The 115,343-nt window shown below is 42.6% G+C and carries 91 protein-coding genes and 1 pseudogene (2 of these 92 cut by a window edge); 43 read left to right on the top strand and 49 right to left on the bottom strand.

All coding sequences use genetic code 11. The annotated features are described in order from the left end of the window. On the top strand, positions 1-585 hold the 3' end of the coding sequence (locus tag CLV51_RS19155) for an ATP-binding response regulator (protein WP_158267065.1). 1,113 nt of this gene lie to the left of the window's left edge; the window shows 585 of its 1,698 coding nt (coding positions 1,114-1,698); the start codon falls outside the window, past its left edge; the stop codon is at positions 583-585. On the opposite strand, the gene CLV51_RS19160 is transcribed toward CLV51_RS19155, so the two are convergent. Next, positions 571-1,551, bottom strand: coding sequence for a terpene synthase family protein (locus CLV51_RS19160; RefSeq protein ID WP_106529697.1), 981 nt, complete (start codon positions 1,549-1,551; stop codon positions 571-573). The genes CLV51_RS19155 and CLV51_RS19160 overlap by 15 nt on opposite strands. A 262-nt stretch (positions 1,552-1,813) precedes the next feature. Here CLV51_RS19160 and CLV51_RS19165 point away from each other — a divergent pair, with 262 nt between their 5' ends. Then, positions 1,814-2,443, top strand: a complete 630-nt coding sequence (locus CLV51_RS19165; RefSeq protein ID WP_211302058.1) for an eCIS core domain-containing protein — start codon at positions 1,814-1,816, stop codon at positions 2,441-2,443. Positions 2,444-2,446: 3 nt separating this feature from the next. Here CLV51_RS19165 and CLV51_RS19170 read toward each other — a convergent pair whose 3' ends face one another. The 15 genes from CLV51_RS19170 to CLV51_RS19235 form a co-directional block, all read right to left on the bottom strand. Then, entirely contained in the window at positions 2,447-3,784 is a 1,338-nt protein-coding gene (locus tag CLV51_RS19170; protein ID WP_106529698.1) for an ATP-binding protein, read from the bottom strand. Then, entirely contained in the window at positions 3,769-7,485 is a 3,717-nt protein-coding gene (locus tag CLV51_RS19175) for a contractile injection system tape measure protein (RefSeq protein WP_106529699.1), read from the bottom strand. Before CLV51_RS19175 ends, CLV51_RS19170 begins: the two co-directional genes overlap by 16 nt. Next, positions 7,485-10,337 carry a hypothetical protein gene (locus tag CLV51_RS19180; protein ID WP_106529700.1) on the bottom strand — a complete coding sequence of 951 codons (2,853 nt, stop codon included), beginning with the start codon at positions 10,335-10,337 and terminating at the stop codon, positions 7,485-7,487. The genes CLV51_RS19175 and CLV51_RS19180 overlap by 1 nt, the downstream gene beginning before the upstream one ends. Positions 10,338-10,361: 24 nt before the next feature. Continuing rightward, positions 10,362-11,144 (bottom strand): hypothetical protein, encoded by a 783-nt coding sequence (locus CLV51_RS19185; protein ID WP_106529701.1) that lies wholly within the window; start codon positions 11,142-11,144, stop codon positions 10,362-10,364. 52 nt (positions 11,145-11,196) lie between these two features. Next, a complete protein-coding gene (locus CLV51_RS19190) occupies positions 11,197-14,991 on the bottom strand; it encodes a hypothetical protein (RefSeq protein ID WP_106529702.1) in 3,795 nt (1,264 codons plus the stop codon). Then, on the bottom strand, positions 14,991-15,410 hold the full coding sequence (locus CLV51_RS19195; RefSeq protein WP_106529703.1) for a GPW/gp25 family protein: 420 nt from the start codon (positions 15,408-15,410) through the stop codon (positions 14,991-14,993). Before CLV51_RS19195 ends, CLV51_RS19190 begins: the two co-directional genes overlap by 1 nt. 1 nt (position 15,411) lies before the next feature. Next, entirely contained in the window at positions 15,412-15,714 is a 303-nt protein-coding gene (locus CLV51_RS19200) for a PAAR domain-containing protein (RefSeq protein ID WP_106529704.1), read from the bottom strand. Between the two features lie 16 nt (positions 15,715-15,730). Then, complete coding sequence (gene vgrG, locus CLV51_RS19205; protein ID WP_106529705.1) at positions 15,731-17,545, bottom strand: type VI secretion system tip protein VgrG; 1,815 nt, start codon at positions 17,543-17,545, stop codon at positions 15,731-15,733. Further along, positions 17,545-18,222 (bottom strand): CIS tube protein, encoded by a 678-nt coding sequence (locus CLV51_RS19210; protein WP_106529706.1) that lies wholly within the window; start codon positions 18,220-18,222, stop codon positions 17,545-17,547. The genes vgrG and CLV51_RS19210 overlap by 1 nt, the downstream gene beginning before the upstream one ends. After that, positions 18,219-18,386 carry a DUF5908 family protein gene (locus tag CLV51_RS29380; protein WP_170115340.1) on the bottom strand — a complete coding sequence of 56 codons (168 nt, stop codon included), beginning with the start codon at positions 18,384-18,386 and terminating at the stop codon, positions 18,219-18,221. Before CLV51_RS29380 ends, CLV51_RS19210 begins: the two co-directional genes overlap by 4 nt. 3 nt (positions 18,387-18,389) lie before the next feature. Beyond that, positions 18,390-18,863, bottom strand: a complete 474-nt coding sequence (locus CLV51_RS19215) for a phage tail protein (protein ID WP_106529707.1) — start codon at positions 18,861-18,863, stop codon at positions 18,390-18,392. An 83-nt stretch (positions 18,864-18,946) separates the two neighbouring features. Continuing rightward, positions 18,947-19,402, bottom strand: a complete 456-nt coding sequence (locus tag CLV51_RS19220) for a phage tail protein (RefSeq protein WP_106529708.1) — start codon at positions 19,400-19,402, stop codon at positions 18,947-18,949. 53 nt (positions 19,403-19,455) lie between these two features. Continuing rightward, complete coding sequence (locus tag CLV51_RS19225; protein ID WP_106529709.1) at positions 19,456-20,958, bottom strand: phage tail sheath family protein; 1,503 nt, start codon at positions 20,956-20,958, stop codon at positions 19,456-19,458. A gap of 18 nt (positions 20,959-20,976) precedes the next feature. Continuing rightward, positions 20,977-21,804 carry a hypothetical protein gene (locus tag CLV51_RS19230; RefSeq protein WP_106529710.1) on the bottom strand — a complete coding sequence of 276 codons (828 nt, stop codon included), beginning with the start codon at positions 21,802-21,804 and terminating at the stop codon, positions 20,977-20,979. A gap of 36 nt (positions 21,805-21,840) precedes the next feature. Further along, the gene (locus tag CLV51_RS19235; protein WP_106529711.1) at positions 21,841-22,410 is read right to left on the bottom strand and encodes a Pvc16 family protein; all 570 of its coding nucleotides are present in this window, start codon (positions 22,408-22,410) and stop codon (positions 21,841-21,843) included. Between the two features lie 187 nt (positions 22,411-22,597). Here CLV51_RS19235 and CLV51_RS19240 point away from each other — a divergent pair, with 187 nt between their 5' ends. Continuing rightward, positions 22,598-24,736 (top strand): glycosyl hydrolase family 18 protein, encoded by a 2,139-nt coding sequence (locus CLV51_RS19240; protein WP_106529712.1) that lies wholly within the window; start codon positions 22,598-22,600, stop codon positions 24,734-24,736. A gap of 21 nt (positions 24,737-24,757) precedes the next feature. On the opposite strand, the gene CLV51_RS19245 is transcribed toward CLV51_RS19240, so the two are convergent. After that, entirely contained in the window at positions 24,758-25,189 is a 432-nt protein-coding gene (locus tag CLV51_RS19245) for an LIC_13387 family protein (protein WP_106529713.1), read from the bottom strand. Positions 25,190-25,428: 239 nt separating this feature from the next. Here CLV51_RS19245 and CLV51_RS19250 point away from each other — a divergent pair, with 239 nt between their 5' ends. Next, entirely contained in the window at positions 25,429-26,025 is a 597-nt protein-coding gene (locus tag CLV51_RS19250; RefSeq protein ID WP_106529714.1) for a porin family protein, read from the top strand. 66 nt (positions 26,026-26,091) lie between these two features. Here CLV51_RS19250 and CLV51_RS19255 read toward each other — a convergent pair whose 3' ends face one another. Next, a complete protein-coding gene (locus tag CLV51_RS19255) occupies positions 26,092-26,688 on the bottom strand; it encodes a dihydrofolate reductase family protein (protein ID WP_106529715.1) in 597 nt (198 codons plus the stop codon). Between the two features lie 361 nt (positions 26,689-27,049). Between CLV51_RS19255 and CLV51_RS19260 the strand changes: the two genes are divergently transcribed. From CLV51_RS19260 to CLV51_RS19270, 3 genes are all read left to right on the top strand, one after another. After that, positions 27,050-28,030 (top strand): GlxA family transcriptional regulator, encoded by a 981-nt coding sequence (locus CLV51_RS19260; RefSeq protein WP_106529716.1) that lies wholly within the window; start codon positions 27,050-27,052, stop codon positions 28,028-28,030. Between the two features lie 52 nt (positions 28,031-28,082). Next, positions 28,083-28,916, top strand: coding sequence for an alpha/beta hydrolase (locus tag CLV51_RS19265; RefSeq protein ID WP_106529717.1), 834 nt, complete (start codon positions 28,083-28,085; stop codon positions 28,914-28,916). An 86-nt stretch (positions 28,917-29,002) separates the two neighbouring features. Continuing rightward, positions 29,003-30,577: an eCIS core domain-containing protein gene (locus CLV51_RS19270; RefSeq protein WP_106529718.1), complete on the top strand. Its 1,575-nt coding sequence runs from the start codon at positions 29,003-29,005 to the stop codon at positions 30,575-30,577. Between the two features lie 45 nt (positions 30,578-30,622). On the opposite strand, the gene CLV51_RS19275 is transcribed toward CLV51_RS19270, so the two are convergent. The 6 genes from CLV51_RS19275 to CLV51_RS19300 form a co-directional block, all read right to left on the bottom strand. Further along, a complete protein-coding gene (locus CLV51_RS19275; protein WP_106529719.1) occupies positions 30,623-31,399 on the bottom strand; it encodes an ABC transporter permease in 777 nt (258 codons plus the stop codon). A gap of 123 nt (positions 31,400-31,522) precedes the next feature. After that, positions 31,523-32,476 carry a TolB family protein gene (locus CLV51_RS19280; RefSeq protein ID WP_106529720.1) on the bottom strand — a complete coding sequence of 318 codons (954 nt, stop codon included), beginning with the start codon at positions 32,474-32,476 and terminating at the stop codon, positions 31,523-31,525. 28 nt (positions 32,477-32,504) lie between these two features. Further along, positions 32,505-32,990, bottom strand: coding sequence for a nuclear transport factor 2 family protein (locus tag CLV51_RS19285; protein WP_106529721.1), 486 nt, complete (start codon positions 32,988-32,990; stop codon positions 32,505-32,507). Between the two features lie 72 nt (positions 32,991-33,062). Further along, positions 33,063-33,932 (bottom strand): helix-turn-helix transcriptional regulator, encoded by an 870-nt coding sequence (locus tag CLV51_RS19290; RefSeq protein WP_106529722.1) that lies wholly within the window; start codon positions 33,930-33,932, stop codon positions 33,063-33,065. A 53-nt stretch (positions 33,933-33,985) separates the two neighbouring features. Further along, positions 33,986-34,366 carry a chorismate mutase gene (locus CLV51_RS19295; RefSeq protein ID WP_106529723.1) on the bottom strand — a complete coding sequence of 127 codons (381 nt, stop codon included), beginning with the start codon at positions 34,364-34,366 and terminating at the stop codon, positions 33,986-33,988. A gap of 74 nt (positions 34,367-34,440) precedes the next feature. Beyond that, positions 34,441-36,027: an arylsulfatase gene (locus CLV51_RS19300; RefSeq protein WP_106529724.1), complete on the bottom strand. Its 1,587-nt coding sequence runs from the start codon at positions 36,025-36,027 to the stop codon at positions 34,441-34,443. 119 nt (positions 36,028-36,146) lie between these two features. Between CLV51_RS19300 and CLV51_RS19305 the strand changes: the two genes are divergently transcribed. Beyond that, positions 36,147-36,611: an EthD domain-containing protein gene (locus CLV51_RS19305; RefSeq protein ID WP_211302060.1), complete on the top strand. Its 465-nt coding sequence runs from the start codon at positions 36,147-36,149 to the stop codon at positions 36,609-36,611. Positions 36,612-36,650: 39 nt separating this feature from the next. Here the strand turns inward: CLV51_RS19305 and CLV51_RS19310 are convergent, their stop codons facing one another. Both CLV51_RS19310 and CLV51_RS19315 read right to left on the bottom strand, forming a co-directional pair. After that, a complete protein-coding gene (locus CLV51_RS19310) occupies positions 36,651-37,361 on the bottom strand; it encodes a LytR/AlgR family response regulator transcription factor (protein WP_106529725.1) in 711 nt (236 codons plus the stop codon). Beyond that, entirely contained in the window at positions 37,358-38,383 is a 1,026-nt protein-coding gene (locus CLV51_RS19315) for a sensor histidine kinase (RefSeq protein WP_106529726.1), read from the bottom strand. Before CLV51_RS19315 ends, CLV51_RS19310 begins: the two co-directional genes overlap by 4 nt. A 266-nt stretch (positions 38,384-38,649) precedes the next feature. Between CLV51_RS19315 and CLV51_RS19320 the strand changes: the two genes are divergently transcribed. Continuing rightward, positions 38,650-39,558, top strand: coding sequence for an alpha/beta fold hydrolase (locus CLV51_RS19320; protein WP_158267066.1), 909 nt, complete (start codon positions 38,650-38,652; stop codon positions 39,556-39,558). Between the two features lie 99 nt (positions 39,559-39,657). Here the strand turns inward: CLV51_RS19320 and CLV51_RS19325 are convergent, their stop codons facing one another. The 3 genes from CLV51_RS19325 to CLV51_RS19335 are packed head-to-tail and all read right to left on the bottom strand — an operon-like array spanning position 39,658 to position 41,199. After that, positions 39,658-40,062, bottom strand: coding sequence for a hypothetical protein (locus CLV51_RS19325; protein ID WP_106529728.1), 405 nt, complete (start codon positions 40,060-40,062; stop codon positions 39,658-39,660). A gap of 20 nt (positions 40,063-40,082) precedes the next feature. Continuing rightward, positions 40,083-40,616, bottom strand: a complete 534-nt coding sequence (locus tag CLV51_RS19330) for a YceI family protein (protein ID WP_106529729.1) — start codon at positions 40,614-40,616, stop codon at positions 40,083-40,085. Positions 40,617-40,626: 10 nt separating this feature from the next. Next, the gene (locus CLV51_RS19335) at positions 40,627-41,199 is read right to left on the bottom strand and encodes a YceI family protein (RefSeq protein WP_245898849.1); all 573 of its coding nucleotides are present in this window, start codon (positions 41,197-41,199) and stop codon (positions 40,627-40,629) included. Positions 41,200-41,718: 519 nt separating this feature from the next. Here CLV51_RS19335 and CLV51_RS19340 point away from each other — a divergent pair. The 4 genes from CLV51_RS19340 (at position 41,719) to CLV51_RS19355 (ending at position 44,172) form a co-directional block, all read left to right on the top strand. Then, entirely contained in the window at positions 41,719-42,717 is a 999-nt protein-coding gene (locus CLV51_RS19340; protein ID WP_158267067.1) for an OmpA family protein, read from the top strand. A 123-nt stretch (positions 42,718-42,840) separates the two neighbouring features. Continuing rightward, on the top strand, positions 42,841-43,449 hold the full coding sequence (locus tag CLV51_RS19345) for a sigma-70 family RNA polymerase sigma factor (RefSeq protein WP_211302061.1): 609 nt from the start codon (positions 42,841-42,843) through the stop codon (positions 43,447-43,449). Positions 43,450-43,459: 10 nt separating this feature from the next. After that, positions 43,460-43,735 carry a hypothetical protein gene (locus CLV51_RS19350; RefSeq protein ID WP_106529732.1) on the top strand — a complete coding sequence of 92 codons (276 nt, stop codon included), beginning with the start codon at positions 43,460-43,462 and terminating at the stop codon, positions 43,733-43,735. 92 nt (positions 43,736-43,827) lie between these two features. After that, complete coding sequence (locus CLV51_RS19355; protein ID WP_106529733.1) at positions 43,828-44,172, top strand: DHCW motif cupin fold protein; 345 nt, start codon at positions 43,828-43,830, stop codon at positions 44,170-44,172. Positions 44,173-44,268: 96 nt separating this feature from the next. Here CLV51_RS19355 and CLV51_RS19360 read toward each other — a convergent pair whose 3' ends face one another. Continuing rightward, positions 44,269-45,579, bottom strand: coding sequence for a glucosidase family protein (locus tag CLV51_RS19360; RefSeq protein ID WP_106529734.1), 1,311 nt, complete (start codon positions 45,577-45,579; stop codon positions 44,269-44,271). 241 nt (positions 45,580-45,820) lie between these two features. Here CLV51_RS19360 and CLV51_RS19365 point away from each other — a divergent pair, with 241 nt between their 5' ends. After that, positions 45,821-46,552 (top strand): GntR family transcriptional regulator, encoded by a 732-nt coding sequence (locus tag CLV51_RS19365; protein ID WP_106529735.1) that lies wholly within the window; start codon positions 45,821-45,823, stop codon positions 46,550-46,552. A 28-nt stretch (positions 46,553-46,580) separates the two neighbouring features. On the opposite strand, the gene CLV51_RS28930 is transcribed toward CLV51_RS19365, so the two are convergent. Beyond that, on the bottom strand, positions 46,581-46,772 hold the full coding sequence (locus CLV51_RS28930; protein ID WP_146151323.1) for a hypothetical protein: 192 nt from the start codon (positions 46,770-46,772) through the stop codon (positions 46,581-46,583). Between the two features lie 320 nt (positions 46,773-47,092). Between CLV51_RS28930 and CLV51_RS19370 the strand changes: the two genes are divergently transcribed. From CLV51_RS19370 to CLV51_RS19390, 5 genes are read left to right on the top strand one after another with little or no spacing between them, the layout of a single operon-like run. Further along, on the top strand, positions 47,093-47,434 hold the full coding sequence (locus CLV51_RS19370) for a hypothetical protein (RefSeq protein ID WP_106529736.1): 342 nt from the start codon (positions 47,093-47,095) through the stop codon (positions 47,432-47,434). 32 nt (positions 47,435-47,466) lie between these two features. Beyond that, on the top strand, positions 47,467-48,216 hold the full coding sequence (locus CLV51_RS19375; protein ID WP_106529737.1) for a hypothetical protein: 750 nt from the start codon (positions 47,467-47,469) through the stop codon (positions 48,214-48,216). Between the two features lie 15 nt (positions 48,217-48,231). After that, positions 48,232-49,437, top strand: coding sequence for an SIR2 family protein (locus tag CLV51_RS19380; protein ID WP_106529738.1), 1,206 nt, complete (start codon positions 48,232-48,234; stop codon positions 49,435-49,437). Between the two features lie 2 nt (positions 49,438-49,439). After that, positions 49,440-52,796: an nSTAND1 domain-containing NTPase gene (locus CLV51_RS19385; protein ID WP_106529739.1), complete on the top strand. Its 3,357-nt coding sequence runs from the start codon at positions 49,440-49,442 to the stop codon at positions 52,794-52,796. After that, entirely contained in the window at positions 52,793-53,647 is an 855-nt protein-coding gene (locus CLV51_RS19390; RefSeq protein WP_106529740.1) for a CHAT domain-containing protein, read from the top strand. Before CLV51_RS19385 ends, CLV51_RS19390 begins: the two co-directional genes overlap by 4 nt. A 176-nt stretch (positions 53,648-53,823) precedes the next feature. Here CLV51_RS19390 and CLV51_RS19395 read toward each other — a convergent pair whose 3' ends face one another. The 4 genes from CLV51_RS19395 to CLV51_RS19410 all read right to left on the bottom strand — a co-directional run bounded on the left by CLV51_RS19395 (position 53,824) and on the right by CLV51_RS19410 (position 71,717). After that, entirely contained in the window at positions 53,824-54,126 is a 303-nt protein-coding gene (locus CLV51_RS19395) for a DUF1330 domain-containing protein (protein ID WP_106529741.1), read from the bottom strand. A 47-nt stretch (positions 54,127-54,173) separates the two neighbouring features. Beyond that, a complete protein-coding gene (locus tag CLV51_RS19400) occupies positions 54,174-57,458 on the bottom strand; it encodes a Tc toxin subunit A-related protein (RefSeq protein ID WP_158267068.1) in 3,285 nt (1,094 codons plus the stop codon). A gap of 18 nt (positions 57,459-57,476) precedes the next feature. Then, positions 57,477-64,139, bottom strand: a complete 6,663-nt coding sequence (locus tag CLV51_RS19405) for a neuraminidase-like domain-containing protein (RefSeq protein WP_106529742.1) — start codon at positions 64,137-64,139, stop codon at positions 57,477-57,479. 108 nt (positions 64,140-64,247) lie between these two features. Beyond that, positions 64,248-71,717, bottom strand: a complete 7,470-nt coding sequence (locus tag CLV51_RS19410) for a SpvB/TcaC N-terminal domain-containing protein (RefSeq protein ID WP_106529743.1) — start codon at positions 71,715-71,717, stop codon at positions 64,248-64,250. Between the two features lie 343 nt (positions 71,718-72,060). On the opposite strand from CLV51_RS19410, the gene CLV51_RS19415 reads away from it, so the two are divergent. From CLV51_RS19415 to CLV51_RS19475, 13 genes are all read left to right on the top strand, one after another. Further along, positions 72,061-72,768 carry a hypothetical protein gene (locus CLV51_RS19415; RefSeq protein ID WP_106529744.1) on the top strand — a complete coding sequence of 236 codons (708 nt, stop codon included), beginning with the start codon at positions 72,061-72,063 and terminating at the stop codon, positions 72,766-72,768. An 11-nt stretch (positions 72,769-72,779) separates the two neighbouring features. Next, positions 72,780-73,136 carry a hypothetical protein gene (locus CLV51_RS19420; protein WP_106529745.1) on the top strand — a complete coding sequence of 119 codons (357 nt, stop codon included), beginning with the start codon at positions 72,780-72,782 and terminating at the stop codon, positions 73,134-73,136. An 80-nt stretch (positions 73,137-73,216) separates the two neighbouring features. Continuing rightward, the gene (locus tag CLV51_RS19425) at positions 73,217-74,191 is read left to right on the top strand and encodes a TolB-like translocation protein (RefSeq protein WP_106529746.1); all 975 of its coding nucleotides are present in this window, start codon (positions 73,217-73,219) and stop codon (positions 74,189-74,191) included. 189 nt (positions 74,192-74,380) lie between these two features. Beyond that, on the top strand, positions 74,381-75,037 hold the full coding sequence (locus CLV51_RS19430) for an RNA polymerase sigma factor (protein WP_158267069.1): 657 nt from the start codon (positions 74,381-74,383) through the stop codon (positions 75,035-75,037). A 42-nt stretch (positions 75,038-75,079) separates the two neighbouring features. Further along, positions 75,080-76,279, top strand: coding sequence for a FecR family protein (locus CLV51_RS19435; RefSeq protein WP_106529748.1), 1,200 nt, complete (start codon positions 75,080-75,082; stop codon positions 76,277-76,279). A gap of 288 nt (positions 76,280-76,567) precedes the next feature. Continuing rightward, positions 76,568-79,816, top strand: coding sequence for a SusC/RagA family TonB-linked outer membrane protein (locus CLV51_RS19440; RefSeq protein WP_158267070.1), 3,249 nt, complete (start codon positions 76,568-76,570; stop codon positions 79,814-79,816). A 24-nt stretch (positions 79,817-79,840) separates the two neighbouring features. After that, a complete protein-coding gene (locus tag CLV51_RS19445) occupies positions 79,841-81,268 on the top strand; it encodes a RagB/SusD family nutrient uptake outer membrane protein (protein ID WP_106529750.1) in 1,428 nt (475 codons plus the stop codon). A gap of 90 nt (positions 81,269-81,358) precedes the next feature. Next, on the top strand, positions 81,359-82,612 hold the full coding sequence (locus tag CLV51_RS19450; protein ID WP_158267071.1) for a thioredoxin family protein: 1,254 nt from the start codon (positions 81,359-81,361) through the stop codon (positions 82,610-82,612). Positions 82,613-83,299: 687 nt separating this feature from the next. Then, on the top strand, positions 83,300-83,875 hold the full coding sequence (locus CLV51_RS19455) for an RNA polymerase sigma-70 factor (protein ID WP_106529752.1): 576 nt from the start codon (positions 83,300-83,302) through the stop codon (positions 83,873-83,875). 82 nt (positions 83,876-83,957) lie between these two features. Further along, positions 83,958-85,076, top strand: coding sequence for a FecR family protein (locus CLV51_RS19460; protein ID WP_106529753.1), 1,119 nt, complete (start codon positions 83,958-83,960; stop codon positions 85,074-85,076). Positions 85,077-85,235: 159 nt separating this feature from the next. After that, positions 85,236-88,679, top strand: coding sequence for a TonB-dependent receptor (locus CLV51_RS19465; protein ID WP_106529754.1), 3,444 nt, complete (start codon positions 85,236-85,238; stop codon positions 88,677-88,679). A gap of 53 nt (positions 88,680-88,732) precedes the next feature. Continuing rightward, positions 88,733-90,268, top strand: a complete 1,536-nt coding sequence (locus CLV51_RS19470; RefSeq protein ID WP_158267072.1) for a RagB/SusD family nutrient uptake outer membrane protein — start codon at positions 88,733-88,735, stop codon at positions 90,266-90,268. A 478-nt stretch (positions 90,269-90,746) separates the two neighbouring features. Continuing rightward, a complete protein-coding gene (locus CLV51_RS19475) occupies positions 90,747-91,019 on the top strand; it encodes a DUF4242 domain-containing protein (RefSeq protein ID WP_106529756.1) in 273 nt (90 codons plus the stop codon). 87 nt (positions 91,020-91,106) lie between these two features. On the opposite strand, the gene CLV51_RS19480 is transcribed toward CLV51_RS19475, so the two are convergent. Next, positions 91,107-91,400 carry a hypothetical protein gene (locus CLV51_RS19480; RefSeq protein ID WP_106529757.1) on the bottom strand — a complete coding sequence of 98 codons (294 nt, stop codon included), beginning with the start codon at positions 91,398-91,400 and terminating at the stop codon, positions 91,107-91,109. 206 nt (positions 91,401-91,606) lie between these two features. Between CLV51_RS19480 and CLV51_RS19485 the strand changes: the two genes are divergently transcribed. Further along, positions 91,607-92,185 carry a hypothetical protein gene (locus CLV51_RS19485; protein WP_158267073.1) on the top strand — a complete coding sequence of 193 codons (579 nt, stop codon included), beginning with the start codon at positions 91,607-91,609 and terminating at the stop codon, positions 92,183-92,185. Positions 92,186-92,656: 471 nt separating this feature from the next. On the opposite strand, the gene CLV51_RS19490 is transcribed toward CLV51_RS19485, so the two are convergent. Together CLV51_RS19490 and CLV51_RS19495 are read right to left on the bottom strand one after the other, a co-directional pair. Next, a complete protein-coding gene (locus tag CLV51_RS19490) occupies positions 92,657-92,998 on the bottom strand; it encodes a hypothetical protein (RefSeq protein WP_106529759.1) in 342 nt (113 codons plus the stop codon). A 99-nt stretch (positions 92,999-93,097) separates the two neighbouring features. After that, positions 93,098-94,942, bottom strand: coding sequence for a serine hydrolase domain-containing protein (locus CLV51_RS19495; protein ID WP_106529760.1), 1,845 nt, complete (start codon positions 94,940-94,942; stop codon positions 93,098-93,100). Between the two features lie 265 nt (positions 94,943-95,207). On the opposite strand from CLV51_RS19495, the gene CLV51_RS19500 reads away from it, so the two are divergent. Both CLV51_RS19500 and CLV51_RS19505 read left to right on the top strand, forming a co-directional pair. Beyond that, positions 95,208-96,179 carry a sensor histidine kinase gene (locus tag CLV51_RS19500; protein WP_158267074.1) on the top strand — a complete coding sequence of 324 codons (972 nt, stop codon included), beginning with the start codon at positions 95,208-95,210 and terminating at the stop codon, positions 96,177-96,179. Next, positions 96,180-96,887: a LytR/AlgR family response regulator transcription factor gene (locus tag CLV51_RS19505; RefSeq protein ID WP_106529762.1), complete on the top strand. Its 708-nt coding sequence runs from the start codon at positions 96,180-96,182 to the stop codon at positions 96,885-96,887. Positions 96,888-97,015: 128 nt separating this feature from the next. Here CLV51_RS19505 and CLV51_RS19510 read toward each other — a convergent pair whose 3' ends face one another. After that, the gene (locus CLV51_RS19510) at positions 97,016-98,818 is read right to left on the bottom strand and encodes a DUF4082 domain-containing protein (protein ID WP_106529763.1); all 1,803 of its coding nucleotides are present in this window, start codon (positions 98,816-98,818) and stop codon (positions 97,016-97,018) included. 422 nt (positions 98,819-99,240) lie between these two features. On the opposite strand from CLV51_RS19510, the gene CLV51_RS19515 reads away from it, so the two are divergent. Continuing rightward, positions 99,241-100,683 carry an MFS transporter gene (locus CLV51_RS19515; RefSeq protein WP_106529764.1) on the top strand — a complete coding sequence of 481 codons (1,443 nt, stop codon included), beginning with the start codon at positions 99,241-99,243 and terminating at the stop codon, positions 100,681-100,683. Between the two features lie 67 nt (positions 100,684-100,750). On the opposite strand, the gene CLV51_RS19520 is transcribed toward CLV51_RS19515, so the two are convergent. Then, complete coding sequence (locus tag CLV51_RS19520; RefSeq protein WP_106529765.1) at positions 100,751-101,077, bottom strand: c-type cytochrome; 327 nt, start codon at positions 101,075-101,077, stop codon at positions 100,751-100,753. Between the two features lie 242 nt (positions 101,078-101,319). Between CLV51_RS19520 and CLV51_RS19525 the strand changes: the two genes are divergently transcribed. Continuing rightward, positions 101,320-102,294 carry a gliding motility protein GldB-related protein gene (locus CLV51_RS19525; RefSeq protein ID WP_106529766.1) on the top strand — a complete coding sequence of 325 codons (975 nt, stop codon included), beginning with the start codon at positions 101,320-101,322 and terminating at the stop codon, positions 102,292-102,294. Here the strand turns inward: CLV51_RS19525 and CLV51_RS19530 are convergent. From CLV51_RS19530 to CLV51_RS19545, 4 genes are all read right to left on the bottom strand, one after another. Then, on the bottom strand, positions 102,291-102,944 hold the full coding sequence (locus CLV51_RS19530) for a GNAT family N-acetyltransferase (RefSeq protein ID WP_106529767.1): 654 nt from the start codon (positions 102,942-102,944) through the stop codon (positions 102,291-102,293). The two genes, CLV51_RS19525 and CLV51_RS19530, sit on opposite strands and share 4 nt — an antisense overlap. Positions 102,945-103,020: 76 nt before the next feature. After that, the gene (locus CLV51_RS19535) at positions 103,021-103,872 is read right to left on the bottom strand and encodes a class I SAM-dependent methyltransferase (RefSeq protein ID WP_106529768.1); all 852 of its coding nucleotides are present in this window, start codon (positions 103,870-103,872) and stop codon (positions 103,021-103,023) included. Between the two features lie 127 nt (positions 103,873-103,999). Further along, on the bottom strand, positions 104,000-104,794 hold the full coding sequence (locus CLV51_RS19540) for an AraC family transcriptional regulator (RefSeq protein ID WP_106529769.1): 795 nt from the start codon (positions 104,792-104,794) through the stop codon (positions 104,000-104,002). Positions 104,795-104,944: 150 nt separating this feature from the next. After that, on the bottom strand, positions 104,945-105,829 hold the full coding sequence (locus tag CLV51_RS19545; protein ID WP_106529770.1) for a PhzF family phenazine biosynthesis protein: 885 nt from the start codon (positions 105,827-105,829) through the stop codon (positions 104,945-104,947). Between the two features lie 114 nt (positions 105,830-105,943). Between CLV51_RS19545 and CLV51_RS19550 the strand changes: the two genes are divergently transcribed. The 3 genes from CLV51_RS19550 (at position 105,944) to CLV51_RS19560 (ending at position 107,475) form a co-directional block, all read left to right on the top strand. Next, positions 105,944-106,306, top strand: coding sequence for a winged helix-turn-helix transcriptional regulator (locus tag CLV51_RS19550; protein WP_106529771.1), 363 nt, complete (start codon positions 105,944-105,946; stop codon positions 106,304-106,306). A 90-nt stretch (positions 106,307-106,396) separates the two neighbouring features. Continuing rightward, entirely contained in the window at positions 106,397-106,747 is a 351-nt protein-coding gene (locus CLV51_RS19555) for a VOC family protein (RefSeq protein ID WP_106530062.1), read from the top strand. A 227-nt stretch (positions 106,748-106,974) separates the two neighbouring features. Continuing rightward, on the top strand, positions 106,975-107,475 hold the full coding sequence (locus tag CLV51_RS19560) for a hypothetical protein (RefSeq protein ID WP_106529772.1): 501 nt from the start codon (positions 106,975-106,977) through the stop codon (positions 107,473-107,475). A 119-nt stretch (positions 107,476-107,594) separates the two neighbouring features. Here CLV51_RS19560 and CLV51_RS19565 read toward each other — a convergent pair whose 3' ends face one another. From CLV51_RS19565 to CLV51_RS29925, 3 genes and pseudogenes are all read right to left on the bottom strand, one after another. Then, the gene (locus CLV51_RS19565) at positions 107,595-107,930 is read right to left on the bottom strand and encodes a hypothetical protein (RefSeq protein WP_106529773.1); all 336 of its coding nucleotides are present in this window, start codon (positions 107,928-107,930) and stop codon (positions 107,595-107,597) included. Positions 107,931-108,508: 578 nt separating this feature from the next. Beyond that, the gene (locus CLV51_RS19575) at positions 108,509-109,456 is read right to left on the bottom strand and encodes a lipase family protein (protein ID WP_158267075.1); all 948 of its coding nucleotides are present in this window, start codon (positions 109,454-109,456) and stop codon (positions 108,509-108,511) included. 348 nt (positions 109,457-109,804) lie between these two features. Further along, positions 109,805-110,017: pseudogene (locus CLV51_RS29925) on the bottom strand (GIY-YIG nuclease family protein); the annotation flags it as partial. A gap of 278 nt (positions 110,018-110,295) precedes the next feature. Between CLV51_RS29925 and CLV51_RS19585 the strand changes: the two are divergent. Next, positions 110,296-110,850 carry a dihydrofolate reductase family protein gene (locus CLV51_RS19585; RefSeq protein ID WP_106529776.1) on the top strand — a complete coding sequence of 185 codons (555 nt, stop codon included), beginning with the start codon at positions 110,296-110,298 and terminating at the stop codon, positions 110,848-110,850. Positions 110,851-111,065: 215 nt separating this feature from the next. On the opposite strand, the gene CLV51_RS19590 is transcribed toward CLV51_RS19585, so the two are convergent. Next, entirely contained in the window at positions 111,066-111,464 is a 399-nt protein-coding gene (locus tag CLV51_RS19590; protein WP_106529777.1) for a nuclear transport factor 2 family protein, read from the bottom strand. Positions 111,465-112,241: 777 nt separating this feature from the next. Between CLV51_RS19590 and CLV51_RS19595 the strand changes: the two genes are divergently transcribed. Further along, positions 112,242-113,966, top strand: coding sequence for a caspase family protein (locus CLV51_RS19595; RefSeq protein ID WP_106529778.1), 1,725 nt, complete (start codon positions 112,242-112,244; stop codon positions 113,964-113,966). 1 nt (position 113,967) lies between these two features. Continuing rightward, positions 113,968-114,849, top strand: coding sequence for a lipase family protein (locus CLV51_RS19600; RefSeq protein WP_106529779.1), 882 nt, complete (start codon positions 113,968-113,970; stop codon positions 114,847-114,849). A gap of 93 nt (positions 114,850-114,942) precedes the next feature. On the opposite strand, the gene CLV51_RS19605 is transcribed toward CLV51_RS19600, so the two are convergent. Further along, a protein-coding gene (locus tag CLV51_RS19605; RefSeq protein WP_106529780.1) for a hypothetical protein crosses the window boundary here: on the bottom strand, positions 114,943-115,343 show its end. It continues 1,216 nt past the right edge of the window; the window shows 401 of its 1,617 coding nt (coding positions 1,217-1,617); the start codon falls outside the window, past its right edge; its stop codon occupies positions 114,943-114,945.

Consider the following 115,343-nt stretch of genomic DNA (forward strand, 5'->3'; position numbering starts at 1 on the left):
ACTTTATTCACACCGTTTGTGGCAGGTAAAAGCGATTTTGAAGGAACAGGTCTTGGCCTTCCGATTACTAAAAAGTATGTTGAATTAATGGGTGGTAAAATAGTGGTTAATAGTGTGGTGGATGAAGGCACTGCATTTATTGTCAGGTTGCCGCTCACCATCTGCGAAAACGCGCTTCCAACCACCAAGCCTTCCTTCATGGAACTTACCCTTCATAAAGGATTGAAATGCCTGGTGATCGATGATAATGAAATGAGTCAGCTGATCCTGGCCAGTTTTTTACGCAGGCTCGGATTTATCATCATTTCTGCCAGCAATGGTGTAGAAGGAGTGAACAAAGCAATGGACGAAAAACCGGATATTATTTTCATAGATTCATATATGCCGGGACTTAGCGGAAAAGAAACATTGCAAACCATCCGTGAAATACCGGAGTTGAAAAATATTCCGGTGGTGGCTGTTTCCGGTGATGCATTCCAGGAATCTATTAATGATATGCTCGGTGCCGGTGCGAGTGATTATATCACCAAACCTATTGAGCTTAAATTACTGAATAGCACCCTGAACAAGTTATTGGTGCAGTAATTCACTGTATGCATGCTGATAACGGGTAGTATCCCGGGTACTCCAATCTATATTTCCCCTCATCATTAAACCAAGCGTAAGCGCGTACTGTTCAAGTACCGGTTTCAGTTCCGACGCACATAAAGCAATCAGCACATCCGCGGTGTTATTGAATAACGCCACTTCCGAGTTGTGAATTTTTACCGCCTGCTCAACTGCCTTTTCAAGCGAAAGGTGATGATGATGTTTCAGCAACATCACCAGGTTTAATTCATCTCCCAGCGCTGATTCTTTGGTGAAAGAAAACAGATCATTTGCCCAGCAAATAGTTTGACTGCAATAAAGCCCCATATTCTTTACCAGCCTGTTGGATAACAAATTAGCCGGTAAATTAATTTCTCCCATTAACATAGCCAGATCCAGGAAAAAATTAGCGCCTCCAATTTGTGGCCTGAACCGGATGTATTCTTTTAAGGAGATCTTCTTTGCATTGTCTACATGCTGCATACGCCAGCTATTGGCCATAAATGCAGCTTTAAGGCTGCGTGCAAAACGGATTTGCCACGCCCGGGTACTGATCAGCTGCATTCTTTGCCAGATATCGCTCATGGCACTGAGGATAGGGCCACCTGTTTGCAGGGTATAAACTTTGCCCGTCTGAAGGATCTGCATGATGCTTTTTACGGTGTATTCAAACCCTGCATTAACGACATCCGGAGAGGGTGCATCAAGATGATCATCCCATAAAAACAAAAGGGTGTTAAAATCACTGGCAATACATAAAGATGAAAAACTTGCATTCGGGAACATCCGGGCTACCATCCAGGTGAATTTTTGTTTGTGGTAGGTGTTCCAAAGGGTACTGTCTGTTACCAGGCCAAATTTTCTTACCCATGAAGCAGTATGCCTGTCGGCTTCATAAACATTAGCATTTAAGCTTTCAGGAAACGGGCAATTAAGCACTGGTAATGGAATGGTTGTTAGCATGACATTCTTTTTTTTAGTTTGTTAATAAATACGAAGTGGTATAGTGTAAATAGTTATAAGGGGATACCGATGCGGCTTCGATTTTATTGCATATTTAACAAATATTAAAGGTAGATAGATGCATTAACAAATGAACGCCCAACTACTATCCGTATCGGTGTTTGCACATCATTATACATACGAGTGAAATATGCTATGCTTTTTGCAATTATTTGCTTAAATTCATAGCGTGGTTACTATTCATTCAATAACCTGATATCTCATGTCTACCCAGTATTCCTCAAAAGAAAATCTTCCTGTTGCCCAACGGGCTGTTGCCAACAGGAATACGACACTTCACGGTATTTCGTTGCCGGCGCCGGTGCTGCAAAAGCAACCAGCCATGGAAGAGGAATTAGCACAAAAGAAATCTATTACACAATTTAAAACAACGGAAGAGGAAGAGACTTCATTGCCGGCACAAGCAAAATTTGTGCTGCAGAGAGCAATTTTACCTGAAGAGGAGAAACCGGCACAAGGTAAATTTGTGACCCAGTTTAAACCCAATCTTACCGGTATGCCGGATCAGTTAAAATCTGGTGTGGAGAATATGTCAGGGATGGATCTTTCTGCTGTAAAAGTGCATTATAACTCAGATAAACCGGCACAGCTCAATGCGCACGCTTATGCACAGGGAAATGATATTCATCTCGGTGCCGGACAGGAAAAACATTTACCGCATGAAGCCTGGCATGTAGTGCAACAGCGGCAGGGTAGGGTTCAGGCTACTATGCAAATGAAACAAGGGATACCGGTAAATGATGATCCGGGCCTCGAAAGCGAAGCGGATACAATGGGGGCAAAGGCGATGCAGCTGCATTCGGAACTGCCACCTGAACCGGAAAAATTATAGCCGTTAAACGATCTTACCGTCTTTTCCGTACTCTTTGCGGATGCCGGCTATCACATCTTTCTGCAAAATAGTTTTGCCTCCCTGTTTCAGCGCCATCAGGCAGCTGTAACGCACTACATTGATAATAGTACCACCGGCCATTTCATGTTTTTTAGCTATTTCTTCCAGGTTCAGTTTATCCTCCAGCTGCACATGATCCGGAAATGATTTTTGCCATATACGTAAACGTTGTTCAGGGCTGGGTATAGAAAAATAGATCATAGATTGAAAACGCCGGCTGAAAGCCTCGTCAATATTGGCTTTCAGATTAGTCGCCAATATAACCACACCGGGAAAATCTTCTATTCGCTGCAGCAGATAAGCTACTTCCTGGTTAGCATAACGATCGTTGGAAGAAGACGTTTGTGTGCGCTTGCCAAACAATGCATCTGCCTCATCAAAAAATAAGATCCACTGTTGATTGATGGCCCTGTCGAATACCATCGCCAGGTTTTTTTCTGTTTCGCCTATAAACTTTGAAACAACCAATGAGAGATCTATGCGGTAAACATCCATGTTGAATGTTTTGCCCAGCAGACAGGCAGTGAGCGACTTCCCTGTTCCCGGTGGGCCATAGAACAGGCTGCGGTAGCCCGGCTTTATTTTGCGGCTCATACCCCAGTCGTCCAGCAATGTGCGGCCGTATTCTATCCAGGTACGGATTTCTTCCACTTCTTCCATCGCATGTGATTCCAGCACCAGGTCTTCCCATTCCATACCTGTTTCTATTCGTTTTGCCGGGAAGTGAATGTTGTAATCTGGTTGATGTGCTACCCCTTGTGTAAACAGGCTGAGATATTCTGCGGAAAGGGTCAGCGTACCGCTCAATAAAGGCTCCTCTGCTGCCGGCGTGAGTTTCAGGATCTGATGTTTTGCAAAAAAATGATCAGGACTAAAACACCGGATCAGTATAAACCGTTGCTGTAAACTGCTGGACGCAAGCAAAAAGGCCGCCGTTTCACCTGTGGGCAGAAAGCCGCCATGATGTACACCTTTGATGCCGCCAAATTCAGTGAAGCCCCTGTCGTAGGTAGCATTCTTTACAAAAAAGATGTCCAGCAGCTGCGGATGTATATGCGGAATAAGCGCCAGCAGCAGGATGATCCGCTCTGCCTCATTCATTCTGTAATGCGTTACAATCTGTGCATACACAGAAGTATCTTTTCGCAGATCAGGAGGGGGAGGGGGTTCCTGTGTAGTTCCTTCAAAGTATTGTTGCATGCGTGCAGTGGCCAATAGCCGGAACCATTCCAGCTCTTCCTGCAATACGGCGGCGTTGGCCGCAATTAACTGTATGCCCATTCTGTATATATTGTTTTTTCCATCCAGGGTGTTTTTATCATACCGATACCCCAGGGTAAGGTTTGTAATATCATATCATAACCTCTTTGTTCCACCCGCAGCCACCAGTCGTCCTCCTTTTGCCATAAAGCGCCCTCTCTTTGCAGAAAGGCTGCCTGGAAGCCTTCTACAGAGGTGTTATTCATTTTCTCCCAGCGTTGAAGCAGTACCTGCAACAATTCTCCGCAGAGTTGTTTTTCTTCACCGGTAAGCAGCATTTCGGCAGGGACAGGTTCTTCCAGCGGAAGGTTACATAAAATTTTGTTGAGGGCCAGCTCATGTTCTGCATGCACTTCTTTTCCGTTTACCATGTATTGCAACAGGTGCACACCACGGTGCTGCGCTTCCCTGTTTACAAAACCTTCGTCATTTACAAGCCCCAGCCGTTTAAATCCGTAAGGAAGAAAAGGATGCAGGATAATCAGCCCTGCATTGCCGGTATAAATAGTTTCCAGGGGTAGTTTTTTTACTTTGGCCCAGGTATCGGCATCTTTGTTACGTGGCGGTGGTAGCTCTTTCTCAGCGGAAGGACCTGAAGACGGAGGTGTGCCGGTGAGCTGCCTGTCTTTTTCGTACAGGCTTTCCCGTAATAGCTGCTGGTGCTGACTGGCAGTGATGTGTGCGGTAGCCTGTTGTTGTAATACCGGTAATATATTTCGTATGTGCGTATACGATAGTGCCGTGATGTGGTGGATACTTTGGGCCAGCTGATTAATAAGCGGATTGGCTATTACCGGGGCAGTAGCTGTAATAAAAGCCAGGAAGCGGGTAGCATAACTGCGTGTATCGTATACATGTATATGTCCGCCGAGTAATAACAGGTGGAAGCGCCGGAAGGCCAGCTGCAGCTGTTCTTTTTCGTGGCTGCCGGGCAGCAGTGTTTCCAGCAGTTGCTGCAGTTCGCGCAGGGCATCTACGGTGTTGCCTGTCCAGCCAAGGTGTGTATCCTGCATCATATCCAGGAAGGCATCGTCATCCAGATGCTGCGCCATTTGCTGCACTAACGCAGGATGCTGTAGTATTTTGCTGTAGAATAATTTCCTTTCGGTTTGACTCCGTTGTTTGTAAAAACGAACGGCATCCCGCAAACCGGCCATACTGCTGTGTAGCGTATCGCCTGCTGTTTCCTGCAACAGGAGCAGACTGTCCTGCACAGCATAGGCGTCCAGGCTTTGGCGGATATGGCTTTCGGGTATGCCCGCATGAAACGAGAACAAACCATAGAGCTGTAACCGGGCAGCTAACTGCTGCCGGTGGTTGATAAACAGCTGATGCAGGATAGCAGGTGTTTCTTCAAACAACAAAATAACCACTGCTTTCATTATTTCGTTGGTAGTAGATAACGACAAGCTGCCCAGTTTATCCGGCAACCGATGACGTGTCAGGAACATCGTTAGTAGCTGTCTGGCTTCTTCCAGCAGTGCTTTTCGTTTATCTTCTTCTGTAACGGCTGCATAACGCTGCATACGCTGTAACAGCGATCTAAAGGCCACCGATGGTTGATACAGGCGGCTATTGATGGTGGTTGCCAGCTGAGGATCGGTTGCCATTGCTTTGTCGAGCCAGGGTTGCAGTAATGCCTGCACCGGCGCGGTATCGGGTTCCAGTAACAGGAGTATTTCCTGTAACTGCTGAAATAATAAAGGAGATAACGTAATACTGTTTTGCAGCGACTGCATATACCCGCTGTGGTAGGTATACAGCCATTGCAATAAGCGGGCGGCATATGGGGCGTCTGTAGTACCGGCTGCTGCCGGTAATTGTCCGGATACGAGGAATTGCTGCAACCAGGCGGCTACCACGGCCGGCGGTTGTAATATCTCTACCGGCAGCAACATTTTTTTATGTTGAAGCGGCAGTACTTTTACCCATTCCTGCAAATCGGTTGACAGCACCGTATTGCCGGAGAGATGGTTAATTGCCGGCAGCAGTTGCTGTAGCAGGAAGTGCATCATCTGTGGCGCCACTACCGGTGAGGCAGACCAGGACGGCATCATCAGGTGTTGCAGCAACACCGGTTTATCCACCCGGCGATAGCGGGTGATAGCGAGCGATTGCCAGAGCGCCTGCAAAACAAATTGCTCCAGGGGTAATGTGGTAACTGTTGTTAGTTGTTGCACAGCCATCAACAACACATATATGTTGTCGTATACTTCTTCCGCTGCGGTATCCATGCCACTATGTTTCAGCAACCGGAAAAAAACAGGTGCCTTGATACCCGCTATTAATCGTTGCATGGCATCGGGCATGGTGCCTGCGTATTCGAGTATTGTCAGGGTTTGATCCGGGTGTTGATCCGCCAGTTGTTCCAGTAAACTGTTCAGCGAAAAATGTGCATATGCTTTGCCCCACCAGGAGATGCTGCCATATGTCAGCAGGTGAAGGATTACATCGCGGAGGAGTACCTGTTTAACAGCTGAGTTTTCTGTGTAGGGCGCGTCTGCTATGGTGGCATCTGCCCAGGTTTTTATCTCCCTCAGATACACTTCTTTTTTTATTACGGTGGCGGTGGATGCCATAAAATTTGTCCAGCGACCGGCAGCAGCCTTGTGCTGTAATACCGTCTGCAGCATCTGCTTTAAAGGATTAGCAGCGCGATAACCGGTATTCACCAGCATTTCCTGCAACGATGCAGTAGTAATAGCAGGCGCCCACCAGGGAATAGCGCCATATAGCAGATAATAGCGGAGGATATTGATTTGTTCCCCGGTATCTTCCATTATTTTTTTATGAGAAGGATCGTTTTTGATAAATGATTTTCGTTTATCCTTCCCCGTTAGCTCTGCAAATAAATTTCTTATGAAACCGCCTAAACTTGCTTCCGGTATGTTGGCCTTGTAAAGGGCCTGTGCCTCGTAAAACAGCTCCAGCATTGTTTCGTATGACAGGTTAAAATGATGCGCCAGCTGCGTAAGGTTACTGCGCACAAATTCTTTGCGGTTAAAGTTAGTACCTCTTTCCATGATGAGGTAAGTCAGCATAAACAGCCAGATGGCTTTTTCCAGCTCATTTGTTTCCGTATGCAGGAGTTGTTGTTTTTGCTGCAACTGTAATATATCCCGGCTGTAAGCAATGATAAACAAGGCTTCTGCGGGTTCCAGCACCTGTACAATGGCATGCAGTACATTGGTAGAAAACTGATGCACCATACGTTCACGTACATACGCACTTTTTGCGATGCTACGCAAAAAAGCCGCGAGCCTGTTAGGTGATGTGCCTGATAACTGTAGTATCACTTCCCCCGGTTGCATGCGTTCGCCGGTAGTAGCCCACCAGGGCATAATGCCATGCAGGAGGAAATAGGACATCAGCTCAAATAGCCGGTCTTCCCCTTTGCGGATGGTTATTTCACCGGTGATATTATCCTGTGCGCCTGCATTATTATGATACAGCAAATCGGTCAGTACCTGCTGCAAGGCAGCCAGTATCCGGGGAGGCATCTCTGCTTCAAGATCTTTATAGGCAATTTCTCCGATGTCCAGTTCCAGTGTATCTATAGCGGCCATCATGTCATCGGGGATCAGTTGTTGCAGGAGATCATCCGTACCTGGGCTAATAGTTTGCCGGAAAAGTGTGCTTAGCTTGTCTTGCAGGGCAAAAGCCCTGGATCTGGAATCAAACCGTACATCAAAACTATATCGTTGAATGATATGTGCTTTCATTATTCCGGAAATACGTATTGAGCGAATGCAGGATCTTTTACCATTACATCAATGATTGCTGTGGTAGCGAGCCTGTCCTGCACTTTCTCGTGCATTGCTTTGAGCCACGCAAAGTAGCGTGATTCAAAATCATGCATGGCGGCAATGCCCAGCCATTTAAAGTGCAGATGAAATTGCACAGGCGTATGTTCTTTAAACAGTTCTTCTGTAAAACTTCTGAACTCTTTATATTGAAAACGTGCCGGCCACGCGGGAAATATGATGCTCATCCCGAATTTGAAAAAATCTTCATGCAGCATTTGCGATGCCCCGTATTTTACATAATGTTCTACACGTGCATAACGTTGCTGATTAGGTTTCATTTGCCTGATCTGCAACAGTATGTTTTCCATGGTTTTACCGGCATCGTCTTTGGTGGCAGGATCTGTGAAATGTGCTGCTGTTAACACTTCCGGTGCGTTGTTCCGGTAAAAATACAGTTTGTATACAGCTTGTAACTGTTGCCAATTTGCTGCAGCAGCTGTTGCGTCCATGTCTGCTGCCAGTGTTTGTAGTTGTTGCAATTGTGCTTCCCGTTCATCCAGCTTACTCCAATTGGCATGTTGCAAAAGGAGACTGTTTTCCCGGTTATATATACGGTAACCAAAGCCGGCTTCCTGGAAGCCAGGCTTTAGCAGCAAGTGTTCCAGCAGGTAACATCCTTCTGAGTCAATGCTCACTTGTTTCAGGTGATGGATCATCTCGTTGAGGGAGCGGGTGGCCTCCTCCGGTGTATTTTCCCTGATCACAATTTGCCACAGGGCATGCGCCGAATGACGATATATAACGAGGTATACATTGTCATCACGATCGTACACGATGCGGTAATTTTTTGTGTCGAGCCCATACCGTAGCAGGGACACAGATTGCCGGCCATAGTCATATTTTTTGCCGGTAATAATTTCCCCTTCGTTACTCTCGGCTACATTTACTTTTAGTATTTCATCTTTTAATTTATACTCTTTTACCAGGTGCACATGTACATGCGGCTGCCCGGGATGGCTTACCGCCACATTCCAGTTGCCGGAATCAAAAGCGGCTGTCAGCCGTTTTCTTTTTGCTATACGGATGTGCAGTAATTTATGCAGTATATTTTCGTAGCCAGACAATTCGTCAGTACTAAAAATATCATCCCGGTAATTGAAGGAGCGATTGCGGTTGGAGCTGAGCGTAGGTATCTGGCGTAATACATCTGCCTTCCATTCCAGTTCCAGGTTGATTCTTTTTTTGGGATCATTCCCATATACCTGTTCATAAAAGGCAACCGGGTATTTTGTCAATACTAAGTTGAAGCGTGCCAGCAAATGATCCAGTACATGATTTTTCCGTTCCTGGTATAGTTTGTCTGACTCCACAAACTCCTGTAGTTTTTTCATATAGCCGTTACCGGTATCGGCGGTAAAATGGTCCCAGGAGGACTGTGGGTCTTTATCCGTAAAGGCTTTCAATAAAGGCGCTACATGCGGCACGGCATATAATGGCTGCGTGGCATAGGTAAAAGGCGGTGTCTGATCCAGGTAAGGAGAAAAAAATGTCCCCATACTATTCAGTTGCGCCAGGTAGTTGGCCAGTAACTGCTCAAAGAAAAGCAGGTAGGCTTTCAGCTGTTTGGCCTGCGCTTTTCGCAAACCGGGTGTTTCTTTTTCCAGCCCGTCCCTGCCTATACCATAGATGGCAGGGAAGTGATGCTGCAGTGAATAATATTTACCGATATCACGATAAATTCCTTTCAGGGGTTTGGAAGCTTCCGAGTTCTTATGACCGGCAAATTTTCTGCGTGCTACCACTCTCACCTGTTGATACATGTTGAGGAAGGAGGCATCTCTCAGGTTATATTCTGCCTTATCGCTGGAAATTTTTATTTCATGTTTATCATTCACCATTTGCAGGAAGGGGTAACATCCCGCTTTAATCGTAACTGGTTTGGCAATATAATTACCATCTTCTCCTGCTAAATAAATGGCTTTCACTTTTAGCACACCTTCCACGGCTGATACGGCTTTCATCAGGTCAGCAGGATCTACCGACTCTTTTCTTTCGCGCAGGTCACTATTGGCAACAAATCCTTTTTTTAACAGCGGGCCCGCATATAAGTCTTCCGGTGTATAACCGTTGATATACATCTCGGCAGCAGATACAAACCGCACCGGCGGATGCAGCGTCATCTCAAAAGCATTGCATGTCATGGCCAGGATCTGTTGGGGATCATGCCTGCTATCTACAAATATTTCTGCTTTAATATAAATTTCCTGCGGCTGCAACACAACAACTGGTTCAAAATCTTCCCCTATATTCCGGTAGGATTGCAGACAATGATCTACCTGCGCTGCCAGCTTTTGTACAACATCAGCATTGGCAGTCATGTTTTCAGCGATATTATCTTCTACCTGTATAAATACCCGGTACATACCTTTGGTACAGCCGGATGGCTGCCATGTTTGTACCGGTTCTATCCATATGTTTTCTATATCTTCTATTTCATCCAGCACCAGCTTGCGGTAATCATTTACAGTCACTGGTGCAGAAGTGAGCATATTTGCTTTCCGGTAAAAAGTATGCTGCAGCGGATCTATATTATTATTTTTATCTGCCAGTATATCCTCAATAAGAAAGGCTGTTCTGTAGGCCGGATCTGTTATCGCATAACACAGCTGCTGCAGGATGGTAACGCCCGGATCATGCTGGTTGTAGTCGGTCCATATGGTACCCGATAGTTCCTGTATACGGGCGATGGCCTCTTTCAGCAGTCCATCATAATCCATTGCAGGAGGACCGACTTTATGTCTTTCTATCAGAACAGGTTCTATGGACATATTAATGGATGGTATTAAAATAGATTAATAGTAATATTCATCTGGCATAAAGAGTTCGTCACTCCAAAGCCTGGTAATGTTGTAAAAAATTTCAACGCCGAGGCCATAGTTACTGTTACTGCGTAATTGCAGCGCATAATTATGCGTGCTGCCTGTCCAGCGTAATTTGATCTTGTTCCACCAAAATCCGTAGTGGGCGCAACGTTGGCTGATCCTGTTATGCGCACCGCCAAAGGCACTCAATGCAGTAGCGTGCAGGATGGCCATTTTGCCCGCATGTTTTCTGCCGGTTCTGGCCATCACTTCAAAGGCCTGGCAATTATCCAGCTCATCAAGTATGGAATGCCATTTACCATCAGCCAGCACGGTACCTGTTTTGTAAGTACCTATACGGCCTTGCATACCCGTAAATCCGTTAATATCTACTTTAAAACGGGGATCACTTTTTTTGCCGATGCCCATGCTGCCATTCGTATGAAAAAAGAAACTTTTTTCCTGTTGTATGGCGTCATCCTCGCTAACATTGGGTTGTATCCGCAAACTGGGGAATTCCTGTTCATCTTTTTCCACGCAGAAAAAAGGTTCCAGGTCATTTACCGCACGGTAAAAAGATACCAGCCGCTTAGAGTTTCCCAGTGTAGACACCAGCAAGCCGTTGTCTTCATCTTTTGAAAAACCATCCTCCTGTTTGTTGATAGTAGAATCGATCAGGTAACCAAAATGGTTTTCTGTAGGCATCACGCCATTCCTGAAATATCCTTTGAGCTCATCCCGTCCATATACTTTTTTGTTCTGCTGAATACTCATATGTATGGAGATTTATTTTGTGAGATAAATATTTTGTAAGATGTTAGGTGTATCAAGGTGGCATCATGGAGATGGTGAGCATTTCCTCATCCGTACCATGATCCGGATATTGCTCAGGTGCTACAGCTACAGGATGATCGCTGCTAATCATTAATTCGTTGCTGATCATCAGCGCATTAATACCTAATGGTGCTGGTATTTTATATTCAGGTTTATCCAGTATAGTGATCAGGTGATCCTGCGAAGGGATCAATACTGACTGCGGCAGAGAAGGCCGGATCAACGACAGGTCTCCTATGGCGGTATCAGTAACAAAGGCTGTCAGCGCACCGGTATCAGGATCTTTGGTATAATAAAAATGAACCAGTGAAAACCCGGTGATATAATCTACATAAATCTGCTTGTTAATATAATTCAGCAACTCCGACTTATACAAAGTGCTTCCGATCTTTAAATAAGAAGAAGGATCAAATAACCACGGACACAGGAATTTCTTGATATCCAGTTGCAGCTGCTGCAGGTAGCTGTTACGATTGTTTTCTGTTTGTTCCCTGAACCGGATACTGCATACAACTTTCACTCTTTCATACACCGGGTTACGGATGGCCACCCTCACAAAAGGGGAGATGTTCTGTTGCATGAAAGCCTGTATACGGTAAAGCGTGTCCTGATCTACCTTTGGCTCAGCGGTAATAAATTGTCCGTTATCTGATTGACGGGGCACCACAATCACACTCACATCTTCCTCCTTAAAAGAGGGTGGGGCACTGATACATTTTACAATCAGTATTTCCGGAAAAGCCTGCAGCAATACCTGCGCAATATCCAGCGCGGTTACCGGTCTTTGTTTATGCCGCAGCCTTTCACTGACCCTGGTGTAATATTTATCTTCAGACTCCGTTTTGCTGCCACCAAAGGAAGGGAACAGCTGCCAGATGGCCAGGATAGTACGGATATCTTTTTTTGTACTTTTTATGGTCAGCGGTGGAATAGATAATATTCTTTCAAGTGAATAACCATCTTCGTCCAAAATCCTTTCTGCTGTTACTGCATTGGGAAAAATGCCCAGCACTCTTGGTGTGATGCATTCTGCCCCGGGTGTACTGATCCTGATCCACCAGAGGGGCGACATAATGGTGCTTGTGTTATTGATTTCTGCAGGGATCCTGATCTTTACGATGCCGCTCCTGGCGAGGTTATTGGTATTATCTGATAACAGGCAGCTGCTGTCAAATACACACCATTTATTATCTGCCAGGTAGCTCCATTTCAGTGGCGTGAGGTTGGTGGTGGTATCGCTGTAATATTTATCTTCCAGTTGAAAAAGTAATGATAATTCCTCCCCTGGTTTTAGTTGATTAAATCCGATATAGAGATGACCGGCATCGCTTAATACCGGGAGTAACGGAAAATAATGGATGCCGGTGCCGGGATAAATATCTTCATACCCAAAGGCGCTGATATGGTGTACTTCCAATCCCTCGCCACGTTTGGCAGATTTAGCCGGCTTTATCGTTTCAGAATGTTCCAGCGTATAACTAACCGAAATGGATTTTACGCTGGGCACATAAGGCATATTGGGAAGCGGTTTTTTTCGCATCGAATGCCTGGCATTGTATAATATTATTTCCGGGAAGATGAGTGAGTAGAGCTGATGACCAAATGCTTCCGACGGATTAACAAGTTCCAGCCGTACCGCTCCTTCCTTATAAGTGGTACTGCTGTGTTTTGTTTCCGTATCCATTTTCATGGTATTAGGAAAACTAATTTTATTAAGGTCCGCATTCTTGATAATGGTAGTATCTGCCAGGTACAGATCACCTTTTTTGTCCCTGGTAGTATAAAACAGCGGAAACTGTTCCTGGTTGCCACGTTCCGGCAGGAAAATGCCATTATTGATACTGCTGATACCTACCTTGAAAGCGCTGTTGGTCATCCCTGACTGATAGGCTGCATAATAACTGTCAAACCCGTTTATAACAGGAGGAAGGTCCAGCCATTCAAGTTTGATACTGAAATCTTGTGTGTATTTATTAAAAACATTGGTATTGCAGATATCAAGATAGGAGCCCACCGCCGGCAAGGAACCAAACATCCGGAAGGAGTGGTAAGCATTCACTTCTCCAAGGCTATTGTCCAGCTTTACACTGCGGTACCCACTTACTTTAGCCGTTACCGTTACCCTGTCCAGCACCAGTTTGCGGAGAAATGAATAGGGGTGGTGGAAGCTGTTACAGTTCAGCAATACCTTGAGCAGCGGCAACTGGGAGTTAATGCCTGTTCCATGTACTTCGGGGTTGTATACACAAAAGGCTTCATCATTTGTATGGAGCAGAAAATTAATAACGATGGTATTATCTGCCTGTTCTTCCAGGCCGCTGCGTACGTTGTACTGTTTTATGGACGTCCACTTTTTGGCGGTGGTATAGTACAACAGGAATGCACCAGACAGTAACTCACTGGTGATCACAGCAGGGCTTCTTCCGGTAACAGCAGAAAAATTGACGAGGTAGTTTTTAAAGACAGCAAAAGTACCCGGAGTGAAATGCAGTTTCACCTGTACTGACCGGGCGCCTTCAGTAAGGTATAAAGCCGGTGATCCGATGAGAAATCCCAGGGAGGTATCCTCCATGGTGCGCAAGGATTGCGACATATTGTGCTGGTCTTCTCCCAGCAATGGCCACGTAACAGGCGGTGCTGTGAGTTTAGCATATGCATCAGGCAATATTACCGGATGGGCGGCACTGTATACCGCTGCTTCGTAGATATCGTTTGTTTGCAGTGTGCGGGCGGCAATTTGAAGGTAATTGCTTACATACAGGGTATGCATGGCCATGATGCGGGTAGGATGCACTTTGAGCTGTTCCAGCAATTGATATTTTAATGGCTCTTTACGGGCGTTGCTGGCAGCCAGTAGCAGCTCTCCTTTTTCAACAAGCAGTTTGCTGATCTGCGGGGCCGGCTCTATCAGTATATGTACGCTGTCCGGTACGGCTTTTAACTGTGGCATCGTTAATACCTGCCGGTAGTAATAGTCGAGATGCCGTTTGGGCAATTGATTGATTTGTGCCTGCAGATGTTGATAGAGTTCTACAAACGCCATCAGCAGGCCCATTTGCGGAGCATGTTGCCGGTCTTTCACCTGATTCTTCAGGTAGTAGCCGGAGGCACTGGCTACCTGGTAAAATTTAACACGCAGGGCATCATAGATTTCATTCAGCGAAAAGAAACCGCTGAAGAGTACATCTCCCTCTTCCTTGTTTTTGAACGTGCGGGGGAAGAGTTGCTGTAGTTTCACCGTTGTTTCCGGTGATCGCAAAGTATGATGCAGGGCCTCTTCACCAGGAAACAGGCGGCTTACCTGTAATTCAAAGCGGTATAATTTATCGGTTTCTTCTTCTACACTTTCAATTACCTGCTGTGTATAATTTTGAATGCTGAATTGTTTATCTGCTGCTGATAATTTTTGCAGCACATCCATGAGTACAATAGCAATATCATACAATAAAGCAAAGAAGGCGGAAGTATGGTGAAACAGGTTTTCATCATTGCCCGAATTACTCATGGCGGCCCGGATACGCAGGTATTCTTCTTCGTATGTAGCGAATTGCAGATTGGAAGCGATGATAAGCATCACCACCAGATCTGCATGAAAAAATTCCTGCCAGTCTCCGGCTGTTCTGTGCTGAAAGTCGTAATAATTGAACTGGTCTGAAAGCGATGCCAGTTGAGCCAGCAGTTCAAATGTGCTCCTGTCATCCACTTTCACATAGTCAGGTGATAGCGCATCCAGTTGTCGCTCAAACTGGCTGATACCATCCTGTATATTTTCGAAAAAATTGCTCATCAGGTGCTGATATTCGTGCCTTCCAGGTAATAAAACGGATACACCATATTATGTCTGGTATTGGTAGTAATAACGGTGTAATTAATTTCTACATACAGCACACCTTCTTCCATGGTATTATCCATGATCAGTGCACTGACTAGTTTGATGCGTGGCTCGTATTCCAGTAACGCATGATAGATGATATGATTGAGCTCCGCAGTGAGTGCGGAGTCTGCCACTTCAAAAACCAGCTTCCGGATATTACAGCCAAAATCCGGTAGCATAATGCGTTCACCCGGAAGGGTGCTCAGTATGATACGGATACTTTCTTCTATATCCGCCACATCCGATACCATCAGTACAGATGCATTGGGTTTATCAAAGGAAGGGGGGAAGCTCCAGCCCGTACCTAAAAATGATTTGATATCTTTTGCCATATTAACCTCCTATCATTACAGTGGGACATCCAATAGCAATACTACCACCATGTGCGGTGGTATCACCCATGCGTACTGCAGGGCGGCCACCTATCATAACAGTGGCTGATCCTTTGATAGCTGAATCCGGCGGGCCTACACAGGTGCAGATATCACCCACTACAGATGCCGGCATTCCACCTATCAGTACCGTGGGCATACCCGGCCCCACAATAGGCCCCCCTACATGCGGAATTGGCGGAATGCCCGGCTGTACAAGCGGGCAGGTATGCATATCTGAAAGCCTTGCTGCAAGTTGTCCCATAGTTGTTGTTAATTGTTTAGTTAATCATTACCATCGATCCTTGTATCGTTGTTGTTGCAGAAGAAGAAAGCGTAGCAGAAGTATTTCCGGTGGCCGTAAAGGTCATCTGAGCTGAATTGCTGATCGTACTGCCGCTTACCTCCACAGCGTTGGTAGCAGCAACATTGATAGACGCCGCACTGAGCTTGAGCTGTCCGGTGGCCTGCAGTGTCATGTCGCTGGCACTGTTTATGGTGATCCCACTGGAAGACATGGTAATGGTATTACTGCTCTGATCCTTCAGGAGAACCTCTTGCGTTTGATCATTCAACGTAACACTATTACCTCCGGGTGTAATGATGGTCAGGATCTTGTTCTCATCATCAAAAGTGATCTTCAGCTGACTTTTGGTATAGATGGCTTTGATGTAATTGTTATTGTCGGCCGGTGTAATCGGAGGTGTTTTCATTTTGCTGTACAAAGAGCCCATGATCACAGGAAAGCGGGGATCGTTTTCCACGAATGCCACTACCACTTCATCACCTACTTCCGGATAAAAGTAAGCACCTGCACTGGCGGTGGCGTAAAAAGTAGATAACCTCGCCCAGGTACCTTGTTGCCCGGTGGCGGTAGAGGCAAGCATTACCTGCACGCGGTATTCTGCGCCGGGGTCATCTGATATAGCTACCACAGTACCCAGTTGAAGGCCTTGTATACATGGCAGTTGCCCGTTTGCCGGTGAATAGGAAAAATTTTCCCGTTCAAAAATGGGTTTACTGTGCAGACCAAATTTTACGTTGGAAGTCCATACGCCTTCTACCATGGTATGCGTTACTGCCGATACATAAGCGGAGCCGTTAAAGCGGGCGCCTACACCTGCCAACGTGATCAGCGTATTGGGCAGCACAGTGGCATTGCCCATAAAAGATACTTGTCCGTGAATAGTTTCCAGCCGCATACGCAGCAAGGTACTATTGGCCCATGCCTGTAATGTTTCCTGTGCCAGCGGAGAATTTGATACCAGTTGTATAGCTGTTTGATTCAATGCACTGGCCATTGTATTTACTGTAATGTTACCCTGTGCATTCAGACTGGGTTCTGCTGCATTGGAAGTGATCATGGCTTGTGTTTGCGGGTCCCATGCAGCAGCGCTGATGGAAGGCACTTGTCTTTCTGCACTAACATTGGCATCAAAGTGAATCAATGATTCTCCAAAGGCTACTGATACTACGGGCGACCCACTAACTAGTGGAGGCCCTGCTACTATTTCATTTCCGGCTACCGGTAACGATACTACGAAGCCGTTAAATTCTGCACGGGACAAAATGAAATCCCAGTCGGTAGCAAATTTCTGGAACACCAGCTCATTAACAGCGGAGGTGCTTTCTATATTTCCGGTAAGACCATCGCCACTGATAACGGTAGACATAATAGCGCTATCCGTTTGGTTCATGAACACCGCATCTTTTTTGGTGATGGTCATTGATACCGCCGAATGTTTGGCGGTGATGACCAACCGAAAGCCATCGTCTGTGGCCCTGATGGACTGGGTAACTACCACGCCCGTGAAAAGGAGGTCTTCACCTGAATTACCATAACCGGCAGTAATGCTCAGGGTATTACCAGGTATAAAATAGGTGCTGTCACTCGCCGGAAAATCTCCTATTTTACCCGTAGAAGCTTTGGCGGTAGTACCATCTGAAAGCACGATTTCTGCATAAGAAATTCTGTTGAGCTCATGGTGTATCTTCACAGAGATCACGGGAAAAAGATACTGTATAGCAGTGCCGTTTGCCGTGACGGTATATCGCAGGGTAGGATCTGCTACGTTATTAGGTACAATTGCTGTCATCACTGTTTCTTTAGAGGCGGAAAATAGAGTTCGTCACCGGGTTTAATATCATGTATACTATTCAAACCATTTACCCTGGCTACTTCCAGGTAGTATCCCGGTTCGCCGTAAATGCGGTAAGTCATTAGTGGTAAAGTATCACCTGCCAGCACGGTGCGCATATGTGTGAGATCAGGAGACGATACGCCTGCTTCCTGTATTTTTGTAAGGAAGGCTACCGACTCAATGATAGTGAGTTTGATTGTTGCACGTAAGGCGGTACCGCTAGGACTGAACAGGGTATAGCTGATTTTTACATTTTTGCATACACCACTGAAGATAGTGGTACCCCAGGTTATTTTCAGGAAGTTGGGCCGGTGATCAACACCCTGGTAATTGTATACCACATTCATCACCTTATCTATGTAACCTTCCACAGTGAGGCCACCGGGGATAGGTATTACACCGGTTCCATCTACCAGCAGTTCCAGGTCGAAATTGCCCGATTCCATGCTGCTGAATATCTGCGTAGGTGCTACTGCACCTTGTTCACCTGTATTTTTATAATTTATGGTATAGTTACGGGTGTACGTAGCAGGATTGAGCACAGCACTTACGCTGCCAATTAATCCGCTGGTACCGGTAGTACTTGAATAGCCTGCAATTAATAATTTGGTAACTGCGCCGGGTGAAGTCATCTTACAGGTAAATTCTCTATGGTAGTAATTAGTTTATCCATACATTCCCTTACTATCTTTTCTTTCAGGGCTTGCAGGTCATTAGTGCCTGGTTGAGTGGTGCCCTGCGAGGGATGTTCTCCTACGGTGACTTTAATCACCAGTTCTCTTATTTCAAGCGGCATAACTCAGGCGATTTGTTGAAAATAATCGTAACAAAGTTCCAGTGTTTCCAATGCAATTGTATTTTCCTGTGCTTTGAATTCTGATATTTTGAGGGCTACCGGATAAGCATTTACAAATTGCCAGGAGGCTACCGTGCTGCGGTTGGCATTCATCAGGGTTACTACCACAGGTACGGGTTTAAAGCTGAAAAGATTGATGCTTTTTTGTACCCAGTTGATCAGCATAGATCCGGTGAGCATGCCCCTTTTAAGTACAAGGTTGCCATATTTAGGTGGCTGCGGCAGGCGATGTGTAAACCTGTTTTCTCCTCCTTCCTTTACTTCAAGTGGCGTAATAGTGGCCGTTAGTCCGCTTACTTCCTGGAAGTTGCCTTCATTGCTGCCGGTAATACCCGGCACATTTACCCTGAAATAAAACCCCACTGGTGGATAATAGGCGGCCTGTGATGATGGTGGTGGTGGCGGCGGAATCGGCATGACAAATAAATATTAGTGCATGAATAAAATCACCACCCTCAATCCCTGCTGTTAAGGAGGAATTGAGGGGTGGTGGCTCTTTTTTATTTTGTTAAGTGCAGCCCTTCATGTGCTACTTCCATGGTTTCTACTGCTACTTCATTCGCATCAGATTTCATGTCGGTTACTGTCATCTTGCAGGGGAATGCATTGGTAAGTGTCCAGTTCATAGCAGCGGTGCCGGTTTCATCGAGCAGGCTGATTACGATAGTAGAACGCTTAATGGTATTCATCTTGATGAGATCATAGTTATCCCATAAGGTAGTATCTCCTTTAAAAATGCCTTTTTTCAATGTGATGTTATTGAATTTTGCGATGCCGGGCATTTTAACAACAGAGTATACAGGGCTGCTACCACCGCGGTATTCTATTACCTGTGTTTCAGAGGTAAGTCCTGTTACTTCCTGGAATATAATCTCCTTGCCATCCCACATTAATTTGAAAGAAAACTTTACCATAGGCCAGGTGGCCTGTGATTGTTTTGAGCCGTCATCTGCCATAATTGTAAGTTTTAAAAGTTATCAATTAGATGATTAGTTATTGATTATTTGAATTAAGATTGTTGCATCTGCTGTTGGAAAGTGATAATGATGAATTCCGCAGGACGCGTGAGCGCTACCTTTACAGTAATCAGCATCTGACCATCCAGGATGTCCTGTGGTGTCATGGTAGCACCCAATCCTACCTGTACATCAAAGGCCTGTTCAGGTGCTGCCCCTGCGAGCGCGCCCTGCTTCCAGAGATTGGAGAGGAAGTTGTTGATCATGCTTTTTACGGTGACCCAGGTAGTAGCATCATTGGCTTCAAATACATAAGCACGGGTAGCCAGCTTCACGGATTGCTCAATCATGATGAGGGTACGTCTTACGTTGATATACCGCCAGTCCTGGCTGTTGCCGTCCAGTGTTCTTGCACCCCATACAAGCGTGCCCACACCTGTAAAAGGTCTGATGGCATTGACGGATTTACCCGCCATCATATCCACGTTCAGATTTTTTTGTTCTTCGGCAGAGATATTGATAGTGGGTGATGTTACCATGCTGATGGATACGTTGGCCGGTGCTTTCCATACCCCCCGCGCATTATCTACCATTGTATAAATGCCGGCCATAGCACCACTGGGTGGTAGTTCATTCATTTGTGCCCGTACTTCATTGAGTATGTGCACATACGTAGGACTCGCAGCACTCAATGATTGATGGTAATTCTTTTTAGTGCTTTTATCCGGTGTGGCGTTTGCTTTGAATTTAGTGATGATGGCAGCAACAGCAGGCTCCTGTAATAATGTTGCCAGGTCTACACTGGCATCCAGGTTTTCAAAAGTTACTTCATCGGGTTGTACGATGGTTGTTTTGAGCCAGGGATGGTAGGCGGTACCATAGTTGAGTGAGTTCACCCCGATCTGGTCGCGGAAAGCAGTTACAACATCTGTCAGTACATCCGAAGGTTGTTGTTTCACGAGATCAAAAATTCCCATACGGCTTTGCATAGTGGCGCAGTGTTGTAATACCTGCGTGTATACAGACGTATAGATGTCTGCCCCCAGTGCAATGATATCCGGAATTACTATCAGTGTAGGTTCTACTTCTTTTTCAAGCAGGGTAAATACATTTGGTTTGCTGTCTGAACCAATGAAATCATCAGCAGCAATAGGGAATCCGTCGGGTTGACTACCATAGGTGCCCACGGATAAAATATAACAGAGACTTCCGCCGTTTCCAAAGAACAGCCGGATACTGTTATAAAAATAGGCTGTGTTGTTGTCTTTAATCTTTACTACCGTAGCTTTTCCGTTGATGTTGAATGTTTCCTGTTTCAACTTCGGATCTGCATCCGCCAGCAAAAATTTCGGACTGAACTCACTGCCAAAATGTTCCAGGTATTCCGCAAAGGAAGTAAGCCTGGTAGGTTTGTGAAGCAGGGATTTTCCATTCCTTTCCGCTTTTTGGGTATAGCCTATAAACACAGGCACAGCAGTTTCCACAGCGGTAATGGAACTGGGGAATGCATTTTTCTCCTCTATATAGACCCCTGGGGTCATGAAGGTTGATGCCATATTAAGGTGATTTTGTGATTAGTATAAAAATATTTCCGAGTATGCTTTATCGTTAGTCTGTAATACTGTTCCTGCGGCCGAGATCCTGTCGATTTCCGGCGTAGGGAGCAGGGAGATGATGACCTTGTACTTATCTTTTTCTTCCGGTAACTGATCAGCTAATTTGAGCAGGTAAGGAGTTCTTTTTGTTAAGGATATTGGCTGATTGGAAATAAGTACAGGAACCTTGCTTTTGCCTGCAACGTCTGCCAGTTGCGGCGTATTAAAATACACTGCCCCATTGGCTTCCAGTATAACAGGATTGGCCAGGGACGCCAGTTGATCACTCATCAGAAAATAGCACCAGTAGGTGCTTTTAGACTGAAAACGGATGTAATAGGTATCCTGTAAAGTTTCATTCAGTTGTAATGTGAGCTGACCAAGTGGTTTTACAAAAAATGTTTCCGGCAGGGTGTTCAGTTCACACAAATCATCTGCACCTACATAAGCGGCCTTATGTAATACACCGGCGGCATTACCGGGGGCATTACTGAAAATAAATATTTGCTCCGTGATAGCGGATGTACTTACCTGTGTGTAATTATAAAACAAAGAATCTTTCAATACCACTTCAAATGTGAGGGTAATGTTACTTTGTAGCATATCCTTCCTTGTGCGCCCACTGCCAGACAGAGTATTATACAATAATACAATTCCTGCCGGTTGCTGTTTCAGCACCAGGTCTTCATTCAACAGTTGTCTGCCGGCAGCAGCAGATATACGGATCCCGATACCTTCATAGGGTTGGGCCTGAAGAAAAGTGTGACGATAATGGATAGTAGTCAATATTTCATATCGCTGTTTCATTTTTGGTTTTCATCTGTATAAATATAATACCTATTATCAGGCAGGTAATGCATTTCCCACGGTACCAACAATTGGAGGCCTGTATTCTTTAATGATCGAATCATCGAATGTAAGCATGCGCACTTTATACAAAACTGATGGCATGTACTTGGCGCCCAGGGTGGTCCACATACTGTTTAATCTATCCGGGCCCGGACTCTCCATTTCAAAAGCCAGTTTGTTGATACCAGGGTCCAATGAAGGGGTGTTCTGTACGGAAAAAATGCTTTTAGATTGAAAAAACGCGATGGTAAAGGACAGGAAGCGTAGGGCTTCCGCATAGTTATTGCCACTGAAGTAAGCTGCACACAATACATACAGATTGATGCTTACCGGCGCTGCGGTAGCGGTAAACACGCCTGCATTGTTTTTTGCGGCGCCCATTCCTGCGGCTTCTTTTTCTACATTAATAAGTGTAATGATCACCTTGTTCTCGCCTTGTATAGCAGAAGAACCATCCTGGTTGACTAATCCACACAATATCACTTTATCCTCGTTAATCTGTAGTTTTCGCTTGAGGCTATTATTTATTTCTTCGGTAATACAACTTAGGGCTTCATAAATCATTAGTATAATATTTTAAGCTTACCGTATGAGGGTAAACGTGCAGCATAAAATATTCGGATAAAGAATGGCTATAATTTTGAGATTGCTAGTCTGAGTTCTTGAAGTTACCACAATATAAATTCAAAAAAATAATTTTAATAATTTTATTTAGAAATTATTTCTCTATCTTTTGCTATCACAATCACCTATGGTTCCCGCTCCAAAAATAGCCGCCCGGATTATTGCATGTTTAATATTGTTCCTCTGCAAAGTTACCGTTTACGGGAACAGCAGCCACTTATACCCGATCGTTAATGTAGAATTCCAGGTAGCCCTACCTAAGGCGCCAAAACCGCCAAAGTCGCCACAATTACCGAAGCCGCCAAAAGTAGCCATTGATACTGCTGTGAATACCAAGCTCATACAGCGTATACTGAAGGCATTCCGTTTCCGTCATAATGCACGGGTAAATGAAAAAGAGCGGGTGATCGAAATCATCAATCAAATACTGACCGATTCACTGGTCGTTACCAAGGGTGACATCATCATGCTGAACGAAGCACTGACGAAAAGAGAGAACCAGCAATTTGATTCACTGATGTCATTATTAAATGCCATTGCTGTCAGTCACGCCACAGAACCGGTTAAGCCGGCAACAGATTCCGGTGGCAAAAAAATAGTGCAGGAGCCGGATAAAACAGTGCCGGGCACAGATCTTAACGCATTGGTGGAAAAGATGATACCCATCTTACGGAAAAAGGGGGAGGAAGAAGAAGCCGAAAAAATAAAAGAAGAACATATGAAGGCGATCCGCTCCCTGTATGGGCGGCCGGTCGATCAGGTAGATACCCTGCGCCTCAGTGATAGCATAGGCGCCAGGTACCAGTTACGCCTCTCCCAAAAAATAAATGTAACCGGTGTTCACCCTTACTGGATGGAACCGGATTATACCGGGTATAATTATAACGCGCTTTCTACTTTCAGCTTCCTGGGTTACCTGGTAGATGGTAAAAGCGGTGATATACATCCGGCATTCCAGGAAAACCAGGTGAAGTCTATACCCGACGCCCTGGCAGCAGGGTGTAACCTGCAATTGCTTTTTTTTGATAAGAAAACCAGCAATATACTCGCGCTCTTAAAAAATACAGATGCCCAGGTGAATTTTGTGGATACCCTCGCACACTTGCTGCAACAACAAAAAAGTGACGGTGTAACGATCTATTTCCAAAACCTGCCCGCTCATCAGCGCCAGGATTTTACCCGCTTTATCACCTTTTTATCCGGATCTCTCAGGAGTGCAAATAAAAACTACAAGGTAAATATTGTAGTACCTGCCTACGATAAATTTTTTAACTATGATCTGCGCGCTTTACGCCCCTATGTAGATTATTTTGTAATAGATTTTACACAGGCAACGGGCCATACGGCCGGGTCTTTATCGCCATTGGATGGAGACCCCATGCAATCCCTGTACGGAGCCGTATCGGGTTACACGCAGGGAGAGGTGCCACCGGGAAAACTTTCGTTACTGCTACCTTATTATGGTGCGGTATGGAAAAAGGGAGTACATGGCCATCCGGATGTATTTAGCCGGTATGTGAGTTACACTGATATCCGTAAACAATATCCTTCGGATACAATCCCTATGTTTGATGAAAGTTCTGCTACCTTTTTTATTGAAGTAAAAGATCAGTATGGAGAGGTAAAAGAAGAGATATGGTTTGATGATGGCATCAGTATGTCCATGAAATATGATTTTGTGCTGAAAAAAGGATTGGGAGGCGTTACTATCTGGACACTGGGTGTAGACAAAGGCTATACAGATCTATGGGATGCACTGGTAGATAAATTTGTAGTGACGGACACCCTTTTCCTGGATACTGTTTCGCTGCGGCCACCCATCCCCCAGCACCTTACCCTTTTTCAAAGGATTAAACGGGAACTCAATATTTACGCTATTTTATTCCACGATCCCTGTAGCATTGACGTTTCGCAATATGAAGGGGATACTTATTTTATTTACATCGCATTTTCCTTCCTGGGACTTTCCCTCGTTAGTGGCGGTGCCTATTTTTATTTTGTAAGAGTAAATGGAGAAGGCTGGAAATACCGGAAGAAGATGCTGATCCTGCTCATCTTGCTGATCCTGCTTTTGGTGGTCAGTACCTTCATGGCCTTTTTCCTGAATAAAAAACTGGATTTCGTGGGGATCAGCAGTGTCCCCGGCCGTTGTCATAGTGTGCCACTGGTGAATGTACTGATCATCCTGGGTATAGGGTTTGTGCTGGGACTGCTGATCATGCATTTCCTGTTACAGCCTTTACTTAAAAAGGATGATATGCCTTAAAATAGTGTTGCCATCAGGCATTTACGGCGCCACCTGCTTTTTTAACTGTATCACCGCAGCCAGCGTAAAAAGTGCCGCGAGTAAAGTATTGCAGGCTGCAAATGGAAAGAAGTAAAAAAATTCATCTATAGACCACACAAAAAGGGCAATAGTGATAGTCACTGTCATTTTATAAGCCAGTGAGCCGCTGTTGGTGAGTGCACCCGAAATAAGCCAAAGCATTACTGCCAGCAGCAACAAAGCAATGGAGGAGGCATAGCTGAATCCTTCATAGTAATCGCCCATACTCCTGATACTGCCCATAAAAGGAAAGCGGTGGTCGGTCATCTGACTAATGACCGCTTGTTTTACCGGATCAGTGGCTTGTTTCCACGTGCATTGCCCAATGGAATGTCCGGCCAGATGGAAGAGCATCAGACCTGCGGCGATCCGGAGTAGTAATTTTGGTTTCATTAAGCGGGAATTTGAATGTCAGGTAAGTGATAGTGTTATGGTAAGTGAAATTAACTTTTTTTAACGGGACAACAATCCGGGATAATATTAATCATCCGTAAGGTGGTTATATGGTAATGGTTTGCAGAGGAAATTCCGGGCATGATAGTGAAAAAAAGGGGAGTCATCTATTAGTGGCTGTTCCGCCACAATAGTTACAGTATCCCCCCGTTTCTTTTATAGTTTTTAAAAATTAAACTATGAAAAAACGTGTACTACTATCCGTGACAATGATGCTCTTTATCTTTTCTGCAACGATAGGGCAAGGATTACATTACGGCGTGAAAGCGGACCTGAACTTATTTAAAATTAACGGAAACGGTATTACTTCAGCGATGAATTTAGGCGGGAGATTTGGTGTTTTTGCTACCTATGATTTCACAAAAAAATGGGGGCTGCAACCTGAATTATTGTTTTCGCAGGCCAGTGCAAAACGGGGAGATGATTTCAGCGTTTATTACGTTTATTCCAACAAACCAGATGCTAATAAAAATATTAAGCTAAGCTATATTACTATCCCGGTATTGTTGCGTTACAATATTAACCGGCTGTTTACTATCAATGCAGGACCGCAGTACAGCTTTCTTTGTTATGATAATGAGAACCTGTTGCTGAATAACAGGCCAGCTTTTAAACGCAACGATTTTGGATTGGCAGTTGGTGTAACGTTGTCTGTAGATAATTTTAATTTCTTTGGCAGATATGTGTATGGGCTCTCGAATGTAAATAATATTGATGACCGCTACGAATGGAAAACACAACAGGCGCAGATTGGAATAGGGGTGAAGATTAAATAACATTCATAGAGAATGGTTCTGCGGGGCAGTTCGCAGGAACTGCCTTTTTTATTGGAACATTCAGTTTTAGCAGATATGTAATTGGAAGTGATCATGCAGCTGATAATTAAGTATCACAACGCCGGAACTCAATGTTTTTGTGTTAAGGAACGTCATATCCACTTTATCGCCGGCCTTTTCAAATAAAGGTTTTCCTTTTCCTAAAAGAATCGGGTGTACTAAAAGGTGATATTCATCAATCAGGTCGAGTTGATGGAGCGTTTTTACGATGCTTCCACTGCCGTATATCACCATATCCTTGCCAGGTTGTTGTTTCATGGTGTAGATTTCTTCCCGTATGTTTTCTTTTATCAGCCTTGCATTTTTCCATTCCACCGTTTCCAGGGTTCTTGAAAAAACAATTTTGGTGTAGCTGTTCATCATTTCGGCATATTCAATGTCCCGGTTGTTAGCGGCCTCATATTTAGCGAGCAAAGGCCAGTAGTTAGCCATTGCCTGGTAAGTTACCCGGCCCAGTAAAATAGTATCCATTTTTTTTAGTTGTTCATAAGCGTTCCTGGCCATTTCTTCATCCCAGCTTTTAAAATGCCAGTCCAGTGCTGCATGTGGATCTGCCATGAAGCCATCCAGCGAAATATTCATGGATACTATTACTTTTCTCATGTAGTGTAACGATAGTTTATCACGGGCGCTGCAGATTGCCTGGTGGTTGAAATAACTGCATAGTCTGTTAGGGACTACTAATAACCAGGTCAGACACTTCAGTATGCCGAATTATTTTGAGTTTTAATATTTTTGCGCTCCAGGTACAAATGTACCCCCGGCAGATAAATTTTATGGCGTGCAAATACGACTTATTAAGGGGTGGATTGCGACTTTTGCTTACCTTTAATGTATATCAAAGCCTGGTTTAAGCCTGATTAAAGGCCAGTATAAGTCAAGTTGATGGGTAGTATTCATGACGCCGTATACCGCAAATATGTCATCATTATCATCTGCCAAAAAATTAAATTCATATTTAAAGATGAAACACGTATCTATTCTGGTGCCTAACGAGGCCGTTTTAGCAAGTATTTCAGACCCCCGCTACATGTTTACCGCGGTGAATGAGTTTTTAGAAGCGGCAGGTAAGCCTCAGATGTTCGATGTGCAAATGGTAGGTCTCACAAAAGAAGTACAGTTAAACAAAGGAGCATTTACGGTGCATGCGGATGTGTTATTGAAAGATGTAAAGAAAACAGACCTGGTGTTTGTGCCTGCATTAAGTGGTGATCTGAAGGCCGCCCTGGAAGTGAATAAGGCGTTTATTCCCTGGATTATCGAACAATACGAAAATGGGGCAGAAGTGGCCAGCCTTTGTATCGGTGCTTTTTTACTGGCATCAACCGGTTTATTAAATGGCAAGGAATGTTCAAGTCATTGGAAAACCGCTAACGAATTCAGAGAAATGTTCCCCGAAGTGAACCTGGTAGATGGCAGGATCATCACAGAAGAACATGGCCTTTATTCAAGTGGTGGCGCCAATTCTTACTGGAACCTGCTGGTATATCTTGTTGAAAAATATACCGACCGTGAAACCGCCATTATGGCTTCCAAAGTTTTCGCTGTAGAAATAGACCGCAAGAGCCAGTCGCCTTTCATTATGTTTAACGGGCAAAAAAAGCATGAAGATAAACCGATCAAGGAAGCGCAGGAATTTATTGAGAACAATGTGGCAGATAAAATATCAGTGGAAGATTTAGCGATACAATTTGCCATCGGAAGACGCCATTTTGAAAGACGCTTTAAGAAAGCCACTAACAATACACCGGTAGAATACATACAACGGGTGAAAGTGGAAGCTGCCAAAAAACAACTGGAAACCAGCCAGAAAAATGTGAATGAAGTGATGTATGATGTGGGTTATGCAGACACCAAAGCATTCAGAACAGTTTTTAAAAAGATTACAGGTTTATCTCCCATTGATTACCGGAATAAATATAATAAAGAAGCGTTTGTGGCGTAATACATGCAGCTGTTCAGCAATGCCAACCTTTAGCAGTCAACCAAAACAAAATATGAAAACATCCGTAATATTATCCGCGCTCCTGTTTGCAGGTAACATGGCCATGGCGCAGCGTACCGTATCCACAGAAAAAAATGAACACAACCCCTTTGTGCTCGGCATCGTAGACAAAATTGAATCTGTTCAGCTGGCAGAAACACGCACGCTGAATATCTATTTACCGGAAGATTATGATAAAGACACGGCTACCACTTATCCGGTTGTTTATCTTTTAGACGGATCTGCCAATGAGGATTTTGTACATATTGCCGGACTTGTTCAGTTTTTAACCACCATTAAGGTAATGCCTCCTTCCATTGTGGTTGGGATAGCAAATGTAGACAGGAAGCGGGATTTTACACATCCGACTACCGTTAAAAAGGATTTGAAAATTTTGCCTACATCCGGAGGATCGCAAAAGTTTATGTTATTTATAGAGAAAGATTTACAACCTTATATCCAGCAAAATTACAGGACCAATGCGCAAAAAACGATTATTGGTCAATCCCTGGGAGGCCTTTTGGCAACAGAAATATTGCTGAAGAAACCGGATCTTTTTGATAATTATTTGATTGTGAGTCCCAGTTTGTGGTGGAACGACGAATCTCTGCTGTCAGAGGCAAAGGCGCTGTTGCAAATACATGCAAAAAAGAGTATCAGGGTGTATGTTGCCCTGGGAAACGAGGGCCTGCAAATGAAGCGGGATGTTGATAAGTTTGTCGATATACTTCAAACGGACGCCGATAAGCAAATAAAAGTAACCTATACTACTTTCCCGGATGAAAGCCATCTGACGATATTGCATCGTAGCATTTATAAGGGTTTTGAGGTATTGTATCAGCAATAAATGATGCATCCGGGATGAAGGTTATTACTAATTGCGCTTCTTAAATAAAATCCGTAAATTAATATCCGATAACCACTTTCCCCATCATGCAGCAACCCCGTGATAAAGCTTTGCCTGCTAATGTTGCTACCAGCCACCCTGTAGCGCAGGAGGCCAATGCAACAGGTATTGCATTGCCGGCGGTAGACTCGCTGCAGCGGATGAAAGCCAATAACACAGGGCTTCCGGATACTTTGAAAAACGGTGTAGAAGCGCTCTCCGGGTTTGCAATGAATGATGTACGGGTACATTATAACTCTGATAAACCAGCCCAGCTGCATGCATTGGCCTATGCGCAGGGTCCTGATATACATATAGGCCCGGGGCAGGAGAGACATTTGCCACATGAAGCCTGGCATGTAGTGCAGCAAAAACAGGGAAGGGTACAGGCTACCATTCAAACAAAAAGTAATGTAAATATTAATGATGATGCAGGATTGGAAGCAGAAGCGGATGTGATGGGGGCTAAAGCCAATACAGTTACCCAACATAAAAGCGATGGTACCATGCATATGCCATCCCCTATGCTTTATAATAATACAGTTCAGTTAGCGCTGACTACAATGGGAGGGAAGTGGACGGCCGGAAAATATGCACTTACCAGGAATCTTTTAGATGTGAACGATGTGATTGGTTACAGAGGCGTAGAAATGCAACTCGTTTTTGAACCGGGAGATAGCGTGGATGCAAAGCAGATAGTGCTGACGCAGGCAGTTAAAACACATAAAGATAACAGTCCTTATATTACGCCTAAAGAAAACTACGCAGGCAGAACAGTAGAAGAAGGGAAGCCCGGCGCCGGTTACCGGATAGATAATGACCCTTATCACGTATCACCTGTTTATCATTCTACTGGTCTGGAAGGTGAAACCGCAAAGGAAGGAAACAGGACCCTGGCAGATACCACATTTGGCAGTACAGAGGAAGACTTGCGTTCTGGTTTTGCAGGCTATCATTATATTGCTGAAGATTCAGGAGAACTGGAAAAATGTAATGCCGGACTTGTGGATTCGCCATCAATAGAGGGCGCAAAAAAGAACTCCGGCCATACTTTTGAAACAACTGCATTAGCTACAGAAGGTAAAGATACAGGCACCTATTACGGCAGTGTGGAATGGGGTTGGAAGACAGATAACGCAGGACAACATACATTACTTGATTTTAAAGTACTTTCCAATGGTACTCCAACTCAGAACTTCGTAGAAAGTGCCAAAGTATGGAATAAACAAAGCGTAAAATTCACCGATGCAGCACTGGAAAGTTTAAGGCAGGGAAAAATAAAGGACCCGGCCATATTTAAATCTGTTAAGCGGATGCCTCCAAAAGATGCTGTTTTCCCAACTATAAAACTACCAATACCCACTCAGCTCGACATAACCTGGATCAAAGAAATGTACCATGAGTTTTCGGACGCACCTCATGTAATGGAGGAATATAGTAGTATGCTAATGGACGGATTTCAAGGTATGGATGCGGGAACCAAAGCCACATGTATTGCACATCTTAAAGCTGCAAAAACGGCAATACTGAAAGGTGTGAAGGATCCTGTGGAAGCCTACGAAATTAAACTCCTGGTGCAGGCAAACAAGATTAATGACTTTGTGATAGTGAATGGAAGTTAGCGGACAAGCTTAAAGTCGGAGGCTTCCCGGTTCATTGCAAAATTATTATCCCTTCGCTTTAAGCTGGTATATATTCCGGAAGCCCAGTAATATAGCCACTATAAAACAGGCAACAGCACTTACCAGGAGTGTGGACAAATCATCCGGATGTTTGCTGAAGTCAGTAACGAAAAACAACGTAGTGTACATGTAGGGGTAATAAATAATTTTGTCCCAGTCCATCAAAATAAGACCGGCAATCCATAATCCCATTCCAGTTCCCAGGGGAATTGTGAAGTTGCGGAATCTTGTACTGAGCCAGTATTGAATAGCTGCCACACCTAAAATGCCGGTATATATCCTGGTGGTTTGAATGGCCATCGTATCCCATGGGATAGCACCGGCATAAAAGGCATAACCAGGTTGAAACGAATGAATGACAAAGGCCGAAGTGAGCATAAATACATTAAAAAGCAACAGGAAGCCAATGATCAGCGCCTGGATAACCAGGAATTTAGAGAAAAATATATCCGCATATTTCCTTGGCATAGCATACACCTGTTTCCAGGTAGCGTTGCGGTATTCAATCTGTAATAGGAGGCTGGTCAGCAGGATAACAAAAAGTGGAAGAATGGCGCTGGCAGTATTTTTCCAGTTGAACCGGAGAAAAGTAAGCCATGGATCTACCTTAAATTTGGCCATCATTATATCGGGCCTTTGTAAACATATCAGGCAGTTAATAGCCGGTACAAAAGCCGCCGCCAATAATGTTAACCATAGCGCTGCCGTTCTCTTTGTTTTCAATAATTCAGCCTGCACATTTGATAAAAAAAGTATTCCCATGGATCATCATTTTATAATTTAACAGTAGTAACAAAACTGTAAATAATATCCGTGGGAAAAATAAAAATTCAACCAAATGGTTGAATTTTTATATGAAGAGGCATTGGTTATGAGTAAGCAATATTACTGATTCCGGATAAGGGAGAAATCTATGTAATAAATATCTCCCAATCCGTTTCCTGCGCTTTTTATTCTTCGCTCAAACGGCTGTATATCCGTTCGTTGCGGCAATGCACCATTCACTTTGTTTCTTGTGCTGCCGAAGAAAAAGTACTTTCCGTCGCGCGTAACTTTGGGCGACCATTCCGTCGCAGTAGAGTTAACCGGAATATTTAGTTTTTTTGCTTTGCTCCAGGAACCGTTGTGACGATGGCTGATATAAAGATCTCCATGGATGATTCCTTTGGGAATAGTGGCCATATAGATCAGGTAACTTTCATCCGGGGCAATAAAAGGCTCATATTCATTATCGGCGGTATTAATTGAGTCGCCCAGATTTTCCGGTGTGGTATATTTTCCATTGATGAATTTACTGGAATAAATATCTGAAGCACCTTTTCCTCCTGCTCTTCCTGAGCCAAAATACAGTGTACCATTATCTGCAACAGTTGGATAAAACTCGCTGGCGCTGCTGTTAATGATAGTATCTAAATGAACCGGAGCTCCCCATCCGGATGCAGTGCGGTCCGTTTTCCAGATATCCCAATCTGCTTTGGCGGAATCGCCTTCATGAACCGGCCGGTCGGACACAAAGTATAATGTATTGCCATCTTTGGTAACAAACGGGTCTACATCTACATAACGCCCTGAAAAGGAAACTATTTCCGGGGCCGACCAGGTATCATTGCTGTGATAAGATACGCAGATGGTGCAGGCGTTCATATCAGGTGTACATTTTAAAAAATAAACAGTGTCTCCGGATGGCGAAAAGGCGGGATGCGTTTCATAATCACCTGTACTGATAATTCCTTCTGCAAACAGTGTGGGTACTTTAGCAAAAACAGGGCTTTTGTTGGCAGTTTGATGGGTACATGAAATAATAATAAATAGTGCAGGTATTATTTTAAACTTGTTCATTTATGGGTGATTTCGGATAAGGATAAATTTATTTTACGGCTGTAATCTGGGCCTGTACACACCACCATCTGCCTTTTTCTTTTATATAAGTATCTGTGTAAACAGTTTTTCCCTGCATTAACTTTCCGTTTTCTAACCACGAGTAAAAAGTGTTTGATCTGACTAATGCCATCTCTCCAAAAATCCTTATTACTTCATCTTTATATGTAAATGATTTATCGACCTTGTCATTCCAGCCATGGGCCCATGCTTTCATGTATTCATCGCGATTAACAATTTTCCCGGACATGGATATGTAGACGAAATCGGGATGAATAATTTCATTATGACTGGCCACATCGTTGGTCATGAAGTTTTTAATAAACTTTGCATTTAATGCGCTGAGTTGTTCCTTGTCTGTGAGCAGTGATTTGTTTTCCATTGTAGTCTTTTGTGCAGGAATGGTGTCATGGTATGGCAGTATGGCAAGTAATGAAAACCGGCAGATGTACAAAAAGAGGAAGACTGATTTCATTATAAATAGTATTGATAATGAAAACAAGGTAGCCGCTTATGCCGACGGGGAACTTAGAAATCTTGCTAATTTTTACCTGGAAAGGCTTTTATACCTGGAAGGAGGGACTTTGAACTTTTTGGTAAAGGCGGCTGAAAAATAATCTGTATTGCTGAAACCTGATGAAAAACAAATGTCCATGATGGGCATATCAGAATGTTTTATCAGCATAGCTGCATGTTTAAACCGTACTTCCTGCAGGTATTTATGGGGCGGTAAACCGGTGAAACTTTTAAAAAGACGGCTGAGATAAAAAGGGCTTACATAACAATACCTGGACAATCGAAGCAGGGAGATGTCTTCCGGAAAATGTTCATTCATATATGCTTTGGCCCTTTCAATAGCGGTAAGGTGATTTGTTTTACCGGTAGAGGAGGGCAGTATATCCAGTGGTTTATTAGTGATCTCTTCTATTATCTGTTTAAGCAGTTCCAGTACCAGCGTATCTATTTCCAACCGGCCACTTTCATGGATGCTTTGTAATACCTGGTAATGCAGGTAATCTATCGCAGCCGTGGATGACAGCATCCTGGCTAATATATTTTTGTTGGAGAAAAAGGACACTTTCCCCAGGTTGTATTCTTCCGTGATAGCAGCGTAAAAATCATCTGTGAAATTAAAAATGGAACATTGTCCGGGTGCGGGGTGCAGGCTATATTCGTAATTGGGTTTATCAATAACAAGCCTGCCGGTGTGCATTTCGTAGGATTTATTACATAGGTCAAATGTAAACTGGCCACTGCGGACCAGCACAAAACAAAGACAATCATTATATCCTTTGCTGTTTGTTTTGTTGCCGGCATAATCAAAAGTCCAGTCTTTCACCTGGTAGAAGTCGCCCTGGTAAGTATAATGGCTGATTATCTTATCAGGGGAAATGCTTTGATTGTTATTATAGACCATGATATTTTTTTGCAGAAGATTTCCTACCACATTTTTTATACATCATCATCCTGTCAGTGTATAATATTCCGTTCGATGCGCAAACTTTCTTCATGAATAGCATTCATGAATTCGGTTATAAATTCTTCGGACAAGCCCTCCTTTTTACCTGCTATAATACGCGGTTCCATCATTTGTTTAAAACGATCCTGCTGGAGCGCAGGCATATGATGTGCTACCTTATACACGCCTACTTCTTTTACCACTCTTTCCCGCTCTCCCAGTATGGCTATCAGTTGTTTGTCGAGTGAATCTATCTTTTGACGATATACCTGCAACGCGTTCTTTGATGTATCCGTTGTTTTGTCCGGAAGCGATTGTGCCAATGAGGTGCTGCCTATTAATAAACATATTCCAAACGTAAGTTGAAATGGCTTAAGCCATATAGGATTCATATAGTTTTTATTTAGTAGCAAAATACAGTTATTTGGATAAATGTATCTGAAAAAGATGTCATAAACCGGAAAGTTTAAGGCAAATCCACAACCCCTACTTTAGCAGCCCAGGCATTGTATTCCTGTTGAAGCTCCTGAACTTTGGCGGGGTACTGCTGTGCGATATTATTTGTTTCGGTCCTGTCTTTTTCCATATCGTACAGTTCCCAGGAAACGCCTTTTTCGGCCACCAGTTTCCATTTGCCTTTTCTAATGGAGCGACTGCCCTCATGTTCCCAGCAAATGGCTTTATGGTCTTTAAATGGTTTGTTGTGAAAAGCGTTGGTGAGGGATATACCTTCAAGTGGTTTCAGTTTTCTTGTTTTGAATGTAGCAGGATAATCTATTCCGGCTATATTCAGACAGGTGGGCATTATATCAATCACATGTGCGGCCTGTGTATTGATAGTGCCTGCTTTAATAACGCCGGGGAAGTAAGCAATGAAAGGAGTAGCGATGCCGCCTTCATGCATATTTTTTTTGAATAACCGGAAAGGCGTGTTGCTCACGTTGCCCCAGGGAGTTTCATAGCTGTCTATGGATGCCACTGAGCCCGGGGTGCCTGATTTTTGGATGACGTAGTTCCAGTTTTTAACGTCGTCTGCACTACCACCATTATCGGAAAGGAAGATGATCAGTGTATTTTCCTCTTTCTTTATCGTTTTCAGCTTATCTAAAAGCTTGCCTATCTCTATGTCCATACGATCTATCATAGCAGCGTAGATGGCCATTCTTGTGTCCCAGCTTTCTTTTTCTTTTGCGGATAAGGTGTTCCATGCCGGCACTTTTTCATACCGGGAAGAAAGCTGCCATTCTTTTTTCAGGAGTCCGGCTGCCATTAATTTTTCATATCGTTTTTCCCGCAGCGTATCCCAGCCGCTTAAATACTTTCCTTTATAACGGGCAATATCTTCCGGGAGGGCCTGTAGTGGCCAGTGTGGTGCATTGTAAGCCACATAGAGGAAAAAGGGATTGTCTTTATTCTTTTGTTCTTCCAGGGCATCCAGTGCAAAGTTGGTAATGGCCTGTGTTAAATAAAGGGAAGTATCTTCGCGTACTATTTCTTTGTTGCCCAGCAGGAAGGTCACTTTCCGGCCATCGTTATACAAAGGTTTGGAATTAAAATAGCTGCTTCCGTTATTCTGCAGTGTAAAAGATTTATCGAAACCCCGGTTGCAGGCCCATGCCGATGGTACCAGTCCAACATGCCATTTACCGGAAATAATTGTTGTATAGCCGGCTGTTTTCAGCAATTCGGCAATGGTAGCACAGCTATCGTTCAGATAGCCCTGGTAGGCAGGATAACCTCTGTCCTGTATCATGTCTCCTACGCCTGCCTGATGAGGATATAAGCCGGTCAGCAAAGCAGCCCTGGAAGGGCAGCATCTCCCGGCATTATAAAACTGGTTCATGATGAGGCCGTTCTTTGCAAGCTTGTCCAGGTGAGGTGTATGAATCTCCGAGCCGAAGCTGCCCAGATCAGAAAACCCCATATCATCTGCCACTATGATGATAATATTGGTTTTTTTAACTGCCTTCTTTTGTGCATAGATTTGCGATGAAATTAATAACAGGCCCGGAAGTACAAGGAGTACGAATCTGGAAATTATCTTTTTGATCATATTAATTATTGGGTAGGGCATCAGTATTTACAAACAGGGAATTTTGTTAAATCCTATTATTCTACTAAATTAGTAGAGTAATAGATATAAAACAACTCATTTATTTAAAAAGATAAATCATGTTATCAACCTTTTCTTCCCTCTTTACAAAAAGCAAATACCTGCTGCTGCTTTTTTGCAGCATTTTATCGCTGCAGGGTATTGCCCAAACAAAAGTGGCATCATCGAATGAGTACTTTACGGTAGAAAATTATTACAGGGCTAAATGGGGATATGCAGATGAATTTATTCACCTGTGGAAGACTAATCATTATCCGCTGTTAAAAAAGGCTATTGAAAAGGGAGATATCATCAGCGTTACTGCCGCAAGGCCGCGGCTGCACAGTGGGGAAGATACGCGCTGGGATTTCCGGGTAACGATCGTATTCAAAAATGCAGCATTGGCTTTCGATGAAAATCTTACTGCTCCGTATAAAAAACTGCTGTATCCTGATCAGGAGCAATATAAAGAAGCAGAACAGCACCGTTTTGAGATTTTGCTTTCGCATTGGGATGTGGAAGTAGTGAATGAGGCGCTGGATTAAAATACCTGTTTTGAGTTCTTAATTTTTATGAGGACTTTTTTATTTTTTAATCAGTTTGGTATCGATGATCTTCATCAGATCTGTTTTGTAATTTTTACTCACCGGAATTTTTTCATTACCTATCCTCACTTCATTTCCTGTGAGGGATCGTATTTTTTCGATAGCAACAATATAGGACCTTTGTATGCGCAGAAACTTTCCCGCAGGGAGTTGTTCTTCCAGTGACCGGATTGTGGTGAGTGTCATAAATTTTGCCGTTGTTGTATAAATGATACTATAATTCTGGCATGCTTCAATGTATAGTATTTCTGCATAAAATATTTTCTCATACCCGTTATTAGACCGTATGAAGAAATAGTTGGTTTCACCTTCCTGCACACCGGTTTTTTTATATGTCAGCAGCTCTTTAGCCCGGTTAACCGCTTTGAGGAACCGCTCCGGCGTAATAGGCTTTACAAGATAATCCAGTACATTCAGCTCAAAGCCTTCCAATGCAAAATTGGGGTAAGCAGTAGTGATGATTACCAATGGTTTAACCGACAGGCTTTTTAGAAAATCAATGCCCATGATCTTAGGCATTTGTATATCGAGGAAGATCAGGTCAATCGTTTCCCGTGCCATTATACTATTGGCTTCCAATGCACTGCTGCATTGAGCCACCAGTTCCAGGAAACTGTTATCCTTTACCAATAACATCATTCCTTCCCGTGCCAGAGGTTCGTCATCTACTATAATACAGCGGATATTCATTGTATACTTATTCTTAGTAAAACCATGTATATGTTATCTGTTATGTTCATCTGCAGGGTGTGGCGATCACTATAGATCAATTCCAGCCTTCTTTTTACGTTTTCCAATCCTATGCCTCCATATGTTTGGTAATTGTTGGTAGTAGCGTTTTTATCTATGGTATTTTCTATCCGGAATTCGAAAAAAGGATCTTCATATTTCAGGTTAATATTGATCTTATTGGGTTTATCAGTAAAAGCGGATATGTGTTTATAGGCATTTTCCACAAATGGAATGATCAGTAGGGGAGCAATGGGAAAATGCTGCACCTGCTCCTCCACAGTATAATGGGTAATAACTGTATTCCCTTTTCTCAGTTTTTCCACTTCAATATAATTATTCAGGTAGGCCACTTCTTTTTCAATAGAAATCTTATCTGTATTGCACTCATATAACTGATAGCGGAGCATGTCTGCAAACTTTGCCAGGGTACTGCCTGCAACTTCCGGATCTGTTTTAATGAGTATATAAATGCTGTTAATGGCATTGAAGAGGAAATGTGGGTTCAACTGGGATTTAAGGAATCTTAGTTCATTTTCTGTTCTTTCTTTTTCAAACAATTTATTTTTTCGCTCTTCCAGGATTTTGTGTTTGATGGCTCTGATAGCAATAAATATAAAGCTGATATAAACGTTTGCCATTAGCACATAAGGAAAGAGGGTGCTAAAAGTATAAGTAAAAGCAGACGTAACATACCTGATCATCGGAACAGCGCAGGCTGCAATAAAAATTGCACCGGCTGCTATTGTTGCTAAAAAAAAAAGTATAAAAAGAATATACCTTTTTGCATACAGAAAAACGGGCATTAGAAAATAAGCACTTATATAAGCAGTAGCGGCTTGCCCAATAAGCCATATAGTGGTTATGGATAAGGCCCATAACAGCGGAGTTCCATAGTTGTATATAGAAAACCCTGTCCAGAAAATGAAATATATTATCCAGAAAAGAAAGTGATCCAGCTTATATCGGGAAAAAAGAGACATACTTGTTTGGGCTTGTTAGATCTGGTCTAAGGTAATGACTGTAGTAAAAGTTAACAATAATTATTGATGAAATACGGTATCCCGATGACGAAAGCACTATTTAACCATTATTCACCCTGTTATATTATCTCTACAGGGCTGTAGCCGGTTTTTCTCCGGGAAAGATCATTTCATCAATATAATTTCCTGTTATATCAAGCTGGTTTTATAGTAAGACAGTAATGCATTCATTTTGTACCGGATCTATTAATTATAAAATCACTTTTATGAAACATTTATTTTTTGTACCCCGGTCAAAGACCTTACTGATCATCTTTCAGATGATCCTGCTGGCAGGTAGCACTACTTCCTTATTTGCACAAACCAGCGAAATTTCTTTTAACGTTAAAAAAGAAGGTAGTGGAAGGCCTATGATCCTCATTCCCGGTTTATATTGTTCCGGGGATGTATGGGATGATGCTGCTGTTCATTTCTCCAAAAATTTTGAATGTCACATTATTACGTTGCCTGGTTTTGGGGGGCAGCCTCCCATTCAGTCTGATTCCCTCCTCACCACAATAGTGAGGCAGCTGGCTGTTTATATCCAGCAAAACAATCTGAAAAAGCCGGTGATTGTTGGTCATAGCCTGGGTGGGTGGCTGGCGCTTAAATTGGGTATCCTGTATCCTGAACTCACGGGCGATATAGTATGCGTAAGTTGTGCGCCTTTTTTACCGGCATTGTCTATGGGAGCAGAGATGACGGTTGAAGGCAGCCGGGAAATAGGTATGAAGATAAAAAAGGGGATTGTCAGCCAAAATGCAGCGCAGGTAAAGCTAACCCAGCAGGCTATGTTAGGTTCCATGATGCGGGATCCGGACAGGATTGCACAGGTAGCCGCAATGGGCACTCATTCAGATCAGGCCACTCAGGGGGAGGCCATGTACGAGTTGTTTAGTAATGACCTTCGTAATTCGCTGGAAACTATCGATTCAAGAATACTGGTGCTGGGAGACTGGCAGTCTTACAAAGAATACGGCGCATCACATGAAAGTGTATATGAAAATTTAAAGGGACAGTTCCGGCAGGCCCGTCAGGTGAAGATTGCCATATCAGATACTTCCAGGCATTTCATCATGTTTGATGAACCACAATGGTTTTACAGTCAAACGGATGATTTTCTTCAGCACCAATAAATCAGAAAAACAGCATACTCCCTATTGGTACAAAAAAGAGAGACAGGATATCCCTGCCTCTCTTTTTTGTAAATATCCTTATCAGCCTAACGCTGGTTGTTACTTATTTTCTGCATTCACCGTAATAAACAAAGGTCTCAGCGTAAACCAGGCCAGTGCCGGGAAAAAATGCATGGGTATTGTCAGGCCTGGAAATAGTTCAGGCGTTTCAATGTCCAGTGGTAGTTTTGCTGCAAAAGGTCCCAATATGCTTACAAAAGAAAGTATCGCAAATAAAAGATTGAAAACGATTTCCGTTTTGCCTTTTAGTACTTTGCTAAGCAACCAATAGCCCAGTGCTGCTATGAGGCAGCCTATTACGCTGGAAAGCATGATCCCAACAGGTTTGGCTATGTTGGTAAATCCTGCTCCGAGGGAAGAGGCATATACTTTTTGGTAAATCAGGGAAGCTATGCCTGCAAGTGCACCGGATATAACGCCCAGTAGTAATAATTTTTTCAGCATACGGATATTTTATGAATGAGCTATTGCTTTACTACAGGTACGGCAACTGTAACCTTGATCATGTCTGAAACATCACCACCGGGTTTACCGATATGAAAATCATTACGATTAACATTAAACGTGCCGTTAAAAGTAGCGCCGTTGCCGTTGTGCTGAAAGGTAAACGGTATGGTGAATGCTTTTTTTATACCCCTTATTTCAAGATCGCCTGTTACCTGGTAGGCATTTCCGGCTTTCTCTATTTTTTTTGAAGTATACCTGATCACCGGATATTTTACGGCATCAAACCATTCATCACTCTTGGCGTGTTTGTTCTGTAATCCATTGCCTGTATTGATAGAAGCAACATCTATGGTAACATCAAAATTTGAGGTTGCCAGATTTTGCTCATCAAATACGATATTTCCTTTGAAGGTTTTGAATATACCACCAGCTTCATTACTGGAAAAAGAGATGTTGTATTTATCTGTTATTTTCCATCCCTGTATCAGGGAAAAAGCAAACACTGCTGCCATAAGCAGCAGTGTTACGCTAAATATTGTCAATTTCTTCATTGAGAAAATATTAGTCTTTAATAAATTCTGTATTTGCTCTGATGGCAACTTCGTCGCCGAGCATAGCAGTAGGCATACCAGCTGCAACACCAAAATCAGCACGTTTGATAGTACCGGTTATTTTAAAACCTGCTACTGTTTTTTTGCTCATCGGATTAGTAGTAGTACCATTCAGTACAACATCCAGGGTTACTGGTTTGGTTACACCATGCAGTGTAAGATCGCCGGTAACTTTATATTGCTTGTCACCCACTTTCTTGAAGGAAGTGCTTTTGAAGGTGAGCGTAGGATATTTTGCGGCATCAAAGAAATCGGGTGATTTCAGGTGGCCGTCACGTTGTTCGTTTTCAGTATTGATGCTGGCTACGTTTGCAGTTAATTCTACGACTGCATCAGAAAAGTCTTCTTTTGAAGAAGTGATCTTTGCAGTGTAATCTTTGAAACTACCTTCGCTTTCAGAAATACCCATGTGTGTAACACCATATCCGAGTCTTGAATGTACTTTGTCAACAGTCCATGATTGTGCAAAGGTAGTAGCTGACAAGATCAATAAAGAGGCGATAATGCTCGTTGTTTTCATCATTTATTTTTGGTTTAGAAAGTGTAATGTTTTACAATGATAATGCTTAAAAGACATAGTTGGTCCTGGTACATAGGATGCCTGGTTAGTAACTTTTAAGGAACCAAAGGTAAATCCTGGATGCATCTAAACCAAGAAGTTGCCGGCTATATGCGCTAACCTTCAGGTAAGTACCTGGATTGATGTCAACTAAGTTGACGAATAATGGATTGGTGAGGATTATCCATTGTAAATGGATAAAAAAGATTTCTTAATATATATGTTAATTATTTGTAATTAATATTTGCCTTAAGAAATGATGTTGCTGAATTACTTGTGAGGTTTTATTTTATTATATATATTTTGCATATTTTAGCATTCGCTTTTATGATGTAATAAATAAAAGGATTAATCGTTTGTATGCCTTGTATCCCTATGATCTATAAACAGCTTCAGGTTTTTTTACTGACTTTTTTTCTGATCCCCTATGTTCATTCGCAACAAAGGGAAACTTTAATCGGGTTACATTTCTCCGGATCTGTTATGGCTGATAAATTAAGTACAGCTAATGTAAATCCGGGCTATTTTTTTTCTTATACATCAGGCATCAACAGGCAATATGATTATACCTGCAGGTTTGGTAGTGTAGCATTAAAATATCTCTCTAAAACTGAAACAAATAAAACGGACAGGCTGCTTCATCAGCTGGATATATCCGGTGTCCGCAGGTTTTCTTTATACAATTATAAGCTGATACCATATGTTTCAGGGGGCATAGGTGCTGGTTATTATGATGGTCATATCTTCCCTTCTTTTCCTGTTTGCGCTGGCGGCAGAATAAGGATTGTTAAAGATGTTTATGTAAATGCAGAAATACAATATCGTTTCAATACAGGAGATGCACCAGGCAATTATTTTCAGGGAAACTTCGGCCTGTTGGGAACTATTATTAAAAGAAAGTATAAAGAAAAAAAGCAGGTTCCCCTGCAACTGACCCCGGTAGCAGCACACGATGAACGTATAGCCATGAAGCGGGATAGAGTACATAGCGACATTATTGATTCCGATGGAGATGGTATTCCCGACAAAGAAGATGCATGCCCTAATGTACCCGGGTTTGCTGAAAATAAAGGTTGCCCTTATCCTGCAAAAAAAGATACGGGGTATACCAACGCAGTGCAGCGTATACAGTTGAAAGAAAAACTCGATGCTATTGCAGCACAGATTTATTTTAAAGTAAACAGCGCCGACTTATCCGCATCTTCCCGTCAAAAACTCAATGAGTTAGTCATTATATTAAATGAGCACAACAGCGGTAAATTATTTATTGAAGGACATACGGATAGCACCGGATCATCCCCGCAGAATTTGTTACTGAGCCGGCAACGGGCTGCTGCTGTTTTACAATATCTTCATCAACAAGGTATCGCTGTTTCGAAAATGCAGAGCAATGGATATGGCGCTACTGTACCCAAAACAACCAATGAAACTGCCGAAGGACGGGCCATTAACCGTAGAACAGAATTGAAATGGCAAGAGTAGGCGATCCATCCAAAAAATTCGGTAATTTGTAAGGATTATCCGCAAAAAACGACTAAGCGCATAAATGATTAATTCTAAAGCGTATTTCCGTTCCCATTGATAGGGAACTGTCAAAGAATTCATATGCATATGTCAAGTGATAGCAATACAACAGGCACACTGCCAGGGGCAAATACTATTAACCCGCACCAATGGGTGGAAATGTATGCAGATTACCTGTACACATATGCCCTCACACGATTAAATGATGAAGAACAGGCAAGGGACCTGGTGCAGGAAACTTTTTTGGCTGCCCTGGAGCGAATAGACAAGTTTGAAGGGAAAAGCTCAGAGCGTACCTGGCTGACGGCCATCCTGAAACATAAGATCATAGATATTTACCGGAAAAAATCATCAGGGTTTGCTAAAAGGACTGATATAGCTGACGCAGAACAGGAGCAGGCCGACTTTTTTGACCATGATAACGGACATTGGAATGCTCCCTACAGGCCACATTTGTTTGGGATGGAAGAGAAGGATCCGATGGCTAACAAAGAATTTATAAGTATTCTGCAACGATGTATGCAAAAACTTCCCAGCCTGTGGCTGGCTGTTTTCACAATGAAACATATGGAAGATGAATCTACCGATATCATCTGTAGCGAACTGAAAGTAACTCCCTCCAATTTCTGGGTGATCATCCACCGGGCCAAAATCAATCTGCGGGCATGTCTGCAAAAAAACTGGTTTTAAATGAACTGATATGAATGCGATAAAGAACATTATATACAACTGTAAGGAGGCTACATTACTGATTGAAAAAAAACAGATCAGTGGTTTAACATTTCGGGAAAATATAAAACTAAAAATTCACCTGATCGGTTGCTCCGTTTGCAGGGTATTTCAGCAACAGAGCATTTTAATAAACCGGATGGTAAAACAGCTCTTTCACTCCAATCAACATAGTAATGCAAAGCTGGATGATCATTTCAAAAAGGAACTGCAGGAGCAGATTGAAGAAAAACTAAAAAAAGAGTAAAGTAAGGGGTAAGGTTGGTACTGTTTTTTTATTTTAACTTTATCGCAATACACCCGCTTACTATTCTATGAATATTATTTAAACAGCATAAAATGTATAGCATACCATTTCAGACAATAAATTGGGATAATGTTCCAAAGACAACACACAATGGCGAAACAGGCGTAGCGTATTGGCAAACCTTACAACTGGGAGATTTAAGGATCCGTATAGTTGAATACACCCAAGGATATTTAGCAGATCATTGGTGCCAGAAAGGGCATATTGTTCACTGCCTGGAAGGGGCATTTGAGAGCGAATTGCAGAATGGCGAAACCTTTACCTTAACAAAAGGGATGACGTATGTAGTATCTGATGACCTGAGTTCACATCGTTCTATTTCAGAAAATGGCGTAAAATTATTGATTGTTGATGGCGGCTTTTTGAAGCCACATTAAACAAAACAGGTTCCTCATTAAATGAAAAATGAGGAACCTGTTAGTACCATTGCTTGTTCCCTTAATAGCCACTGCATCGTATCAGCATACCTGCATCTACTTATTCTTTATTGCCCACGTTCTTAAAAGTTTGATAGCGTCATATAATACGCCTGCCTCTCCTCTGAAATCTCCTGATCCTTTTGCTTCTCCGGTTTGCACATCATACCATTCATAGAAGCCTTTATGCGCGATTGCTCTGTCAATGATGGGATTTAATTCATCCCATGCAGCTGTTGTAAACCCGTTTATAGTGAGTGCCTGTATCATGCGTCCGCCGAACCATGTCCAGTCGCCAGCGTTCTGATACACATAAGGGTGCATATTGGGAAATTCTTTTGCCGGGTAGGGTGGATACACTGTTATACCAATCGTGGCATATTTTTCTTTTGCCGCAGCTTGCACCATTTGGTTGTTAATGGCGGCTATTTCTTTTTTTGAATGAAAGCCCGCAAGAATGGCGCAGGCAGAGCCACCGGTATATAAAATTTCATTTTCATTAAAGGATGTCGAAAACGGGCTTCCATTTAAGTAAATATGTGGAATATATTTTTGGGTATTGGATTGCCATAAATATTTGCGTACGTTTTTGCGGATACCGTTGGCTATTTCCTGCCAATTCTTTTGTGGGTGGTAGGTTGCAGGTTTCATGGCCAGGAAATCCTGCAGGGCTATTACAAACATCGCGTTGTCATAAATATCAACAGCCCATTTTGTTTTGTCATTGATGGCCACACCCCAGCCTGTTTCAGGTTGTACATCGCCCCAGTCGATGGTAGTGGCGCCGGTAACGAGTCCGTATTTTGCCGACCATCTGTCTTTAAGTATATATTCAAAAGCATGTTCAATGCGCTGTAATACCGTTTTGCCGCCAATCTTTTCAGTCAGTATGGAATGGTCGCCGGTAACATCAATATACTTTTTAACTGCCTGTACCAATGACGATTCCTGGTCTGTTTCTACGGTGTTTTTATGTGCAGCCCATTCCGGTGCCAGGGCTGAATAGCGGTACTGGTAGCCAACATTGGCTTTATGTTTGTCAATCACACCATCTACTATATCGCCGTTATCGCCCTGCATTTTGAAAAATAACAGCAACATGTCTTTTACTTTTTCCGGGGGAAGTACCTGTAGCGAACCTTTGATAAAAGTATTGAAGTCTCTTATCCATACTTCCCCATAAGTGGTGCCTGCCGCAAAACCTGTCAGTAGCCGCAGTGCTCTTGCCTGTATTGTGTCCAAACGACTATCCGCCAGTATTGTTTTTGCCAATGTGGTATTGTCCTTGGTTTGGGCATGCGTAGTTTGGGCACTATACCCAACTATTAAAACGCCTACCAGTATGGAAAGGGGAAGTCTTTTTATCATCACGTGGAATTTTATATATGTACAAACATATAAACATATATGGACTTTTGCAACAAATTGCTAAAATGATTTAGCCTATCGCTTGATTGAGGAGTTTTGATTTTATAATCATATTATTATACATTTTTTAATTTTACAGATGAATGAATTGTGCTTTATTTCTTAATAAATTGAGCAAACACATTAACAAAGAATTCGGCGCAATTGTTTTTTTCTGATATTTTTCTCCTTGTTTTGCAGAATGTATTTTAGCATTGATCATAAAAGTCCTTTACCTCTTCACGTTCAGGCAGAAAATCTATTGCGTACAATTATCAGTGACCCGCAATATGCCAACGGGAAATTTTTGCCTAATGAAGTACAACTGGCAAAACAATTGGCCATATCAAGGTCAACGTTGCGCCATGCGTTGAATAAACTTGTTTATGAAGGATTGCTGATCCGGAAAAAAGGAGTAGGCACTAAAGTAGCAGAACCAACCATCAGCTCTAAATCAAAAAACTGGCTGAGCTTCACCCAGGAAATGAACGCCAGGGGCATCACTATTAAAAATTTTGAACTGCATGTTACCTGGGTTAAACCAACCGAAGCAGTGGCCAATTTTTTTGGTATCAGCACATCAAAAAAAATACTGAAGCTGGAACGGCTCAGGGGCAAGACGGAAGGGCCTTTCGTTTATTTCATTTCCTATTTTCATCCCAGGGTTGGCCTGACAGGCGAAGAGGACTTTAAACGACCGCTATATGATATTCTTGAGAAAGATTATATGGTGATTGCCACCTTATCCAAAGAAGAAATTTCAGCAAAGGCGGCCGACAAGTTCATTGCTTCCAAACTGGAAATAGAATCCGGAAGCCCTATACTGTTCAGAAAACGTTTTGTATTTGATCAGGGCGAACGCCCTATTGAATATAACCTGGGATACTATAGAGCTGATAGTTTTGTATATACGGTGGAAAGCAGAAGAGAGTAGCATGCGCGATAGTATCCCGGTAAAAATACTATAACATACCAGTAGAACAGGTAACGTTATCGGTAGGGCAACCATCCGTACGACAAGGGTTCCATGTTTCGCACACGCAGATAGAGATTTTGGGAGATGAACATATAGCTTCTTTTACACTATTAGTGGTGTGAAGGCTGGCAATTTTAATTTTGCCCAAATGTAGTTTGAGGGAGTTTTTCTTTTTCATAAAAAGTGGTTTTTTCTCACAAAAAATTAAAATTATTGATGTGTATAAAGCTATAATATTTTAGTGCGAATATTTTACAGCGGACAAACGTCTTTGAAGAAAAATTGGTGACAACACCCACATCCCTGTGATCTTTAATATTTTATTTTTCATCTGAAAAACCATACCTTTATATCCATACTAAATCTCTATATTAGTAATAGCCCCGATTGTATATATTCCATCAGCTTCAGCTTAATGATGTAAAAAAGCAAAATCAAGTTATAAAATACCCCCAAAAGCACGTCTGCATTTAACAGTTAAGATCATTTTATCAGGATATGAAATATCTGATAGTTTTATTGTTCATGGTCTGTGTAGCTGTGCAGAAAGCGGCAGCGACCAACCTCAGAGGCCGGATTGTAAGATATGACCCATACAGCGGGCGGTTATATCCCTTATATAATGTTCGTGTAGACCTATGGATATGGAATGGCGCACAATGGGTAACACCTGGCTATAATTTCACCAATCAGGATGGGTTTTATTTTTTCGTTAATCTGTCGCCGGGATACCTGTTCAAGGTACAGGTATTCAATATTGTATATCCCGGTCAGCAGAACTGGACCATCGTAAATGTTATTCCGCCGGGTTTTCAGGATATTCCTCAGATCACTACCTGATATTAATTCCATTCACCTCAAAAAATAATGCAATGAGTACACCTCCCAAATTTTATGTGAACCACATGTTCGAAACTACCAGCTATCGTGCTAACTGGACACCGGACCTGCCTGTTGTACCTGGCGATATCGGTGTACTGGAATATGGGCAGTTTGTGCTCACTTCCTCGCTGGCAAAACAAGGATTGCCTTTTGAAGTAAGGGAAAGTACGGGTTCCCTCAACCTGGATTATAATTCCCAAAATACCGCGGTACGTACTATCAATGCTAATTCGGGTATTATTCCTGTGAGTGGTGTACCGGTGCAGGCCAATGTTGAAGTAACCTTTAAAAAAGATGTAGGTGTATTGTTCCAGTTTTCCGGTTCCAAAAGAACTATCATATCCAACCTGGATGAGCTGGGAGATACTATCCTGGAGCGATACAACAACGGTGTCTGGAAAAAGGAATGGGTTATTATAACAGATGTTATCACCACTGATAATACCTATATCATCATTTCCACCACGGCAGATAATACCCTGCAACTGGCTTGTAGCCTGCCTTTGGGCGGTGATAACAATCTGGCCTTGCCAGGCATCAAAGTAGGGGTCGTTAATGAAAGTGGCAGCAGCATTAAACTATTAGGCAGTAATCATCTCACACCACTCTACAATGTAAGGGGCGTGCAGAAACCATTTCTTGGCAATCCGGTATTCCGCTTGTCGGAAGCAATCCGGAATCCGGATTTTAAAGCACTGGAAGAACTCCCCTTTGACGCAAAAGAACTTGTTACAGAATAATTAAAATCTGTAAAAATGATATTGGAGAATAATAGTGACTATGATATTTTACTGAATAGCATCAGGGCCGGAGACTGTGCATTGATACTCGGGCCTTTATTTGCTGTAACAGCCGATGGCAGTAAAGTGAACGAGCTGCTGCGATCTGAATTACAGCATGTTCACAATGTGGATCTTGATACAGATTTTGATAATATTTTTATTGCACGATCTTATCCTCCGGGCATGCAACCAATCAGACTGGAGAATATTATCGCAAAATTTTATCCGGCTATACAATCAAAAGCACACCACGTTTATAGCCAGATTGCCCACATTAATTTTAATACCATTGTAAGCTTTACGCAGGATGAGTTTCTGTCTGCTGCATTCAGGGAAGCTAAAATCAATCATTCCTTCCAATATTTTTATGCCCGCGGTACTTCTAAAAGACCCGATGAGCAAGGTATGTCGGGTGGTGATAGCAGGTTTTCCAATATGCAGATCCCGACACTTTATAATCTCTATGGCAGACATTCCCAGTCGGATTCACTGATCATCAGTTATGATGCATTTTATGAATTCCTGTTTTCATTTATCGGAGAGCAGCAGGCACAGTTAAACGATATGAAAATGAGGCTGACAGCATCTAAAGTATTCCTGTTCCTGGGATTTGATCTGAAGAAATGGTATGTGCCTATCATGCTCACCAAACTCTTAAAATCGGGAACATTAAACGGCAGACGCGTATTGGCTATAGCTACGCTGGATGACACGGCGGAAAGAGAGAATAAAAATTACATGGAATGGCTCACCAGGTATCCTTTGGAAATGACCTTTATTGATATGAAGGCAATAGATCTGATGGCGGCAATTACGCAAAATGGTGCAGCCGAAGAGAAAAGCGCCGCTGCTGCGGGAGATGATAATCCTGTCAGAGGAAAATGCATCTTCCGCCAACAGTTAAAAGGATCGGCGCCAGCTATTTCTTTTGATAAAGCACTCGCTAAGGTAAGTCAGGATAGTGACGAAGATGCGTTAATTACAACGAGCGACGGACTATGCAGCTTTATTAATGAAGGCAATGGCAATTCACGGGATATCATTACGCTAAATAGTATTAAAGGGAAACTGAATACCCTTAAAGGTGAGAAAGGAAATATTACGGAAGAAATGCACCGCATACGAATGGAGGAGTTACGGACAGCTATTATAGACTTAGCTTATGATGCAAAAATTTGATTATGCCAGAAAATAGTAATGATCAGCTCCAGAGAAGATACCCTGGCCCGGTGCCTTTTTCCGAGGCATATACCCAACTTTTTTTTGGCAGGGGAGAGGAGATCTCGGTGCTGGCCAGTATTATAAAAAGTAAAGCAGTCACTGTATTATTCGGCCGATCAGGTTTTGGGAAATCTTCCCTCATAGATGCAGGATTATGCCCTCTTTTTGAAAAAAGCACCGTACAACCCCGGTCTGCGGATATATTGTCACCGGCTGGTATCACGGAGGCAGATGAAAAGCCCTATAAGGTGATTAAGATACGTTTCGAAATAAAACCTTCCGACACCGGCAGTACATCATTACACCATCAGCTCATTACGCAACTGTTCAATCACCTGGAAGGCGCGCCGGTATTCATGTCCATGCTTAACATACCACAGGAGAAAATCAGCGCCTGGCAGCTATTCAAATCACTGCAATGGAAATTTGCAGATAAATTTTCCGGCATCCTGTTAATCATGGATCAGTTTGAGCAAGTATTTAATACCCCCCAGGAGCATTTCCAGGAACTCGCTATTGCACTGTCCGAAATTGTGTACAACAGGGTACCTGTTGCTTTTGACAGGGCATTAAAATCAATGATTGCCGATGTCCTGGATAACCCGGAAAATAGCCCGCAACTGGCGTTGCTGAAAAATGGTATTCCTTTGCACCTTTTAATAGGCATAAGGTCAGATAAGCTTTATCAGCTGGACGAATTGGGAGAATATATTCCTGATATCTTCAACAATCGTTACCGCCTGAGAAGATTGCCTGCTGAAAAAATAGAAGATGTGATGTGTTTACCTGCTACTGAACAGGGAGCTTACATTTCCCGCCCATTTATATACAAACCGGAAGTGTTGGCAGCCATAAGAAAACATCTCACGGTGAAACAGAATAACCGCAGGGAAGAAGTAAAAGTAGAAACGTTTTTATTGCAGATCATTTGTCAACACCTGGAAAATGCAGCTATAAAAAAACAACAGCATACCGAAGGACTGGTTATTCTTTCGAGAGAAGATGTCAGCGACTTGAAAAACATTACCAAAAATTATTACAAACAGATATATACCACGCTGCCCGGCAAAACGAATGTATCCGGCGCTGTGGCTCCTTTTAATGCATTCGAGATATTGCAGGTAAGGTACCTGGTAGAAAAAAAACTGATTGATGAAAGAACCATGAGCCGTATTTGCCTGGATGAGGCATTTATCAACTCTCTTGGTTTTGATGAAGACCTGCTCAGGAGATTAACAGATACCCGCATTGTAAGACGGGAAATGAATACCGTTAGTGGAGAGAGTTATGAGTTGAGTCACGATGCTTTTATTGAACCGATTATAGATGTTTCAAAAAACAAAGAACTGGGAGACCTGGGGAAAAACATTACTGCACATTTTAACACCCTGTTCCAAAACATCTCCAAAGCTGACAGTAGCAGCATCAGGAAATTAATAAGTGATCAGCTGTTGGATACAGAAGGGAATCTCAGGAGCATGTCCCTGGACAAAACGGACCCCAACCGGGAGTTGTTGCAGATAATGATCGATAAAAAAGCAGTCATCAGGATTGAAAACACAGACAGGAAAAAGAAAGGAACGGACAATGAATCGTATGTGCTGAACGAAATATACCGGGATGCTGCTATTCGCATGGGTGACAAGGACAGTGTGCTAAAGCAGCGACTGCGTTATCTCCGGGCCATCGGTATTGCGCTCCTTTGTGTGCTATTGGTGATTGTAGTATCACGGACAGCCATTAAGGCATGGAAGTTATACTACCGCCAGAATGCTTATATAACTGCCAGCACACTTAGGTTTGGTAGCAGCGGAGACGCTGCGGATATTTTACAGGATAAGGAAAATTTGTATGTACTCAGAGAAACCTTTGAAAGGCTGAAAGAAGAAACCGATCACTATGCAGATTTTGTAACTAATAAGCTGGTAGATATATTTAATAACAACGGCTTCCTGGGCAACAGACTTTCCATACCGGGGAAAATAGCAGAATCATTTAAAGTATCTGTGGTGGATGATATCTTCCTTGTTACTTACCTTAACCGTACTTCCTACAAAGATATCAATAACAGCGCCGCTGCTATTACGTTTTCTTCGCAGAATAATAATATAGCATCACCCACTGAAACGCCCAAAGATGTAATAGTATATACAAATGCAGGCCGGGATACTTTTTGTTTTCCAGGCGTATTGGAAGCAGGGTTTGTAGATAATGAACCCTTCCTGTATATCAGAACTGAAAGTTCACTCTCTTTTTATGCCATTAACAGCCATCGCGCCCCGGAACTGATTGAAAGGTGGCCATTTGAATTCAATTGGGTATTGGGAACAGTACAGCAGAATATGTTATTAGGCAGCAGCAACAACCTTGCTGTCAAAAAATATATTCCGCACACGGCTGCATATATTTATACAGAGGCGGGCGGATGTCTTTCTCAATTATTACCAAACCGCATTGCGCAGAAATTATGTTTGCAACCGAACTTAGAACGTATGTTTTACAGTAGTAAAGACAGCATGCTGTTCGTCTATAATGCTGCTACCTCCGGCATTCAATATTATAATCATCAGCTGGAGCTCAAAGGACAATGGAAACTACCTGTCGGCGTAACAATGCTCCTTCCGACCGATTTCAACTTACAACATATTTTTTTCTATAGCCGGCAACCGAATGACGCTGCACGTATTTACGAAAGTGATATCAGTGGCCGTATTTTAAAGGATACCCTGATAACAAGCACCGTATTCAGGATTGATTACGCCCCAAACAATAATATCATCGTTAATACACCTGATAAAATCCTATTCCTGACACCGGAATTGTCGTTACTTGCCAGCATGCCGGTTGGAGATCCCGAAAATACGATGGGTACGCAATCAGTACTTAGTTCAGCACATGCCATATTGAATTATTATGGACCGCTGATGTATCTGCATTATCCAAATGGAAGGTCTGATACCACTAAGCTGCCGGAAGAGATTATTGCAGCTACGTTTTCCACTACAGGAGATACTATTTACGCGAAATCCAGTTCAACATTATACCTGCTGGATAAACACCTGAAGAAATTACACAGATTACAGTGCGATATATTAGCCAACAACAGGCTGGTATTTAAAAATTATGACAACTATTTATTGCTGGCAGACCTGCAGGATAAAGATGTGAAATCTGTAGATGGCAACAGCCCGCAAAGTATTTCTCAATGGATCAACATACATAATAAACAGCAATGGCATATCAGTGACAGTACTTTCAATAAATACGGGTTGGAGAAAAGAGGTATTATTTCGATAGTGAAAAAACTACTTTTATGAGTGAACTACTGGAAGATCTGCAATTATATCTGGCAGCATTACCAACTAATACAGCGGTATCTAAATTATATAGTTTACTGCCCAGGGAAATAAAAATGATAGCATACAATGGCAAGCTGAATGCTATCATGAGCGAATTTTACAATGGTCTTATCTCAAAAGAAAGTTATGATATAGCATTAGCTAATCTGAAAGAATCGCTCTACTTTTTCTTATCAAGACTGGACTCCGATAAACTGAAATTATTAAGTACCGGTTTGAATTTACAAAACGGATCTTACAATATCCTCTTTGTAGAGTCTTTACCCACCACAGAAAATCGCTTACAGCTGGATGTGGAATTCAGCAGGATCAGCAACATTATCGACCGGGTGAATAAAAACCGTTTCACGCTGGAGCGGCCACTCATGGCCACTACGTATAATAAACTGGTAGAACAACTGAATCAACATCAGCCATCCATCGTACATTTTTCAGGACATGGACAAACCACCGGTATTATACTCAGCACCGCAGATAACAAAGCGGAACTGATACCTACAGCTGCTATCTGCCGGCTTTTCAGTTTGTTTAAAGAAAAGACTTCCTGCGTGTTGCTGAATGGTTGTTACACCGCTGACATGGCCAAAGCACTCTCCAAAGAAATCAGGCATGTGATCGGCATGCAGTACCCCATCAGCGACGGGGCTGCCATTAATTTTGCCGAAACTTTCTATACTGCGCTCTGTCATGCGCCGGAGATAAATTTTAATAATGCCTATGTACAGGGCTTAACAAGACTGCTCGTTAATAACGAAGAACAGGTGAGTACACCTCAGATGTGGGTCAATGAAACGTTGTATACCGGGTAGTGGCGTAAGTGTCTCCTTCTTGCTGCTTTTACACTTTCCTTTTTATTGGTTTAAATAGTGATTGAATTATACCTAATAACTAATGAGATGGCAAAAATTGGACATCGCCTGAAAAATATTTTTTAACAATAGAAAAGTGCCTGATCATTTTTTATAACGATTTGGCCTGTTTTCCATTATGATCCAGTCCCCTGGATCAGCACAATCCTGCTTACGGATGCTTCTTTGAGGTGCAGAAATTCCTGCCGCACTTTATCCTGTTTAAATGCTTCAAAGTCTGTTTCATTTTCAAAGCTTACAAGATGTATTTCGTATGGGAGCGCTAGTTCACCGGCAATAAAATTTTCTTTTGTTGGCCGCAATCTTAGCAGCAGTTTCCCTTTGTATTTTTCAATCAGGGGGATGGCTACATCTTCAAATTGGTGAAAGGTGTGTTCCTGACCTTCATGAATGTAAATGAGTTGTGTGAGGTATATCATTTGAGTAAAGTAAAAAATAATAGAAGAAAGCTCAGGTGTTTTATATTTTACACTAACGAATACGATATTGCCATATACACATTATTGCCTGCATTCTTTTTCAGGAATGGGAAAATGTTGGAATTTTTATCTATAGATATGTTCCAGCCTGTAATCGGATCTTTGATGATGCTGAGTGTATTGGTGGCCATAATGAGTTTGTGTTTACTCCAGTCTATACAACAGAAAGAGATAGTGATAGCGTCTTTCATGCCTAAAGACATTGCCCAGTAAGGGAAATTATCGGGTTGCAGGTGAATGTCCAGTTTCCGTACATTATCATTTGCTGCGGCAGTGAAACGGTACCAGTCTGTTGAGAAATCCTGGTTAAGAGACAATAACTGCAGCAGGTTGCCGGTATTTTCCAGAATAGCTGTTTTTACATAATCAACGGCAGCCTGTTTCAGGTGTCCTGCTTCTCTTGCAGTGTACCGGATGTGCAGGATAATATCTGAAATGCTGTCCGTGTCAAATGACGGGATGTCGGTGGGGAGTTCAATGCGCCAGCTGCTGATAGCACCCGCTCCTTCAAACGGGAGATAACGTTCATCATGAAGGTTTAATTCAAACAGCCCGCTGTCGTTTTGTGCTGTACTGGTAACGATGGATTGAATGGCGCCGTTGAAGTCCCTGAAACGGTTATCGTCATTTGCAATGTCCCGTGGGTAGGAATCACTTTCGGAGGATATACGGATACTGCTTCTCAACAAGGAGAGTTTGCAATGAACACTCGTATAAGCCCCCGCAATGCAGGGTACAGACAGGGCTACACTTTTTATGCGCCGCATGAAAAGACCGGGGCTGTCCATATCGTATAGCCATTCAGGTATGCTTATCTCACAGGCGCCGGTAGCTTTTAATTTCAACAATGCTAAAGGATCTATACGACGTATGGAAATGTGCCTGGTCAATTCATACTCACGGGTATTGTGGTCGTGATAGGCCATTTCCAGCCTTTTCAGGTCCAGCGACAATGCCTCGCCCGATAATAATCCCTGGTGGGCACTGTCCCAGTAAGCAAATTTGATGAAGCTAAGGTCATCAAATTCTTTGCGCATCAGTTCATATTTCATGGTCTGTTCTGCGCGTTTGGCAACATCAAAAGCAAATTTGTAGCAGTCGTAATATGTTTTTGAAATTTGTCCCTGCATCCAGGTGTAGAGGTCTTCCTGCGTGAATTTATTACTGAGGTAATCTGTAACTTGTTGCGACTGTTCAATTTGTTTTATCTGATTATCATATTCCTTTTTGGTAATCTGTTCACGTATCAGTGAGGAAATGATCTGGCGGCCGTATTGCATCAGATCACTGCCGGCCAGGTTAGCCTGGAATACGTAATCTTCTGCACGCCGGTAATAACCAGCCATTTTGGAGGCCCTTTCCGCACTTGAAGTAAAGGCGCCGGCCACTTGTTTGGAAAGATCGGAGCCATACGCTGCGGCCTTGGATAATTGTACACCGCCAAATCCAACTTTAGCACCTACGCCAAGTGGGGTAGCGTGCGCATCAAACTGGGGTATGAATGCCAGTATAGGCGTTGCCAGTTTGAGCGCCATGGACAAGGTATTAAAAGCGTCTGCCGTAGGCAGGAAAATATTCAGCTCTGCATTTTCATTTTTGTTCAGCGGCAATGTTTTGCCGAGTTGTCCTCCCACCACACTGGTGACTGCATTGCCGGCAAATTCCATCAACCCTCCCACGGAACTTTCCTGGCGATAGGGTTCTTTTTGCAGATTGATTGCATATTTACTTACCCAGTCAGCATATATGCTGTCGAATGTAGCTTCTGTAAGCGCTTTACGTGCCAGGTCTATTGTTTTGAGCTGGTCAATATCTGTGGCTGTATTGCCCAGGATCAGCTTGTAGTGACGGTAACGTTCAAACACGGTATTCCTGCTTTTCAGCAATGCTTCTGACGCGGCTTCTGCTTCTTTCCACTGCAGGTATTTTATATCCTGCACAAGGGTTAATATTTTCAGTTCATGTTGTTGTTTCAGCAGGGAAATATGTTCACTTTCCTGTTTCTCAATAGCAGAGAGCAGACTTGCGCCCATTGATTTTATTTCGGTGCAAATCTCCTGTGCTTTCTGCAATAGCAGCGGGCCGCGTATATTGGAAACGGGTTGATTGATATTATTGATAATGCTGCTGATATCCAGTCCGGCTGCAGCGGCCTTCACCAGCATACCCGGATCAATAGGAGGTTCAAACAGGGGGAGTTGCTGTATGATACCTTCAATATTCATACAATGACGGATCTTGAATAACCTGTCGGCTACGGTATCCCAATAACCCAGCAACTGATCATTTTGCGGAATACAGAAATATAATGACCTGCCTATCCCAAATACTGCATTGACAGCGTTTTCATCTGTTTTTTTGTTGGAACTGGGTACTGTATTAAATGGAAAATCATTTTCCATCTCTATCATGGCATTACCAAAACTGTCGATACCTGCTTGTTTCAGCTGAGCGTATGTTTTGGGCGATGTTTTACGGCGGGGTGGTATCTTCTGAGGTTTAGCTCCCAGTATATTTGCTGCCAGTACGTAAATCTGCGTAGCCTCATTGATTGTTTCCAGGGTGTCCTGTGTGAAGAGGTTATCGCCCCAGGCAATGAGATTGTCCAGGTATTTCATCACTACATTCAGCTGATAAGCAAGATAGCGTCCACGGGCAATTACATGTGGCTGGAAGGGTTTGTCGCGCCAGGCCTGTATGCTTTTTTCGACGCGTGTTTTCAGCTCACTGTCTGCAGGATTACTTAACTCGGCCAACATTTGCTGGATAAATATGGTAGTTGTTTCTTCCCGGAAGCGAAGAAATTTCCAGAAACGCTGTGGCGCAGGAACGCTGATGTCATTGCTGGTAGGGTCAAAGATGTAATGGAACCAATGCTGCGCCTCGGCAAAACGTTGTGTATTGCTCAGGTGTATGGCAATAGCCAATGGTGCATGAAAAAATAACTCCCAGTTATAAATGGAATATGCACCGTCGTCACTTACATCAATTTCATTTGTGGGAAATGTAGTAACATATGTTCCGTCGGTAGTATAGGTGGTGCTGAGATTATCCTGCAACCCTTGCAGGAAGTTTATGTCCAGCATGGCGGGCAATCCGTCGGTGTTCAGTTTTTGTATCAGGTTATCCACGTAGGGGTGATAGTGATTGGCAAAGGCGTAATTGAGTTGCCTTTTGGCATTTTGCACAAGTACAAAGCTGCCGTATGCGTGGTAAAACTGTTGTTCTGCTTTATATAAGCTGTAGTTATGAAAGTTTGCTCTGTTAGGCATGATGAAACAGTTTAGGGGTTAATGGTTGCTGATATTCGTTAACTGTGTGATATTCTGCAGGCCAGGCACTTTACCGCCTATGCCAAAGGTGGCCTGATCAAAGCTGAAGTTCCCTGCTGCCGGTAAAACAATGTTGTAGTTTGAATTGGCAGTGGTGATGGCCTGTTGCCAGGAAGAAACGTCCATTACAGGTTGCAGTGGATCTCCACGCTTGACGGGTACTGTGAGTACCGGTCTTTCTACCGGCGGCAGGATATTCACTTTATAATTAGCCATGCTGTAGTTGCCCATGTCGTAATAACCGGTATAAACCCATATAGGCGCAATATCTTGTTCGTTGGGCTGTACAAAAAATACGCTTTGTTCATCATGATATACAAAAGGCGCCTGCCATTGATTTTGTACTTCATGGCGTAAAGGCAATAACCGGAATCCCTGGAACATGCCACTGGATTTGGTGAGCACCGTTTCCGTTACCGTGTCCTGCGCTGCAAATGCCGGTTGATCAATCAGTAATTGCAACTGTTGTGAAAACATTTTCAGGGAAGTGGCATTAAGTACAGACGGATTGGAGCCTTCATATGCTTTGCGGTACAATTCATAATTAAATAGGGCAACCTTACTTGCATTGTTGTCGAATATGTCTATGTTTTCAATGATAGGCGGACTATTCTTGCTCGTGAAAGTGACACTCTTGAATGTATATTGTTCTTTCTCACTGCCTAAATAGAAAAAGTAAAAGATAAGATGTTCAGTGGTATTGATGTCTTTCTGTACCTTTCTGGCATACAGCAAAATATTGCGGGCATCAAAAGAAAGGAGATCTTTTATAACCACCGGTTCTTTTAATTCTGATGATTTAGGAGATGTCCATTTTCCTTTATAATATTCTCCCCAGCAGAAATTTATTTCAACATCTTTTTTTACTGATTCCCCCCAATTGTGATCGGCCATATCCCGGGGATGCTGATCCCTGTTCTCTTCTTTGGCTTTTTCTACTGCATTCAGCCAGAAGACAAACAACCGGTCTTTCCAGATAACCGGGAAGATATTATCGCCTTCAATATGCATGCTTATTTTTTCCCAGGCTGTCCAGTAGCCATATTCATACCGACGATAATAGTATTGCCTGGTGCTGCCATTCGTTCTTCCAAATACGTGCATGATATTATCGTTTGGATTACCCTGAACATTCTCCTGCAGATACATACCTACTATTTCCAGCCGGGCCACATCATCCAGTTTTTTCAGGTAGTTCAGGAAGGCTGTTTCTGCGAGATCATTGTTGATATCGGTTTGCATCAGTTCACCTTCCAGCTCCTGGTAAAACGAAGATTTTCCATCGCGCAGGGTGGGGTCCAGCCAGTTTTCAGGATACAGGAATATTTTCCGGTTGGCTTCCCATACACGATAACGCTGCATCCATTCCCATTGCTGTGCACGGATAGAAGATGGCGCTACATCTACTTCGAGATTTATAAGACAGCGGTAAATAAACAACTGTATCGTAGAAAGTGCCTGCCGGATACGGGATGTTTTCATGCAGGCATCCATTTGTACATCTATCAGGAAATATTCATAGAGCTTATCCGGCGTATCAATTTCGGGTGATGGTTGCTGCCGGTGCAGGATATAGCTCACCAGTGCATCGCGCTGCCTGTTGCGCAGTACATCATTCACACTTTGTAAGGTGGTCAGCCATGTTGCATGATCCGTACGACTACTGATCATTGTTTTAATACCCGAGATCAATGGTTGATCAGGGTTGTCAACCGACCAGCTGATAACAGTGGCCGCCGGATAGTTGATGGTGGTTACCAGTTGCATGGCCTCCACTACTTTTTTCAGTACACTGAGTTTGGAAAGATCATTCCATGTTTTACCCATGTGCAGCAAAACGGCATCTACATCTGTCTGCTGCCAGTTATTTAGTTCGGTCAGCAAACCGTTACCCTGCGGCGTTTTGACGGTTGGTGTTATCAGGATCTGTAACCAGGTATTTTCGTCCTGTTCAGTAGTTTTTTTTAACAGCGTAAAAAAGAGCAGCAGGTTGATTTTTTGCCAGAGTGTGTGAAGATCCGGATCTGAGATAACAGTGGTAGTGGGAAGCTCATTGAACAGGTTTTTTGTTTCGCTGTTCAGCGCTGCGAAATAAGCAGTTTCCGGAGTGGTCAGCGTTAATTGTTTTTTTAGCTGTACTGCTTTTGATAGCCTTAGTAAAGCTGTTTTTGCATGGTCCACCTGTGATTGGATGTAATAGTTGCTGCCAGGCACCTGCACTTTTGCCATTCCTTTTGTGCGCCACCAGATGGTAGCAACGCCGTTTAGCGGCAACGCGGTGATGGTTAGCTTTATTTCAGTCAGCACGCCGGTTTGGAGGGTAACCGGCAAGGCACTTTGTACTTCTCCTGCCACCCCGATATTCGCGGCTGTGATGATATCTTTATTGTTGATATTTAAAGTGACAGTAGTACCGGCAGGCGCCTTGACATACAAAATGTAATCGTCGCTGGCCGGGGGATCCAGGTAGCCATCGTATACCTGGTTATGATTGAACGTCACCGCTGTTTGTAATAGTGTGAAGTCGTTCAATACATTTTTTGTATTATCACTTACGCTGTGTATGATAGCAGGGTTAGTGGCCAGCGTACTGATGGTGTCGATATCACTTTGGGTAACAGGTACGAGCGCCTGCAGAAGTGCATTTTCTTTTAGCCTGATGATCAGTGTTGGTAGTATGCTGTTGATTAATACAGTTGTTTTCTGCGCGGGAGTAGGCTGTGCCAATACTGCATTGTACACTGCTTTTAATTCGGGATACCCGGCTGCTAATGCTGCGAGATCTGCATCAGCGGCACTTTTTATTGCCTGTAAAGCTTGTTTGAATTGTGTTTTGAAACTATCGAGTGCAGGCTGCTGTGTGATAAGGGTCATATCAGCCAATGTCAGCGCATCTGCTTTGTTATCGAGGATTGTTTGTGCCGCGGGTGTGAGGATACCCGTGTAATTGAGCCTTTTTTTGAATGCATCATATCCCAGCTGCGCATCTACTGTAAGTGGTGATGGCAGCGATTCTTCAGGAAGGAGGAGCGGTGCGCTATAAATTTTACTGTTGGTGAGCAGGCTGAAAAAAGTATCTACAACGGAGTTGTCATATACCAGGGCCATCTTTGTTTTTGCAAAGGAGAGATCAGCATTATCTGGGGCTACGTTGTTTTCTTTATCTACCGTGTTCAGGGCATCCCGCAGTGCTTTAATATTTTTCAGCAATGTTGTTTCATCTGGTGTCAATTTGCCCGCAGGATCTTTATGCATCAGCAGGTACGCCAGGTCGCTGACCTTCAGGGAGGCAGCTTTCAGGTCCTGTGTAACCTGGTAATACTTTAATATAGCAGGATAATCTGCTTCGAGGTCCATCGTCAGCGGATCGGCGCCGGTGATCTTTGCCAGGTCGGAAAGGCTGCCAACAGACATCCTGAAGAGCTTTGCACACTGTGTTTGTTTTACGTCTGCAGCCAGGCTGTTATTCCAGAGCAGTAATACATCGGGTATGTTTTGTTCTGATATCTTCCATGCATTAATGAGCCGGTTAAAGTTGGCGAGGCGGGCCAACAATACAACAAAGGCCTGATCAATGTTTATCAGCGTAAGGTCTTTTGACGCAACGGGCAGGAGGGCAATAATTACCTGGTCAATGGTCTGGATCTTCCAGCTTGTTTTTTTCCAGAGACGTATGAAGCGGTGTAACTTATGATAGGCTATTTCATCCAGTTTATTTTGGATCATATCCGGTAAAGCATAGCGTAATTCCATCGTGGCCATGTTGCAGTCGCCGGTATCGGGTGTGATCTCCGTCAGCAGGATAAGTGTCTTAATCAGCGTGTGATTGTTTTTCAGCCATTGGCCTACATTACCGCCGTAGGTGCTGGTATCCAGTGCCGGAGGCAGGAGGTTGTTTAAATCTGTGTCGCTGAGAGTGCCGTCATAATAAGCCTGGATCTGGTCCAGCCTGATCTGTAGCTGATCGAGGTTAGGAACTAATAATGTGCCGGGGTTAATGAATTGTGTTTTTAGTAAATTGACGAGATCTTCATAAGTGATATCTACACGGCGACTGAATACCTTACCACTGGCAACGGCTGCATTCAGCCCATCTATGTTAGTGGCGGAAGATTCTCCAAAGTATTCCGGTAATTGATGTGCTGATATTTTAGTTAAGATATCATATTCTTTAAGATTCAGTCCTAACCGTTCTTTTTGTGCCGGCAATTCGCTGCCAAATACACGTAGTGCATCTTCCAGTGTAGCGCTCCATGCGCTGAAAAATAACCGCAGGGATTCTCTTGGCTGATCAAACGGAAGGTTATAAGGAAATACTTCACTATTTGTTTTTTCATATGCTTTTGCCAGCACAAATTGCGGGTCAGCCATCAGGTCGGCTGTATTGGTGCCTTCTTTGATATCATGACCTGCAAAACCGGTTAAACTGCCATTTACAATGTAATATTCCAGGATCTCATTTACGAGATCAATATATGGTAAAGCAGTGTTGGTGTTTTCGCAGGTAAGCTGGAGATGTTGTATGTCGGGTCTGCGTTCCAGTAAAACATCCAACGGATTTTTCTTTGTATGTGGAATAGCTGCCAGATCAATGAACTGCAGCAGATCTACCAGGTATGCAGCGGGCCCGAGTACAGACTTACATTCATCACAGGAGCAATAGTCCATATTGCCAAAGAGTTTATCCAGTGTAGGATATCCAATGATTTGGGGCATTCCTTTTGGCATCGGACCAGCTGAAGGAGCAGGAGATCCCTGGGTTTCAGCAGTTGTTTTGCCAGTCAGTGCATACACATTTGGTGTAGTACGGCCGGTAATATAAGTGGTGGCGATATTGGTAACAGTGCTATATATTTCCTGTGCTTTGGTATGTGTAAGCATCGCCTCTGCTGTACTTGGGAACTGGCTACCATATTTTTCCAGGAATTCTGACTGGGAATATTTGGTGATCTCGTATGCGGAATTAAGACCCAGTTTGGAAAGTGTACTCAATGATTCATTAGAAGGACTTAGCTGGAATATGCGCTCCACCTGCTTTGCAGCCACTTGTGCTTCCGGATGCAGTTGTCCGAAACTTTCCCACTGTTTTACCGGCTTTACACCTAATACATTTTCCTGACCGGCAGTACTGAAAAATTGAGATACAACATCTTTGGGAGCATTATTATTCAGCATCACTTCATTATTGTTTACCATCTCGGAAACAACAGCTGTGGGGTAGCTGAGTGCAAGCTGATTGGCCATATTGGCAGCATAGCTATCCGGATTAACACCTTGAGGAACATCATTGCCAACGAGATTTTTCCAGGCTGCCGCTTTATATAACCCTTTATGCACCAGTTGTACCGGATCACTGACCTGGTAGGCTTCATACAATCTTTTTATCAATGGGGCATTTTGGGATGTCAGGTATCCTAATTTCCCATCAAGTTGTAGTTGGCTGATCGTTTCAGGTGGAATGCCTTTGGATTTCAGTGAGCTCCATAGCAGATCGTTATTGCCGGCAGCTTCTTTATAACTTTCTGCAAAGATATTCTGCTGGTCGGTGTTCAGGCGGATGTTAAGCATATTTCCCAGGCTGGAAACACCTACTGCTGCACTGTTGTGCAACAGGAAATCCACACTTCTTGTATTCAGTATCTTTAATGTACTTTGTATATCTGTATTGGGAGGAATTATTTTTGTATCTGCGGCGTGAGTAATAATTTTTTCTACTGTTGCAGATGGTAAACGGCTCAGTACTTCATCGTTTGCCGGTAACCCCGCACGAAACAACGCGTAATAATGCACCGGGGGAATGCCTGTAACCGCATTTAGTTTGTTTGCCTGGGCTGCCATGGCTACCGCGCGTGCATCCCATCCGGTTTTGTTGGAGAGTAGCGTAATATGACTGTTGTTTTGATTTTCCTGCAGATCTTTTAACGCGATACCACCCAGGTTAGGTTGAAGGTCGCCGGTCAGCCTGTCATATTCGGAAGTTACTGGTACCTGTGCGCTGTGGAGGATCACATTTATTGTTTCTGCACTACCTGCATTGTAACGTATGTCTGATTTACCTATCACGATTTCCCGGCTACTTTCATTCATCACACTTACTTCAAGATCCGGCTGTGGTTTGCCTTTTAATAAACTGGTATCGTAAGTGATCCTGTAATTACCACCTGCATCTGTTACAGCGCTGCTCAGCGGTATATCGTAAGGAAGGCGTTTGTCTTTGGCCAGTGCAATAACGCGTGATACCGGTGCGCCTTTATCGGTTACCACTTTACCGCTCACCGTGTAATAAACAGGTGGTGTCACAGGCGGAATATTATCTACGGGTACGGGTATACGTACATCTGTGGGTTTGGCTGCATTCCACAAAATTTTATCCCGTGTATCGAGTAACAGACGATTATCTTTATATATTTTGAAAAATACATCCTGAATGCGGCCCGTACTGAATTGGTCAGTGTATTGTGTATCCGGCGAGATGCTGAAATAACCTTGTGTATTGCTGATCGCAGTGCCAAGAGGTACGGTTACGGATAATGACTTATCCCAGGCTTCTACGCGCAGGCCAGCAAGGGGCTGTTGTTTATCCTGACTTATCAGATAGCCGTTGATGGTTTGAGTAGACATATTTTTAGGGTTTAAAAATGTATATGATCTTTATTGGGTTTAGCTTTCACCTTTTTTGCAACGCGGCATAAAATGCTGAAAAATACGGCGTATGCATATGAGGTATTCTTATTTCTTCTTTGTTTTGTCATATTCATAGAGGAATCCACCACCTATACTTACTCCGCCGAAACCTGAAGGTGCGCCCGTCCGCAATGGAACATCTCCCTCCGCACTGACGCCGGCATAAAGCCGCGCTTTTCCCGGACCAAATATCCCCAGGATGGGCAGACTGACGGTATCGCTTTTATGAAGTGTGAACTTAGCTCCGGTGGTGCCTGTGAAAGCCAGGTTTCCCGAGGTGGCATCATATCCGGCAATGCCGCCAACTGCAAACTCCCAACGTCCTGTAGATACGTTAAGAAGGTCAATCGTTACAGGGTTTATTACAATATGGGTCTCCGTTCCTCGTCCACTGTCCTTGGGCTGGCGCTGTATCAACAGTTGTGGTGCGATTTCTTTGAATGCCTTGATGTCCAAATCTTTGCTAAGAAACAACTGGACTCCCAAATTCCGTGGTAATAAAGTTAAGCTCAGCGCATCAAATGACCACTTGGGACCAGCTTTACTTCCGAGGCCGGTGACCGAGGCGCCGATCTGGGCATCTATGCCGAAATGTACACTTTCCGGCCTGACCATTTCCTTTTCCTCGCGTTGAAGTTTATCTTTCTGATCCTTCATTGCCGCTTCATCTCTCAATTTACGGGCGGAGGGCGATTTGGCGATTGCATCCTTGACTGTTTGGTCAAAATCTGCTTTGAGTTGATCGATTTTCGCCTGTAGTTCTGCCATTTTATTTCTCCATTCCGCGATTACTAAATTACTGCCCGCTATGTACAACGGATCATTTGCATGCTCAGGAGAAGGTTTGAGGCTATCAGGTGGGGTCAGTTCCGGTTTTGTATCTTTTCCGTCATGCCCCGTCGGATCAATGAACCTGGTAGGATTATTATGTGAATACACATAAATATTCAGGCCATCTTTAATGCCTATAGGATCCGCTGCTGTCCACCGGCATAGCCATGGAGCATAGTAGCGTGCACTATGATAATTAAGCCCGCTTTCTTCATCACGTTCCTTACCGGTATAACGATAACGTTTGGCAGGTATCTCACGGCTGGCGTCTGTAGTGCTGTAAGAGGTAGTGCCAAACGGGAAGTAGGCTTCGTATGAAATAGCTTTGGCTGCATCATCCAGTTCCAGCGCTGATGATCCCAGGTGATTACTGTATTGGTAACGTACGAGTGGTGCACCGGATACGCCGTTGATGATCTTACTATCGGCCATGGCTATACGTTGCTGATCGTCCATGATCTGCAATGTTTCTCTTTCCAGTGTTATTTTCCCGGTATTATCTTTTTCCCGGTAGATTTCCACACCGCCTACGTAGAACCGTTCTTTTATGCTGCCATCAGGCCTTAGAATCACTTTATGCGCTCTCTCACCATCTGCATCATATGTATACCATGCTTTACCACCACCGCCGAGGTCCAGCCATTGCAATGCATCACTGAAATTCCAGCGCATGCCGGAAAGATGCTCCATTTTTTTCAGGTTGCCATGTGCATCGTACGTGTAATTAAAACTGAATGCCCCGCCAACAGTTGTAAGGGTAAGCTGGTTGGTGCCGTTGCCATATTCAAAGGTGCGTTTCCACCCGCTGTTTTTTGAAATGTGCTGCTGGGAGGTCATATTACCGGCTTTATCGTAACCGTATATTTCCTGGTAATTGCGGAAAGCATTTACGTCGTTAGGACTGATGGCAATGGAATTAATAAAGGGTTGATTACGATAATTGAAATCCGGACGTGTATGCCGTACATCTGTTTGCCCTGCATGTTTTCTGCCGGTAGCATTGATCAGCTGATACAATGCATCATATTCAAATGAGTTGAGTGTGTCTGCCTGTTCTCCGTCGTAAAATACACTTGCCAGTGCTTCATCTTTAATGGCGGTAATATTGCCTGCCGGATCGTAGGTATAGAACAGATCCTGCACCACTGCCTGATCTTTGAATAATCCCGAAGTTGCGCCGTTACTTCCGGGCGGACGGGTAGTACGTATCTGCAATAGCCGCAGTGTTGACACGTCGTAGCTATAAACGGTTTTGGTATTGTTACCGTAACGGATATCGGTACGCATACCTTTTTCATTATAATTAATGCTGATAACGTATGGACTTTTTGCTGCACCGCGGACACTCACTTCCATACTGCCTAATGAACCTGTTTCATTATAGGCAGGATAATAGGCAGATGCCGGCTTACCCTGAATATGCGGGGCAGTAGTTGTTCTGATGCGTTTTAAGGCGTCATAGGTCATGCTGCTTTCAAATATTTCGGTGTTGAGCAGCACGGGAAGGCCGCCCCAGTCTATAGTGGTATCATAGTGGCTACAGAATTGCCGTTGAACAGCAAGCGGATTACCATTGAAATCATATGCACTGCGTGTGCTCATGCCCGACTGGTCAAACACCTTACAGGGCTGCCTTCGCAGGTTGTTTTGTTTGTCGTTGGGCTGACCTTCTCCATAAATATGTTTGATGACTACATGGTTTAAAGGCGTAGCACCATCACCACCGGTTACTTTCATGCTGAGCAGCCGGCGAAGGTCATCATAATCAAAAATAATTGTCTGTGACCGGCTGTCCCACTGATGTAACGGCTGATTGGTTACATCAGCAAAAGTAATGCGGGCACCTGTTTCCGGGCTTTGCTGTGAAACGGCATTGCCTGCAATATCATATTGCCAGGAGATAATTGTATGCAATAAGGGATCAGCTACGCTGAGTGTATTGCCTTTTATATCGAGGTGGATAGCTGTTTCAGCAAATATATCCAGCATTGCCTGGTCTTTGTTGTGCGCTATTTTGGAAATAGTTCTGCCAAGTGTATCGAGATGCATTACTTCAGGCGTATCCTTGTGTTTTGCTGCTTTTATGGCGGCACTTTGTTCCAATGCAGGGTCTTTACCTGCTGCTATCAGTTCCGTATCTATAAGACGGTTAAAACGTTTGTTATACCACTGACTTCCGATAACGGTGTCATTGGGGTCTGAGTTGGTTTGTTTCCAGCCGGCGTATGCGATAACGGAAAAAGTTTCATCCGGTTGTTCTGTACGTATGTTCCTGCTAACCGGATCATAGAACAGGATACTTGTAGGGCCTACCTCTACCAGGCGGCTGTCATCTTCATAGGCATGTGTTACACTGAAATAGGGCTGGTACTGTTTAACCGCATTGCCTTTGTTATTGAGTACGGTTCTGCCGTTGCCGATCCAGCGTAGTTTAGGAGTAGTATCTGTGATTTGTAGTTTGCCGGTATCATCAATATAATGTGCATTGCCTGGTGTTGTTTGTGTCTTTTTCATCAGCACCTGGTCCATTCCTCCTGAATACTCGAACTGGTACTGCAATTTGTTGGGCAAGCCATTTACTGTTACATCGCGATGATGGTTTTCCCGGAGGATGGTAGCGGCACTAACCGGTAACTGGTGCAGGTTGTACACGATACGTGAAGTAGCGTGTTGCAGTAATGCCGCGCCGTGAGTGGCAGGATCGCTGAAGAAATTATTGATCACTGATTCCGTGGTATCTTCCGTAAATCCGTCAAAATCATCTGCTTCCGTACCCTTCCCTTTTTGTGCTGTACCTGTTACCATACCAAGAATATCAAATCTGACTTCAGTGATATTATCATTCGGATCTTTGAGCGCAAGTGGTTGCAGGGTGCGGAAATCATAGGTTACCACACTTTGCTGGTTACCCATGGGATCTTGCTGCAAGGGAATGTACAAGTGGTATTTATTATCTGTCGCCGCCAGCGATATTTTGCTAAAGGGATTGATGTATTTGTCGGGAATGAAAAAATGATTTGCCGGATTTGCCGGGTAACCGGTAGTGCCGGAAGGGATCCACCAGTCATTTGCATCGTCAGTGCCCGGAAAAAGTGGCTGCAGCGCCGTTGTTTGACGGTATTGTCCTGCTGTCATCAGGGTGGCATCTACTTTCCCGGCATAAATAGTATTGAGCAGGGGGCCTGTATAGGCAAGTTTGTATGCTTCATACGGGAGTCCTTTAGATACCAGTTGTCCCAGCGGCAGTGGGGTAGTAGCATTGTCTGCCAGGTACAGGTGGCGTTCATGTGCAATGAGCCTTTTTTGCAGGGTATTGGCAACAACCGTTCCCTGCCAGGGAATAGGAGTAGCCGCTGTTGCCGCCTGCTGCAGTTCTGCCAGGGTGAAAAAGCTGCCGCCTGGTTTACAGCCGGTCAGTTCCCTGGTTTGTACAGCTGCGTTTATGCGTAACCGGTAGTTGGGCGAAGTGATCACATCATTGGTGAAACTATTTTCTTTCAGGACAATGTGCAAGGCAGCCTGTGCATCCTTAACATGTGTTGACAATGATTGCATTTCCAGTTGTAGGGGCGCTGGTAGCAACGGATTGTTTACCTGCCTGGGATACACCACGGTGGCGGATGACAGCACATTGTTATATTCATCTATATCCAGGTTAAACTCGTGTTTGATACGTGGGTCAGCGATCACTCTTTCATATTGTGCGGTGATTGTTTCGCTGAGCGCAGGTGCAAATACAGCGAACTTATTGCTGCCACGGAGTTGCAATAACCTGATATGGCAATTTTGTTCTGTAGTGCTGTAGGGATAGGGGGCCAGATCTGTTCCATCCGCTGCATAAATTTCCTTGCGCAGCAACATATTTTTGCAGGCGCGCAGGGCTTCTGCATATACTGCGGTGGGCACATCCTGTATCAGCATGCCGGTTGGTAATACAATATGCGCATCAGGCACGTGGTATTCCGTGAAGCCGGGTTGCTGATAGTATTCGTGGCGAAACTGTTGCAGGATTTTACCTTCCTGTATAAATGCACCGGTGTGAAACCAGCTGCGTGTCAATACCGGCGCCTGATGAAGGCTTTCATCCACAATATTGCCGGCATTATTCCTTGCAAACTTTGTATAGGTTTCAGTATCCTGTTGATCTACTCTGCCAAAACCGCGGAATTCTCTTTCCTCCTGGTCATAATAACCATGATGATAGGTATAGCCGGTTACAAATCTTGCCTTGCTGATTTCATCAGTAGTGGCGGTTTCAGTCAGCAAATGCACAGGGAAAGGCAGTTTGGTAACCCAGGGCGTACCTGCATTTTTATCTTCCAGGTAAAAATGTGTTGATGACTGGTATTGTAATGAAACATGTTTACCGGTATTATTTTTAAAACCTGTCATCAGATGAGGTTTTTTCCCATCCATCAGGTGTATGTACCGCAAGGGATGCTGCTGATCTGCGGGTAACGGTGATGACCATACGATACAGCTGGTTCCTGTGCCCAGGAGGTCCATCACAGCTATATCCACAGCATTGTGTACAGCAGGGATCTGAGGGATAACTACAGGGTTTTCCCTCCATGCATTGCCATTCATATTACTCCATATACGGGCATCGTTTTTACCAAAGTAGATAATATCTGTAGTGCCGGAGCCGTCTATGTCAGCGAGTCGTAACCAGGTTGGATTAAAGTTATCCGGGTGATCAAATGTCGGCGCATTTTCCATGCTTACTTTGCGGCTGAAGCGACCGTAGCCCATATTGGCCCAATAGCAGATCTCTCCGTTACGGATGCGTACAATATCTGTTAATCCGTCTCCGGTCATATCAGCGAGATAAACCGACTGTGTGCTGTCTGCAAAAACCACAACAGGTCCTAACTCTTCATCTTTCGCTTTGAGCAGATGTATTCCTTCATCAAAGCCGTGTTCACCTTTGGCGGGATACCAACGGAAAATATCTTCTTCTGATATCAGCAGGTCAGGAAGCCCGTCGCCATTCAGGTCTATCCATTTCAGGTCAGGATCTTTGAAGTCTATATTCGGGAGTTGTTTAAAGGGCTTGTAAGCTTCCCAGGTATCATTTGCTGATAGTCCAAAGAAGCCTTGCTGTGAGCCGCTGTATCCCACCGCATATTTTTTGCCGTTGCCTGTCAGTTCCTGTATAGCCATACTGCCGCCGGAAAGCCCTGAAAAAGAGGGCCGGGGAGCTATTAACTTCGGTGCTGCGAAATGGCCATTGCCCAGGTTGGACTTATAATACCAGCCATTGCCCTGCTCCGTTAATATACCTGCCACCCCTTCGCTGTAGAAGTCAATCCATTGCCAGGTGCGGCCATCAGCCGCGGAAGGCGCATGCATAACACTATCCGTGGTTATTTCGCGTATCGTTGTATTCCATGCCAGCTGCTGATAGGTGAAATCAAAGGGAGGTAAGGCACGGCTGCTGTAGGAGGCGGTTACCGTATTCAGTTTATGTCCTTTCCTGATAACGCGGGTGAGGAAAGAGAAACCGTTAATGGAATCATTTGTTTGCTCCAGTTGTAATTGATCATTGTATACGAGCTCCAGCGATTGTACCAGGCAGGGTGCAGCGGCGATACGAAGTTCTTCAAAACAATGAAACAGCATCACACGGCTGCAGCTTCTGTAGGTGCGGATGTCGAAACCCGCGCGGAAATGCGAGAATGCATCCTTGCGATATGCCCAGGTATTTTTAGGCAGGTTCACATCAGCAGGAATCAGCTGGTTAATGTCTGTATAAAAACCTGTGCCTGTGGGATCATGTTCTCCGTAATCGAATACCAGCTGGAACATGAAGTCAGACTCAGGTAAAAATAGATCGCCTCTGTAAAAAGGTGTTTTATTTCCATAAAGCACCCGTTTCAGGTAGGTATTGCTGCAACGGTTTTTCCTGTTCTTCTCAAACATCAGGGATGGTATACCTTCAAAGTCTTCCGGTTTATATTCATAGCCGGTGAAATTACCTTTATCATCACAGCTGTACGACAGCAACCATTTAAACACTTTCAGCTGATCCTGCGGGTCTGTAATGCGGCTAGCGGGTGTAAATCCATAAACAGATAATATGTTGTCTTTGCTGATCGTGCGCCAGTGTAATTCACCGGTATTGGTATTCTTCCATTTTTCTATTCGGGTAAATGCACCTTCAATGCGGGGACGGTAAAGGGTAAGACTGTAAGTAATGCCATGCTCAGTTTGCGGAGTAGGGGGAATGTGTTCCCACGCACTGCCGTTTTGCTGCAGTGCAGGAACAAGATCTTCCGCACCTGAAAAAATAAAGGTATCTGATTCATTTTCATCCTGATACCTTGGTAGTTCTTTTTCTGTTTTGCGGGTAATGGAAGGAATGCTAACATCCCAACCCAAACCAAACGGACTGTTGCCGCCACCGGAATTGTAATTCAACGACAGAGACGGCGTGGCATTACGGCAATTGGCTAACGGTAAGGGAATTGAAAATGAAGCGGTACCATTAACAGCGTTGACCTCAAATTTCTCAGATATGCCTTTAATAGCCCCTCCACCTTGCGGTAACGACAAGCCAGGCGGCCGAACAAAGAAATCATTTTCCGCCGTTTTGCTTTTGTCGGGCTGTGCGGAAATATTAGAAACGGTGGTAATAGGCAATTTTTCGGAATGGGGCTTCCTGTTTTCCTCAAGTGGATTCATTTGGGGTGTTTTTGAGGTCAGACGTTCTATATAAAATTACTGAATTGTTTTTAATGCAAAAAGTTTTCCTGTATTACATAGGAGCCTGTTATGAGGATACTGCAACGATTTGACTTCAGTAATATCATATCTCAAAGATTTTATGCTAAATAACCCCCCTTTACTTTTATACAATCTATTTTTTAAGTATATTAGACTAACCTCAAAATCTTTACTTCTCTTGGGTACCGGTAATTTTGATTAAGCAGTTAATATAGGCTTCACACAAGCATTAAAAAAAGTATGTCAGCAATTAAATGGAAAGATGAATTTCTCTATTGTGAAATTTTAAAAATCCAAAGATATGACACTGGAATCAGCACAGAGATGGTTAGGTATCTACTTTTTAACTACTACAGTTTTAATTGGATGCTATTTGCTTTTAAGTACGCAATCATTATTACCATTAGATGCTACTTCGAAAGGTGATTGTTTTAAAATTATTATCCCTGTTTTTATCGGACAATTAACAATAATATTTCAATGGATCGCAAATGCAAATAATCCCATTGATAAAAATGTAATATCCCCAATACCAGGCTGGGCAATTCAACTACCGCCATTTCTGGCTATATTAATCGTATTGCTGGCAGGAATTTCTTTAGTAATGACAAAAGAGCCTTCCAATAATGCAACCACCTCCTCCGAAACATTCAAAAATGCCATTACATTTTCCGTAACGATCCTGAATGCAACAACTGTTTACCTTGTTCCAAGACTTTTTCCATCTGGTGCAAGACTTATATCCGGGCAAGTATTTAATTTTTCTGTTCCTGAGGGCTGGACTTTTGAGCAAGCAGCACATGCCATATCAATTGCCGCCCAGAAACCTGTTAAATTGAATGGATTTAAGTCATCTCAAAAATCATCCCCTTTGCACAGGGGAGAATATACAGGGGTTACTGCAAAAGAAGCACTGGAGAAATTGAAAGCCTTGTCTATTGATGAATTTCCGGATTATAGTGTGGATTATAGTAAAGATGTTTATACAATTGATATTAAAAATACTTAAAACTGTTTAATATGAATACATGCAACTGCCCAAATCCTCCTGGTGGTCAGGTAATATGTGAACAGCATCAAATGGCTATTTGTATTGTCGAAAATGGAGAACCCCGACATCTCTGTTTAAATCCAAAAGGAAAGAATAATTCCATATCACTTGTAAATTGGGCTTTAGGAGAAATTACCGGCATTGAAAGAATTGCCAACTCAAATATAACTACTGAAGAAATACACCTGTTGACTAATGGTCGTTATAAAAGAGGTAAGGAGAGAACGGTAACTTTCTCCTTGCCACAAAGTATTAAAATAGCAATTGAGGAAATAAGTAACAGAGGGATGGATAGAGGATATGAGAAAGGGCTTGAGGTAAGCTAGGAGCATAAAACTATGCTTAGAATATAAAAAAGCCTTATTTTTAAACAAGCGAAAGAATCATTCCCTATACAATCCACATCATGAAACTGCTAACTAAAAGGTCAACCTGTTTTATTTGTTTCCTTATTACAATATGCTTTTCGCCATTATTAATTTTCAGTCAAAACAATTTTCAACCAATAATAGATACGGTCGATAAAGCAGCCGTCTTTGCACCTGGTGTGGTTTCTACACCCTATACTGAATGGGCAACATCATTTACGCCTGATGGCAAAACCGTTTATTTTTCTCAGGGTGCCGTTTACTGGACCATTGTTTTCTCTACCATAAAAAATGGAAAATGGATGAAACCCAAAGTAGCTGCTTTTTCAGGACGGTGGAGAGATACAGATCCTTTTGTAAGCCCTGATGGGAAAAGATTGTTTTTCATTTCCAACCGGCCTTTGGAGGGTGCAACACAAGATAAAGCACAGCCAGGCAGCCATATATGGTATGTGGATCAGATATCGACAGATGAATGGGGCACTCCTCATCATATAGATGCTCCTATTAACTTGCCAGGCACAGGTAATTATGCACCTTCAGTTAGTCTTAAGGGGACACTTTATTTTTGTTCCCGCGACAGGGAAGGACACAGTGGAATGACCAGCTATTGTGCAGAATGGCAGAAAGACCATTATGGAAAACCCAATATGATTTCCTTTAGTGGGCTGCATGAAACACAGGATCCATTTATCGCGCCTGATGAGCATTATCTCATTTTACTCAGTGGTAATGACCTGTACATCAGCTTTCATCAGGATAAGGACTGGTCTGCACCGCAGAAACTTGGTGCAGAGGTAAATAATGGTGATTCCAATTCTTCACCATATGTATCACCTGATGGTAAAACACTTTATTATTCTTCTTCGCGCATTAAAGGTTTTTATAAAAGAGATGCGCAAAACCATGCTGTTAACTATGATGAACTCATAAAGGAAAATGAAAGTCTTTTTAATAGTCAGTCTAATATTTTAATGATACCAATTCATTTGCCTGCTGCCGGGCATTCGTAAAGGGAGTATAACAGGTGTACACTTTAAATAAGCATGCAAAGGGTAGTGGATGTATTCAGGATTATAGAAAAGTCAGGCACTAAATGAGGGGAAGCCGGCAATTTAAGAAAAATCGATCTTCTTTTCCAGCGCCTTGATAAGTAATGGGAAATATGTATTTTGCGATGTTCCAACTCTATCAACTCTATTTTGCACAAGGAAAATATATATAATGAACAAGAACTGCTGCTGTTGGTAGCGAATGGTGATAAAAATGCATACGCTCAACTTTTTGACCATTACTGGGATCATGTATACGGGACAGGATTGCATTTAACTAAATCACCGGAGCTGTCAAAAGATCTTGCACAGGATATTTTTTTAAAATTGTGGGATGCTCGTTCAAAGTTATCAGAGATAAAGAATCTTAGCACGTACCTGTATGTCCTAACCAAAAACCTTTTTCATGATCATTTAAGGACCAATGTCTTCAGAGAGTCAAACAAGGAGTTTCTGATAAACTATTTTGCACATCATGAAACCTCTCCACATAAGCAACTTGAACAAAAGGAATTAAGTGGTTTTTTAGATGAAGCTATTAATAACCTCCCTCCTCAGCTCCATCAGGTATTCACGCTAAGCCGTTTTGAGGGGCTAAGCCATATAGAAATTGGCAGAAAACTAAACATTAGTCCTCTTTCTTCTAAAACGTACATGACAAGGGCGCTCATAACACTTAGAAAACAAATCGGTGAGAATCCATGGGAATTACTGTTTATTATCGGTGTTGCTTTAAAATTTTCCATTTTCAATTTTTTTTTGGATTGGATGTTTTCTTTTTTACAGTTCATCCGTCCTTGTTCTTGAATCCGGTACAATGGATGTGAGAAAGCGCCGTAAATAGTAAATATGTCTAACATTCAACTAAAGGAACTTTTTAAAAAATACCTGGATGAAACCCTGACACCGGAGGAATTTTCTCAACTATATGAGATGATTCATGCCGGATATGATCCGGAAGTCTTGGACGAATTGTTGGATGGGGTGCTTTCCAATCCTGATTTCACCGTTAGCTCAGGAGACTATGATAAAAAAGAAGTTTTTGCTTCCTTACTGGCAAAGATTGAAGAGAGAGAAGTAAAAGAAGTTTTACCTACTCCTGTAATTCCTATATACCGTAAACGTTGGATTGCCGTAGGAGCTGCCGCTATTATCTTTTTATTAGCAGGCAGTATTTATTGGATGTTGGCTATGCGAAATCCTTCGAACCAATTGGTGGCTGAAAAAAAGCAGGTCAAATTCGACGCTCCTCCAGGCAGGAGTGGGGCTATTCTGACCCTTTCCAACGGTAAACAAATTGAACTCGACAACACTCAAAATGGTTCCCTGGCGCAACAAGGCAATACCAGGCTCTTAAAGCAGGGAGGCAAATTAAGTTATAAAACAGAGGACGCCTTTGCAGACAAACCGATGGTTTTGTATAATGTCGTGACTACCCCCAGAGGGAGACAATTTCAACTGGTATTGGCAGATGGTACCCGTGTATGGCTAAACGCAGCCAGTTCGATTAAATTCCCCACCACCTTCAATGGAAAAGAACGTAGAGTAGCCGTTTCCGGCGAAGCGTACTTTGAAGTAGCGCATAATTACAATATGCCATTTGTGGTGCAGGTTAACAAATCTGAAATCGCGGTGCTGGGCACTCACTTTGATGTTTTGAATTATAATGATGAAAACAATATTAGCGCCACATTACTGGAGGGATCAATAAAGGTGACCAATGCGTCACAACATATTTTATTAGTTCCCGGAGAGCAGGGAAAAATAGAGCGGGCAACAGGGGAATTATCATCTAAAAAAGTGGATGCTGACCAGGTTATTGCCTGGACAAAAGGTGAGTTAGCTATAAGTAATTCGGATTTTTCCGGTTTAATGCGCCAAATCTCCCGCTGGTACGATGTTGATGTAGTCTTTCAGGGCAATGTTCCCAATGTACGTATTGGTGGCTTCCTTCACCGGGATGTGAATTTATCGACGGTATTAGATTTTTTAGGAGAGAACGGAGTACGTTATAAAACGGAAGGCAAAACAATTACAATATTGCAATAAAATATGCCAGGATCAACCAGACTATAGCTATCGTTATGGCTCAGATTATTTTTTAACTAAACAACCAGAATGGATACATAGAAATGAACGCTAAAGGCTGACCATAAAAAAGCCGGATCCTGTTTGCAGCAGAACCCGGAAAAAATCAGGTCATCCAGTATACAACCAGACACTAACAAAAATGACTGTTTAACTTTCAAAACCCAACTACACAAAAGTATGGAAATGCTTGTACACGGCAAAGCCCCTGTTAAAAGGCGGCTTTTGCCCGCCCAACTGATGTCAATTATGAGATTAACGCCTATCCTGATCCTGATTGCCTCCTTGCATGTAAGTGCGAAAAGCTACTCCCAGGAGATTACGATTTCCTCCAAAAACATCACCCTGGAAAAGGTCTTTAAGCTGATTGAAGAGCAGACCGGCTTCTCTATTCTCTGGAATGAGAAACTCCTTGACAAATCGCATACTGTAAGTATTAACGTAAAGGGTGCTTCTTTAACCAGGGTATTAGATATATGCTTCCAGGGGTTGCCATTATCTTACAGGATCAAGGATAAAGTGGTGCTGATAGGACTAGCCCCCGTCCTCCAGTCAGGAGACACTTCTCACCCATCACACCCACCTATTGATATACATGGGCAAGTGATGAATGATAACGGGGAACCGTTACCTGGAGCAACTGTAACAGTAAAAGGAACAGGAAAAGGAACCATCACAAATGCAAAAGGGGAATTTGAGCTGAAAAAAGTGGAAGGGAATGCTGTTCTCGTTATTACAAGTGTGAATATGGAAACCGTTGAAATGAAGGTGGAAGGAAAAACCTATTTGATTGTAAGTGCGAAACAAAGGATCAATGGTTTGGATGAAACAGTGGTAAAGGGTTATTATAATACTACAAAAAGACTGAACACCGGAACAGTCGCTAAAATAAAAGGAGAGGATATACGCAAACAGCCTGTTGATAATCCAATCCTTGCATTGGGTGGAAGAATGCCCGGTGTACAGATTACACAGGTAAGTGGAATACCAGGTGCGCCCATGAGCGTGGTAATAAGAGGTAAAAGTTCATTAGGCGCGGGATCTGAACCTTTATATGTTATTGATGGAGTGCCTTTTGCTCACTCACTCACCTCACTTACTTTTTCAAGTGGCGTAAGTGCGCAGTCACTGGATGGATTATCGGGTGCTTCCAATGGTACGAATCCTTTTGTTAGTATTAATCCATCGGATATAGAAAGTATTGAAGTACTGAAAGATGCGGACGCCACTGCCATTTATGGTTCCAGGGGTGCCAATGGTGTTGTGCTGATCACTACCCGCAAGGCAAAAGCCGGAAAAACTACTGTGGATGTAAACTTTTATAGCGGATGGGGAAGGCCTGTGCGCCTGGCTACTATGATGGATACAAAACAATATGTAACCATGCGGAAGGAAGCGTTTAAAAATGACGGTATCATTCCGACTGCATCGAACGCAACTGATTTGATGGTATGGGATACCACGCGCTATACCGATTGGGGAAAGCTGCTGATCGGCAAGCAGGCCCGCAGTAATGACGCTCAGGTTCGTTTGTCCGGAGGAAATCAGCAAACGCAGTTTTCCATAGCAACCGGTTATCATCGCGAAACACCGGTGTATTATGGCAACATGAGCGATACCCGCAGCAGCATACATTCAAATATTATTCACCATTCTACGGATGACAGGTTCTCGGTTGCTCTCTCCGCCAGTTATAGTATGGATAATAACCACATAAATACTACCGATCTAACGCAGTTGATCAATACTGTTCCCAATGCTCCATATCCATTGGATTCAAGTGGGAACCTGGTATGGAGAGATCATGGAATTAATTTCAGGAACCCGTTAGCTTATATTTTTAGGATATACACGGGCAAAACCGAGAACCTGCTATCCAGCATGAACATGCGTTACAGGATAGCCAAGGGGTTCTCGGTGAAGGTGGATGCAGGGTATAATTCCGTAAGACTGGACCAGGTCACCACTAATCCCATAAAATCCCAAAGCCCTTATAGTCCATCATTAATAAGTTCCGCTGAATTTTATAATGGGCTAAGCAGAAACTGGATTATAGAGCCACAGGCAGAATATTCGAATCAATGGGGAAAAGTAAAATTGCAGGTACTGGTTGGCGGAAGTTTGCAGGATCAAACGAACAGTGGAAACAAGATATCGGGAAGTGATTATGCCAATGACGATTTATTGCTTACTCCGGGATCTGCAGCCGTAACAAGTGTGAACAGTAATTATTCAAAATACAATTATGGAGCGATATTCGGCAGGGTGAATTATAATTGGGATGGCAAATACCTGCTGAATGCCTCTGCGCGCCGTGATGGCTCCAGCAGATTCGGACCTGGCAAACAGTTCGGAAATTTTGGAGCGGTAGGAGCAGCATGGATCTTTTCGCAGGAGAACTTTATGAAGAATATTTCTTTCCTGAGTTTTGGTAAGCTGAGGGCAAGCATGGGTGTTACCGGGAATGACAGAATAGGAGATTATGGATTTATTGCCATTTGGGCTCCTACCACATCGGCTGTTGCATATCAGGGATCAAACGGGCTTTACCCTCAGAACCTGTTAAATCCTGATTTTGCCTGGGAACGTAACCGCAAATGGGAGGGGGCAATTGAGTTGTCTTTTTTAAAAGACAGGATCTATGTAAGCGCTGACTACTATTTGAATAAAACAGATAATCAGCTTACCGATCTTATACTGCCTTCCCAGACGGGTTTCACCAGCATAACAGCCAACAGGGATGCCATACTGCAGAATTCAGGATGGGAACTGATGTTAAATACAACCAATGTGCAGGGTAAAAAATTTACCTGGAGAAGTTCCTTTAACATTACCATTCCCCGCAATAAATTACTGCGGTATCCCGACCTTGAAAATTCCCCTTATGCATCCACATGGTCCATCGGTATGCCAGTTACTATTAATAAGTCGGTACCTTATCTTGGTGTAGATCCCAAGACAGGTATTCATCAACTGGCGGGCATATCAATTCCTAATGATCTGACAGCCATTAATGATCTGGCCCAGCGGAGTTATGGCGGATTGCAAAATACATTTGAATATAAAGGATGGTCACTCGATTTCTTTTTTCATTTTGTAAAACAAAAGGGAAAGACCAGCATACAGTTCCAGACACCCGGCACCAGGACCAATCAGCCGATAGAATTGCTGGATCGCTGGCAGAAACCAGGTGACATAACGGATGTACAGCGCTTTACTACCGCTGGTGCAGCTGCCACTCAGTATAGCTATTATGCAAATTACTCGAGTGCGCGTATCACCGATGCTTCTTTTATACGACTAAGAAATGTATCGTTGTCTTACCGTTTTAATCAAAGTATTGCGAAAAAAATAAATGCGGAGACTATCCGTCTTTATTTCCAGGCACAGAACCTGTTTACGTTTACGTCCTATAAAACAGGAGACCCGGAAACAATGAGCTTCACGTCTATGCCTCCGCTCAGGATGCTGACAGCAGGTATTCAGGTAGTTTTTTAATTGTTCATTATTAATAATGTGATCATGAAGTTTATTATAAATATACCTTTCAGATGCGGAAGGCAGCTTTTGGTTTGCCTGACATTAATGGTGTTGATGCCTTCCTGTAAAAAGTTTGTTGCTTTTGATCCTCCGCCTACATTTACAACAGACGATAAAGTGTTCAATAATGATAAATCGGCTACTGCTGCAATGCTGGCGGTTTATATCGGGATGATGAACGATCGGTATGGCAGTAATGGTTCTTTTGTGTGTTTTTCAATGACCGCACTGGGCAGTATGTCGGCCAATGAATTGGTGTGGACGCAAAACAACACTACTGCTCCTACATTCCAGCAGTTTGGAGATCATGCCCTGACGCCGGATAATACCTACGTACATGCGTTTTGGTTAGACGGGTACAATTATATTTACCAGATCAATGCCATACTTGAAGGGCTGCAAAAATCAACAGGGGTAAGCGCTGGCGTAAAACAGCAGTTAGAAGGCGAAGCCAGGTTTATGCGGGCCTTCTGTTATTTTTACCTGGTAAACCTGTTCGGCGATGTGCCCCTGGTATTAACTACGGCTTATCAGGGAAACATGATTTTACCGCGTACTTCATCAGATAAAGTATGGCAACAGATTATAGACGATTTAACTGCTGCAAAGGGCATGCTTACAACAACCTACCCAACTGCAGAAAGGCTGCGGCCCAACCGCTGGACGGCATCGGCCCTGCTGGCAAGAACTTATTTATATACCGGTAAATGGCCCGAAGCAGAAGCAGCAGCAAATGGCATTATTGCTTCAGGGGACTATGCAACTACCCTGCCTGCATTAAATACAGTTTTTTTAAAAGGAAGCACCGAGGCCATCTGGCAATTGCAACCTGTACAGGCCAGCGCTAATACGCTGGAAGGTGCTCAGTTTATTGTAACGGGTGTTACACAGCCCAATTATGAATTCACTCCCCAGTTGTTGAGTGCTTTTGAACCCGGCGATCAGCGGAAAATTGAATGGATTGGTTATAGCGATCCTGCCAATCCGGCCTGGGCTTATCCTTCCAAATACAAAGCAGGAGCAGGATCTGTTACAGAATATTACATGGTATTCAGACTTACCGAGCAGTACATGATACGTGCAGAAGCCTGTGCCAGACAAGGGGGGGCTAAATTGCCACAGGCGCTGGCAGATCTGAATGTGATACGTAAACGCGCAGGCGTTCTTCTATCTGCCATTACTGATAAGGATGCTTTATTGCTGGCCATAGAACACGAACGCCAGGTAGAGTTTTTTGCAGAATGGGGGCATCGCTGGTTCGATTTAAAACGTACTGGCAGGGCGGAAGCAATATTAAAACCGCTTTCTCCTCCGGGTAACTGGAAACCTGGCTCCGTTTTATATCCCATCCCTTCTTCGGAAATATCTGCTGATCCAAAGCTTACTCAAAATGATGCATATGCAAAATAAGAAATGATTAAAGTGGTTGATGAGCATACCAAATTACTCCCACTGAAAATTTCCAAATGCATATTTTACATAATTCTTAAATCAAAAAAAATGAAGTGGTTTAAAAAAACAACACCTATTTGTCTGGTCTTTTTAGGATTAGCTGGCTCCCCGGTAATTGCGTATGCACAGGGTATTAATTTCCTTCACAATCTGGATGAAGCGTTAGCTAAAGCTAAGGTGGAAGATAAATTAGTGTTTGTGGACTTTTATACATCATGGTGTGGACCTTGTAAAGCATTATCGAACGAAGTGTTTCCTTTAGCGGAGGTAGGCAGCTTTTTCAATGCACGCTTTATCAATTGTAAGATACAATGCGACGATAAAGGGGTAGGTGTTGAGCTAGGAAAGAAATACCAGGTAAACGCGTACCCTACGCTAATGTTCCTTGATAAGAATGGGGAGATGGTGCATTCAGAAGCAGATGCTCCTTCAGCCGAAGGGTTGATACAACTTGCAAAAACTGCAATGGATCCGCAAAAGAATTTGCTATCGATTATAAAGGAGTGGAACTCTGGTAACCGGGATGAAGCGTTTACGAAAAAATATTTTACGACACTTAAAGAAGCTTACAGAACTGAAAAAGCAACTATTGATTTTAATAGTTATTTCAACAAATTAAGTGCTGAAGACAAGGTTAAGAAAAGCACTTTCGAATTAATAAAATTACTTGGGATAGCGCCTTTCTCGCCTGTCTTTGAGTACCTGGAAGCTAACCGGATACAGTACATTCAATCAACTGATTCCGGCGAAGTAGATAAATTTGTTGCTACTACTTATCTGGGGTATTTAAGGAATTTGGTCGTCTTTGGAACAAGAGCGGAGTTCCAGGCGGCCAAGGCAAAATTCAAAGCTAAGAATTACTCATATTTTGAGGAATATTCCATGTTTTGTGGCGTGTTTGAAACAAAAGATAGTACCGGAAAGGCTGATATAAATAATTACATGCAGCGAGGCACAGCGTTTTTAACAAAATATGGCCGGAATAATGATGCTTATACGCTTTCATTAACCAGTTTATTGGGTAATTATACAGGAAGGGCAGATGCAGGTGTAGCAGGAATAAAATGGATGGAAGACCTGCTCGAACGAAATCCTGATCCCAACTACTTAAGCGTTTATTTTTATATACTTTGGAGAAATTTCCATTTTGATAAAGCGATCGCGGTTGGAAAAGAAATGCGTGCCAATGCTATTAAAGCGGGCGATTCAACAAAAACGATTGATGCGCAAATAGCCATGGTAGAAGGTCTTGTGAGTAAAGCTGCTGCAAAAGCACAGGAGGATAAAAATAAAATGAATTAATGTTGCTTTCCAGGTAATTTGATACTGAGCCAATCAGTAATTACCTGGATCTGGTGAAGTGGCTCTATAAAACAGTACTTTCATCCGCACTGTTTTATAGAACCATATTGGAGTACAGCTATTGTCAAAATTTTAGGGGTCATGTTTTTTGTAAGCCCCGCACTGAAAAATCATTCAGCTATGTAGTTTCCAGCGGCGCTATAGAAAGACTGATCATTATCAGCGTGGGGAGTAAGCGTAATATCCTTGACGACGATCTGCCAATCGTTCATCCTGGGCGTTAAAGGATAAAATCAGAAATTATTCCAGCTATTTACGCTTCTTTTTCAAAGAGCTCCATGTTAATATTGTAAAACTTCTTGAAATTCGTACGAATGTTGTGTATAAATCGCCTTTGTATTTGCGGTTATTTACCAGGGCAATTTCATAATATTCTTTATTTAAAAGCTATTTACATATTGATTATCATTATAGAATATGCTTTTAAATATCAGGCATGTTAACTATAAACATTGTGGTTGGCTCTTCAATTTCGATTTGCGAGATCCAGATTTTACTATAACTTTGATAGTTACCTCCAGGAAAGAGATAGGTGCCACGGCGTAACCTGTCTTAAAAATCCGGACTTAATTGGTTTCCAGCCAGTATTGAAAATAATCCAACGAACTATTTTTAAACTTGTTCCAATTGCCTGATTATACTACATATTCGGATATCGAATTAACAGATTTACTAAAAGCCGGCAAACATGGCGCATTTGCTGAAATTTATAACCGGTACATATTCACGCTGCTAAATCACGCAAATAATAAACTGTATGACCGGGAAGAAGCTAAGGATGTTGTTCATGAAGTTTTCACGATGTTGTGGTCTAAACGTGGGAGCTTGCAAATAACTAACCTTTCCGGTTACCTCTATACATCCGTTCGGAATATCATATTAAATCAGATCGCTCATAAAAGCGTTCGGGATAAATATATACTTTCGATGGCACATTTTTCAGAACAGGGAAGTATCAAAACAGATCACCTGATCAGGGAGCATCAACTAAGCGAATTAATAGAAAAGGAGATTGCCGCCCTTCCTGTTAAAATGCGGAATGTCTTTGAATTGAACAGAAAAAAACATCTAAGTCACAGAGAAATCTCCATAGAATTGAATATTTCTGAACAAACAGTGAGCAAACATATCACAAATGCCCTGAGGATCCTGAGGACCAAATTTGGTCTTTACCTTTATTTATGCTGGTTCTTCCACCGCTAAATAAGTTAATTTTATTTTTTTTACCTGTTTGGCCTTACTTACTTGTCTTGTAGATAGGCAAAGGATTAAAATCCTTAAAAATATGCAGGAAAAAGAGATAATTGAAATCCTTCGTAAGTACAAAAGTGGAAAGGCTACGGAAGAAGAAAAAGCCTTTCTGGAATCCTGGTATTTGCAATACCGGGAACAGGATGAATTAAAATGCGATGCCAGGGATTTATTGCAGGATGCAGCCGAAATCTGGGGAAATCTGCAAAAACAAACCCCAAAGCCAAAACAATTTATATTATGGCCTCGAATTGCTGCGGCTATGTTAATCCTGATTTTTTTGGGAGGATATCTATTTAGGCGTGATACCCCCTTACCCCCACTCCATAAAACCGTTCAACAGCCTATTCTGCCTGGCGGAAACAAGGCAATGCTCACACTGGCCGATGGCACTAAAGTATCCCTAAACGATGCAAAAAAAGGAGAGATAGCCAACCAGGCGGGAGTAAAGCTTGAAAAAACGGAAGATGGGCAAATTGTTTACACCGTTACCAACTCTGAAGAATCATCGGAATTACCTGCGTTTAATACGATAGAGACGCCCAGAGGCGGGCAATTTCAGGTCGACCTGCCTGATGGGTCCAAAGTATGGCTCAACGCCACTTCCTCCTTAAAATACCCGGTGTACTTTAAAGGTGCAAAAGAAAGGCAGGTAGTGTTAAAAGGTGAAGCTTATTTTGAAATTGCAAAAGATGAAACAAAACCTTTTATCGTCAAAACTGACGATCAGGAAGTAAGGGTATTGGGAACACATTTCAATATAAACGCTTATGCAGATGAAGCTTCCGTTAGAACAACCTTACTGGAAGGAAGTGTGCAGGTATCTTCAGATCATGTGACCAAACAAATCAGCCCAGGCCAGCAGACCATCCTTACAAACAAGCATATCAATATCATTGAAACAGATGGGCAGATGGCTATTGCCTGGAAAAATGGACAATTCGAATTTGACAATGCGGATATTACATCTGTCATGCGCCAATTATCCCGATGGTATGACATTCAGGTTATCTACGAAGGCGAAATACCTAAACTGCATTATTCTGGCTCCGTGTCCAGGAACGACGATATATCAGTGATTCTTAGTATGCTCAAAAAGACAGGAAAGATTAATTTCAAAATTGACAAAAGAAACATTATAGTGAACAAGTAATTGGTTATAAAAACAAAAAAAGAAAATAAATAAACAATAAAATCAACCAAATTTCAACAAAAAAAATAGCCGCAGAATGAGCCAACATTCTACGGCTAAGGCTTAAAACAATTCATTAAATCTAATGAATCAAATTAAAAACTAACCTAAATCTAAGGTATGAAACTATCTATGCAATCTCAAAAAATTGTAGGGGGCAAACTATGCAATGACCTCAGCTACAGTTCAATCAACCAGCCTGCATCGCCCGACCGAAAAGGACATTGGGTAAAGGTATTATTAAGAACAACGAAAATTACAGGACTTTTAATTTTTGCCATCTGCATACAAGTACGTTCTGAAGCTTACTCCCAACAGATTACCTTAAAAAGAAAAAACGCCTCCTTAAAAAGTGTGCTTAAAGAGATCCATTCGCAAACAGGGTATGAATTACTATACAGTGAGGAGGTGATTGATCTGTCTGTTCCTGTTTCTGTGAATTTTAATCACATTCCCTTAAAAGCAGCGCTCGACCAGATTTTTATTAGCCAACCTCTCACCTATAGTATTGAAGAAAAAACAATACTGATCAGTGAAAAAGAAAAAAAAACGATTAACAATATCAACACCTATTTTAGTTCGATAGATGTAACGGGTACTGTATCAGATGAAAATAATCTTCCGCTACCCGGTGCATCCGTACGAGTTAAAGGGACTGACATAGCGGTTATAACAGGTAGAACGGGTGCTTTTAATCTGAAAAACGTGCCGGAAAATTCAACCCTGGTAATTTCCTTTATTGGTTATATCACCCAGGAGGTTAAAGCCCAAAAAGATATGGGAAATATAAAATTGACCATAACGACTGCGAAATTGGGAGAGCTTATTGTGGTTGGTTATGGTACCCAGGAAAGAAGAGATCTGACCGGCTCCATTGGGAAACTGAGCGGGGCCACCGTTGCCACCCAACCCGTAGAAAGCTTTGATAAAGCACTGGCAGGCAGGATAACGGGCGTTCTGGTTACACAGAGTAGCGGCATATTAGGTGACCCACCCACTATACGTATCAGGGGTACTAATTCATTAACATCCGGTAATAATCCATTGTATGTTTTGGATGGGGTTCCGATTGTTACCAGTAACAGCAGTTCCATTATTCCTACCAATCCACTGGGTGACATCAACCCTTCCGACATTGAAAGTATTGAAGTGTTAAAAGATGGTTCTGCATCTGCCATTTATGGATCCAGAGCCGCATCAGGGGTAGTTTTGATCACTACAAAAAAAGGGGTGAAGGGAAAAACCGCGGTAAATTACGATTCGTGGGTGGGCATTTCTCAAATCGGAAAACGATATAAAATGCTGGATGCCGACCAATTTATACAAATCAGTAATGAGAAGTTTACCAATGCAGGCTTAGATCCACAGGCTTTTCCAACTTTGGGCCCCGATGGGAAACCATATAATACGGACTGGCAAAAAGTTATTTTCAGAACTGCGTATTCACACAACCATAATTTATCCCTAAGTGGTGGAACAGATAAATCTAACTATTATTTTTCTGCCGGATTCACTGATCTGCAAGGTGTAACGGTTGATAACTCACTAAGAAAATACACGGTGATGGGCAAGGTGGAGCAGAAAGCGCTCAATATATTTACTTTTGGTTTGAATACCGCCATCAGCTATGTACAGAATAACGGTTTAAATACAGATCCCGGTGCTATTAGCGGGAACGTGGGCTCGGGTTTGGTGCTGTTTCCAAATGTGCCGGTTTACAACCCGGACGGTTCCTACAATATCACCGGCAATGCCCTGGGCAGGGGTGCCAATAAGATTGGAATTGCCAATGACCTGCCCAACATGAAAGCAGTACTGGATAATAACGTGTACCGGAACCAAAGTTTGACGATCAATGGAAATGCCTTTGTGAGTGTAAAAATCATTGATGGCCTGACGGTAAGATCACAGCTCGGCATCAACGCAAAATACGGTGAAGACTATAATTATTGGAACCCGCTCATCGGGGACGGACAAAGCACTAATGGTTATATTTACCAACAGTACAATCCCTCTTTTAATTATGTCTGGACCAATAACCTCAGCTATAATAAAACCTTGGACCGTCATCATATAGGCGTTGTTGCCGGTACAGAGTTCCAAAAAACGAGAATAAGAAATTTTAATGCATCAGGAACTGGTTTATCCAATATCTATTTTGGCCCCGAAAATTTAATCTCCGGCACCGTGGCCAATCAATTTGTGGGTGGTGATATTACTGAAAATGCAATCAGCTCCTATTTTGGAAGGGTCAACTACAGTTTTTCCGATCGCTATCTGCTTACCCTGACTTACAGGTCAGATCGTTTATCCAGTCTCGGTCCCAACAGTAAAGCCACTAATTTACCTGGTGTCTCCGTAGGCTGGAGATTATCTGATGAAGGCTTCTTTAAAAAATCCAGTACACTTGCTTTCATTAACGAACTTAAAATAAGGGCCAGTTATGCCAAAACCGGCAACGCGGACATAGGTAATTATCCATTTGCCAACATTTACGCACCCAATACCTATGGATCACAAAATGGCGTATCCTACAGTACTTTTGGAAATCAGCGCCTGACATTCGAAACATCCAACAAATACGATGTTGGTCTTGATGCGTCCTTCTTAAAAGACCGCATTACTATTATTGTTGATTACTATCAAAACAATAATAATAACCTGATATTAAGTGTTCCCACCGCCCGTTCACTTGGCGTGCCCAATAATACCATTGCCGAAAATATTGGTGCATTGTACAATCACGGATATGAATTTGCGATCAGTTCAAAAAACATCCTCAACAAATCGTTTACCTGGACAACAGACCTGAATCTTTCTTTTAACAAAAGTAAGATTACAGAACTTTACAATGGACAGGATATTATCTATTCTGCGTCAATATACCGGGTGGGCCTGCCTAGAAATGAAAATTACCTGTATCAGTCTGCAGGGGTAAACCCGGCTAACGGAAACCCACTATTTATAAAAGCAAACGGCCAGATGGTACAGGGAAATATTCCTAATACCACCTATTACAATTATGACCCTAAGAGTCCCGGTGATCTGTCTACACCAACATCTTTAGTTTCTACAGACAGAAAGCCTTCAGGCACTTTTACCCCCACTTTCTTTGGCAGCGTGAATAATATGTTCACCTATAAAAACTTTGATCTGACTTTATATTTTGTCTTTTCAGGAGGTAACAAGATTCTTAACGGTGACCGCGCGGGTTTCCTGACAGACAACAGTTTCGAGAATACCAGTGTTGAAATATTAAACCGATGGACGACCCCGGGGCAGATCACCAACGTTCCAAGGTTGTATTCCGGAGGCAGTGCTTTTCATACCGCCTCTACAGCTTACCTGGAAAGCGGGGCTTTTATCCGCGCCCAGCAGCTTAAGTTGGGTTATTCCTTCCCCTCCTATATGATCCATCACATCGGATTGAATAAGGTACATCTCTATGCAGCTGCCGATAATGCTTTCCTCATTACAAAATATAAAGGACTCGACCCTGAACTTTCAGGAGGCAGCAACCCAAAAGCAAGAACAATCACTATTGGATTAAATGTTGGACTCTAATTTCTGATAACATGATCTACTCTAAATCAATCATAAAAATCGCAGGCCTTGCAATGGCATTTATAGGTGTATTGTTAGTAGGTTCCTGCAAGAAAGCTACTGAACTGCAGCCTAAGGACGCCCTTCCATCTTCAGTCGCTTTTAATACGTCCGCAAACGTTGAACTTTCCGTTATCGGCATATATGGCACCGCCCAGGGAGCTATTTTCAATGGCGATGAAATTATCCATAATGAACTGCGTGGTGAGGATATGATATCCAGCGGATTTAGTCCGAATATATACCTGAACAGCATCATTACCACTGATAATAATATAAGTGGTGCCTGGACCAATCTCTACGCGGTCATCAATCAAACAAATACTTTTATTGAAGGGGTGCATGCTGCATTGGCAAAAAACATACTTACCCCTGCCGCTGCTGCATCTTATGAAGGGGAAGCCCGTTTCCTGAGAGCATTATCCCATCATGAGTTGGTGATCAATTTTGCCCGTCCGTTTTTGGATAATGCAGGCGCCAGCCCTGGTGTGCCTTATCGCACCATTGCTGTTAATACACCTGACGGATTGAATGCCGCCATGCAGGTAGACAGAGGAACGGTTAAAGATGATTATACCCAGATGCTGGCAGATCTTGATTATGCAGAAGCTAATCTGATAGATAATAAATCGCACACGATATCCCGTGCCAGCAAGGGCGCTGCTATCGCGCTTAAAACACGTATTAAACTGCATATGGGCGACTGGGCGGGTGTGATGACCGAGGCCACCAAATTAGGTGCAAGTGGTAGTGGGGGCTCCTATACCAGTCCAATAGGATCTTATCAGCTCACAGCCAGCCCTGATGGCCCGTTTGTCAGTAACGGCCATAATACTGAATCGATTTTCTCTATTGAAAACTCAAGCAGCTCCAACTCCGGTGTGAATACCGCGTTACCGGCCCTCTTTGGTTACACAGATGGAAATGGAAGGGGATGGTATATCACCAGCCCTAATTTATATAATGCGGCTTTCTGGGTTTCCAGTGATGCCAGAAGAGCGTTATTGCAAATCCAGAATACCAGTGATGGTTCCTCCAAATTTGTTTTTAACAATAAGTACCGCGATCAGGCAAATTTAACCGACTGGACGCCGATCATAAGGTATGCTGAAGTATTATTAAATGCCGCAGAAGCTACTTCGCGCATTGGTTCGTCTGCCGCTGCTGCACTTAGCTTACTCAATGCAGTCCGCAACCGCGCTGTAGCTCCCGGAGATCAGTATACCAGTACCTCTTTTCCGACAACAAGTGCTTTAACACAAGCCATATTAAACGAAAGACGAATAGAATTTGCCGGAGAAGGTTTAAGATGGCCTGATATACATCGCCTATCTAAGGACCCTATCTTTTCAACAGGAGATATTCCTGCAAAAGTCTCCTACACAGATGTAAAGTCAGATGGCTCAAACTACGATATCGTTAATCGCCCTGTTTGCCGTTCAAAGATTGCAGCAGTACCTTATACCGACCACCGCTTTGTCTGGCCTTTCCCCCAAAGTGAGACGATCACTAATCCATTGCTGTCAAAAGAACAAAATCCAGGTTATTGAGCGACCCCAATGCCGGTTAATTGAACTGCCCATTTTGGAGCCAGGTTCCTCATAAGATTACCGGATTTATTATCCCCCTGCAAACATTACGTTTGTAGGGGGTTTGTATTTTATTAAGTCCAAATCCTTTGTTAATTAATGTTATATAGTTGAGCATGGAATTTAGCTCAGGCAAAAACTACGTGACAAAGGACTACCAACGTACGCTACCAGGCAGCACTACATCCCAAATAAATGACTACAACTTAATTGTCAATGTAACCCGGTATTATTTGTAAATTCAGGTATTGAAAATCAACTGTCATTTTTCCGGAGCTTACGCCTGTCAGCGAGTTCTACCTCAGTGCTTTCGGCCATTCTACTTTAAACTAAAAAAAGTAATGAAAGTAGCATTACAAAACATGAGAAGCTGGTATCGCTTTATATTTTGCTCTTCTGGCTTACAGGAGAACTATTAATAATACTAAAACATTTCATTATGCCTAAGTATGTAATTGAAAGGGAAATTCCGGGAGCAGGAAAATTAACTTCCGAACAATTGAAAGAAATTTCACAAACATCTTGTGCAGTATTAAGCAAGATGGGATCTCAGATTCAGTGGGTGCATAGCTATGTAACGAATGATAAAATATATTGCATTTATAATGCACCAAACGAGGAAATGGTTCGTGAACACGCAAAGCAAGGCGGATTTCCCGCAAATTCAGTAAGCAAGGTTTCAGCAATCATAGACCCGACAACTGCTGAATGATTTGTTTAGTCAACCATTGCTCAAATTGATAAATGAAGTCAGAAGAATTAAGAACGGCAGCCATATTGATTGTCGTTAAAGATATCCTTAATCATTATTTTTCTCCTTTTGCTCCGCCTTCCAGATAAGCAGATCGATTCCTGATAGCCCCGAAGGATGTGTTGTTGTTTCTCCCTTTTCCACTTTTATAATCGGGGCAATCGTCTTGATGGGCTTAGCATCACTTGCAAAATCAGTCGTCGCTGGCCGGTTATTTTCCCAAAAATTTGACAGGAAATTTAAGGCTTGTTGAGGGGTATCTATCTTCTCTTCCTCCTTCAACAATTCCAAAAGTTTCAAATCGAATCTTACTGGAACTGGTTTGTTTTTTTCTTTTGCCATAGTTACAAATATATGGAATCATAACCGATTCTATGCTGGCTGTACTATTTGCCACAGCAGCATGATGTAGTGTAATTGTCTCTCTCCCGGGAATTCAGGTATTAAAGGTTCCAGCCGTTGTATTGTTTTTCTTTCGTCTTAAATTTTTACGCCAGTTGCAATATCTGCCGGGATTTGCCTAAATTAAAGCCTTATAATAAAAAACTATGATGCGCCACCTATTCAGACTATGCCTGTTGCTTTTTATTTGTTTGCCAGCTATGGCTCAAAAAAAAAGTAACGAATTACATTTTACCAGCAGCCAGCAGCAATTAATTACGGTGTACAAGGGCACCATTTTCGTGAACGGGAATAAAGCTTTTGTGTTCCATGAAGACATTATTAACTACAGCAGCAAACGTAACCGCCTGATAGAAGACGGTCATTCCGTTTTCCTCTTCCTGGAGGTCAACGGAAGCCCGAATAAGAACAGGTTGTATGTATTCAATATTGACCATTCCCTGGCAGATTCCATATTGAATGCCATCAGCTCAGATGTTAAAGACTACGACCATGACGGCAACCTTGAGTTTGGAGGTAGTGATCTGACAGAAAAATATCCTGCTGCGGATTCGATGTATTACATCCCTTCAAAATTCTATGAAATAAAGCGGGGTAAGATTACTTATGATGCGGAACTGACAGAAACAACAGACAAAAAGGTAAATGGTGTTTATCTCGCCGAACCATTGGATAATAAAGGAAATTGCTGCAAAGTTATTCCAAAGCCTAAGAAACGTTATTAACAGTAATATTTCCAGGCTGTTAATTTTTATCAGATACGGGCTTTGAGTATTATTACTCAAAGCCTTTTTTGTTATTTACCTCACTGACCAGGCCCTGCAACTGAACAGTACATTATGCTGGAGCTACAAATGCTAATGGAAAAGCATCCTTTAATTTTTACATCAATGATTTAACAAGCGTGTTTACCTGTACAATACAGGGAATTAACTCGCAGGGAGTATGCTGCGCCAGAATTATATTACAGTGATTAAATTGTAGTGGCTCACCTATTTTTAACCGGAGAATTAATATATTATTCTATACCTCCTTATACGCTGTTTGCGAAAAACCTGGTTATTGCATCTATTACATTTCATAAAATGGTGTTTCAAACGCCACCAAAATATTTTGCATGCAGCCTCCTAAAAACAAGCAAATATTTAAGTTTGCTTATTTTACATTAAAGCCCATTCACAATAACCTCAAAAAAATTACGAACCAGATTTTGGAATGAATTTTTGTAATAAGCCTGGGAGAGAAGCTGCAATTGCACCGGTTGCCGCTGAGCCCAATCCGAATTTACTAGCCAGACTACCTAACAAGCCGCCTTCAATAGCGCTTACAACCGGACTTCCTGATGTCAGGGCATTTTCCAATTGTCCCATTAATCCACCTAAACCGCCAGACTCTGTTTGTTGACCCGCCAGGCCATTTGCCATATGGGTTGCAATTTCATTATGAACAGCTTCCTGTTGATCTGCAGGAATAGCAGCCGCTAATTCAGGATTATTGGCAAAATGATCCTGTACCGATTTTAAGATTTCGTCAAACATGTTTATTAGTTTTAGTTTTATTGAAATGTAAAATACGGAAACATTTCAATTGCGGGATTGAATTTTTACTAATACTCCCCGTATACCGGTTATTGCAAATTACATAGCCCATGTACGTAAACCAATCCAGCCATAATCCAACAAAAATAGGGTTATGAGGAATATGGATACAGCTGTAATTAATAACCACCACTTAATAAACCGGTTGGGCCATTTTTTAAATTGCTTCACCACTAAAACCAAGGTGATTGTTGCTAACAGACCGGATAATAAAGTGCCGGTAAAAATTGCCAAAGACCGGGAGCCTATTGTACGAAGCTGGTAAGCCAGATAATTTGCATCCAACGCATTAAAGAAATTCATTAGCCCCCAGATCAATAACATTACACTCAATACGGGTAAAAGTGTCAGGGGTAATCTTCTCCATTTCAATTTGCCGGCTAATGAAGCGATAATAGATACAATGCCTAATGGTAAAGATAATAAAGCTAAGATGACTGTAATGGCAATAATACTCAGTTTATCGATGGTGGCTACCGCCGAAACTTTTTCACAATATTGATCGTTGATAACAACCATCCGTTTACCCGCTTCATTCCGGGTAAAAATGACACTTGGTGCAATGGTGCCCTCTTCGCGAAAGGTTAATGAGGATGTTTGCAGTAATTTCACCTTTCTTCCAAAAAAATTGTAATACAGGTTATCCTTATCTATTTCCACCTTAACCACTATCAACCTGTCTTTGAAGGTTAACAGGTCAAACCGGGGAGCCTCGTATTGATAATAACCCAGGTAAGGACTAATGGTTGTTTTGTCAAGCGGTTCGTCTTTTAGTATTCTTTCGGGCTTATTCCTTTCAAAGTACTGAATGATCAGGTCTTCAATGGATCTCAGTCCGCCATTCCCGTTGGATGACAATACCAATCCTATCCCCGATTCGTGGCTATAGAGATAATCCGAGCTGCAGGTTCCTACTGAGCCCATGTGCCCTCTGAATAAGGATTTATAATAAAGGTGGCCCGATGCATTGGCCATAGCATAACCGGTTTTTAACCCGGCCTTCGCTGCCAGCGAACTATGTGGCGTTTCCATGTCATGTATACCAGCCGCCGAAAGGATTGGGCTGCCCTCCCGAAGGAATAATTGGAGGAATTTTACCATGTCGTCAGCGCATGACCATAACGATGCTGCCGGCCCGAATAAAACGGTTACCGAAGGCACCTGTTTCATCAGTCCGGATGAATCAGCGTATTCTTTTACTTCTTTATCCGGATACTTTCCCCACAAATTGAAATTAGTGTTATGCATACCCAGCGGCAACAGTAATTCTTCCGTCAGATAGCGTTCATATTCAAGCCCCGTTAGTTTTTTGATGATGTATCCTAAAATAATATAATTGACATTACAGTAAGTATACCTGCTTCCCGGTTTCCACCGGCACACCATGGAGTTTTTATGTAGCAATATTAGATCCTTGTTGGTATATGTTTTCTTGTCCAGCGTATACGCATTATCAAACTTAATATCATCGAATCCGGTAGTATGTTCCAATAAATTAATGATCCTGACCGGGTGGTCAGCTTCCCATTGATTCTGAAATGGAACATCCGGCGCGATGTTTTTTAACAGATCATTGAGCTGTAATTTCCCCTGCTCAACCAATTTCAGTATCCCCAGCGCGACAAATGATTTGGTGATGGAACCCAATCTGCATAGGGTCTGATTGTCTACCGGCCTTTTAGTCTGCAAATCCGCATAACCAAAACCGCCTGAAAATAGCACGGAGTCTTTTGTTGTAATACCCAGCATCAGGCCCGGTATGTGTTGCTCTTGCACAATGATGCGTATGGAGTCTGTAAGTTGTTTAACAGTATTAATGGTTTTTTGAGAAGATGACTGATAGTAGCATAATACCGATAGCGCTAAAAGCAACAATTGCTTCATAAGTTTTCTTTTGGGCAAATGTTCATCGTAAAAAGCCGCCTTAAAAAAAATAAGGTCAGATGTACTCTTTTCCCTGGCAGAAAGACAAACATCCGGTTCTAAATTTTAGTCATTCATTTGGACAGGTTTAACATTTATTTGTTGCAATTTGACAGCAATTCCTGCTATTTCGTGCTAAGTTTTGCATATTTGCTATGTGGAGCTATCAAAGGCATCAATGAACAAATTCTTCGAAAAGGGGATCAGAAGGCATATCCTCTTTTGCATGGCCCTATTATCCCTTTTTTGCCTGATTATTTTCAGCAGCCGCTATTACAAGGAAATTACACCCAGAGCGATCTTTCTATACCTGTTAGTCTTATGCAGCATCTATACAGCCAGATGGATCTCCAGGAAGTGGCTGCTGAAGGATAAATGGATGTTGTTTATCCTTTTTACCTGTATTTCGATAGCCCTTTTTTCTACAATCGGTGTAATAGGCTTTGCTTATTTTATGAATTTCAAATTCGATGGAGGAGATAACGCGCGATTCATTTTTGTTTTCATTCCAGGACTTGTTATCCTATCGATTGGTGGAGCGAGCTTTTTAGCTATTACCCGGATAGCCGTGAGACAACAGTTAAATGAGGCAAACGTCGCCCGGCAGCAAAAGGAACGTGAATTAAGCCTGTTACTATCTCAACTAAGCCCTCATTTTCTTTTTAACACGCTGAATAATTTATATGGTCTTTCCATCAGGCAGCATGAAACAATTCCTGGCTTATTATTGAAGTTGTCCGACCTGTTGAGATATTCAGTCTATGAAGCCAGACAGCATTCCGTATTGTTAAAAGACGAGGTGGCCTACATTCATAATTACATAGCTATGGAAAAAATCAGATTGGGGCAAAGGCTTATTATAAATACACATATGGAAGAAATCATTGGCCGGGTTAAGATTGCGCCTATGCTATTTATCGTATTCGTGGAAAATGCGTTTAAACATGCCAGGAATACAACGGACGAAAAAATCAGGATCGATATGGACTTGTCTGTAGAGAATAGTACGATATATTTTTCCATCCGGAATAGTTACAGCATGGAAAATATGGCCAGGATGTCTTCAAACAAAAATTCAGGACTAGGCATCGAAAGTACCATTAAGCGGCTTCAATTGTTATATCCTGGAGAATACTTGTTGGAGCGGCAAAAAGAGAACGATCGTTACAAAGTGCAACTTCAACTTAAAGCATGGTAAATGAATAGGATCAATTGTCTTATTGTAGACGACGAGCCGATTGCGGGCGATATTATCCTGAATTATTGCAGCACCTATCCGGCGTTACACGTAGTAGCCACCTGCCTCAATGCCTTTGAGGCCAGGAGGATATTAGGAGAGAACGTTATCGACATTATTTTTTTAGACATAGAAATGCCGGTACTGGATGGGATCGGGTTTTTACATACGCTTAAAAATCCTCCGCAGATCATATTTACCACAGCCTATAAGGAATATGCAGTTACCGCATTCGACCTGGCTGCCTGCGACTATCTCGTGAAACCCTTTTCCCTGGAAAGATTTATAATAGCAGTCGACAAAGCAATGGAGCGGTTAAGCACTCCTGTGCAAGTTGCGCTTAAAAGCAATAGTATTAACGATGACTACCTTTTTATTAAAACAGATGGTAAAATTCATAAGATTAACTACGATGAATTATTATATGCCGAAGCAAATGGTAATTATACAAGAATAATTACGCTGAACGCCTCATTAGCACAGAATATGGCTTTTTTAAGCATGGAAGCACTTCTTCCTGATACGCATTTTATCCGGGTGCATCGATCTTTTATAATCAACAAATCGAAAATTTCTCATATTGAAGGGAACCGGGTATTTATTGGTAAATATGAAATACCGATAGGTAGTAATTATAAAGAAACTTTTTTTAAAGCAATTGGATTGTAATGCAAACAGAAAAATGATATTTTCTGAATAATATCCGGGAATAAAAATTCTTTACAGAGGCTGCCCCTGATCTATTGGGGCAGCCTCTGTAAAGCCTGGTGAAGGATGCTTTATTCAACCGGATCCTGTCAGTAATCAGATGAAGCCGTTACGTTATTTGGTAAAAGAAACTGATTTGCATAGGGACCATCAACCCAACGATTGTCGGACCAGCTATTGCCTCCCGTTTTATAGTTGGGGATGGTCTGACTGGTATTAGTATATACAGCCGGGGAATAGTCCTTGTCCGGAGCGCCTAACGTCCATTTCCAGCGATTGCCGGTGACTGACATATTGGTAACCGGCACACCCAGGGGCGCATGAAGTCCAATGCCGGTGCTATCGAGGATAATGTAGTTATCCTTTACGGTTATATGATCGTATCCCGAATAACCGGCTTGCGATCCGTCCGTGTACATGGCTATCAGTCCGGAGAAAGAGCCATCCGGATCGGGCGCATTAAACTGGAAGTGATTCCGGGAGAAGTTCAGGTAACTTTGTCCGCCCCAGGTCTGAATACCATCCACATGTTCACCTGTGAAACTCGGGTCGGGCGTTATCCAGGATTCGGTCACCGTGATATTGTCCGCGTACACATTCTCCAATCCGCTGTTCGGGAAATAACAGCGGTGGACGATGGCCTCGGCAGGTTGTTCTCCATCTTTACGGCCGTTGGTATTAAAGGCTGTGAGTTGGCTGTAAAGGGTAGCTCCGCCACCTCCGTCACCGATCGGATTACGATAGATAATACTGCCTTTGCAACCCCGTAGAACCAGCCAGCCGGAATAAACGGTGATCTGGGAAGTGATATCCGCCGCTTGCAGGACAACCGTACCTTGCGGGAACCAGAAGCCATCGATCGTCTCTCCGCCTGCGGCTAGAGTCCGTGCCAGGTTACCCCATCCAGCAAGAGCGGTTCCATAAAAAGATCCCCCGGGAACCGTGGTAAAGGAACTGATGGATATCCCTGCAGGTCCTACCATCGAAGTGGTTAGCTGCGAACCTTGCGTAACAGTTCCCGGATTTATGGTAAGAAAGTCAGCAAGATTACTGGCGGCTGACCGGTTGCCAAAAGCGTCCCTGGCCTTCACATAAAAGCTATACGCACCTGCCGCATTTAAATGGGTGACTGAAAGGGTGGTGGCAGCAGTCGTGTCTATGAGGATACCATTGCGGTATACCTCGTAGCCGGTAACACCTATATTATCGGTAGAAGCCGTCCAGCTTAGGATGGCGCTATTGCTGGTGATGCTTGTTGCCGTCAGGCTGCCGGGAACAGAGGGAGGGATCGGGTCATTTGCAGTAGGAACAAAGACGATATCCCGGAAATAATTGGTGCCATTATAGGAACTGTTTGGGAAACTGCCTGGCGTATAAATATATACGCCGTTGTTATCCGCGATGCTGCTCAGTGGGCCGTTGTTGATGACAGAGGCCAGCCCATGAGAGGTAGACGCATAATGGCTGACTGAATTGACTGAAACAACGAATGTCGTATCAGCGCCAATATTATAAGCCGTATCCAATGTGACGAACTGCCAACCTGTGTCTGTTTCGGAGGTAAAAACAGCGCTTTTCAACAGGGTGCCGCTGACAGACCAGAGATGCCCCGTATGGGTACCTGTTTCTCCGGCAACTTTATAGTAGCTGAGCTGTGTTATTTTCCCGGCGGTAATGGACTTGAACTTCATTCCCAATTCCACCGCAACATCGGCTTGATTAAACGTTGGAAGCTGTGTAGTCAAAACAGCATATGAGCCGCTGGCAAGCGTGGAGGCTTGTACCGGATGCCCGCCGTACAAAAGCAAATCTCTTCTGCAACCGATCAGCCAGGAGCCAATGAACAGGATGGCAACAGTGGTTTTGATAATAAGACCATTGGTCTTTTTCATAAATGAAACTTTTAAAATTAAAGAATAGGGCCGATTAATAGGATAGTTACCAAAAGTCAATGCGTCATTTATTTTACCTGACGCATTGATATCGTTATCAATTGAATTTTATTTAATTAAGTCATATTCTTTGTATCTGCGCACTGTTTTATACTGGCCACTAAAAGAATATTGCATGGCGAAAATAGTTAATGCGTTACAGACTGCCAAATTACATCACCTGGTATGATCTTGTACCATCAAGGGTTTGAAGCTGCCTTTACTAATTACAAAAAAGATGGTCAGCCCCGTATTATTCACCAGCGTCATTTAGGCAAAAATTCAAATAAGTCCTATTCAACTTCATTTTTGTCCTGGCATTCAGATGACTACTCAATTTACTTTTGTAGTGTAAAAAAATATTTTAAATGTAATCGGCAAAAATGGAAACTATAGACGATAAAGTTATTACCAAAAAATTGGAACATACTTCCTCAGTACGGTGGGTGCTTGCCTGCCTTTCTCTTTCCATGTTGCTATCCTCGTTAGGTACCAGCATTGCCAATGTTGCGCTACCGACACTAGTACAGGAGTTCAATGCCTCCTTCCAGGAAATCCAATGGATTGTGCTTGCCTATCTTCTTGCTATTACTACTTTGATCGTTAGCGTTGGAAGGCTTGGCGATATCATAGGCCGCAGGCGGTTGCTGCTGTCCGGACTCTTTTTGTTTACAGCGGCTTCAGTTTTATGTGGTGTGGCATCCTCGCTTTCGTTGCTGATAGCCTTTCGTGCGATGCAGGGTCTTGGCGCTGCTATTATGATGGCGCTTTCTCTTGCGTTTGTTAGTGAAACGGTACCGAAGGAAAAATTCGGTCGTGCTATGGGACTACTGGGAACAACGTCCGCAATTGGTACCGCTATCGGCCCATCCCTCGGTGGTGTTTTGATTGCCGGACTGAGTTGGAGGGCAATCTTTCTTATCAACATACCGATAGGTGTCCTAACCTTTTTTCTTGTCAGTCATTATCTGCCTGTTGATCGACAGCGGACGAAAGTTGAACGGGTTGGCTTTGACAATGCAGGCACGCTGTTACTCGCTTTAACGCTCGCGGCTTATGCGCTTGCTATGACGATTGGACGCGGCCATTACGGCAAATTGAACGTTGTTTTGCTCTTGGTCGCTATTTTTGGGGTCGCACTATTTGTATTGGCTGAGCGAAAAGTAGCCTCTCCATTAATCCGATTATCAGCGTTCCGCAATCCGGTGTTGAGTGCCAGTCTGGTCATGAGCGCATTAGTCTCGACAGTGATGATGGCGACGTTGGTGATCGGGCCTTTCTACCTCTCTCGTTCGCTGGGACTCAAACAGTCGCTTGTTGGAATAATTATGTCGGTTGGTCCAATTATCTCCATAGTTAGCGGTGTCCCGGCCGGTCGTATTGTTGATCGTTTGGGTGCACCATTAGTGGTCATCATCGGACTCATTGAAATGGCTGTTGGTTCATTTGCGCTATCCGCTTTTTCAGGGATGTTAGGTATTGCTGGTTATATTGCTGCCATCGCCGTTTTGACTCCTGGTTATCAATTGTTCCAGGCAGCCAACAACACTTCGGTCATGATGGATGTCCTCCCCAACCAACGGGGTGTTATATCTGGCATACTTAATCTGTCGCGCAATCTTGGACTTATAACCGGTGCATCTGTTATGGGTGCGGTATTTTCTCTTGCATCCGGAACAAATGAAATTACATCAGCCCAACCGGAGGCCATTGCAACTGGTATGCGGATTACATTCGCTGTTGCCGGGACGCTCATTGTGTTTGCGCTGGCCATTGCGGTTGTAATTCGTAGATTGACTATGTGCAAACTTCCTTCAGCGTTTTAATGATCAGTATCTGTAAAGCCGGGTGATCATGGTTGTTCCGGAGAAGGGCCGGTGTGTCACCGATTGTTTAATGCTGTCTGAAACTTTTTACATAATCGGCCAGCACCGCCAGTTCTTCTCCGGAGAACCTGTTTTTAAATGAGGGCATATTGCCTTTCCCCTCACGTATCTGCTGCACAATGGCAGCTGTTTCCAGTTTACTTATCTGCAGGTTTTTGGCGCCAAACATACCTTTGGTGCCATCGTTTCCATGGCACATCCTGCAGGTTTTCCTGTATAGGACATCACCTGTTACAGGTGGCTGTCCTGAAATGGCCTTAAAACTACTCCCGGTAACCAGGAGCATAACGATGAAAAAGGCGGGTATAACTGCTTTGCTGAACTTGTTTTTCATGATTTGTTTTTTGTTTGATAAAGCAAAAGAACAACAGTTATGTTCCGGGAAATAGAACAAAACCGACAAGGGAGTCTGCCCCAATATTTCTGCGGCCGGGAAACCGGTAGGGGGATTTCGTACATTAAAGAAAGAAAAAAAGATCGGGTAGATATTTAATTTTTTTTATTTTACATGGATGTCCCCTGTGCCAAAGGATCAGTTACAACCAAAGATAATAGACAAAAAAATAGCTTAAATAAATGAGAAGGAACACCGGTTTTCTACACAAGAACATCCCTGTATATTTTATTGCATTCATTTACTTTCTTACAAGTTCTTATGTTGTTAACGGACAAAATGCTCCCAACGTTTTGACCACTGATATTGACAATTTTTGGATCGCTTTTGATAGCATTCAAACAATAAAAGAAAAGGACAAACAAATTGAATTAATGAAGTCGTTGTACACTGATAAAGGAACTTATGGATTGAAAAAATTTATGGAACTTAGAAAGTTTGATGCTACCAAACTTGTGGAAAGTATCAATAAATACCCTAAGTTCTGGGGATCAATAAGAGGTAACACTTTAAAAATAAAACCGAAGATACCAGCTATTGAAACGTACATTAAGGAATTCAATATTTTATACCCGGACTTCCGGGCGGCAAAGATTGTTTTCACCATTAGCGCTATTCGTGCCGCTGGTACCACAAAGGATTCGCTGGTATTAATTGGTTCGGAAATCGCAATGGGTAATAAAAATACAGATGTATCAGAATTTCCGGACAAAAGATTGGAAAACTTCTTTAAATCGCAAAGCTCAGACAATATCATTCCTATTGTTATTCACGAGTATGTACACACGCAACAAAAAGCAGACGGTAAAATACTTTTAGGGCAAGCAATTTTTGAAGGAGCCTGCGATTTTATTGCAGAACTGGTACTCAAAGAACCATTAACCCATTCTTATCTTAAATATGGAAGGAAACATGAAAAGAAGTTGAAGCAACAATTCAAAAAGGAGATGCTTGGTGAAGATTATTCTAACTGGTTGTATAATGGTGCAGGTTCAAAGACAATGGGTGATCTGGGATATTTTATGGGTTATGCTATCTGCAGGTCATATTATCGCCATGCCGACAATAAGAGCAGGGCGATAAAAGATATCATTGGCTTAAATTATTCAGACCAACCGGCAATTATGCAATTCTTAGCGGAATCAAAATATTATTAAAAATTGTTGGTTCCAGGAATCACTACAGAAGTATACGGTGAATATAATGTCCAGCCCAGCGTTTCATATAAAGTTTTACCTGCTGCTGTTGCTACCAGTACACCTTTTGTTTTACCCCTGGAAATTGCAATGTTTTCAAGTGTGTTCACAATAATTGTTGCCAGCCCCTTGCGGCGGTGGAGGGAATCAGTTGCTATACGATCATAGATTACAAAGTCATCAACAAAAACGATACGACCTATAGCAGCTATATCTCCACTATTTGTAAGCACTTTTACTACAGTAACAGGTATATCGTCTTTCACTTCTAATATGTATTCGCCGGTTAAATTGATGCGCTTTGGTAACATAGGTTTGAAACAAGTCATCATAAAGCCAGGTGGTTGTATGACCCATCGGGATGGTAAAATATTTTTAATAATATCCGGATGTGCACACACCTTAAGAAAAACCCACGGTTCAACAATAGTATTCGCCAAATTTGTAAATTCATTAGTGAAATTCGGGAAAACATAACGAACCTTTTGTTGTGGCCATCCTACATCAATCCTGAATCCGCTGCCGTTTTTAACAGGCGGTGATAACTCACGGGATAAAGACCAACCTTTCATCCACTTTTCAACAATATATTGGCTAATATTAGATTGCATATAAAATTAATCGGTAAAACTGTCTCTATAAATTTAATATAATAGCCGGCGAGTTCGGTTAGTCTGAATTTGTTGTCTATGTAGTCGCTACCAAAAATTCTTCTCCGCTTGCAGGACTAAGGTTATCTGTCCTGCCAACAAAATAGCGTTTGGCAAGACCCGATATAATCTCCACCTCTTTAAAACCAGCCTCACGTGCCAGCGCCAGCATATCTTCCGGGGTAAAAAAGCTGATGAAAGACGTGCCGGCTGCCTGAGCGCCTTTTTCTGCTATCTGTTGCAAAGGTCTGTCTTCCATTTCCATGAGTTCCAATGGTAAATAAAATGTCATAGCAAGTTTTGAACCTGGTGCAAGCGTTGCAATCTGGCGTAGGGTAGCAAACACCGCGTCTTTTGTAAGATACAGGCTAACGCCTGTGCAAGCCACAACAGCAGGTTTGTTGGTATCAAAACCTGCATTTATTAATTGCTCCCACCAGGAAGAAATTTCAAAATTAACAGCAACAAAATGCAGCCACTTTGGAATATCAAAGCCAAGTTCAATTAATCGTTGTTGTTTCCAGGATTGGGTATCAGGTTGGTCAATTTCAAATAGCTGTAATTGAGCAGCAATCTCTGGTCTGCGTTGAGCAAAAGTATCAAGTCCTGCACCAAGAATGACATATTGATGGATACCATGTTCATGCTGTTCTATCACTAAATCTTCAATGAAACGGGCACGGGCTACAATTGATGCCCGAAGGCGTTTTGTGAAACCCGGGTTCATGTCAGGACGTTGCCGCCATTCACTATCAGGTGCTATCAGTTTAAACCCAATTTCGTCTTCAATAATATGTGGTAATGCGTCAATCTGAGCGTGCATAGCTCTCCATAAAGCTACCCGTACAGCAGTATTGTCTGGTGCTGCAATTTTTTTATTTTGTTCCATATTATATAGTTTGATCGGCTTATTATATCAATAATTAGAAAAATTACTTTATTGAATGCAAGCTAATATGTGGCAAAATTAAACACTGCAGATTTGAGAAAATTGTAAAAAACCGACAAGGCCTTTTTTATGATTGCCATTCAGGAAATCCAGGCATCCGTTCAATGGATTTGCGCAGGTAAATGCCCGGGCTTACGCCCGAAAAAAGTTTAAAATCGCGGATAAAATGAGATTGGTCAAAGTAGTCAAGCGAATGTGCAATCTCTGTGAGCGAACGAAGTTTGCCTTGTCGCAAAAGCGCTACCGATGTTTGGAAACGACAGATGCGGGCATACAAAATTGGCGTAATGCCAATATGCGTAAGAAAGAGACGTTCCAGCGAACGCTCCGATAAATTGAGGTCATGCAACACACGAGACAGCCTTTTGCCCTGTTGTAGTGCAACTACGGCATAACCCAGTTTTTTGTTTTCGTCTTCATGACGGTGCGCTTGCTCCAGCAGGAACGTAAAAAGACAAGCAGCCTGTTGTTGCGCGGAACTACAATTGAGTAGCTGTTCACTTAAAGATGTTTTAGCAAGGTGACTGATACAAGTATTTTGATCGGTCAACTCATTTGCGTTTAAACCAAACACCGACTTAAGTGCTGTCGGCTGAAAGTTTACGCCAATAGTGCGAAAACTGCCGCTGCCATGCAATTGCCCATACTTCCTCGCCTGACCGAAAACAAACAATTGTGGTAATCGTTCGCCCCCGAAACCAGTGAACACCTCCCGGTTCTCCTGGAAAATAAGCCCTGGGAAACCATTACACATTACGGTGAAGGTCTTTTGCGATACATCATCAGTTTGGTTCTCCAACGTCCAGAAGTAACGAACATGATTTTTCAGCGATGGGGGAGGTGCAATTATCTGGTAATTCATTTTCTATTAGTTATTGTAAAGACAGTAACCTGTAAAATTACCACTAACGAACAGGGCATTGCCTTGTATCAAAGATAAATATTTGCAGACTAGTTTTTCTATTCTCTTAAATAGACCAATCACTTTTCAACAAAATTTTTTCGCACATATTTATAAATAAATCTGTCCTTCCATTACAATTGTAGAGGAACCGCTAACCCAGATTCCATTTTCGACTACCTTAACGCGAATGGTGGATGGGTGTTCCACATATTTCCCTTGCAGGATCAGGAAATTCTGGTCTTTTTTGATATAGCCAAGCATTTCAAGATATCCAGCCAGTGGCCCGGCAGCAGTACCTGTAGCCGGATCTTCATCAATGCCCATTCCGGGATTAAAAAATCTTGTTTCGGCCAGGTATTTTTCACTTGAACTTTTTGTTGTAAATAAATAGCAGCCTTCAAAACCAAATTTTTCTGATATTTCTTTCAATAAATATTTATGCGAAATGGCTTTTTCAAGAGATGCTAAATCTTTTACGGGTACCATTAAATGCGGAACCTCTGTTTGCACAATATTGATTGGCCAATCATTTAGCGTAAGATCATCGATGCTTAATCCAACTGCTTCGGAAATCATATCGATTGGGACAGTTCTGATTACTTCGGCCTGTCTTTGCTTCATGGCAACATAAGGCAATCCATTCTCTTCGGTAATGTTTAGCGGTATCTTTGTGTCCTTTATGAGTACCCAGGGCTGTTCGCCTTGATTTTTAAAAATATCCCACTTTTTTAATAATGCAAGGCAAACTGCACCAAGCAGGTTGTGCCCGGCGCCGGCAACTTCAAATTTTGCAGGAGTGAATGACCTCACTTTGAAAACGTTTTGTTCCGTTGAATAATTCACGAAAGAAGTTTCTGAGTAGCCGAATTCACGGGAAATATCATGATACTGTTCGATAGTAAGTTCGTTTTCGATATACACTACAGAGAGCTGATTACCCTTATATCGCTGGTCTGTAAATACGTCTAATACGTAGTAATCAAGTTTTTTCATTTGTTTTTTTTGATTTACTGATTAGTAATTGCTCAAAATTAGAACCAAATAGTTTACTTTAGTTATCGGTTAACTAATGGTAACTAGTAACCTTTTGTTAACAGGTCAGTAAAAATGAGAGATAACAAAAGACAAGAAGCAACCTGCGAACAAGAGTTAAATGCCATTCGCGACAGCCTGGAGGTATTGGGTGGGAAATGGAAATTAAGGATTATGCGTCATCTGAATAATCACATTAATGAAACCAATACATTCAAAAAAATCCAGCGTGGTATTGAGGACATATCTGCAAAAATGCTGTCGAAGGAACTACAGGATCTGGAGATCAACCTGCTTGTTTCCCGTACAGTGATGAATACAAAACCAATTACCGTGCGGTACGCCATAACAGCATACGGGCAGAGCGTTTTCCCGGTTACGGAAAGCCTGGTTAACTGGGGATTAAATCATCGCCAAAAGATAAAGCAAAAGGATTAAGTTTCTGAAACACGAGGGTGATATCATTGTAGGAAGAGGAAATGGATGGGCTGGAAACCTAACACACCTCCAATCACAACTCAACATTTTATGATTACAGGGACGCATACAGTTTTGTACAGTCTGAACCCGGAAGCCGACAGAAACTTCCTTTTAAAAGTTCTTAATCTGACCAACGTTGACGTTGGACACGGATGGCTCATCTTTGGTCTGCCTCCATCAGAAATAGCAGTTCATCCTGCGGAAACCAATACACCAAGCGAGCTATTCTTATTGTGTGACGACATCCAACATTTCATTCAGCAAATGACTGATGTGAAGATTCATTGCGATCCGGTTCAAAATCAAAGATGGGGGTATCTAACTTATTTGACGCTGCCCGGTGGAGGAAAACTTGGAGTCTATGAGCCTCTTCACCCAAGACCAGTTCCAATGCCATAAATACCAATAAGCTTAACATTCGTTCACCCCATCCTCCTTTGGAGGATCAAACCGGATGGTGCTTCAAGGGATGACATGTATTGCCCCAAAGTACGCTTTAACTCCCTGTGACAGCACAAGGATGACACAAGGAAAGCACCGGAACACCTGTTTGTTGGTGAATTTTAATAAAAGGGTTAAATTTATAAAGGAAGCATTTGTTATTTATAGCCCTGAAATCATATCCCATGGCAAGGCTCCGTGATAATTTCCCATTTACAGGTACTATTTCCGGTTGCTGCATTTATAAAATGGCAGATAAACATTATTTACGGGCAAAGAGTTCTCTTACTGGCAAGCGGGTGAAAAAAGATCCGGCCTTCCATAAAACCATGGAAAATGCCGGGCTATTTGGAGTTGCATCAAAGATGGCTTCAGTGGTATACCGGCAACTACAGAAAAAGGATAAGGCACACACCTTATACAGGCAACTAATTGGTAAAGCACTATGCTTATTACGTGATGGAAAAGACCGCGAAGCTATCTTTGTTATACTACAGGAAACATGTTTGCGGGTAGCTGTCAAGGTTGCCGTAACACCAGTACGCAGACGGGTTGTTCTCCCTAATAGATTACCGCCGATATGGCGATGTCCGGGGGCGCATAAGAAGAAACAACCGGCATTTATTCACGGTTTCTCATCAGTAGTACAAGCGTGTTATCATTATAAGAATGAAAAATTAGAGTAATCAAAAAATTTATTTGACAACAATTAATCACTGATTTACGCAAGTACTCTTATTAAGCATATTTTTTTGCTGTGGTAAATAGTAGCTATTACAGTTATATAAAAGTTTTAATGTTCAAATTAGGGATTCCAATAAGCACCTACCAGATTACCTTCATATCTCATAGCCCTCCCTCTGTATTGTAATGTGGTATTTCTGGTCAAATTCGTCCATTCTATATGGTATATGCTACCCTGTTTCGTTATAGTTAACTGTGCTGTATCATCTCCATTATTAGATTCGAGCCAGGAGGTTCGATATGTTCCTTCAAATGGATCATCTGTAATCTCACTATTGGGAGTCCTTTTGCAAGATTCAGTGTAAGAGGTGTCTTCTGTATGTTCAAGGTATTTTGAGGTTAGACATCCATCACCTTCATTTCTGAATGTAAATGCACCAATAAATTCTTTACTCATGGATGGAGTTTTAATTAAGCTATGAATATATTGAAGATACTTATAGTACGATTGAGTTGTATTTAGTTTTGAAACATCTATCTGTTTTATTATTATAGATTAATCAGGAAATAGTAAGTCCCAATTGTATTTTGAGAGCGCCCATATTGTTGTTCCTATGGCCATGAACTATTAGGTCTAACAGTAAATAATATTTTGAATAATATCCTAGTTGTAATTTATTCTTGAATTGCAGCATTTTCATCCCTGTCAAAAACATCCCATTTGTTCTGATACAATTTTTTAGCTTTTAATCTTTTGCAATCTAAATAGGCTCTTTTCTCTCCCTGTTTAGGAATAAAAACTGGGAAACTGTTCAAGATGGAGTTTACGAAGATATTGAGAAAGCGGTTACGCTTTTGCCGGATCAATACAAAAGAGTAGAAGCAAATTGGCATTCTTTATTGCAGCAGATATCTTTTTGGGATTTAGCTAAATGGATAGCCTGGTTTATCCTATTGGTAACAAGTAAAACTGCTTCCTGAAACTGGGGAACCGGCGGCTAAATTTATTATCATTTTGCCGTCGGTCCCCTTTTATTAGCTTTTGGCCCTACAAGTACCACCTCCGGCGTTTATGATATTGGGGTTATCATTTCCATTGAGTTTCTCAAGTAGATACAGATAAACCGGTAGCTGGTGTGCGCATCCGAAGGCGGTGCTTACATTTTTATTATTTGTTGAATCAATCTGGTAGCCCTTAGCGACCTGGGTATAAATGTTAGCACCGTTTTCGTACCACTGCGGAAGGTCTGGAACAACATCCGGCTTATTATATACCCGGTAGCTTTCAGTTATGTTCTTGTTGAACGTCCCGGTAAAGGTGCTATCGCCTGTCATTGGCGACGCGTAAGTATACACGCAAAGATCTATATCTTTACCCTGTCCGACAGAGACAGCTGCAGCATAATAGGTAATCAACGCGGCTCCCAGGCTATGACCTGTAAGCATTGTTTGTACGTTTGCGGCATCTTTCATAATAGCTACCGGATTGGCTGCAACAGTTTTTAACGAGATAGGCTTAATTGGATTAGCAGAGCCGGCCGGCAATATGATTTGGCCTGATTCATAAACATTGTAAAAGCCGGATGGTACTGATGGGTTGCTACTAAACTCTTTAAAGGGGGTTGGAACGAAATAGTTGTCTGCGATGGTTTCAAAAGAGCTTTCCGTACCACGGATGGCGATCACATATTCCTTGGAGCTGTTATGCTGTGCTATAAAACCGAAATAGACCGGGGTCTTATTCTCCATCATCTGTACATTGTACAATACCTGGTAATTTGTCAAAAAGTCCTTGTCTATCAATAGCTGGTAGGTATTATCGTTATAGATATCTGCATACGCCTTCATTGAAGGATTTTGTTGTGTTGCCGTATCTTTTTTCTTTACTGCCTGTTTGTAAATAATGTCTGCCAGGTTGACAAACTTGGCGCACTTAACAGCCTCTGACAGGGAAATGGATAAAGGTTTTACTTGAGCGTCCATAGAGAAATGGTTTTGAGGGTGAAGAATAAATTTATTATTGAGGTATAATAAATGCATACTACTCATGTAAGGACTGCAAACTAATTTTTTTTTCTTATCCAACGAAATAATTTTCCAATCATGTATCAAAACACACCTTCATTATATCCAGCTTGATCCCTGCGGTTTTAACTGTAGCAAACACTGATTGAGTTATATTCAGCATGCACCCTATTATTAGTTCGAATAAAACAGAGAAAATAAAAAAAACATAAACCCTTTCTGATAAATAATTTCAAGGATTTAAAAAATAAATCCGGGTGGCAGGATTACAACCTGCGACCTTGCCGCTTACAGCGGTACGCGATATCATAACACGATGCCATGACCCAATAACCAACGCGATATGCCTCGTTTTTTAATTTGTTTCTCCAAATGGAGCGCCTCTTGTCTGGCTCCACATGGTATTACTTGAATGAGCCGCCATGGCACTCCATACCGCGTGCTTGTCGTAGATCTTGAATTGTGCTTATTTAACCGGGTAGAAACATTGGTTGTTTCTCCTACATAGTAACGTTCTGTACTACTGCTTTGAGGATATAAACATCATGAGGCATAACAAACAAAATTTACTAAAAATAAAGAAGCCTACTCGTTTCTGAGTAGGCTTCTTTCTCTAAAAAGACCTGGCTGTACAATTTTCGAACCATTTTTTTACTGACTTTGCCGCAACCACACCCTAACAATGTCGTATTCAGCCCTTTTATTAAAGCGAAGCGTTTTTTATCTTTATAGTCAAAAATCCTGAAAAATGATCAGCATCACCTGAGCCGAAAGAAATTAAAACTAAAAGCAATCCAATGAGAAAGTTAATCTACGCAATCAACCTTACCATAGATGGTTGCTTCGACCATACTAAAGTGATTGGCGATGAAGCAATGCTTGAATATTGGACGCACGTCTTGCGGGAAGCCGACCTGCTCGTTTATGGGCGCATCACCTATCAATTGATGGTTCCTTATTGGCCTGATGTCGCAAAAAACCATTCTATGGCAAAAGCAGAGAACGATTTTGCTGACACATTTGATTCCCTCGACAAAGTTGTTTTCTCCCGATCGTTAGAGAGGGCTGAAGATAAAAAAACGAGAATTGTTCGTACGGATCTTCAAGACGAAATACTCAAATTGAAACAACAAGAAGGCAGGGATATTTTACTCGGTGGCGTGGCCCTCCCTTCGCAACTGATAGCGCTGGGCCTGGTCGATGAATTTCTTTTTGTTATACATCCAGTCATTGCAGGAGAAGGGAAACGGTTGATGGAAGGCATTGACCTTCAGGAAAGATTACAATTAAGACTAGTTGAGTCAAAGATTCTTAAATCAGGATGTGTGGCGCTTCGTTACTTGAAACAGTGAGAGAAAAATCTGCGACAGGAGCGATATTAGATTTTCGTATTATGTCTGGCGATGAGAATTCGTCAATAAATGCAAACAAAAAAGCTGTCCGAGATATGTTCGAACAGCTTCTAAAGCTGGATAGAAATGCATTCAATTTATATGTTTTTACAAAATGAGCACTCGAATGGAATTGGATTAAGGGTTGTATTAGTACCCCTAAAGCTGATAGCTTTTTACCTAACGAACTCTCGCAGCGGCTCCTGTCGATAGGAAACCTTATCCACGATCAGCCATTTTCCGTCTAATTTTATCAGGTTAAATCGATCAATGAACCGAAAGGTGGCAAAAGTCAATTGCACGTGGGCTGACCCGGTATCTCCGTCCCAGGTATATGAAAGAAGTTCGGGTTGACATTCCTGTAATGTTGCTTGGGCAACCAGGTCCAGGTATTGCGGCAGTGTCCACTGAATCAACTTTCCCTCTATGATGGTCCTGATGTACGCATCGGAGTGAAAGGCCCCCCGGAGCCTTTCGATGTCTTTTATCGGACGCCCTTGAAGATAATCGTTAAGAGTAAGTTGGATCAAATGCTTTTCCTCTTCTACTCCGACTTTGCTTGTTACAGTTTCCATGGTTTTTTGTCACAAATCTACTTATATTGTTTTCAAACCTCCAAATGTACATTCGGAAAAAAATGGCTGTTTAAGTGTTTTACCTGCAGTAGATAAGCTTAATCACGATCCGTATATATCATCATATCATTGGTCATCACCAGCAAAACAAAACCCGCAGCAATAGCTGCGGGTTTCTTTTCATTTGTCGGGACGACAACCCGACGCCCTGATATCGTAATTGTCTGAATTTCAATATCTTGTGTCAATAACTTTAAACCTACTCACTGTTTTACTCTGGCCACTAAAAGAACGTTACAGGGCGAAAGTAATTAATATGTGAGAATCTTCCAAATGGTATCAATTTATATGATCTTGGACGAAAAAAAGTATTATTGTTTCAGGATATTGAATTTTATATATCTCTTTCCGATCAGCTTTGACCATAGGTATTTTAGAATTATATTGGAAGATTAGGCTCTCATTATTTTGTCATCTATTTCTTTAAGTGCTATTATTTTGAAGATGATTCGATGTTGGCCGATCAACCATTATCAGAGGCTGAATATAGCGGAGATGATATTATTCCGTCAGAAGAATTTGAAATTATTTGGAATCAACAAAAATAGATGCTGGAAGGTACCCGGCAAGAAGACGTTTACACCCGGAACCGGTAGCCTTTAAAAATTATTGATAAAATGCCTAACTTCATTGGCTATACGCAGACAGGGCTTATATGAGGAATCAGGACAGCCCTGAATTGGTGATTTGTTTTTAAAGGCGATTTAGATCCAGGTTATGAATAAATGTGCAGTTATTATAGGCGTCAATGAGGTCAGGCAGCTTCCACCGCTTACAGCGGCTGTGCAGGGAGCTAAGGATTTTAACGTCTGGGCGGTAGGGCAGGGATATACAACCACCCTGATTACAGATGAGAATGGGCCTGTTACCTTGTCTGCTGTCAGCGAGGTGGTCAGTCTCTATGTGGAAGCAGAGGTTTATGATCAGCTGTTGATATTTTTCTCTGGTCACGGCGCCTGGAAGTCGGTTGGTACGGAGCTTTGGCTACTCTCTGATGCCACACGTAATGCCGCGGAGGCGATTGGCCTCAACGCATCCGCCTGGTCTGCGGAAAATGGCAATATCCCGCATGTAGTATTTATCGGCGATGCATGCAGAACAAACAACAGCGACCCGCTTTTGAGCCGCGTTCATGGGAGTGATATTTTTCCTAATGTTGCTGGGCTTAGTATACCGCCTGAAGTAGACAGATTTCATGCGGCGAAGGTGCTCAGTCCCGCTTATGAGAGAACTGTGAGGGGAGAGGATGCTAAGTCATTTGGATTATATACCCGGTGTGTACTGAATGGCTTAAGTGGGAATGTATCTGAGATTCTTCAGCCTTATAGGGAGGATGGAGGCAGAACCCAGATTCTACTTCCCAGAGCATTAAAAACTTATCTTGAAGAAATAGTTCCGCTGGAAGTGAGTAAATATACCAGTGAACACACACAGCAACCAGTTGCCCACGTACAGTCTGCCTATCCTAAATATCTGGCCAGATTTAGAGGAGAGGATGATACAGAAATGTTCCCGCCCCAGACAGTCGCAGACAAGGAGATACCATATAACAGGGAAGGACCGAGGAATCGGTCCGGAATGGAAGGAGTATTTATTGGTGGAAACCTGGAACGTTATGTAGATCATCGCTTGTATAAAACGCTGGATAGCTATCTGGACGATAGCAGGGCACCTTTCCTGCAACTTTTTATGGATCGTGAAGGAGGGGTAATTATTGATGGCACGGACGATGTTAAAGTTAAACCAGATTGGCCCGTGGGTTACTTGTTTAGGGAAGGAAAGATCACTTTTGTGGAGGTGCCTCCGTATTACCCCTATTCTTTTCTGCTCCTGCGACTTGGAAATGGTAACAGCGTTCCAGTAACCATATTGCCGGAATTTGTAGCCATTGTGCTTTTGAAGGATGAGCAGGTAATTAACATTAGGTATGAACCCACTCGTAATAGTCACAGGTATAATGAAGGAATGGAGCGGCGGCCGGTCATAGTGGAAAAAAGAGCGCTGATCGCCACTGCCATGCAGTTTGGAGACTTTAAAATCACCGGAAGTGCGCCCGAAGTGATTAGGCAGGCGGGTTTTATACGCTATGACAAGGCGTTTGATCCGACATTAGGGTTGTATGCCAGTTATGCCTATGCGCAACAAGGAAGGTGGGAAGATATCAACTCGGTTTATGAGTACATGAGTAGGGAACCAGAGCCGGTCCTTTTTGATGTGACGTTGTTAAATTTTCTGGCCAGAATCAGGGGACGGGAGAAATCACGGTTTAACAACCAGAGAGGAGCCATTGGGCCGTTGTTAACGCAAGGATGGTCCTATTTTCCTATCAACTTTTCTTATTTTCCCGGGAAGTACAGAACATTGATTCGCTGTTTGGTGCCGGGGCTGTGGACAACATTTACTGAGCAAGGTGCCCGCTTTATTTCAAAAGGTTTACGATAGTATGGCAACAATAATATTTATACATGGAAGAGGGCAGCAGGGACGTGACCCCGTGGAATTGGAACAGGAGTGGAGAGTTGCATTGGAAGTGGGACTTAAAAAGATAGATGCAGTGCTGCCTGCCGGAACCAGGATCGTGTTTCCTTATTACGGAAATATTCTACATGAAAAGACAAAAGGGCCCGAAGATACTCTGGAAAGGCTAATTGAAAAAGGCGAAGCATCAGATGCAGGGATGTATTTTCTGCGTGATATGCTACAGGAACTATTGCAAAATGCGGGGATTACGAATGCGCAGATTCAGCAAAATTATCCTGATGGACTTACTGAAAGGGGCTTTCAGAACTGGAAATGGGTAATTGCAATGGTCAAAACTGTCGATAAGATCCCCGGGCTACGGGACTTTATGCTTGATCTGGCGACATCAGATGTATATCAGTATCTGGCACTGCCGCATATCCGGGAGGCTATTGATAAGTTAGTGGCTGGCCATATTGATAGTGACCCTTGTGTAGTCGTAGCTCACTCCCTGGGTACTGTAGTGGCCTATAATGTCCTCCATGAGATACCTTCTGCCAAAGTAGATGGCCTAATCACGCTGGGGTCCCCGCTAGGTATTCGTGCAGTGAAAAAGTTTTTGAATAAGCCGTTAAAGATGCCTTCCTGCATTTGTAACTTATGGTTTAATGCACTTGACAACAAAGATATCGTCGCCCTAAACCCCTTAACCAAGCATTATTTTCCTATTACCCCGGGGATTATTAATAAAACAAACTTGGTTAACACTACATCCAATCACCACAGTATCGAAGGGTACCTGAGTAATCCGGAGGTGGCTAAGGCAATTTATCATAGCTATTTAAAACTCCATTCAGAATATTGAATTGCGCGCATTTAATGAACTTATTGACATGTTTGAGATTTCGTGATAATTCCTTATTATAATAGTGGCTGGGATTTGTTTGGCAGCCGCTAATCATAGAATTTTGAATGACTCGGGATGGACACCAAAAGAAGTCTCAAAGTTACTGCACGCCCAATTCTTCATTTCTTCTTTTGTATATTTTGAAGAAAGCCACTGATAATCGAAAGTAAATGGCCCTTCTGTTATGATCCATTCTCTGACCATGGTGTAAACAGAATTCCAGGTGAAAAATTCATTTAGTGTATTATCTAGCAGTTCAGCAGTATGTTGTTTGCTGGCCGAAGGATAGATATCTCCATTTTCATCATCGATAAATAATGCATTATGCTTTTCAAACAAGTTGTATGCCTCCTTCAGGGTTATTTGATTTTGTGGTAGTTCAAACAGATGCATTCCTGGCCAGCAAAAGAACTGTGGATATTTGACTTTATCTTCCTGAAACTTTAGAAACT

The sequence above is a fragment of the Chitinophaga niastensis genome (genome assembly GCF_003014755.1).
GTDB classification, from domain to species: Bacteria; Bacteroidota; Bacteroidia; order Chitinophagales; family Chitinophagaceae; genus Chitinophaga; species Chitinophaga niastensis.

Bases quoted from the DNA above. Each gene is read 5' to 3' on its own strand.
- CLV51_RS19435 (WP_106529748.1), top strand. From the start codon at position 75,080: ATGTCTAACATTCAACTAAAGGAACTTTTTAAAAAATACCTGGATGAA.
- CLV51_RS19160 (WP_106529697.1), bottom strand. From the start codon at position 1,551: ATGCTAACAACCATTCCATTACCAGTGCTTAATTGCCCGTTTCCTGAA.
- CLV51_RS19530 (WP_106529767.1), bottom strand. From the start codon at position 102,944: ATGCAATCTAATATTAGCCAATATATTGTTGAAAAGTGGATGAAAGGT.
- CLV51_RS19245 (WP_106529713.1), bottom strand. From the start codon at position 25,189: ATGAAACCAAAATTACTACTCCGGATCGCCGCAGGTCTGATGCTCTTC.
- CLV51_RS19190 (WP_106529702.1), bottom strand. From the start codon at position 14,991: ATGAGCAATTTTTTCGAAAATATACAGGATGGTATCAGCCAGTTTGAG.
- CLV51_RS19380 (WP_106529738.1), top strand. From the start codon at position 48,232: ATGATATTGGAGAATAATAGTGACTATGATATTTTACTGAATAGCATC.
- CLV51_RS19545 (WP_106529770.1), bottom strand. From the start codon at position 105,829: ATGAAAAAACTTGATTACTACGTATTAGACGTATTTACAGACCAGCGA.
- CLV51_RS19405 (WP_106529742.1), bottom strand. From the start codon at position 64,139: ATGTCTACTCAAACCATCAACGGCTATCTGATAAGTCAGGATAAACAA.
- CLV51_RS19170 (WP_106529698.1), bottom strand. From the start codon at position 3,784: ATGGGCATACAGTTAATTGCGGCCAACGCCGCCGTATTGCAGGAAGAG.
- CLV51_RS19200 (WP_106529704.1), bottom strand. From the start codon at position 15,714: ATGGGACAACTTGCAGCAAGGCTTTCAGATATGCATACCTGCCCGCTT.
- CLV51_RS19600 (WP_106529779.1), top strand. From the start codon at position 113,968: ATGGCAACAATAATATTTATACATGGAAGAGGGCAGCAGGGACGTGAC.
- CLV51_RS19265 (WP_106529717.1), top strand. From the start codon at position 28,083: ATGAAAACATCCGTAATATTATCCGCGCTCCTGTTTGCAGGTAACATG.
- CLV51_RS19320 (WP_158267066.1), top strand. From the start codon at position 38,650: ATGAAACATTTATTTTTTGTACCCCGGTCAAAGACCTTACTGATCATC.
- CLV51_RS19240 (WP_106529712.1), top strand. From the start codon at position 22,598: ATGGTTCCCGCTCCAAAAATAGCCGCCCGGATTATTGCATGTTTAATA.
- CLV51_RS19350 (WP_106529732.1), top strand. From the start codon at position 43,460: ATGAATGCGATAAAGAACATTATATACAACTGTAAGGAGGCTACATTA.
- CLV51_RS19310 (WP_106529725.1), bottom strand. From the start codon at position 37,361: ATGAATATCCGCTGTATTATAGTAGATGACGAACCTCTGGCACGGGAA.
- CLV51_RS19560 (WP_106529772.1), top strand. From the start codon at position 106,975: ATGGCAAGGCTCCGTGATAATTTCCCATTTACAGGTACTATTTCCGGT.
- CLV51_RS19495 (WP_106529760.1), bottom strand. From the start codon at position 94,942: ATGAAGCAATTGTTGCTTTTAGCGCTATCGGTATTATGCTACTATCAG.
- CLV51_RS19395 (WP_106529741.1), bottom strand. From the start codon at position 54,126: ATGATATACCTCACACAACTCATTTACATTCATGAAGGTCAGGAACAC.
- CLV51_RS19230 (WP_106529710.1), bottom strand. From the start codon at position 21,804: ATGAAACAGCGATATGAAATATTGACTACTATCCATTATCGTCACACT.
- CLV51_RS19470 (WP_158267072.1), top strand. From the start codon at position 88,733: ATGGCATTTATAGGTGTATTGTTAGTAGGTTCCTGCAAGAAAGCTACT.
- CLV51_RS19210 (WP_106529706.1), bottom strand. From the start codon at position 18,222: ATGACTTCACCCGGCGCAGTTACCAAATTATTAATTGCAGGCTATTCA.
- vgrG (WP_106529705.1), bottom strand. From the start codon at position 17,545: ATGACAGCAATTGTACCTAATAACGTAGCAGATCCTACCCTGCGATAT.
- CLV51_RS19535 (WP_106529768.1), bottom strand. From the start codon at position 103,872: ATGGAACAAAATAAAAAAATTGCAGCACCAGACAATACTGCTGTACGG.
- CLV51_RS19225 (WP_106529709.1), bottom strand. From the start codon at position 20,958: ATGGCATCAACCTTCATGACCCCAGGGGTCTATATAGAGGAGAAAAAT.
- CLV51_RS19450 (WP_158267071.1), top strand. From the start codon at position 81,359: ATGAAGTGGTTTAAAAAAACAACACCTATTTGTCTGGTCTTTTTAGGA.
- CLV51_RS19280 (WP_106529720.1), bottom strand. From the start codon at position 32,476: ATGAACAAGTTTAAAATAATACCTGCACTATTTATTATTATTTCATGT.
- CLV51_RS19165 (WP_211302058.1), top strand. From the start codon at position 1,814: ATGTCTACCCAGTATTCCTCAAAAGAAAATCTTCCTGTTGCCCAACGG.
- CLV51_RS19300 (WP_106529724.1), bottom strand. From the start codon at position 36,027: ATGATCAAAAAGATAATTTCCAGATTCGTACTCCTTGTACTTCCGGGC.
- CLV51_RS19515 (WP_106529764.1), top strand. From the start codon at position 99,241: ATGGAAACTATAGACGATAAAGTTATTACCAAAAAATTGGAACATACT.
- CLV51_RS28930 (WP_146151323.1), bottom strand. From the start codon at position 46,772: ATGAAAAAGAAAAACTCCCTCAAACTACATTTGGGCAAAATTAAAATT.
- CLV51_RS19585 (WP_106529776.1), top strand. From the start codon at position 110,296: ATGAGAAAGTTAATCTACGCAATCAACCTTACCATAGATGGTTGCTTC.
- CLV51_RS19520 (WP_106529765.1), bottom strand. From the start codon at position 101,077: ATGAAAAACAAGTTCAGCAAAGCAGTTATACCCGCCTTTTTCATCGTT.
- CLV51_RS19220 (WP_106529708.1), bottom strand. From the start codon at position 19,402: ATGGCAGATGACGGCTCAAAACAATCACAGGCCACCTGGCCTATGGTA.
- CLV51_RS19510 (WP_106529763.1), bottom strand. From the start codon at position 98,818: ATGAAAAAGACCAATGGTCTTATTATCAAAACCACTGTTGCCATCCTG.
- CLV51_RS19325 (WP_106529728.1), bottom strand. From the start codon at position 40,062: ATGCTGAAAAAATTATTACTACTGGGCGTTATATCCGGTGCACTTGCA.
- CLV51_RS19540 (WP_106529769.1), bottom strand. From the start codon at position 104,794: ATGAATTACCAGATAATTGCACCTCCCCCATCGCTGAAAAATCATGTT.
- CLV51_RS19285 (WP_106529721.1), bottom strand. From the start codon at position 32,990: ATGAAATCAGTCTTCCTCTTTTTGTACATCTGCCGGTTTTCATTACTT.
- CLV51_RS19255 (WP_106529715.1), bottom strand. From the start codon at position 26,688: ATGAGAAAAGTAATAGTATCCATGAATATTTCGCTGGATGGCTTCATG.
- CLV51_RS19595 (WP_106529778.1), top strand. From the start codon at position 112,242: ATGAATAAATGTGCAGTTATTATAGGCGTCAATGAGGTCAGGCAGCTT.
- CLV51_RS19390 (WP_106529740.1), top strand. From the start codon at position 52,793: ATGAGTGAACTACTGGAAGATCTGCAATTATATCTGGCAGCATTACCA.
- CLV51_RS19370 (WP_106529736.1), top strand. From the start codon at position 47,093: ATGAAATATCTGATAGTTTTATTGTTCATGGTCTGTGTAGCTGTGCAG.
- CLV51_RS19250 (WP_106529714.1), top strand. From the start codon at position 25,429: ATGAAAAAACGTGTACTACTATCCGTGACAATGATGCTCTTTATCTTT.
- CLV51_RS19420 (WP_106529745.1), top strand. From the start codon at position 72,780: ATGAATACATGCAACTGCCCAAATCCTCCTGGTGGTCAGGTAATATGT.
- CLV51_RS19525 (WP_106529766.1), top strand. From the start codon at position 101,320: ATGAGAAGGAACACCGGTTTTCTACACAAGAACATCCCTGTATATTTT.
- CLV51_RS19445 (WP_106529750.1), top strand. From the start codon at position 79,841: ATGAAGTTTATTATAAATATACCTTTCAGATGCGGAAGGCAGCTTTTG.
- CLV51_RS19565 (WP_106529773.1), bottom strand. From the start codon at position 107,930: ATGAGTAAAGAATTTATTGGTGCATTTACATTCAGAAATGAAGGTGAT.
- CLV51_RS19485 (WP_158267073.1), top strand. From the start codon at position 91,607: ATGATGCGCCACCTATTCAGACTATGCCTGTTGCTTTTTATTTGTTTG.
- CLV51_RS19270 (WP_106529718.1), top strand. From the start codon at position 29,003: ATGCAGCAACCCCGTGATAAAGCTTTGCCTGCTAATGTTGCTACCAGC.
- CLV51_RS19335 (WP_245898849.1), bottom strand. From the start codon at position 41,199: ATGATGAAAACAACGAGCATTATCGCCTCTTTATTGATCTTGTCAGCT.
- CLV51_RS19365 (WP_106529735.1), top strand. From the start codon at position 45,821: ATGTATTTTAGCATTGATCATAAAAGTCCTTTACCTCTTCACGTTCAG.
- CLV51_RS19550 (WP_106529771.1), top strand. From the start codon at position 105,944: ATGAGAGATAACAAAAGACAAGAAGCAACCTGCGAACAAGAGTTAAAT.
- CLV51_RS19195 (WP_106529703.1), bottom strand. From the start codon at position 15,410: ATGGCAAAAGATATCAAATCATTTTTAGGTACGGGCTGGAGCTTCCCC.
- CLV51_RS19185 (WP_106529701.1), bottom strand. From the start codon at position 11,144: ATGAGTATTCAGCAGAACAAAAAAGTATATGGACGGGATGAGCTCAAA.
- CLV51_RS19490 (WP_106529759.1), bottom strand. From the start codon at position 92,998: ATGTTTGACGAAATCTTAAAATCGGTACAGGATCATTTTGCCAATAAT.
- CLV51_RS19345 (WP_211302061.1), top strand. From the start codon at position 42,841: ATGCATATGTCAAGTGATAGCAATACAACAGGCACACTGCCAGGGGCA.
- CLV51_RS19385 (WP_106529739.1), top strand. From the start codon at position 49,440: ATGCCAGAAAATAGTAATGATCAGCTCCAGAGAAGATACCCTGGCCCG.
- CLV51_RS19410 (WP_106529743.1), bottom strand. From the start codon at position 71,717: ATGAATCCACTTGAGGAAAACAGGAAGCCCCATTCCGAAAAATTGCCT.
- CLV51_RS19460 (WP_106529753.1), top strand. From the start codon at position 83,958: ATGCAGGAAAAAGAGATAATTGAAATCCTTCGTAAGTACAAAAGTGGA.
- CLV51_RS19360 (WP_106529734.1), bottom strand. From the start codon at position 45,579: ATGATAAAAAGACTTCCCCTTTCCATACTGGTAGGCGTTTTAATAGTT.
- CLV51_RS19575 (WP_158267075.1), bottom strand. From the start codon at position 109,456: ATGGACGCTCAAGTAAAACCTTTATCCATTTCCCTGTCAGAGGCTGTT.
- CLV51_RS19330 (WP_106529729.1), bottom strand. From the start codon at position 40,616: ATGAAGAAATTGACAATATTTAGCGTAACACTGCTGCTTATGGCAGCA.
- CLV51_RS19415 (WP_106529744.1), top strand. From the start codon at position 72,061: ATGACACTGGAATCAGCACAGAGATGGTTAGGTATCTACTTTTTAACT.
- CLV51_RS19475 (WP_106529756.1), top strand. From the start codon at position 90,747: ATGCCTAAGTATGTAATTGAAAGGGAAATTCCGGGAGCAGGAAAATTA.
- CLV51_RS19180 (WP_106529700.1), bottom strand. From the start codon at position 10,337: ATGTCCATAGAACCTGTTCTGATAGAAAGACATAAAGTCGGTCCTCCT.
- CLV51_RS19235 (WP_106529711.1), bottom strand. From the start codon at position 22,410: ATGATTTATGAAGCCCTAAGTTGTATTACCGAAGAAATAAATAATAGC.
- CLV51_RS19290 (WP_106529722.1), bottom strand. From the start codon at position 33,932: ATGGTCTATAATAACAATCAAAGCATTTCCCCTGATAAGATAATCAGC.
- CLV51_RS19425 (WP_106529746.1), top strand. From the start codon at position 73,217: ATGAAACTGCTAACTAAAAGGTCAACCTGTTTTATTTGTTTCCTTATT.
- CLV51_RS19260 (WP_106529716.1), top strand. From the start codon at position 27,050: ATGAAACACGTATCTATTCTGGTGCCTAACGAGGCCGTTTTAGCAAGT.
- CLV51_RS19315 (WP_106529726.1), bottom strand. From the start codon at position 38,383: ATGTCTCTTTTTTCCCGATATAAGCTGGATCACTTTCTTTTCTGGATA.
- CLV51_RS19480 (WP_106529757.1), bottom strand. From the start codon at position 91,400: ATGGCAAAAGAAAAAAACAAACCAGTTCCAGTAAGATTCGATTTGAAA.
- CLV51_RS19375 (WP_106529737.1), top strand. From the start codon at position 47,467: ATGAGTACACCTCCCAAATTTTATGTGAACCACATGTTCGAAACTACC.
- CLV51_RS19440 (WP_158267070.1), top strand. From the start codon at position 76,568: ATGAGATTAACGCCTATCCTGATCCTGATTGCCTCCTTGCATGTAAGT.
- CLV51_RS19555 (WP_106530062.1), top strand. From the start codon at position 106,397: ATGATTACAGGGACGCATACAGTTTTGTACAGTCTGAACCCGGAAGCC.
- CLV51_RS19400 (WP_158267068.1), bottom strand. From the start codon at position 57,458: ATGCCTAACAGAGCAAACTTTCATAACTACAGCTTATATAAAGCAGAA.
- CLV51_RS19175 (WP_106529699.1), bottom strand. From the start codon at position 7,485: ATGAAAGCACATATCATTCAACGATATAGTTTTGATGTACGGTTTGAT.
- CLV51_RS29380 (WP_170115340.1), bottom strand. From the start codon at position 18,386: ATGCCGCTTGAAATAAGAGAACTGGTGATTAAAGTCACCGTAGGAGAA.
- CLV51_RS19355 (WP_106529733.1), top strand. From the start codon at position 43,828: ATGTATAGCATACCATTTCAGACAATAAATTGGGATAATGTTCCAAAG.
- CLV51_RS19465 (WP_106529754.1), top strand. From the start codon at position 85,236: ATGAAACTATCTATGCAATCTCAAAAAATTGTAGGGGGCAAACTATGC.
- CLV51_RS19590 (WP_106529777.1), bottom strand. From the start codon at position 111,464: ATGGAAACTGTAACAAGCAAAGTCGGAGTAGAAGAGGAAAAGCATTTG.
- CLV51_RS19215 (WP_106529707.1), bottom strand. From the start codon at position 18,863: ATGCCGATTCCGCCGCCACCACCACCATCATCACAGGCCGCCTATTAT.
- CLV51_RS19305 (WP_211302060.1), top strand. From the start codon at position 36,147: ATGTTATCAACCTTTTCTTCCCTCTTTACAAAAAGCAAATACCTGCTG.
- CLV51_RS19340 (WP_158267067.1), top strand. From the start codon at position 41,719: ATGGCTGATAAATTAAGTACAGCTAATGTAAATCCGGGCTATTTTTTT.
- CLV51_RS19500 (WP_158267074.1), top strand. From the start codon at position 95,208: ATGGCCCTATTATCCCTTTTTTGCCTGATTATTTTCAGCAGCCGCTAT.
- CLV51_RS19505 (WP_106529762.1), top strand. From the start codon at position 96,180: ATGAATAGGATCAATTGTCTTATTGTAGACGACGAGCCGATTGCGGGC.
- CLV51_RS19275 (WP_106529719.1), bottom strand. From the start codon at position 31,399: ATGGGAATACTTTTTTTATCAAATGTGCAGGCTGAATTATTGAAAACA.
- CLV51_RS19295 (WP_106529723.1), bottom strand. From the start codon at position 34,366: ATGAATCCTATATGGCTTAAGCCATTTCAACTTACGTTTGGAATATGT.